Consider the following 115,343-nt stretch of genomic DNA (forward strand, 5'->3'; position numbering starts at 1 on the left):
GTTAAAAGGAAAAGTGGTTAATATGAGGGAACATATGTTATCGTTAATTTTAAGTATAGTTATTTTTATTTTGTTTTTGTTAATTTGGTTAATTGAGCCTTTTTTAACATATTTAGGGATTGCTTTTGTTATAGTTCCTTTTATTTTATTTAATAAATATAGAGTTAAGAAATCAGATTATGTAAATTTTTATTTCAATTATTTTTTTATATTATTTTGTCAAGGTACTGTTTTGTTTGTAGTTTATCAGAACATTAAATTTTTTGCTTCAAATTTAATGGGTTTTATTACTTTATGTTTAATGAGTGGATGTTTTGTTGGATTTATACTTTATTTCATTCAATTATATTGTCACGCGGACAAGTCACAGATAATCACATGGTAACTGAAAATGATGTTAGGAGTTTCAAACTAGTTGGAAAATAAATCTTAAAAAAGTGTTTATCTGTAGAACTCCCTAAATTTTAAACACTTAAATAATACATTTTTATCCAAAAAATAATCATATTTTTGTTTTGATGTATGCTCCTATCCATCCACAAACAGCTCCATTAATAGCTCCTAATATGGTTAATGGTATTAAATAGAGGAATGAACCTGTAAATAGACTTCCTAAAAAGTAAGAAATAGCACCAGTAACTACGGCATTTTTAGTTCCAATCAGTTGGTCGTTAAATAAGTAACCAACAGCTGCTAACAATAGAAAAATTAACAGAGTAAGGATACCTTGTGTAATGGTGAATATTACAGTAATTGCCATTGTTACAGGTATTACTAAAGGCCATCGGATGTTATTGAAATTAAGCTCATTTTTTATAGAATTTATAAGGCCTATGAGGCCTGTTTCTCTATTATAATGAGTGTTATAATTATTATTCCAATTTTGGGCGTTGTGGATTTTGTATCGGCGGTTATTCCAAAATTGAACTAAACGGGTTTTTAGATTCAAATTTCGGATAGAATGCAGGGATTGTATTTTGTTTCTTAGAATTTCTCTTTTTGTACTTTTTTTCGTGATTTGGGCTTGTTTCCAATTTGGATCAACAATGTCCAAATTTTCAACGTATCTTAATTTACCGCCACAATCGCAGTGATCAACAAAATCTTTTGCAGACTCCTCCGATTGCAATTTATAGTAATTCTTGCATTTACCACATATTAAATAACCCATTTAATCACCTGTTGTCTAATAAAAGATTATAAATTTAATTTAAGACTCATCATCTCTTAATTTTTTTTAAATTCATCAAACATTACAATGTTTTATGTATTCAAACTGTTGGGATTTAATTGTTTTTAATATCAATACATCTTCATAGTGTTTTGCCAAAACATTTCTGTGAGATAATCATAATATAACTGGAGAATTTCATTAGTTATGTTTCATCATTTTATCACTAAATAAAGGATTTAAGTGGGTGTTTCACGTTTTAAAAACAGTGAAAGAACGAAAACCAGCCCGAGCACTACTGCACCTATTAAGAATGCAAAGTCCACACCGGATACCAGTGCTGAGACCTGTTGTGTGGCAGTTGGATTGATGAGATTTTGGAGGTAGTTGTTCTGGCTGAATGTCATGAAACTGACAAATAATGATGAACCTATTGCACCTCCAATTTGCTGTAAAGATGTCATTATAGCTGAACCTGAAGCATAATACTTAGAATCCAAGTTTCCCAGGGCATTTGTCTGATTTGGTGACATTAAAAGGGCTGATCCTACATATAAACCACAATTCATAATTAACACGATCATAAGGGCAGTTGAAGCAGAAAGGTGCGATAAAAATATCATGGAAATGCACATAAGGGCAAGGCCTGAGCTAATGACAATTCTTGTTCCATGTTTGTCATATATATGGCCTGCGAGAAGTGGTAAGAAACAGTTAAAAATACTTCCTGGCAACATTACAAGACTAGCAATTAAAGATGTGGTTCCAATTGCAGTCTGTAGATATATTGGAAGTATAATTACTACTGCAAAAACAACCATAACATTAATTACATTAATTATTATTCCTATTGTGAAAAAAGGATACTTAAAAACATGAAGATCCAGTAAAGGATGTTCTAAAGTTAATTGGCGTATTGTAAATAGAATAAGGCTAACTAAGCCTATAAACAAGGGGATAATTACATTTAGACTTAATCCATACTCTCCTAGGCCACTAAAACCAGTTATAATTCCACTGAATCCCACAGCAGCTAAGATAACAGATAAAATATCAAGTTTAGGATGTGTAATTTCTGTGACGTTCCTTAAAGAAGATAGTCCTAAAATTATTGTAGCTACAAAAAAGACTAAAACCATTAAAAAGAACCAGTGCCAGTCCATAAATCCCATAAGGAAGCCCATAAGTACTGGTGCAAACATTGGTGCGGAGAGGACTACGAGAGTCACAAGTCCCATGACTAATCCTCTTTTTTCTTGTGGAATCAATATTAGCACAGTGTTAAATATTAAGGGCACAAGTATGCCTGTTCCAATTGCCTGTATTACACGTCCAATAAATAAAACTGGAAAATTTGTTGAAATTCCTGATATAGTGGTTCCTATAATTAAAAAGATCATTGAGGATATGAATAATTTTCTTGTTGAGAATCGCTGGATAAGAAAGGCACTGATAAGGAATACAATACCTGAAACAAGAACGTAGATTGTGGTTAACCACTGCACTGTTCCAGCTGAAATATTGTATTGTAACATTATATGGGGAAATGCAATGTTTAATGCAGTTTCATTTAGCATTGAGAGGAATCCGCCAATCAACAATATGGTTAAAATCCGATAAGTGGTGCTTTTATTGGGTTTACTTTTATTAATAGTGTAATTTTCATTTTGAGTTGATACCATTTTTAAATACTCCTCTATTAGACCAGTCTATATAATAACTCAGCGCATTTTTTGACTCATTTTAGAAACGGCATTATAATTAGACGGGTCTACATAATATTTAATTAAAAAAAATCATTAAAAAAAGCTTCAATGATCCTTAGTTCTTATTTTTTAGTCTTAATATGGATGGAATGGTTTCTGCAACCTCAAAAAAGGGTACATCACTTTTTTTGGTCAGTGACATGACTATGGCTCCTTCAATCATGGATTGAATTACCATACTTAATTTTTGGGCTTCTTGTCTTGTGAAACCTCCCTGGATCAGTTTTTCAGCATAAACATTCTGCCACGCATCAAAAGCAGATTCACAGGCTTTCCTTAAATTTTCATTGCTTGAAGATGTTTCAAGTGCAACTAGATTAACGGAAACCTTTTTAGTACTTTTAAAGGAGATTTTCTCGTTTTCTTCCATATCAATGAAATCTGCCATCTCTTGAATGGCATTTTTAATGGATTCAGCAGGATCCTCAATCATTGAAAGCCTTTTCCTTATGGTCTCTTCAACAAAGACCTTGGTTAACTCAATAGATTCTAGGGCCAATTCTTCCTTTCCATTTGGAAAATAATAGTACAAGGAACCTTTAGGTGCATTGCTTTCCCTCAGAATCTCATTCAATCCTGTGGCATGATACCCCTTCAACTGAAAAAGGCGTGTTGCAGCCCTAACTATCCTATCCCTTGTGTTAATCTCTTCATCCATATTACCAAAACCAAATTATAATGACTGGTCTATATAATCATATTAATGTAACTAAATCTTCCTATTTAAATATAACTGAAATAAATTTTTAAAGCAAATTGTTAACGTTAAAAGACGTATCATATTTAAAATTATTATTAGTACCTTCCAAGTTTCATTTATGTATCAAAGTTTCTTTTCATGGTTTCAAGCTGTTCTTTTTTATTTTTAAGTCCAATACACAAGATGACCATAAAAATAGCTACAAAAGCTATAAGAATATAAGCTGACTCATATCCTCCTATTTTACCTCCAAGAGACCCTATAACAGCCCCTATAAGGGCACCACCAATAAGCTGACCTGCGCTGCTGTTGACGTTTATAAGTGCCTGTCCTGCTGCTCTTTCCTTTGGAGGACTTTCCACCAGCATGATGTACCTTGGAGGCGAACCTATATCTGTACTCATACCGATACCCATGAGAATACCTGCAAATATAAATAGATAAAAGGAGTTTGCAAATAAACCAATTAAAAAAAGCCCAATAACCAGTATAAATGTTCCAACGAACATTATATTCCTTGAACCGAATTTATCAAGGAGTTTCCCGATAATGGGGGCACCTACAGCCATTGCCAAAACAAGGGGTAAAACCATCAAACTTGCCATGGGTGTGCTGAGAGACAGTGCAACAACAGCTAGAGCTGGTACAAATACTGTGGCTGCCTGACAGAGGCCGGTACCTACAGATATACTTGTTATAAGTTTTACTTCCCTACTTTTGAAGAGATCCACCTGAATCACGGGATCTGCAGCACTTTTTTCCACCTTCCATAAAACAGGAAGTAAAACCACAGCTGTCAATAAAAAGGGCAATACTGATATGGAGGTTAAACTGCCTATTACATTGGTGGTGTCTATCTGGTTGACACCGTAGGCCAATGCAGCTACAAGCACGCTTAAAACTGTTATACCGTACCAATCAAACTTAACATCCTCATTTCGCGCTGTTTTTGGAAGTATCTTGGAGCTTCCGATAATTACAGCAGCGGCTATTGGTAGATTTATAATAAAAAGCCATTGCCAACCGTAACTTAAGAGTAATCCGCCTAAAACGGGCCCTAAAACTCCTGATAAACCCCAAACTGAACTTAAAATACCAAGTGCACTGCCCCTGCTTTCTGGAGGAAATGTATCACCTATGAATGCATTTGCAACTGGGAATATTCCTCCAGCTCCAATACCCTGCACTGCGCGTCCGAGAAGCAGCATTTCAAATGAAAAGGATGTTACGGTTATAAGCGACCCAACAGCAAAGATAAACACGTCTAGAATGTATATGGATTTCCTGCCGTAAATATCTGATAATTTGGCCATTAATGGTGTTCCAATCATGAAAAATAGGATATATATAGTGAATATCCATGAAACTGCCCTCTCATTTACTCCAAAATAGACCTGAATCCCTGGAAGTGCTGGTCCAACAATCCCTATATCAAGGGACCCCATGAAAACTCCGATGAAAAGCAGGATTAACATCCTGTTCTTGCCCAATAAATCCATAAAATAAGTTTGTATTAATGCTTTAAAAGACTTTTTAAAATTTGGTACTCAAAAATGAGTTAAAATTCGGAATTTATTAAATTTACGTTAATTTATCAAATCTATATCTATTAAAATTTACAATATATCTAAAAACCAGGTTACAAATCAATATTCAAATAAATTCAAAATATTAAAAATATAACAAGTATAATTTGCAATTTCATTTCTAAATTTATCAAAACTATTTTATCCGTTTCAATTTTTTATTTACCAAGCTGTAACCCTAATAATTTTGTTAAAAGTTATAACTGTGGAAATTACCATAAATTACCGGTTACATGTATACTGTTGGCTTAATATATGACAGTTTTGAACTGTTTCAAAATAAGGAAGATTTAGAAAATGAAAATTAAGAATATATCACTTATTTAAGATATTTATGTTCACGATCTTATAGGATCCCTAGGACTATATTTAAGATCCTAAAGATCTTGATTATACCATGATCCCTAAATATGGGATGAAAAATTTGAAAAATTGAATTTAAATTTTACAAACTACCATCATTTATTTGTTTCGTTGGACAGAAACTTCCCAAACTTAAATACCTTTTCAGGACAGGAGAGTTGACATTTCAAACATCCCATACCATTACACAGGTCTGTTCTCACCGTGGCTTCTCCATTTTCCATTTTGAGGGCATTTTCAGGGCAATTTCTGGTGCAGGTCATGCAATTTGTGCATCCTTCAAAAGATGCCTTCAATGTGGAACTGATTTTAACTATTTTTAGGCCATCTTCACCCAGTTCTGGTATGTCCCTTTCGAAGATTCTGTGTATCTGAGGATTGGAAACCTTTGGGGGGATCTTCTGGAAACCGTACTTATTCAACCAGTCATTGTACATCCAGAATGGCATGCCCTGTTCGTAGAGAGATAGCTCAAGTGAGTATATTTTTTCAAATATATCCGATGTGGCAAGCATTATGTGCCTGCTACGCATACCTTTCGCTATTTCCTGGAGTTTTCCAAGGAGATCTGGATCCAAAACCAGGTCCCTTGCCATTGCCAGAGAAGTGTTTCCTAACTGGTAGATCTCCTGAGAAGATGGTGGTATCTGCCCAACATCCAGAGATTTGTGTGGGTCTACATAAAATCCTGAGGCCCCTGCCATATAGGTTGAATCTATATCAGTTAGAAGAATTCCTGCCTCTTCTGCCAGGGTTAAATAAGCAGCTCTAAAAGCTCCTAGAGCCTTGCCTATCATGACTATATCCTTTTCTGAAAGATAAATCCCATCTTGCAGATTGATCATGTGATCAGGACTTTTTATCTTGGGAAGAGATATTATACCAGTATCCAAACCCAAACTGAAAGCAGCAATAACCCCTGTTCCAGTTATACCCTTGGATTTCCCATCCATCTCACCTTTTAGAAGAACCTTCCCAGTTGCAGGATCAACTACATTTCCATCTTTGACCATGAGTTCATCGTCCAGCACATGACTTTTCCATCCAGAACCAACGAGTTCGAAATCGCAGATTGTTCCTGGAGAAGCCAACCTGCCTTTCTCTATCATTTGTCCTTCTATTGCAGGTCCTGCTGCAGCAGAACATGTATAAACTTCTCCATCTATGACCAGAGCTATTTCAGCATTGGTTCCAAAATCAGAAACCAGATAAATGCCCTTTTTTTCTAAAATACCTGATTTAAAAAGCATGGCAAGAGCATCTGCCCCAATTTCATGTTTTATGGCTGGAGGAATGTATATTTCAGCTTTTTGATTTACTTCAAGCCCTATCTCTTCGGGGGATACAACTGTAGCATCTCTTGATGGTGGAGTTACATTCAATCTTTTAAGGGCATTTTCTCCCCAGTAAGCTAAATCTCTGATTTCTATATTGTGAAATAATGAAAGCTGTATGGGGTTGCCGCAGACAGCCAATCTCTCAACATTTTCAAGGTCTATGCCCAGACTCTTTAGCACATTATTAATCGTGCCAATAAGGAGTTTGTGTGCTGTTTCTTCACCCACTTCTATGGCAAAATGGAGGTGATCCACCACATTAGCACCGGGTAATGGGTGTCTCAGAGTGATAGCAGTAGAAATTACCTTTGAGGTCTCAAGATCCAGGGCCTGTGCTCTGATACCACTGGTTCCTATATCTAACGCTATTGCGTATTTCTCTTTCATAGGTTGCCTCTTTTCATTTGAGTTTAAATTTCTATAAATTTAATTTTACTGAAATTATTTAGTTTCTAATCTGAAAAGCTATTTAAATCTATTTAAATTTCTAATCAAAAAAACCATAAATTTCCATGGGAAACTATTAAAAAAAATTTTAATTTAACTTCCACTGGGAAAACAAACTTGGATCCAGTTTTTATTGGAAGTTTTCTTAAGATTTTATCAAAAAAGAGGAAAAAATAAGGTGATGGAATATTAAACACACAATTAGGAGTACTCTGAAACAAATTCTCCTACTATATCTGCGTATTCTTTTCTAAGATCTTTCCATGTTTTTTTGTCTTTTAGTATGGCATCAGCGAGTTTAGGGGCGTGGTATGCCTCAACACCGTAAACACTCATTGGGAAAGATTCAATGAAATCCTTTCTCACAGCACCGCCACCGCATCCGATAGCTGGAACTTCAAGACCCTCTTTCTGCAATGCTTCAACAACTTTAGGGAAAACTGTCATGGTTGTTGTCATAAGAGCCGTTCCAGTCACGAATATTGGGTTGTACTCTTTCACAGCTTTCACAACGTCCACTGTAGGTACGTCTCTTCCCATATCTATTGCTTCGTATCCACTGGCCCTTAAGAACATGACAACAAGGTTTTTACCTATATCGTGTGGGTCTCCTTCAGCTACAAAAGAAACAACTGTACCTTTGGTTTCGCTTTTGTGCCCTAAAACTTTTTCACACTCTTTCACTCCTTCCATCATCCCGTCTCCTGCCAGCATAAGATCTGGTAGGAAATAAAATCCTTTTGTGTAGAGCAGGCTGACGGCGTCTATTCCCTTCATTAAACCCTTGTTGATTATATCAAGTGGAGATGTACCATCAGCTAATGCTTTTTTAACGTTGGTGAGTGATGCATCCCTGTCCTCGTAGAGCACTGCAAGTGCTATGGCTCTGTAAGGTTCTTCTGTTGGGATAATGTTTACTACATCGGGGTCTTCTTCGGGTTTTATTGCAGGTCCTTCTATTTCCACGTTGTATCGCACTGCTACAAAGGTTTGATCTATTTTATTTTCTAATTCTTCATAACTCATCTTAGCACCTCCTATAGTCCATAGCTTTTTGCGTCAAATTCAGCTATTTTCCTTGAGTACTTCCTCAGGCATTCGTCAATAAACTGATCAGATTCTGTAGGCAGTCCTTCAAATATTTTAAGAGCGCTGTCAAGTGAGTCTCTTTCGAATCGGGTGAGATACATTTTTTTATCCTCAACTGCTTCGTTTATTATTGCTCCAGCTTCAAGAGCTGCTGCCCTAGCTCTGAGGTATGGATCGTTACCGTACCTTACTATTGCTTCTCCTATCCTGTAAGCATTATCATAAGCTAATATTAATGCTTGAGGATCCCTGTATTTGTCTGTAAGGGTGTAAAGATCCCTTAAGACTTTTTCCTGTCCAGTTTGGAGGGCTGTGTTCATGAGTGCTGCTTCGTACCCTGTTGCCTGTAACCATACTTCAGGTGTGGTACCTCCCATTTCTTGCTGGTGGTAAACTGATTCGTTACTCCATACATCTGTAACAGCGGCGGTCAGGTTACCCATCAAATCAGAGTGAGCGCAGACTGCATTTTTACCTTCAGTGGCTATTGGAACTCCACTTATTGCTTTGATTATTGGGTTTTCATATCCACAGTCTTTTAGAGGTCCGATAGCACCACATTCTACTGCTACCAAGCTTCTTGCTGCCCCTATAGCTCTTGTAAGTGCTGCTATTGTGTGTGAGCAGTCCTTATCCATCAATCCTCCTGCAAGGAACATTGCGGTGTTGGCTTGAGAACAGTCGGTATCACCAGCGGGTCTGCAGTCGTATTTTTTACATATATTTACTATTCTTTTCCACATGTACTCCATATCTATGCTTCCAAGAACTCCTATACCAAAGAGTATGGCCTTTGGGTCACCTCTTGCTATACCATAGTCAGATACAGATTTTCCACCGGTGGTTTCTATAGCAACACATGATGCTCCATTGGCAGCACTGGCTTCTATGGATTCCATGACTTTGTTGTCGTAGTCTGATCCTCTCAGTCCGGGAGCCCTTTCCTCAACCCTTATATCTGCAGGGGTTGCCATGAGTGAAACTCTGATATCGTATTCATCATGGTATCTTTCCAGAGTTTCGGCCTGAATTTGTGTGCACTCTGCTGTCCAGTCAGGATTGTTGGTTTGCTGGAAAATATGTTCCTGTTCTAACATAAAGGCCGGTAAACCTACGGCTACTGCCCTTTCACATGCACTTTGAGCTATGTTTCTGCATTCCGATACCATTTTTTCTTTTGAATCTTCGGAGCCTTCTACAGGAGCTACTTTTATTTCTGGCACAACGTATCCAGCACCAAACTGTGTATTCCAACGTTGGCTAACTGGAAATTTAGCACGGCCAAAAACCATTTCATCTGGAGTTTTATATATCATTCTTGTAAATCTTTTCATATAGATCACCACTATAGATATATTAGATAAACTATGTAACCTAATTCATGTTTAAACCTTTCGGAATTAATTTTTATTCATAATTTATTTGAATAAATCAGTATGGCTTTGTTATGTGGAGATATGCAAAAAATGGTAGTTGAAAATGCAATAAAAATAATAAAAAGCTTGAAAGGAGTTGTAGATGTTCAAGAGCTTTCAGATGAGGATAGGAAAACTCTACTTAAAATTGAATCCAGTAGAAAAGATGATGTAGTACCCGTTGTCAATGAGGGATTGGATGAATGTCTGAAAAAGGAATTCTGTTTAGTCATGCTCAAAACTGAAGAATTTCGCAACCCCTCCAAACCCACGGTACTCCTTGTAACAGATAAAGGAAGGATATTGGGTCAGGAGTTAATTTCCCCTGAAGATAAGAAAAAATATGCTGATCGAAATGATGTTTATTTTTTGAGTAACAATTTCATTGTGTTCAAACCTGATACAATGACAAGGAGTGTGGGGGTTGAAAAAGAACTATTCCTTTTACCTTCCATACCATTTCCAGAGTTAAACGAGATCAAGGAGATATCAAACGTTGTATCAGGCAGTCCCTCAACAATGGGTGATGCTTACATCAAGAATAGATGTAATTATCCGGATGATCCACACCTTGCAACGATACTTGTGGCATTTTCAACGAAAAATGAAGAATAAGAAAAAAATGTGGGGCTAGGGAATAAATAAAAAATGGATAGAGTAAAAATTTTTTTTGCTTTTAATTTTTAATCTTTTTAGATCATGCCTTCTAAAGACTAGCTTGAATCATCTTTCGATCTTTATTCACAGATTAAACAAGTTTAAATACCGAAAAACTCATTTCTTGCTTCAACCATTGCTTTAATGTTTGTAATAGGAGATCTTGGGGCTAAACCACAGCTAGGGGCTAATATATCTATTCCATCTTCTAAAGCCTGTTTTACTTCTGCTTTAACCTCTTCTGGTGAACTTCTAAAGAGTGTCTGTGTTGTGGAGATGTTTCCCACTATTTTGGAAGAGGTTTCTCCTCCCATGTTCATGGTTTTTCCGCCAACCCTTATGACTTTCCCCCCTTTTCCCAGGTCCTGTTTTGCAGTTTTGATATCTACCTTTTCTTCTATGCTGATTCCATCGTAGCCTATACTGGCCATGTCCCTTATTATCGGCTGGGTGGATCCACATATATGAAGAACTTTTTTCGTTTTTATCACATTTGCAAGGTCTTCCAGTCTTGGTTTGACGATAGATTTGAATTGAAGTGGGTCAATGAGTTCTGGAGCAGCTGTTGGTTCAGCAACACAAATAATATCCGGGCCTACCTCAGAGATAGCTTCTGCATAGTCCATACATGCGTCAAGGGAGTTGTCTATGGCTGTTTCAATCTCGCTTGGCCTGATTTTCATGTATCTCACGAGGTTCTCCACACCAAGCAAATGTCCGGCTAAGGTAAAGGGACCTGTGATTCCAACAACAATGGGAAGGGTATCTCCGTATTTTTCCTTTAATATTTCCACAGCTTCCAAAACAACAGGGATACGTCCTCTGCTTAAGAAATCATCAGGCACTTCTATATCGCTAGCATTCCTAAAGGGTGTTTCGGCGATTTGAGGAGTTCTATCTTCGCCACCAAGATTTACTTTGCATCCCATTGCTTCTGCTTCTACTGTGAGACAGAATGGTATCCTTGCACTTTCCAACCCTGCCAGTTCGTAGAGTGAACTTCCGAGGGTTGCCATTTTTTCTGCGTTAGTATGTGCTTCAGGCCAGAATGCGTTAGTTTTTTCCATAGCTTCAACTACAGCTACTTGGGTAACACTGATCACTGGGGTGATATCGCTTTCCTCTCCTGAAAGCACTTTTAAAACGTTGTTTTTTACATTCATAGGATTCACTACACTCAATCACTGATTTTATATAACTTGCTTAGATTGTTAAATTTTTCGAAATTTCAATTTTTCGAAATTTCATTATACAAATGATTTAATTCTTTTTAAACGACAAATTATATATTAAATCACAAGTTCATTCTATTTATTGATATGGAAAGAAGTGATATGGAGAAATTTATCAACCAGTACCTTGAGGATAATGGAAGAAATCTTGATGAGAAACCTGCTTCATTTGATTATTGTTATAACTATTTTCATTCATTCTACAAAGCTAAAAGAATTGAAAAACTTGCAGATAAGGAAAATCTCCAGATTAGCTGTCTTCAAATTGGGTTTTACCTTGCAAGCTCGGGTATGATGCGCGGGTCTTCACCACTTCTTGGAAGAAGTGTGGGAAACTTCAAAAAATTAATAATGGCAATCTCAAGGATGGATCCCAAGCTCTGGGAAATTGATCTCGATAATTACAGTGAAGAAACAATAGAACTCATTTTAGAGTGTAAGAAGGGAATAACTGATTCATTGGGGAATGAGAATAAACCAACAGAGAATATGGTAACCAGGATAATGCTTGGGGTTTTTGGAAACATCCCCACTTTTGATCAGTACTTCAAAAACAGCTTTAAAATGAAGAAAGTTACTAAAAAATCCTTACTTAAACTTAATGAAATTTATGGGGAGAATAAATCCATTTTAAATTCATTTGAGGTTCATACACTTGATTTTGTAACTGGAAAAGAAACTGAAGTTGTTTACACAAGGGCAAAGCTTCTGGATATCTATGGATACATGGATGGTCAGCTTAAAAAGCCAGAGATTTGCATGGACTGCTGTATTGATATTTGATAAATCACATGGAAGATCTCAAGTTCAACGGATTTTATACTTGTTTTGGGATAAATTGTTCAAAAAATGGATAATATACTGATGTTCAAAAATATGGATAAATATCCTGATCTAAAAAAAATAAAGGGGCCTGTTTTTTAGTTAATCACTTTGAAGGTTTGAAAAACTCCATTATACCTGCAATTATCAACCATAGTCCAATAAGCAGTGCAAGGTAATAGGGATTCCATGCATACATACCTAAAATCATGTACAGAATACCCATAATTATTCCTAATCCACCAGCACCTCTGGATGCTGTGCTACTATCAGAGAACAGGGATAATATACCTGTTATTACAAGGAATAATCCACCTATGTAGATCCAAAGAGCTGCAAATATACTGAATGCAACTATTCTTCCAAATAAACCTATTCCAAGAATTATTGCAAGAATACCCAATATTAAATAGGCTATACTCATGGCTTTACTGGAGTCCCAGGTTTCAAAGCTCTGCACAAATAACCAAATACCCAAAATCATTAAGGTAAATCCTGCAAGCACGCTAACAGTAAAAACACTGATTAGCGGGAAAGCCATAATTATCAAACCAAGAAATATTGCAAAAATACCCAACAAAACATTCTTTCCTTCTGCCACTTCAATCAACCCCTATTTTCAGTTTAAACAAGCCCATAATACTACTATTATTATTAATTATTATATAAATAATTTTATTAAATGTTCTTAACACTAAATGTTCAATTTAACTTACTTGGGATGAGAACGTGAATTATCAATATTTAAAAAAAGTGTAATTAAAGTAGTAAATATTAAGCTTTTTGGAATTTGGGTTGTAGTTAATGAATAAAAAAGAGTTTTAAAAGTTAAAAGAAGCTAAAAACTAAATAATAAACCTAATATCCTTCAAAACTATCCATTGATTAATGATTAACACATTTAATCTTCCCAAAATAAGAAAATGTGGAATGCGGAACCACTAAACTAAAATAAAATAAATAATATATTAATAGTAAAAAATGTCACAATTGGAGGTTACGCATGCTGATTTTAACCACACCTACTATTGAAGGGAAAAAAATAATTGAATATTATGGTTTAGTTTCTGGAGACTCCCTCTTGGGAGCAAATCTTTATAAAGATATGTTCTCAGGAGTGAGAGATGTGGTTGGAGGAAGAACCTCTAAATATGAAGAGGAGCTTACAGCTGCCAGGGACTTAGCTCGAAAGAGTATGGAAGAAAAAGCAGAGGAAAAAGGTGCTAATGCTATCATAGGGACTCGTGTGGCATATCACAACTTGGGCGGTACCATGGGAAACACCATAATGGTCTCTATCTTTGGAACTGCAGTTTCATACCAAGAATAATTGACTAACAAAACAATTAAATAATAAAGCAATTAAATCTTGAAGGTGAAATATTTGCCTACTTCTATAAAAAAAGGTCTTAAAGAAAAACGCTGGGCAATTGTAGCCATAGTTCTGGGAATTTTAGTAGGATTTATTTCTGCTTTTCTCTGTGTTTTATATCATTTAGTTATTTTTGGATTCAATATCATGTATATAGTGTCTCCGTTAATGGCCGGATTTGTTGAAACAATCATAGCCCGTAAAAAGTACGGTGAAAGCATAGGTGCTATCAGCGCTCTTTTAACATTCATTTTGATCAATGTTTACGGCTGGTTTTACGTTGGTTGGGTTACTAACAATCCTGTTACATTTAATCTGATTACTTTGATTGCTATAATACTGACAATTCAAGCTGCATTCCCTATATTTATGAATTATGTTCTTTTTGTAGTTGGTGTTAGTATACTCAGAAAGATTATCGGAGCCTTGGTGTACCTTCCTTCTAAAATCTGGGAAAAACCTGCTGAAGTTGAGGAGGAAATAAGTGGACCATCAGCTGATGAAATCTTAGTTGATGAATTAAATATGCCATTAGTATCGGTTCCTCACGTAGTAAAAGGGAAAATAAAGAGGAATATAGGATTAGTTACTGGAGAAGCCATAGCTGAAGAAAAAGAATCTGAAGGGCTGTTTTTAAAGCTTTTAAGTATCATTCAACCAATAGAATTAGGCGACATAAATCTAGAAAAGGCCAGAAATGAGGCCTTATCCCGAATGCTTCAAAATGCTAAGTCAATTGGAGCAGATACTGTGATTGAAGTTTTAATTGACTATATCTCTGTGGGAGGATTACAAGGCAATGCCTTGATTGTAACTGCCACTGGAACCGCAGTCATATATGAATAACAGGTACTAAGAATCAATCGAACTGTTAACTATGAAGTATTCTGGAAATGATATATTTTTAAAGCCCCGAGAAAAAAAATATCATATAAAACTCAATAATTTCATTAATTAGGATACAAATAAGATCGCATTTCATTTTGAATATCTTAAAATGGACTAAATGATTGTTTAAATGTATGTATATTATTTATATTAATTTTACAATAGGCTTTAACTCAAAAAAAAATAATAAATTTTGGAGGGAAAAAAGGAAGTAAAAAGAAGTCAAATTTCATTTTAGTATGCAAATTTGGGTTTATTAATGAGTTAATGGCTTTTGTGGTTTTGAAAGTATTTCCTTTGGAACTATGCCGCTGATCTTTTTCATTTTAGTGACTATTCCTTCCTTGCCGTTTCCTATAAGTGCATGTTCTAGAACGTCACTTAAGGTTTCCACAGGAATTATTTTAATCTTGTTTTTGTACCTTTCTTCGATCATGACATCGTCCATGTTGGATTTGGGTATAAGAACCGTTTTGATACCTGAATCGGCTGCAGCTTCGATTTTTCCAGTAACACCACCAACAGGGAGAACATCTCCCCTAACACTGAGTGATCCAGTTAATGCCAGTGATTGATCTATGGGAACATTTTCTAGGGCAGATATAACTGCAGTTGCAATTGATACACTTGCACTGTCACCTTCAACACCTTCGTAGGATTGGAGGAACTGGATGTGTATATCATAGTTGGATATGTTGGTTCCTGTGTTCTTCTTAATAAGCGCACTGACGTTTTGAACAGCTTCCAGAGCTATTTCTCCAAGTTTACCTGTGGCAATAATCTTACCTTCTTCTTTACTTTGAGCAGGGGCAGCTTCGGCAGCTATTGGTAGAAGTATACCGCTTCTATCACCAATTATAGCTAGTCCATTCACCATTCCAACTTTGCTGCCATCCGATTTGGAGACACTGTATTCTTTTCTTTGAACTATGTAACGATCAGCTATCTGCTGTTCAAGGGTTCTAGCAAGTTTTTTGGCATTTATAACATGGGCAAGTGTAACACTGTCAACACCTTCACCATTAGCTATGTCACCTGCAGCCCTTACAAGACCACCAAGATCCCTCAATTTAAGAGTTAATGCGTTTTTTTTACCTGATCTTCTCTTTGCCTCTCTGATTATTTCAGCTATGGCTTCTCTGTTAAAATGAGGTATTCTGCCGTCTTTTTCAACTTCTTGAGCAACAAACTGAACCAGTTTATCCCTATTTTCTGGCGTGTCAGGCATTGAATCCTTCATGAAGACTTCGTAACCGTATCCACGTATCCTTGACCTGAGTGCTATGTGCATGCCCTTGAGAACCTGGAGGTTTCCAGATGCAACTAGTACAAAGTCACATGGTACTGCCTGTGAACGCACCATCGCACCGCTGCTTGTCTCGCTCTGTCCCGTTATGGAGTATTTTTTTTCCTGCATTGCAGTTAAAAGTTCTTGCTGAGTTTTCATTTGCATAGTTCCAATTTCGTCTATGTAAAGCACTCCTTTGTTTGCACGGTGTATCATTCCAGCTTCAACACGTTCATGAGCAGGTGTTCCTAGTCCTCCGGACTGATATGGGTCGTGCCTAACATCACCCAGTAACGCTCCAGCATGAGCTCCTGTAGCATCAACGAATGGGGCTGTTTTATTATTTTCATTGTTTACAAGAAGTTTTGGAACCATAAAAGTGTTTTTGGGTTTCATCTGCATTACTATAAGTAGAACTATTCCTGCAGCTATGATGGCTGCCAGGTACTGTTGTAATACAAATCCAACGACCAAAATCGCACCGATTATGATCATCATGGACATATTTTTCTTTTCTTCCTGTCCTTTGGCCTTTACTTTGTAGTTCATAACCACTTTTTTACCTTCACCAATAGGCATTGCACCTATAAGTGGGTTGTTGTTGTCTTCAATATTTGGATAAACGAGTATATCTTGAAGTTCTTCTGGCGGAAGTAACTCTGCCATTCCTTTAGCAAGCATGGATTTACCAATACCAGGCTCTCCAATTAAAAGGACATTTCTCCTTTGTTTAGCTGCTTTTATTACAGTTTCAACAGCCTCTTCTTGACCTATGATCTGGTCAATTATTCTCTCAGGAACTTCTATATCTTTGGAAGATTTATAACTCCTGAAATCAAGTTTTTCTTTAAATGAACTGTTTGAATTTGAATTTACCATTTATTTCAGCCTCCTGAAGTTGCATAATACAAAAATTAAAGTGTCTTTTTGTTATATGTTTATCTGTTATTTTATTGGAATAGGTGCTGTATTTGATGTTTTCATTGAATTTAATCGTTAATTTGAGCCACGATTTTTGAATAATTTAGATATGTTATTATTTAAAGATAGAAATGCATCCATTAAAGGCATGATTACAGCACCAGCTATTTTAACTTTATATTGGAATCCTTGACCTTCCATATCTTGGGAAACCTCTTTTAAAAGTATAGGGACGTCTAATTTTTGTGGACATGCCTTAGCACATTTCCCGCATTGATTGCAGAGTCCTGCATTGGCTTGTTTACCACTCATTACGCCACCTAAACCTGTTAAATACATAAAAGATGCATTATTACTTTTGAACATGTGTTTATGGTTGTATAAATTAAAAGATTGAGGGATATCAACTCCCTGGGGGCAGGGCATACAATAACCGCACCCAGTACAATCCACCTTCATTAGTTCCCGATAAACTTCTTTAACCTCATCGTAAAGCTTAATTTCCTCAGCGGGAATCGAATTTGGAAGAGTTTCATTTGAAACTTTAATATTTTCTTCAACTTGTTTTAGCTGTCCCATCCCTGAGATCACACAAGTAATTTCTGGATGGTTCAATACCCATCTTAAAGCCCATTCAGCAGGAGTTCTTTTTATATTAGATTTATTCCAGATGTTTAAAGCATTTTCTGGCACTTCTCCAGCAAGAATTCCGCCTTTTAATGGTTCCATTGCGATTACGCTTATTCCCTTAGAAGCCGCATACTTCAATCCTTCCGTTCCTGCTTGATTGGTTTCATCTAAGAAGTTATATTGGATTAAGCATATATCCCACCGGTAAGCATCGACAATTTTTTTAAAAGCTTCTTTATTATCGTGAAAAGAAAATCCTATGTGTTTTATTTTTCCCTTTTTTTTGGCGGACTCTAGAAATTCTATAATCCCTAATTCTTTAAGTCTGAAAAATCCTCCTTCAGTTAGATTATGAATTAAGTAGTAGTCAATATAATCTGTCTGAAGCTTTTCAAGTTGTGTTACAAGATATTTTTCCATATCTTCATGTTTTTTCACAGACCATGATGGTATTTTGGTGCAGAGTTTTACTTTTTTCCTGTATTCTCCTTGGAGTATTTCTCCTAGGAACAATTCACTGGATCCGCCGTGGTAGGGGAGTGCTGTGTCTATAAAGTTGACTCCATTGTCTATAGCATAATATATCTGTTTTTTAGCTTCTTCTTTATCTATCCTCCCGTTTTTAGTGGGGAGTCTCATGGCACCGAATCCCAGTGCGGAAATTTCATCATTATCATTAGTCTTTCTCATCTGCATAATCTCACCTATTAATTACGAAATTCATTGTTAGTTAAACAATCCTCTTTTTTAATCATTTTATTTTATTAATTTGATAACTTCGAATTGTGCTTGAAAAATAAGATTCACTTTAGCTTTAGAAGTTCATTCACTTCATTAACCATTTCTTCGTTAACTCTGGCCACTAAATATTTACCTTTTCTTTCAGTGAAGATTAATTCTGCATTGGCTAATTCTTTAAGGTGATGAGAAATGGTAGGTGCCCCAATATTCAATGATTTAGTAATATCACTTATTAAACAGTCACAGTTTGTTTTATAACTCGTTTCATGTTTTTTAACGATTTGTAAGTATAACTCTAACCTGTTAGGGTTTGAAAGGGCTTTAAATACCTTGGCCATTTTTTTTGTATCCATAATTACACCGTAATCAAATTTTACAATTCGATAAATATCGAAGTGATGATATACTATTATGAAACTTTATATAAAGGTTTTGTGTTTAAATCGACAGAGTATTTAATAATGTTAAATTTTACCCTGCATCTGGGACATGTTAATATATCTAATCTCATTTACCTATAGGGCAGATAATTGTAAAATATGGAGAAGAAAGCTTTTTTACTGTATTCTGCAAATGAATTACAGACACATGATGAAAATAGTGCATGAAACTTATCAAAACTCGTAAAGAGGAGCATTTATCTTATGTTGAAATTAAAAAACAAATGGAATTAATCTAAAATATTCCAACTTTTCTAACCTGAATGAGTAATTAACTCCTGAATGAGTAATTAACTCCTGAATGAGTAATTAACTCCTGAATGAGTAATTAACTCCTGAATGAGTAATTAACTCCTGAATGAGTAATTAACTAATTTTTAATATTTTCAGGATCAAAAGCATAACAACCAATAATTATCCTCAGATAGGGAGTAAAAAAAGGTTTAAGAGTTCATATTCAAGTTTAGATAACAAGATTATGAACTCAAGATGTTAATAATGCCTCCAATTATCAATACTAATAATGCGATCCAAAGTAGCCAAATTGCGAAAGCTGGGAATAATAGGAAAATAATTAAGAAAATAATAGCGATTCCCACCATCGATCCACCAGTCGCTTGTGTAGTTTCTACCATTTTTTTTCACTCCTTATTTTTAATCCTCTACAGCAATTTCATTTATCATACTAATTGATAATATATTATTTTTTATAGATATAGTTATGTTTTTTAAATTTTAAAGAGGATTGTCCCTATCTAAACAGTGTTTTATTGATAAACTAATTGGTAATTAAAGAAGAATAAGATTCATTTGGATTATTCAAGAAGAATTTTATCATTTGGGTTTTTAAAAGTTTACTAGTATGATATTAAACATAAATAGTATTGTAATTGTTAGGATTGGTTGAAATATAACGGGTGATACCATGAGGATAAAAGAAGAGATTATAGGAAAAGAAGTTGTGGACAGTTCGGGTATTGTAATTGGTAAAGTTAAGGATGTTGAAGTAGACTTTGAAACCCAAATAATGGAGTCGTTCATAGTGGAGAAAGTGGATTCTTTGCTAGTTTTGGAAGGTCTAGAGGTGAAACTGTAGTTCCTTATGGCATGGTTAAAATAATTGGGGATAAATTACTGCTTAAAAATGAAATTCACGAAAATGTAGTTGATTGAAATGAAAATCAAACTTGTAAAATAAAAAAAAACATTTCGACAAATATAGGAGTTAATGTAGTTTGGACGTAAAGCCAATTTTATATCTTAAATTGGCTACTATCTTCAATAAGCTCGCAGTCTGCCATGTGGACCCGGTTCGAACTTCAGTTTTTCCAAGACTGCGTGTGATTTATTTATAGAGTTGAAACACTCATTTTCCTGAAACCTACAATCTGTGGTTTATACTGGATTTTATGTATGGCTGCGCCTAATTATTCAACCAACTAAATAATCAAGGGTAAGAACAAATTAAGTATTTATAGCCTTAATGAATATAAAGCAGCAATGAATATGCTTAACATGAGAAGTTCAGGGGCATTTTTATAGCCTTTTTTCCAGTAGTATATTCCTCCAATTATACCTACTATGGGAAATAAGATCGTTATAATGAACCAGACAGAATTCATTTTTTTAATTGGTTCATTGGAATCTGTTGTTACTTTATTTCCACACTCAAAACAGTAGTTACTCTCTTCTGGATTTTCAAATCCACACTCTGGGCACTTAACCATAATTATCCTCCACATTTTTAATGTTAAGTAGTAGCTTCAAAGTATTGTGGACCGTGAGGAGCTCATCGAAACTGTTCATGAATAATTGATAAAATCCACGTTCCATGTGTTAAGCCATTAATAATATATAAGATTATTTAATCAAATGTGTCGAGAATCATATGTTAGCACTCTTTATTATTCTTTAACATTGCCAGGCAAACGTCGGAAGCTGCATTTGATTTTTTCAATCGGTGACAATTTCTCTATTTTATCTTCTAAAACAATCAAGATAGATCACGAGCTCCAAGCAATGAATCGATGAACTGCTGTGCTGTACGTCCTGACATTCCACCATGATACATTTCCCATTTACTTGCTGCCGATCTCAGTTCTTCATCTGTCAGTTTGATTTCAGGGTGTCGCCTTGCAAGAGTTGTGACGATGTTGAAATATTCTTTCCTCAAAGGATTGTAATAACCAATTGTCACACCGAACCGCGCCGACAGGGATAGTTTTTCATTCACAGTCTCCGAACGATGCAGTTCATCCTGCGAAATATCCGAACGATCACTCCATGTTTCCCGGATCAAGTGTCGCCTGTTCGATGTTGCATAGATCAGTACGTTTTCAGGTTTTGTTTCTAAACCACCCTCCATAACTACCTTCAAATATTTATACTCAATTTCGAACTCTTCAAAAGACAAATCGTCCATATAAATTATAAAACGATAGTTTCTGTTTTTTATCGCTGCAATGACCTTTGGCAGTTTCTTGAATTCATGTTTGTGGACCTCTATCATACGGAGACCGCGGCTATAATACTGATTTAGAACTGCCTTTATGCTTGCAGATTTGCCAGTGCCGGCATCACCATAGAGAAGAACATTGTTTGCTTTGCGCCCTTCAACGAAAGCTTCTGTATTCTGCACCAGTTCTTTCTTTTGGGATTCATAGCCAACCAAATCATCCAGCAGCATATCACTAGTTGTCGTGATCGGGCAAAGGATTCCAGACTTATCATCAGCTGAAATACGAAAAGCTTTATTTAGTCCAAATTCTCCAACACCATATGTTTTGTAGAAATCTGTAACGATTTTGTATAACTCCTCGTCATCTTTAGTCTGTTCAATAGCATAACTGAGTTTTTGAACTTTTTCACTTACGCTCTTGTTGAAAATCTGTTCACTTTTCACGACAGCATTATAATTTGTGATAATCGTAAAGCAGTCAATGTCCAGTTCCTTTTCTATTTTAGAAAAGTCATAGTCAAACAATTGCTTGAAGATGCCAAAATCGTTCCGGGCAAATTTGTTTACAGTACCTTCATTGGTTCCAACTTTTTCTGAAACAAGCGTAAAGGGGTTTTCAGTCATGGATAAAACAAAAGCCAGATAATTGTGCCACAGATTTTTGTCAAAGCCATAAATCGTTGAAATATCAAGCAGACGATTGATTTCGATATAAATATCTGAAATCAGATCTTCTTTCACATAGTCGTCTGCCTCAAGTTTTTTGCAGATATTAGATAATCTAAACAAGATGCTATCTTTGTTGATATTTTTGTAAATCACCAGTTTGGATGTCAAATGATACATTAATTGTCTCCTAATTTGTATAAACCTTTTAACAAACCTAATTTCCGGGGTGGTTTAATTTTTTATCAATGCCACCAGCATAACCTGAAACTGCCGTTTGCTCCTCAACACGATGACAAGGAATGATAATGGAAATTAGATTATGAACTACAGCTCCAGCAACTGCTTGACTGGACATACTTTTTTTGTTCATCTGACTTGTAATAGTTTGGCAATTTCACCGTAAGTAGCCAGTGAAGGTAAACTTAACAGACTAAACTAGTTTTTAATAATTTATAAAGCTTGTTTAACAAAATTTAAATATAGGGAATTAGATGTATGCAACTAGAGATTGAAAGTGTTATTTTGAGCAAATTAAAGATATTCCATGTACTAAATTTTTAAAAAGTTGAAAATTAATAGAATCATAACCAATAGTCATTTGTCAAATATTTTTTTATAAAGCAGGATCATCTAACACTTTTATTTTATAAGGAGTTAGATAACTCTATTAAATTGAAACAACTTTTATCAATCATATTTTAATTAAACCAACTCAAAAGAAGTCAACAACTTATTTATAATTTTTATATTTTTATATTATTTACTATAGGGTCGTTATATTAATTTAAAACCTTAAATTGGAAAGATTTTTGTAAATTTCAGGTCTTAAAAGTTTAATATAATTGGGATTTATGATTTGTATCATCGTATAATTTTCAAATATCTTGAAAATGGGCCAAAATGACGAGTTATATACATATCTAATGGTTGAAATACATGCCTTTTTCATTGTTTTTTTCAGAGGAATTTGAGATATTTTCTAACAAATTTACTTCGTTAAACTACACTATTACGAAGTAAATTAAAAACTTAAAAATATTCTACCCTAAAGTAGTAGATCTATGGATATAACAAAAGTTTTGAATTACATATTTTTTCAAAATAAGTTTTTTTTATAAATGTTTAAACTCTCAAACTTCCAAAAAAGAGTAATTTTTAAAATAAGTAGAAATCAACGCAAGTAAGCTGTTCCATATATATGTAACTACCTATTTTTAAGTATTGATTCAAGTTTAGAAATTATATAGTTGGTTTGGAGTTCATGTCCTGTACAATCCATATAGGCATATTCTTTTCTTGGTTTAAAATTCTCTAAATCTTAAAAAACACCATAATCATTGATAAAGTAAGGTTATTCCAATAAAATTGATATTTCAAAAGGTTTTAGATTGATGATATGTATGTTGATGATATGTATGAATGATTGTAAAGGAATGCTAATAAAATAATAATCCATAAAAAAAATTTTAATTTTAAAGTTTTTTAAAAAAAAAGAGGTTAAGGTGGGTTTAACTTTCAATTAATCCATCCTTAATCCGCATCACCCGTGTATCCTTAGTGGTTTCCACATCATGGGTAACCATGATTACAGTTGTTCCTTCATCATTAACTTGATGTAGGAGTTCGATTATGTTACCAGTGGCGTCGCTGTCCAAGTTTCCTGTTGGTTCATCTGCTAAAATGAATTTTGGATGGTTAACCAGAGAGCGAGCAATAGCCACCCGCTGCCTTTCTCCTCCAGAAAGTTTGGATGGAATGTAATTCATCCTGTGACCCAGGCCAACAATTTCAACGCATTCTTCAGCCCTTTTAATTCGGGATGATTTATCGAGTTTTTTATTGCCTGATAAGTTCCTCATTGGGAATTCAACATTATCACGGGCAGTTAGGGCAGGTAAGAGGTTGAAAGTTTGGAAGATGTATCCTATATTTTCTGCTCGCATTTTAGTAAGTTCTGAATCCTTCATTGAGGATACGTTCCTACCTCCTATGTAAAGATCTCCCCGGGTAGGAGTATCTAGACCTCCAATCAAATTTAGGAGGGTTGATTTTCCTGAGCCGGAAGGTCCCATTATAGATACAAATTCACTCTCATCAACGGTTATATCCAATCCTTTAAGGGCATGGACTTCGGTGCTGTCTAGATTATACGTTTTCCAAAGTTTTTCTCCCTTTACTAAACTTTTCATATTCAAACACACCTTCTTTTAATGTACTTTTATTCATATCTTAAAGCATCTATAGGACTGATACGGGTGGCAATATAAGCTGGTATGAGTCCACTGAATGTTCCAATAATAAAAACTATCACTAGTATCTGGGTAACTATTGCACTAGGTATATTGAAACTGAGGAAATTGACACTTTTCTCACCCATTAAGAGTCCTAAAAGGTTATAAGTAGGTGACATAAGTAAGATCCCAATAACACCACCGATCAAACTCAAAATGAGTGATTCATAAATTATCAGTGCCAAAATTTTAATTTTGCTTGTTCCAATAGCTCTCATAGTCCCTATTTCTTTTGTTCTTTCTTTAACTGACATCATCATAACGATCATGATGATAATCACTGAAACCACAAATATAAAGGCACTGATCATGTTCATGAATATCCTGATCTGGCTTAGATTATCATCTATTGTTTTTTGGGTGTCTTTCTGTGAGTAGATGGCGTAATTGGGATATGCATCCTGTAGACTGGTCTCTGTATTGTCAATTGATCCGATGGGTGAGATGATAACAGTGGATATGATACCAGACATTTCCATAACTGATTGTGCATGGGACAGGGACATGACCATGGAATTGTCAATGGTAAGGGGCCATCCAGTGCCTACCTTTTTCATAATACCAATGACTTTGTATTGGTTTCCCTGAACAGTTATTGTACTTCCCACTGTTGCATTGTAGTTTTTGGCAGCCTCTGATCCCAGGATAACCGCATTATCACTTTCACCCACCAGGGAACTTTTACCAGTCACTGTGGTATTTTCTATGAAAGCCTGCTCCTTGCCCGGTGTAATTCCTACAATCATAGTATATTGGGTGTTACTTCCCTGAATGGGTGTAAATAGAGCTTCCGTACTTTTATCATGATCAACTTCTCCACGTTTTAATACTTCATCTCCAATAGTCTGTGGGATTATGCTCCCAGAGGGTGGGAAGTTGGTCCCATTCTTTTCGAAGTATAATTTTCCGTGAACTGTTCCCAAGTCACCTTCGAGACCTGATTCCATTTCATATAAGACCAAATTAACAGTACCAATTAATAAAACACATACTACGACACCAATTATGCACATGGCTGCGCGGCCTTTTTTGGCCTTAAAATCTTTAAAAGCTATATCTAACATTTTTTTATTCACCTTTAATTTAGAAACACTTTGAATAGTGATAATTTTTATTTGATTTTCTTTTATACCTATTTATCAAGCTATTTCACGATAAAAACAGTGGTTAAATCTTCGAAACCATTTTTTCAGGAAATAAGTCAAGGATCATTGATTATTTTTCTTTTGGTTGGTTTAGAGTTTTTTCTGGTTTTTTTTGTTTTTCATGATATACACCGAATTTGAACTAACGTTCGTTCGCTTAATAAGTAAGGTTCAACTTCACACTATATAAAATTAACGTTCATTCCACCTCTATATACAGCAATTGGAGTAATATTATGATGGAATATGTAACATTTACTAAGTTTTAAAAGCATGAAGTGTAGATCTATAACAACGTTGTTTCAATGCTAAAATTATTAAATAGAAAATATTTCTTTTTTTTTTAAGTATAGTCATGCAAAAAAACTTTAAAACAAGAATCTGCAAGAACTGTGGACAAAAGTTTGAAACAACAAGCGGAGTGCAGATATATTGTTCATCATATTGTAGAAAAGAGTATCACATCAAAAAAAAGAAAAAAATAGATTTATTATCTCGCGGCATTTTATGATAATTTATTTCTATGAATCATTGCTCTAATTTTATAGAGATACATTCCCAAGGTTGAGCTTCAGTATCAATAGTGGCGAATAAATCTTTTTCTACATCCTGGAATAAATCCTCACAACTAAATTTTACACTTGCAGATTTTTTAACAGAATACATTTTGCCTCTTGCACTTTTAACAATTATATCACCCTCTCGAGTTATGCCCACTACTACTTGGTTTATTTCTTTTGCCATATTTTGCTCAACTCCCATAATTTAATTCTTTACTAATTCATTATTGCTAATATCTCTAAAACTAAAATATTTTCAATCTATATTTATATTATAATCATATTATACAATTTTTTATTTATTCTTATAATAGATTTATATATGAAATAATAACAAGTTATAATTAATCTAATGGTGGTTTCATGAGTTTACGCTTCTTTTGAAAGGATGTGGTGTTAGAAATGGGATTTTTTGATAAATTCAGAAATAATGTTAAAGCATGGAATAATAAGGGTATTAATTTGGGAAAATCAGGAAAGTATAAAGAAGCAATAGAATGTTTTGATAAAGTCCTAAAAATAGATCCAAAGAATGTTAGAGCTTTGGATAATAAAGGGGTTACCTATGGACTTCTTGGAAAAGCTCAGGAGGCACTTGATTATTTTGATAAAGTTCTGGAACTAGATCCAAAGAATGCTGAAGCATGGAATAACAAAGGACTTGCCTTTGAAGACATTGGTAAGTATCAGGAAGCAATAAAATCATATGATAAATCACTAGAATTAGATCCAAATAATAGTGAAACATGGTATAATAAAGGTATAAGCTTAAAAAAACTTGAAAAGTATCAAGAAGCATTGAAATCTTTTAATAAAGCTCTAAAATCGTATCCAAACTATGTTGATGCATGGAATAACAAAGGGCTTGCATTGGCACAACTTAAAAAGTATCAAGAAGCTTTAGAATGCTTTGATAAAGTTTTAAAATTAGATCCTAATTCTGAAACCGCCTTAAAAGCTAAAAAAATTATTTTAGAAGCTAGAAAAACAAGTTAGAAATTCACTTTTTTGTAAATCACGGATTATACTTTTCAGCATCTTATCCTTAGTTTCCATTTCTTCAGGGAACTAGTAATAGAGCAAAACAATCAAATACTATTTTTATAACCCTGTTAAATTTGTAGAAGTCCTCTATTTTATCTATTTGAATTAAAACTCCACTCCATTTTACATTTACCTTCCTTCAAGCAAGGGTGCGGGTTATATTTTAGTATATTAAAAGATGTATGAGTAATATGAGTAAGTACTTATGCCAAATAACACAAAATATACTAATAGTAATGTTTTAAAGTAGAAATAATAAGTATGGAGGTTTAATATGGCAGAATATGAATTAAAATATTTAAAAAGGGAAAAAATGGCTAAAATTAAACCTTTAGCGGGTGGAGAATTTCTATATTTTGTTGTAACACCTAAAATTGAGGATTTGAAACTTAAAGACCTTGAGGAACGTATCGAAACAGATATCTCAAACGAGTTCATAGGACAAAATAGACATGAACAAAGGTATAAAGTATCTTTCTCAGGATTTGAAAAAACCGATGACGGAACTAATCTTGTTTTAAAAATTGAGTTCATAACCAAGTTTACAATAAATGAATATGATAAAGACTCAATTATTGAAAAAACACGTGATGAATTCATTGAAAGGCTTAATAATCATCTTCTTCAATTTTGATTCTTTAAATGATGTTTACCTTATTTTTTAAGATAATTATATTAAACCTTTTAATTCTATTTATCTCATTAGAAATCGACAAACTCAGTACATGTTAACTGTCTATTTTGAGTATGTAATTCAAGGTTTAGAAAAATAAAAAGTTTAGAAGTTGTGGATTATACTTACAACTTCTTGATTTCAATACTAACATTTTTTCTAATTGATACCCAATTCTATTTATATTACTCAAAAAATTTAGTCTTTTAGCATAGCACTGACCATTTTAAGCAGTTCAATTTTCTGATCTATCATTGATGCTTTCATATCTAACTTTTCGGCCACGAGTTTTTTCTTCTCTCTCATTATTTCAGCTTTATGTTCTACCATATCTAATTTCATATCAATCATTTTGACTAAAATTTTCTTTTTATCTGCATCAGAAAGATGTTCCATTATTTTTTTAATGAACATTTTCTTCATTATCATTTTCTGCTTCATTTCATCGGACACATGTCCATATTTCATCTCACCATGCATTTTCTCAATCATTTCTTTTTTCATATGCTCTTCACCCATTATAACCACTCCTTGTTTCATTTTTTCAATTAATAGGTGGAAAACTGAGGAACTAATCCTAAATTATCTTTCCATAAATACTAAAAAAATTAAGGGGTTTATGTGGAAATCATAGGTTTATACCAATTCCTCAATTTTGATTGATAATTCCTACCAATGTTATTATATAATTTTCAATTAATTTAATGATTTCTACTACAAAAATATATTAATATTTTTAAATTATGCAATAATATATGATTTTTTATTATAAATTATACTATATTGTTCAATTTAATATACCTATCCTCTTCACATAATTTTAAATAAATATACCGAAATTGGGTTAATTAAAATAAAAATTTTAATAATTATTAATACAAAAATATAATTTATTAAGGAAAAAATAAATTTAAACGGTGATAATATGTTAGAACATATAGGTACAGAGAAAGAACCAAAAGGTAAAGAAAGGCCATTTTATACGGCTTTTTTGATGCATTTTATTGATAAAAAGTTAATAGATGAACCTAATTTAATAAACACATTAACAGATTATGAGAGAAATATGTGGGATATTGGTGATTACGGCTGGAAGTACAAGTTAAAGGACTCTGAAACTTTAATAGATATTAAAATACATTATTCTGACTTAAAATTAGAGGAAAAACAGATTAATATTGATGAAATCATTCAACGTTACGAGAAAGATTTCATAGACTACTACAATTCTCAACTTTAATTGAATTACATTTAAAACTAAATATTGATAGGACTTTCAGAAGGCCAACTTGCAAAAACTTCCTCTTCAGGGAGTACAATCACGGGTCAACCATGGGTCTTTGCACTGTCCTATTAAAAATCATCAATTAAATTTTATTTTTATTCTTCAATTTATTCAATATCGTTTGGAAATTCCTCATTTGCTGATAATTTTTCCTTTATTCTAATTTTTCTTTTAATAACTCCACTGTTTTCTCTAGGTCTTCAATTTTTTTATCTTTTTTCTTTGAATCTTCCATGATTATCTTAAATTCCTTAGTTTCAACATCCTTTACTTTAGCATTATCAAGTGATAAATAAGGGAGTGCTTTGAGATAATGTTTTTTTAGGTCTTCAGGGTTGGCTCTCCAGTATGTGCGGTCCTGATCACTTATTTTGTGTCCTGCCATGTAGTCAGCTATGGTTTTTTCACCAATTTTGTTGATAATAGTGTTTATGAAATATTTATGTAGGGAGTGGCTTCTCCAATATGCATAAGCTCCTTTTTCTTTTTGGAAACCTGCTTGTTTTCCGATATGTCGAAAGTTGGTGACTATACTGTCTCTGCTTAATCTTCCACCGTAATTATTGACGAAAATTGGTTCATTTTGATCTTTAATACGAATCTTTTCATTTCTGCCATAACATCGTTCTTTGAGGTAAGTTAATATTTCTCGGGATACCTCTGGAGGTATGAATGTGTGATGTTTGTAATTAACTTTTTTACGTCTTATTTCAAGGGTTAAAACTTCATTTAAGACTTCATTTTCATTTTGAAAAAGATCATCAACAGTTTTTAATTCTTTATTGATAGCAGCTGCTGCTGAACTTAAAAATTTTTTAATAGTTAGATCCCTTGCCTCTTGTTGTCCCATCCCTGACATGGCCATTAGATATATTAAAGCTTTTTCACGTGTTGATGCAACACTAACTAATTTAAGGATGTCCTCTCTGGTAAGTGACCTTCCAATATTCTTTTCAAGTCCTATATCCCCTTTATTTAGTTTTATTTCGGGTAATGTTATGTCAAAGGCTTTATAAAATGATTTAATAGCTGAAAAATATAAGTTGACTGTGGAAGGAGCTACTTTTTCCTCGAGTTGTTTTTTGTATCGAAGGAGATATATTGATACTCTACGTTTTCGTGGACGAATGCCTGCATCTTCTTCTGTTTCTGCTTCGTTGATAAGTTCAGATGGTGTCTTACCGATAAGTTCAGAAAAATATCGAATTGCTATTTGGTAACTTCTTTGAGTTCCTGTGCTTATATTCCTCTTCAAGAACCATGTTTCAATTAATTCTTCGTCTTCACCATTCATAATAATTCTATTTAGTTGCAAACTTTATAAATATAACGACATTACAGTTATCAATACTCCAATATTACGAAGTAAAAAAAATTAAATCATTTTCTTCTGGGTTCTAATGTAAAGGAGTAATTAAAAACTTAAAATATCTAGCATAAGCGACAGATATATGATATAACAAAGTGGGGATTACAACATTTTTTCAAGAGAATTTTTTTATAAGTTAAACTCTCAAACTTCCAAAAAAAGTAATCTAAGATAAGTAGAATCAACATAAGTAAGCAGTCCCATATAATGTAACTACCCATTTTTAAGTATCATTTCTATCCCTCTCAATAACACTTAACCTCATAAATATTATACCTCCTTTAAGTAGGATTATTTTGTTGTTATTTACATATTCAATTGACGAGAGAGCTTAGAGAACTAGTTTATGATAATAGAAAATAATGGTTTTATGTTAATATTTTTATATATCCAAGTAAGAATATTAAATATAAGATTAGGGGTTTTAATAAATGATAAGAGAATTGCCTGAGGATTATAAAAAAACAATTTTGATAGGTTATTTTTCAATAATCTTATTCGTAATAAGCCTGTCTATAGAATTAATCTTAAATGCAATGTATGGAAATATAAATGGACAGTGGGGAGGACATTTAACTCTCAGTATATTCTTACTTGCCTTTATATTATTTTTTTACTTTTTTATCAAAATTTCTAAGATAAAAGACATTTCTAAGATAAAAGACAAAACTGTTCAAACTAATTTTATAATAATAATTACAGCTGCTATTGCTGTTGTACTTCTTTGTAAGTGGCTTATCCTTTAAAACTGTATAATTTGTGCGATAACAATAAAATATGCAGGATATGGAAAAGAGAACAAAATAATGTTACAATTGAACATGTCTTATGAGACAGAGTATTTTTTAACTGAAAAAGGTGTTAGATTAAATAAAATAATATTTGAACTGTTTAATTTTGATTTAGATGAAGTTAATATAAAGAATGAACAGGGCCTTAAATTAGAAGAATCCAAAGAAATCTAAAGGTTTGTTTGGACATGAAACAAATCTTAAGCCCTTATTTTTTTCTTTTTTTGATAAGTCTTAACACTTGAATTGTATTTCAGTCTTTTTTAACTTTAGATGATTTAAAATGGTTATTAATGGTTTTATTGTCTTTTAATTGTACTATTTTAAGTATTGGTCAGGGTTAGAAATTATATGACTGTTATCTAAAAATAAAAAAAATATTTAAAAAGGGTTTAATAATTTTATTGGACGTTAATTTTTCACTCTTTTACAAAAAGCATCATTATTCCACTTATTAATAACCATAGTCCAATTAATATTCCCAAAATTACTGGATCGGCTATGAGATTACCAACAATTAAGTAGATTATACCTAATATTATTGCGACAACACCATTCCATCGATTTCCACCAACTTTAGATAAGACGCCAATGATACCGGCAACAACCAGGAATAGACCTACAATCCATACTAGGAAACCAGCTAACCAGCTGAATAGTCCGGGGTTCACGATGAATCCAATACCTAGAACCAGGGCAATTATTCCCAATATAATTTCCACTATTCCCATACCAATGCTTTCGCCTATTTCCATTATTCCGCCTATTAATAGACCGATACCCAAAATCAGAACTATAAATCCAGTTAGAACGCTAATTGGAATTAGTCCAAGCAAAGGGAATGCCATCACTATCAAACCCAAAACTATCAAAACCAATGCACTCGCCATTTTTTGCATATTCTTACCTCCATTTATATTATTTGACTTATACTACCTAAATCTTTCCATATTTTGTTAATATGGATTAAATATTCTTTGGACTGATTTAGTTGAATACATATCTTGGATACTGGCAGGGCAGTTATTCCATGGGCAACCGCATTGAAAATCACGGTTTAAAATTAATCATTGGATCTCGAGGATAACAAATTTTATATAATTTATATTACAAATAATATAATTGACCATTTTTGAACTTGTCAATTCAGGAGGAGGCTGATTTTGGGGAATTTCTGCCTCCCTATTCAAATCTTACAAAAATACAACTATTTTTTTTAGGTCTAACTAAAACATACATAACTTTTATATAACTTGTATTACAAATAATATGATTGAGCATTTCACTTCGCTTGTAAATCCTGTGCTGGAGGGGTCCTCCTCCCCTCCTCACCTAAACCAAGCCCAATACTCTTTTTCTATGGTTATAGTGTTACCAGTAACCAGTCTAATTATTACATTATGTGTACTTTAACCCTTTAAGCAGTAAAGCAGTCAATTCTGTGATAAAAAAATTAAGAGTTGATTTACAATGTTTTTGCTATTTCACTGAAAGGTTTTACTTCTCTGAGCTCCAATAATTCCATAGTTCCAAAGAATTTTATTATGGTTTCTTTGTCTGGTGATTCTATTATGAAATACCCTTTATGAATTGCGCCTTCATCATTAGGACAGCTCATATATGCTCCAACAAGTTCAATACCTGCACTTTTTATATGCTCATCTGAAAAAAACTCTTTTATCATATCTTCCCACCAGCCGTTAAAATAGGGCATTCTGAGGCAGGATGGGTGTGTTCTGCTACAAATAACATGATATCACCTCTGCTATTACTATGTTATTTTATGGTGATAAATTTTGGTTTGACTAATTTTTATTTTCAGCTTTTTTAGGATACAACCCAGTTAATGCCATACTATCGGTTTTACCGCCAGCTATCGTGGCTGCCATACCTAAAACAACTCTAAACACACTTACCGGGACCACATGGTTCCCATCAACCCTTGCAAACGCGTTTTTACCATCACTCAGAATATCATTTTATATCGGAGCAGTATTTTGTGCCGTATCCGCCATATTATCCGCACTTCGGGGAGAAAAATTTATACATGAACATGAAGCGCTTAAAACAAATTCAAAAGCCGATTTAAAACCTCGAGAATTGAAAACAGAAGAAAAATCTCGTTAAAAAGGGCATTGTAATTAAAAATTTAGTTTCAAATTAACTGGATTGAAAATAGGGTGAACGTTAATTTGGGGAGCAATATAGTCCAAGACGTATGTTTTTGGAGTGGATGAAATTGAATATGGTTTCAATGAGAGTATAATCTTAGAATCCTAATAAATCAAGTACATTCTTCTCAACATGTCTGTTTTGACCTTTAAATGGGAAATTGTGTGCATACAATACTGGATTGAAATTCAGTTCGATGATGCTATGATTTTTTTTATCTGGTTTTGCTTTTACATCCCGTATGATCATATCCGCCCCACAGATTTTTGCACCTACTGCCTTTGCGGAATTTACAGCAATGATTTTGTACTGCTTTGACATCTCATCTGTACAATCAATGCTGTCACCACCTGTACTGATATTGGAATTTTCCCTGAGATATACAATCTCACCATTTTGTGGAACATAAAATATGTCCTTTTTTTGAGAGGCAATATAATTCTTTTCAACAATGCCTATACTGATTTTTTCCAGTGGAGTCACATGCCCCTTACCTCTCAGTGGGCTCTTATTCTTTTTATCAACCAATTCTCTGATACTGTGCACCCCATCTCCCACAACATTTGCTGGAACTCGGTGCATTACTGCCACCACTTCATCACCGATTACTAAAAATCTGTACTCTTTGCCTTGTATGAACTCTTCAATCATAATGGAGCTATCATATTTTAATGCCTGTGTAACTGCACTCCTGTAGTCTTCCTGTGATTTTAACTCCTTCAGTATTAAAATGCCCTGTCCAAAATTAGTGGATTTAGGCTTTATCACAATATCCTTACCCACAAAGTCGGAATATTTTTTTACAGCTTCATTTACATCATTTACGGTTATACTCTTAGGTACATTAATGCCGTGCTCTTTAAGAACTATTTTTGTTACTTCTTTGTTTTCCATGATTAATGGGGCTACATATGTGTCGGCAGAAGTTTTTGAAGCCTGCTTTACATATTCAAATTTATTATCTTTTTTCAAACGGATGAAATTATCATCCCTGTCAAGTACATCAACCTCAATACCCCTGTTTAATGCTTCTTGGATAAGAATTTGAGTTGAAAGTTCAAGTCCTTCATAACTTTTTATTGACATAATCAAGTCTTCCTGATAATATTTTTCTGTGAATTATTTATCGCATATCTAGTTCCGAATTCTAGAAAGTTTTCATTGTTCTCTTCCATTTCCCTGTGTATCCTTTCAGACGGCAACAATGATATATCAAAAAGCTTTTTGTACTCCTCTTCAACGATCTTACAATATTTATCATCTCCGGTGCCTTTGTCCATCAACTCAGCTACGTTTTTGAGCCTTTCAAATATCTCCTTTCCCCATGATTTCAACCCAATTGTTCCTTTATTATATTTTTGGAGCATTAAATTCTCTTTTCTTCCATAGAGGGCCACTAAATGGTGATTTAAATTTATTCTCGCATGTTCATCCTCAGTGATGATGTCACTTTGTTCAAACAAACAGAAAAGCATGAAAACTTGAAGGAAATTCATCTCGTCAATGCTTAAACCCACCTTTTCAAAGGGGTTCAAATCCAAAATCCTTACCTCTATATATTTTACTCCTCGCTTTTCCAGTGCATCCAGTTGGGTTTCCCCTTCATTTGTATTCTGTTTCAGTCGAATTGAAGAGTAAAATTCGTTTTCTTTTTGCAAAATATTCCCATTCAGTTGTATTTGAGAACCGTTCTTGTATACGCCTAATTTGGAATATTCTGTATTTTTGGTTGCCATCAACTTACGGAGCTCTTCAGAATATTCCTCCAAACTATTGAAGTATATACTATGCTTGTTTTTAAGAGCATTTGAGTACCCAAATCTGCTTACTCGTAGGGATGTTGCGTATTTATTGAAATTTTCAATAACATCTACACAGCACTGGCAGCATTTTTGAATAATCTCAATTTCATTGTTTATAACTGAATAATAAGTATGATGGCTGTATGGTGATGCACCGAAAAGATAAATCAACATCCAACGATAGCGTAGAAAGTTTCTCGCAAGCGCAAAATGCATTTCATCAATAAATGAACGTTTATCATTTCCATTTCCAAATCGTTTATATAAGTAATCAACCATTCCTTCGCTAAAAGAAAAATTATAGTGGATTCCTGATATCATTTGCATTTTCTTGCCATAACGCAGTGCCAGCCCGTTTCTATATGTTTCCATATATTTTCCATCCTCAGAATCAGGAAACCTTGCAATTGGGATATTATCTTCATCTGGAAGCCTTGGAGGCATACTAAGCGGCCAAAGTAGCTCATCACCGATACCATTCTCAACCTCAATGTTTATTGTATCTAATTCTGCGTACACTTCTTCAATCGACTTAAAAGTTGGTGTTATCATCTCAATTTGACTTTCAGAAAAGTCAGTGGTAATGCGCGGATTTTTGATTTTATCCCCAAATACTGCAGGATGAAACGTCAACGCAAGATCACCGGAGGATGTAACCCTCTGAGACTCTTTTTCCATGCCAAAATTGCCCTCTACCAATAGCTTTCCTTTATCATCTTTTAAAAAAGACTTTGATATTTCTGAAAAATTCCAGTTCATAAAATCCTTCTTTTTCTTTTTATCAACAATTTATTTCTATTCATGGTCCCAAAAGTGTTCAACATTACCAACTACATTCTCACATCTTCCGTAAAGATTCATAAATTTTTATAATATACTTTCAAAATAGTATGATCATAAGAAATCTTGTTTTATGGCTGTGATGGTGCGGCTGGAAAAGTTTTACAGGCTGTTGCATAACTATAATTGTATTGGAAACCTCAATTTATTTTCTTAACTATCGGTTATCCAATATTTATATCTATCGGTTACCACTATATCTATTTCGTATATTCAGAAGGACATTTCATTCAAATTTGTCTATTTTTTCTTCGAGTTTATCTACTTTGAGTATGAGTTCATCCATTTTTTCTTCATAGCTTATTACCCTTTTTTCTACTCTGTCTGCTGCTTTTCGGCTTTCTTTTCTAAAGAGATCTACGAACGAATAGGCCAGTGTGGCAGTAACTAAACTTAAATATCCCATACCTGTTAAAATTAGAATTGTTCCTACTACTCTACCAATTCCTGTAACTGGAACAATATCTCCGTATCCTACGGTGGTCATTGAGACGATAGCGTACCACATTGCAGATTCATAGTTTGGAACTTCAGGATTAACACTTCTTTCAACAATAAAGAATAAAAATGAACCGATAACAAGAACTAATAACAATATGACCGTGGCATAATCTAATTTTGTTTTTGAAGGGTATTTACGTACTTCTCTTCCAGTTATTCGCAAAACTTTATAGAAGGCATAAAATCTTAAGAACACAATTAACCATATAACATCGATAAAACCAAATAATTGGAAAATGTTGAAACAAATAAAGGTTAAGGGAATTATAGAGAAAATATAAGCCCAATTCTCCCGAATAAATTGCCAATTTCCATTCAATTTATCCTTCCTAATTCTAAAAACTATGAAATCAATTAATATCAATATAACTACTACAACATCGTAATTGCTGATATTATAAACTGTACTGGGCATTATACCTACTGTAAATCCGGCAATCATCAAACCCATGAGTAATAGGTCAACTATTATCAAAACAGATAATAATGCTTCAAAAATCACTTGAAAGTGTCTTTTCATTGTTTCATACCCTTAATTATATCCTGGGGTTCTAATTTACGATATTTAAAATAACCATAGAACCATCTTATCGACCAGATAAAATGAAATCCAGCCCACCATAAAATTCCAACTAAAACATAAAAAACTGCACCTAAAAAGATGTTTAAAAATGCTACTAACAAAAATATAATTGGATTTCTAACTAAAAACGAGAATGTACCAATAAACTCCTGTATACCTGACGTAAATATTAGTGTTGGTGAAATACCTATAAAAATCCATAATAAAAAGGCTAAAAAGCCAGCAATAATCCTTATAACACCTCTACGAGGAGAGAATATTTTATTCATCTGTGAAGAAAGTTCTTTCTCACTCGGACCATGATCCTGCCTATTTCCATCACCATCTTTAGCATCCACATTTATCACTTCAATAACTTTCTTGTAACTAATATTACAATAAAAATATATTAAATTATGTAAAAATTAGAAGAAATTATTAGAAATTGAATAAATTTAGTTTTTATAATGTGAATGTTTCAGTTAAGCTTTCCCTAGATTATAAAAGAAAGATTGGCTCATTCTCATCCATCTAAATAACAGTTAGCTCATAAATATTTAGACTCTCATCCAAGAAGATTATTATGTTGTTATTTACATTTATATTAAAACTACGTGACATATTCATGGTAACACTATATGTTTTCACTAACTATAATTCCCTTGAAAAACAAATAATAGTATGGTGTTCAAATGTATGATGAGAAAACTAAAGAATTTATGGCTAAATGTGAGGAAATGAAGGATGATCCAGCTGTAATGAAGGAATGTAAAATTATGCTGGACACAATGGCTGAAAAAAAGTTTGAAATGGAAGATGAACCTGAAAAGGACTATACACACATGGCACAGAGCATTTCTAAAGAAGATGTTCCAAAGATTCTTGAAATGGCACTTAAAATAGCAAAAAGTGGGAAAATAAAAGACCCTGAAATAAAAATCGCTGCAGAACGACTTATCAGAACTTTAGAACCACTATAAAAAAATTAATTTTTTTTATTTTTAGTTCTATGAAAGTCTATCCTAAAAGTTCATGAAAATCAATTCTAAAAAATTCAATCCTAAAATAGTATCTTAAACAAACGGGCCGAGAGGGATTTGAACCCTCGATGACAGGATTAAGAGTCCTGCGCACTGCCAGACTGTGCTACCGGCCCATAATATTCTGTTTTAAATAATTTAATCATGCTTCAATCTTGTTTTACTAGAACGAACTTTAAACAATCCAAATTTCTATATTTGGCCTGTAAATTCTTGAACTTCCTCTTTTCATAGGGGGATGTTTGTCCAGATCTAGTCTTATACATTTTCATGAAGATCTACTTAAAATTAGTTAGGTCTTCTTGGTTTAAAAGCTTTTCATTTAAACATCGGATCATCAAAAAAGTTATCAACCTCTGCGTGTTTTGATGTTTACAGGTTTTATTTGGTTTTATAAAGAAACTAAAAAAGGAAAAATATGAATAATAAAAAAAGAATAAAAAAAAGGTATGAATAGAAAAAAATTAGGAATTATTATTATAGCCCTTATAGTGGTAATTTTAGGAATTGGGGCAATTAGTGGAGCATTTGGCTCAGGAAATCAAACAAAAACAACTTGGACATCTAATTTAACAACATCTACAGTAAATCCTGAAACATTTAATTATATTCCATTACCAAATGGAACTACGAGTGTTACTGTGGAATATAGTAATTTAACCAATACAACTAATTCTACTAGTTATTTCCAGTTCATAACATTGAACTTCATTCCAAAACAAGGTCAAAATATAACAAATTATGAAAATAACAATATTGACCTCAGAACAGTGTCAGTGAACTCAACTCATCCAACAGGAAATCTCACCTTACTATCAAATGGTGCAAAAAGCGTTGGAATATTAGATGTTTCAGCAAAAGGAACAATTAAAATAACAGCCTTCTCTTAAAAGTGCAATCAAATGTTTTAATAAAAACGATTCTATAAATAATTTGATTCAAAAAATCTAATTTTAAAAAAAGAAGATAATTAAAGGGTAAAATTCCCTTTATTTTCTTTTATTTCAGATCATCCTAATTTTTAAAACAACCCACTCTCCTCTAACTTTTCTTCCATCCACTGTGCACGTTTATCCATTTTTTCTTTGATCACAAAAGTTAAAACAAATGTCACGGCAGGGAATACAGTTAAAAGTTCCATATTGTACCAGAAATTGCTCCATAAAACTCCGGCAACTACCTCACGAAGCGCACCAACAGCATATGTCAATGGTAAATATGGATGTATGGCCTGGAAGAAAGATGGTAAAAGTTCTAATGGGAAAATTCCTGCTGTTCCTGTGATCTGTAATACCAGTACTATAATTGCAAGGGCTTTTCCAGCATTTCCAATTGCAGATGTCATGGAATATACGATCAACATAGAGCACATGCTGATATACACCGTGACTAATGCGAACAGCAGTGGAGAGGAGATCTGAACATGCAACCATAGTACTCCCACTATAATTACCAATGCCTGGAATATACTTATTATTAAAAATATTCCCATTCTTCCCAGATAAACACTTGCGCTATGATATTTTTTCCTTGATTTCACCCTCATGGTTAACATGGCAACTGATATAATACCCCCTATCCATAGGGATATGGCTATATAAAATGGAGCAAGAGCAGATCCATAAGTTTTTACTGGGTACATATGTTCCTTCTCCAGATCAAGAGGACTTTCAAAGTAATTATTTACTCCATTTTGATCCACATCAGAAAGTGAAATTAATTTATCCAGATCTCCTTCATTTACTGAGTTGAGTTTAGCTGCAGCTGTTTGAATTGCGTTTTTAAATGTTGGCCACTGTGAGTTAGCCAAATCCAATTTTGCCGATGCTGCATTAATTGCTTGGCTTATTTCTCCTTGATTGTTATATAAAGTATCAACAGCACTGTCCATTTGATCAATTGAAGTTTTTAATTCAGATAGTCTGCCTGTTGTATTGTTGTTTTTGATATCTGATTCTACCTCTTTTAAAACAGTAAGGGCAGTGTTTGCTTGGGTTATATCGCCTTCAACTTGAGTGATAATTGTTTTTAACTGTGGATCTCCCGTTACATTATATAAAGCTGTTAAAATTGCATCCATGTACTTTAATGATGTGATCAGGTTACTGACTTTCAATTCCATATCCTGAACTGTGGAAAGAGCCTTTGTTGGGTCATTTCCAATGTAACCATATAATGTATCATACTCTGATTTAGCATAATCCGCATTGCTCTTTATTTGCGGTAGATTTGCACTAACTTTTGACCATACATCATTTACTGTGGCCATATCAGAATTTGCCTGCGTTAACGATGAATCTATATCCCCTAAGTTTCCATTTAATTCATTTACAAGAGATTTTGTCTTAAGAAATTGTGCTTTATTTTCTTTAGCCAATTCTCCTGCATCACTGAGCTTACCAAATATGAGCCCATCAACAGTTTTAACTACCTCATCATTAACTTTTGATTGTATTGCATCTACCCCTGCATTGGTAATTCTTGGAGATACAGGATTTAATTTATCATTGACCACATATTGCATATGGGCCTGATGGGGATCCGATGTCTCAATAGACAATAAATCTGAACTAAAGTTATTGGGAATTATTATGGCTGCATAATATTTTCCATGTTGAAGCCCGTCTAAAGCTGTTTGTTTATCAACAAACTGCCAGTTAAAGTCTGTATTATTTTTCAATTCATCAGTAAACATATTTCCCATATTATAGTCGGTTCCATTAGAATTAGAACCTAAATCTTCATTAACTACGGCAATTTTAATACTTGAAGTTTGAGCATAGGGATCCCATGTTGCCTGAATATTAAGCAATGCATAAAGTGCAGGTATACATATAATCACTATTAAAACAAATAAAACTACAGGGCTACTTTTAATAGCTTTAATATCATTTTTAAAGATTTCTCTTGCGCCTTTTATCATTAATTCCATCCTCACAATTTAAATGGTTAATCTTTGTTATAGTAAACTTTTGTTATAATAAAATGAATCAAAGTTTCAATGTTGTTCGTCATCATATAAAAATATTCTCTTATCAGGAACTATAAACAATCAGTTGACCAGAATACTGAAAATATAGGTAGTAATATGACTTAAAAACTGTATAAAATAATTTCTTGAGTAATTATGCCTAAACTTGGAAGATTAATTAATATTTTAGCAAATATTGTTTCACTAAACCCTTCTCAAAATTTTAAATTGTAATAAACTCCTCATTTTATTGGTCAATAACTAAAAACAGATAAAAATGTATTTTATTGAGTATAATTCCTTAAATTTAAATTAATTTACATCTATAAACTTATTTTAAAATAATGTTAATTAATACTGATTTTAAAAAATTAATAGGTCGATCTTTATTTTATGTAATAGTTTGTTATGTTTAACTTTAGTTTGTAGTTCAAAAATGGAAATAACTCTTAATAATCAAGTTTAATTTCACAGATTTTTTCTATAAAATTAATATTCATTAATAATATAAAAATTATAAACATAAGTGTGTAAATGATTTAAAAATCCTTAATTTTTTACAGTTATTGAAGCAAATTGATGTTTTTTAGATTTTCATGTCAATACGTCTTTTCTATGTAAAACAAAAAAATGGTTAAGAAGGGGATAATGATGAATATTGCCCCCATAGAAACTGAAGAAGCCAAAAAAAATTCCATAAAAATCTTATTTGAAAAATTATCATCAAGTAAACAAGGATTAGCTTCATCAGATGCAAAAAAACGGCTTGAAACTTTTGGATTTAACGAGATCACCGAAAGAAAAGTTAGTTCTATTGTTAAATTTTTAAGCTATTTTTGGGGTCCAATTCCCGGGATGATAGAGGTAGCCATTATTATATCCTTAATAATTGGTCATTGGGCTGATTTAGAAATTATTACCCTGCTTCTTCTTTTAAACGCAGTTGTGGGCTTTTGGCAGGAATACAAAGCCGCTAATGCAGTTGAACTTTTGAAAGAGAAATTGGCTGTTAATGCACGTGTTTTGCGTGATAAAAAATGGGAAACTATATCAGCAAAGGAACTTGTGCCTGGAGATATTGTACATGCACGTTTAGGAGACATTGTACCTGCTGATCTAAAGCTAATAAAAGGTGAATATCTGTCAATAGATGAATCTGCTTTAACTGGAGAATCTTTACCCATAGAAAAGAAATCAGGAGATCTGGCTTATTCTGGTTCTGTTGTCAATCAGGGGGAAATGGATGCTCTTGTAGTCAGCACGGGTATGAACACATATTTCGGTAAAACAGCCAAATTGGTAGAGGAATCCAAAACAAAAAGTCATTTAAAGAAGGCAGTTATAAAAATTGGGGATTATTTGATTGTTATGTCTGCTATGCTGGTGGCAGTCATTTTTATTGTGGCTTTGTTCCGTCATGAGAGTTTTCTTTCCACTTTACAATTTGCTCTGGTTCTGGTGGTTGCTTCTATACCCGTAGCATTACCAGCTGTGCTTTCGGTAACCATGGCTGTAGGCGCTATAGCATTAGCTAAAAAAGATATCATAGTTAGTAAACTAGTTTCCATTGAAGAAATGGCCGGAGTAGATGTTCTTTGCTCTGATAAAACAGGTACAATAACAAAAAATGAATTAACAGTTGCTGGATTAAAATCATTTCCAGGATTTGATAATAGCAAGTTACTTTTATACACTAGTCTGGCTTCCCAGGAAGAAAGTAAAGACCCCATAGATGATGCTATAATATCCCGAACACAGAAAGAAATGGGAAAGTTAACAGATAAATTTAACATATCAAAATTTAAACCATTTGACCCGATTATAAAGCGTACTGAAGCTTCAGTTGAAGATAATGATGGTGGAAGATTCAAAGTAGCTAAAGGAGCACCTCAGGTTATACAGGCACTAACTGATGAAAGTGCTGAAAAAGTTGATAAAACAGTAAAAGAATTGGCTAAAAAGGGTTACAGATCACTTGGCGTTTCAAAAACCGATGCAAATGGTAAATGGCATTATGTAGGAGTTATAGCACTTTATGATCCTCCTAGAGAAGATTCTGCAGAAACAATCAGAACAGCTCAATCTCTGGGTGTAGATGTTAAAATGGTCACAGGTGATAAAATGGTCACAGGTGATCATATTGCTATTGCTAAAGAAATTTCACGAGAAGTTGATCTAGGCACTAACATCGCGTTACCTTCCGAATTCATTGATAAACCAGATAGAAATGCAAAACATATAATTGAAGATGCAGATGGTTTTGCCCAGGTTTTTCCAGAACATAAATATCATATTGTAGAATTGCTTCAAGAAAATGGACATATTGTGGGTATGACAGGCGATGGGGTTAACGATGCTCCTGCACTTAAAAAAGCAGATGTTGGAATCGCAGTTTCCGGATCCACTGATGCAGCTAAATCAGCAGCAACAATAGTTCTAACTAAACCTGGTCTTTTAGTAATAATTGATTCCATAAAACAGAGTCGTAAAATCTTCCAGCGAATGACCAATTATTCCATTTACAGAATAGCTGAGACTATTAGAGTTTTATTCTTCATAACCTTCTCTATTCTTATATTTAATTTTTATCCTGTAACTGCACTTATGATAGTTCTTTTAGCGCTTTTAAATGATGCGCCAATACTCACCATAGCCTACGACAATGTTGTATATTCAGATAAACCTGAAAAATGGAATTTAAGAATTATATTAAGTATAGCAACTTTTTTAGGATTTTTAGGAGTTATTGAATCTTTTTTTATATTTTATATTGGACTTGATGTACTACAATTAAGTCATGCTGTACTTCAATCTTTTATGTATCTAAAACTATCAGTATCGGGCCATCTTATGGTTTTTATGGCTCGTACCAGAGGCCATTTCTGGTCTATTAAACCAGCTTTGCCTTTATTTTTAGCCATAGTTGGAACCCAATTTATTGCCACTCTCATAACAGTTTATGGATTTCTCTTACCTGCAATGGGTTGGAATTTAGCCATTCTTATATGGGGATACACACTCGTGACCTTTATGATTATTGATTTTATAAAAGTCAAAGTATACAGCCTGCTAGAGCATGAGGGTATAAAATTCTAGGAATAAACATCATTTAAAATATTCTCTTGAATTTTCTGAGTTGATTAGATACTGAATTTGTATGACCTATCTAAAAAAATATGTGCCATAAAGATCATAGATACCTCCAGAATAAAAATAGGGGTTGTTAAACATGTCCAGAGTGATACATTTTGAAATACCTGCAGAAGAACCTGAAAGAGCTGCAAAATTTTATAAAGATGTCTTTGGGTGGAAAATTGAGAAATGGGAAGGTCCATTCGATTATTGGCTTATAACAACAGGAGAAGAAGATGAACCCGGGATAAATGGGGCTATAATGACAAAGGATATGGGGGATATTGTCAAAAACACAATAAATGTGGATTCATTTGAGGAATATGCCAAGAAAATTGAAATGGAAGGCGGGAAAATGTTAAGTCCCAAAATGACTGTTCCTGGTGTGGGTGACATGGCATCGTTCCAGGACACTGAAGGCAATATCTTCGCGATACTTGAACCACACATGGAAATGAAATAGAAATAGCTAAATCTTCTTTATTTTTAAAAATTTTATTTTATATTTTCCGTATGATGTTTACATCGGAGGAAAAATGGAACCAAACACAACTCTTGAGTTTGTTCAGGAAACTATGGTGGACTTTGCCCAGCTTACTGGACTGGAACCAGTTAGTGACCATCCAAAGCGTTACCTGTGGACAGATGCGTTTGCAGTCTGTAACTACCTCGAACTTTTCCGCCTCACCAATGATGATGTTTACCGTGACCTCGCTCTACGTCTTGTTGACCAGGTGCATCATACACTCGGCCGACATCGTGATGATGACACACGGAATGGTTGGATCAGTGGCCTAGACGATGAAAAAGGTGAGCGTCATCCAACAAAAGGTGGTCTGCGTATAGGGAAGAAATTAAACGAACGCAGACCCGATGAACCTCCCAGTGAGCGTTTGGAATGGGATCAGGACGGACAGTATTATCATTACCTAATAAAGTGGATGCATGCACTAAATCAGGTGAGCCGGGTCACAGGTGATCCGAATTATATAAAATGGGCCGTAGAACTTGCAAAAGCTGCTCATACCGGATTTACATACGTTCCCCCCTCAGGCGGCCGTAAACGAATGTACTGGAAGATGAGTATAGATCTTACCTATCCTTTAGTTCCTTCCATGGGTCAGCATGATCCTCTCGACGGTTTCATCACCTACAGCGAGCTACAGATGAGTACAAAAAATTCAGAACAATATTCACGCTCAGATCTCAGTGCTGAGATTGCAGATATGGCCAATATCTGCCAGGGAAAAAGCTGGGCAACTAATGATCCTCTTGGTATTGGAGGGCTCCTCTCGGATGCCTTAAGAATTGCACAGTTGATGAGGGATGGTTTCGCCTACGGAAATCTTCTGGAAGTCGTGATGGAATCCGCCATGATTGGTATGGGATCATTTGTGAGAGACAATACTTTGAGGTTACCTGCAGACTATCGTCTGGCCTTTCGTGAACTGGGGATTTCCATCGGGTTGAAGGGTGTTGAAAAGTTGAGGGAATGGATCGAAGAGAATCCTGATTTGTTCAAAAATCCTCTGCGACAACAGGTTGAAGCCATCAGGGAGTATGTGCCAATTGGAAAAACCATCGAAAGGTTCTGGATGGATAGTAAAAACAGAGAAACCTGCAACTGGACAGAACACAGGGAGATCAACATGGTAATGCTGGCCACCAGTCTAGTTCCCAATGGATTTTTGCTGATTTAAATCACAGAGCTTGGATAATAGAAGGATATGCAAATGAACAAAAAATGGGCGTAGGTACATAAAACTACAAGAATGGGGAGGATTTTATGAAACCACAAGTTGGGATGAATTTGTAAAGTACAAAATTAATGGGAGGAATTTTCATGGCTTATAAAATGTTAAAGCATGATGTGTATTCTGTTGGTGCTGTAGATTGGGATAGAAGGTTATTTGATGAACTCATTAAGATTCCGGATGGAACGAGTTACAACTCATTTTTAGTAAGGGGTGTTGATAAAACAGCACTCATAGATACAGTTGATCCCTCTAAAACTCATGAACTTACAGCTAATCTTCAAAAATTAGACGTTACCCTTGATTATGTGATTGTTAACCATGCAGAACAGGATCACTCTGGATCAATTCCCAAAATCCTTGAATCCTATCCTGATGCCCAGATTGTGACCAACTCAAAATGCAAAGAATTGCTGAAGGAATTTCTTTTAATTCCTGAAGAAAAGTTTTTAACTGTAAACGACAGGGAAACCTTATCTTTAGGGGATAAAACTCTTGAATTTATATACACCCCATGGGTTCACTGGCCTGAGACCATGGCAACCTATCTAAAGGAGGATAAAATACTATTTTCCTGCGATTTTTTCGGTTCTCACTTTGCAACAAGCGATATTTTTGTAACTGATGAAGCAGCGGTTTACACAGCAGCAAAAAAATATTATGCCGAGATAATGATGCCCTTTAGAATCAACATCCAGAAAAATCTGGAAAAATTGAAGGATATTCAAATTGAAATTATCGCCCCAAGCCACGGGCCACTTTATAACAACCCTGAATTTATTTTAGACGCTTACAAAGAGTGGATATCTGACGATACTAAAAATGAAGTGATAATACCCTACACATCAATGCATGGCAGTACCAAAAAAATGGTAGAGCACCTGGCAGATGCTCTGATCGATAAAGGAATATCAGTAAAACCATTAAATTTAGCCGTAACAGACATAGGTGACGTGGCCTTAGCACTTGTAGATGCACCTACAATGGTTATAGCTTCTCCCACGGTTCTAATTGGACCTCATCCAAATGTGGTTTATGCCACTTACCTTGCAAATGCCCTGAGACCTAAATTGAAGTTTATATCGGTAATAGGTTCCTATGGGTGGGGTGGAAGAATGCTGGATCAGATTACAGGGATGTTAACGAATTTAAAGGCGGAAATCCTTGAGCCTGTTATCATTAAGGGATTCCCAAAAGAGGAGGATTTTAAAAAAATAGATGTATTGGCAGATGAAATCGTTAAAAAACATACCATGTTAAAATAATTTCATGAAAGCTTTTTTTAATATTATTTAAGTAAATTAATAAATAAGTTTACAAAAAATGTAAAAAAATAGATGAGTAATGTTTAAAATATTAAAGAGATGAATAATTTCTCTTTTAGAAATTATTATCCATTAACTATTCGGTTACTGGTATTTTCCAGAGATAGCCCAATTTCTTTCCTTTTTCCTGTTTATTTTTACCTTTCTTTTCAGTTACATGAGCTTCGCTGCCTTCCCATGTCCCTACAGTTTCATCTAAATATTTGGCTATTTCTTCACTATAACTTTTCGTTCCAATTGTGTAAGTATCAGGTTCATTATGAATATAACTGATTCCTTCACCTTTTTCTTCTATTACCTTTGATATTTCCATTAATTTTTTATAAAAGTCTACAGACACCATTTTAACTTTTTCTCCTATTCATTCTATAATATTTTTTATGGATTATTTGAGTTAAATTTAAAGATAATTTAAAATTACTAGATAAATTGAGGATTAAAACAAACATAAGCCTGAAATGCAATACTTGTTAGTTCATGTCCAATATTCAATTATCTTCCTCATAGGGTGGTTGTTTGAGCAGGATCTAAGAAAATATCCATGATTCATGATACAATCTCAAATCGAGAGATACACAATATGTTTTATTAAAAATTGTTTTAAAATTGTTGCAAATAACATCACTCTAAACAATTAAAAACTGATATTGTATTACTAATTTACAAACATCCTTATATACTGTTTATATTTATTCAGTATAAAGTTAACTATGATTTAATAAGTTAGTGTTTTTAGGTTAATTCCATGTAAATAAAATTTGGGTAGTAAATGATTTGAATCAAGTAAACGAGAGTATTTAGATTAATTAGAGTGATTAATTTATGTATAAAATTTACAGTATATGGATTCTGTTAAAGAGCTTCATAATTGGAATATTAGCAAGAATGGGTTAAGACTAGCTGCGGAAGAGATAGACACCATATACTAATAATAAAACCACTACTATCCAGTATATATAGTATATAAAAGTCGGCAATGCCAGAATCAATATTGCAAGGACAATAGCCAATATTATCAATAACATGCCGTTAGTTTTTTCGTCCAATTTTTTCACCCCTTTTTTTTAATCCTAATAAATAATTATCTTTTATTAACTATATTTTTTTTGATTACAAAACTTATCCATGGAGTAAACGTTTCAAGCTAAAAAAAAGGCAATATTTAAAGGATTTAATTTCAAAAGAGTAAATTTACTGATTAAAAATTAGATAACTGAATTAATAATTTACTAATATCCATTTAAAACCGCATGTATTTCTGTTTTTAAATCGGAATTTATGTCTTTGAGTGAAGTTATTTCTGTTAAAAAGTCTTCTTTTGTTATGTTACCCGTTACAAACTGTGTTTTAATTTCTGCCAGTTTATCTAAAGTTCTTACGGTGACGTTATTGTTATTTTCAACTGCAATCAATTCTTTATTCATCTCTTTTTGGGATATGCTTCCCTGTTTATATCTATTTTCAATATCTGACCTTTGAGACTGATAAAGTGAATTAAAATAATCATTTAAAATAGTATCCTGTTTATCAACAGATTGAATAGAGTTTTGTTGGCCCTCAACGTGCTCAACAGGCAATATCAATGCTTCAGTATCATTAGGAGATATCCCATGTTTTAAATGAAAGAAAAATGGCACTGCAACTACTATCGCTATACAAACTACCAGAATCAAAATTTTCTTATTATTAAAATTCATAACTTCCATTTTGTCTACAATGTAGTTAAATATAATGGATAAATGGCACGGATATTTCTATAATTTGATGCGCCATCAACAAGTATGAGGAATCAGTAATTTTTTTTGTCCCCAGTTGATACCTTCACCCAGTTCTAAGATACCTTCAATTACAGTTAAATTTCATCATTCACTTACATCATACAATTTCAAAAATTTGTCAATTAGAAAAATTAGTTAGAATTAATCAATAAATTATTTATTTCTCTCATCTTTGTTTAGTTAAAAAGATAAAAATATAACAAATGTTCATATGTTATAAAATAAAATTTATGATACATATGATATGTGATTATTGAACAAATTTAAAGTATAATAGACCCATTGACGCATTACTTTCCAGATCATGATTAATATTATAAAAATCGGAAGGTAACAAATGGAATGATTCAGTTGGGGTAATGAAATGTTAAAATATTTAGGTACATTAAAAAATCCAAGCAGCAATGAAATACCATCTTCAACAATTTTTCACATAAAATTTGTTGATGACAATAAGTTAACAGAAATAAAAATTGGAGAATTAAAAGAATTTATGAGTGAATATCATAGTTCAGCATACCCTGAAATACCAATTACATGGAATTTAAAGTATAATCATGATTCAAGTGTAAAAATCCAATTAAAACTCCATTATCCAGATATTAAATGGGCAAATGATAAGCGTACACAGGAAAAAATTATGATGAGTTTGAGAGAAGAATTTGAAGAAGTTTATGAAAACGAATTTTGTTAGATTTTATATTATAATTTCCAAAAAATGTAAATATCGCTGAAAAGACGATCTTGAAAAATTTAAAGGAAAATTAATCATTCTTTAATGGAATTGGACATCGTAAGAGATACTATGCTGGCAAATGATTCAATTAAATGTTTTTTCTCGTTATCTATTGATTCATCTGTTGCAATTGCCAACACACCGAGTATTCCACTGGGAACTTTTAATGGAATGTGATACCATTTTGAAGATGATAAAGTTTCAGTAGTTCTTCCAGCAGATTTTTGATGTTCAAAAACCCAGTTAGAAACACCACACTCATTATCATCAAAACTTACATGATCCCCAAAACGAGACACAATATTCAAACGTTTTTGATCATCCTGCATCAAAATTATAACATCATAATTAAATAATTCAGATATATACTGCGTACTTCTCCCCAAAATGTCACGCAAACTTTGTGATATCAATAGGTCCTTACTGAAATCATATAAAGAAGCTATAAATTGTTCCCGCTGCCTTGTGTTCTCAACCTGTTTTTTGACTACATCTGCAAGGAAACTGGTAATTATTCCCACTATTAATAATACGAGAAATGTTGGGACAAAACGAACATCTGAAACACTGAACGAGTAATAGGGCTGTACAAATAAAAAGTCAAAAACTCCTACCGCAAGTACAGATGATAATATTCCTGCCTTCCTTCCAGATACCAAACCAGAAATCACAACAGGTATTATAAATATCATAGGTATATTTATTGCCTCGATATATGGCCTTATAACAAAACAAATTAAGGATGTAAGTCCTATGCTTAAAATACTCACTGTATATGGTTTTAATTCCTTTTTTAAACTAAAATATGGTTTTTTTACATTTTTAGTTTTTATAAACTCTTTATTTTCATTTTCCAGGATTAAAACTTGTGCTTGACTTTTTTGGATTACCTTATTGATTACAGAACCTTCAAAGATTTTCTGAAAGCGGGACCTCCTGGAATGTCCCATTATAATAAGGGTTATATTTTTGGATTTTGCAAATGAGACGATCTCATCGGATATTTTGTTACCTGCCAGACGAAAAAGATTAGCATCCAATTCTTCAGCAAGTTTAAGGTTTTTATCGAGTTGAATGACTTCTTCAGATTTCATATTAAATTTATAGGACGGATCAACATATACTGCAAAATATTCTACATTAAAAAGGTCTGAAAACCGATGTGCTACTCGTATAAGTTTTTCAGAGGATGAATTGGAACTGATACATACCATTATCCGGTTACTGGCATCCCACGGTCCAATGATTTTTTCCTGTTTTAAAAAATAATCCATATCATAGTCAATGTGTGTTGTAGTGTAACGCAGAGCAAGTTCACGTAACGCAACCAGATTTCTTTCTCTAAAGAATCTTTCCATTGCTTGTTTAGCTTTTTCAGGTATGTAAACTTTCCCTTCCTTTAATCTTTCAATTAATTCTCCTGTAGGTAGGTCCACAAGCTCTATTTTATCTGTCATTTGAATAATTCTATCAGGAACTGTTTCTTTAACCTGCACACCAGTTATTTGCTTAATTATGTCATTCACGCTTTCTATGTGCTGTATATTCAATGTTGTGTATACTGTTATACCCTGACTTAAAAGTTCTTCAACATCATTGTAACGTTTTAAATGGCGTGAACCTGGCACATTTGTGTGTGCCAGTTCATCGACCATAACATAATCTGGTTTTCTTTTTAAAACAGCGTCAATATCAAATTCTTCTAATAAAATTTCTTTATATTTGATTTTTCTTTGTGGTATCACCTCCAGACCTTTAAGGAGATCCTGAGTTTCCTTTCTACCGTGGGTTTCAGCTATTCCCACAACCACATCTTTTTTATTTTCATTCAGAACACGTGCCTCACTTAACATTCTGTAAGTTTTACCAACACCCGCCACGTATCCAAGGAAAATCTTCAGGTACCCCTTATTTTGATCCTGCTTACTTTCTTCTTCCTTTATCTGACTTAAAAGCTCGTCAGGATCCGGTCGTTTAATTTCTGTCATTTTGTTTTCCTTCTATTATCCCAATTCAAATTTCAATTCAGCATTTTCATTCAAATGATTTTCTTTAATTCCATTAAATTGAGATAAATACTACAATACCATTTTATATTTCATTTTTTAAGATTGTCGAGTGCAAGGTTGAGTTTTAACACATTTACTATACTAACATCTGAACCAAACATAGATGTTTGCTTGTATTGATCCACAAGTTTTACAACTTCTGCCTCGCTAATTCCCCTTGCTTTGGCAACCCTTGGAACCTGGATCAATGCAGAGTCCACAGAAATGTAGGGTTCAAGTCCACTGGCAGATGTCATGACAAGATCTGACGGAACTGATGCATTTGATGCTAATGAATTTTCCTGTCTTACCTGGTTTACTCTTTGTTGCACCTGATCTATAAGTTTCTGATTTGTAGGCCCTAAATTACTTCCACTGGAAGAGCTTGAGTTATAATCTATAGCTGATGGCCTTCCATGGAAATACTGGGGACTTGAAAAGTTTTGTCCTATAAGCTGTGAGCCTACAACTGTACCATTTTCAGTTATCAAACCACCATTTGCTTGATTTGGAAATGCAACCTGCGATACAGCTGTAACTGCCAGAGGATAAATAATTCCCAAAAGTACAGTTAGTACCACAAACATCATAACTGCATTTTTAATTGTTTTCATATTTTCAGCCTCCTAAACCAAGAAGGGTTATTAAAATGTCTATGAGTTTAATACCTATAAAGGGCAGTATAAGTCCACCAACTCCGTATATTAAAATATTCAATCCCAGTAACTCAGATACTGATGATGTTGAACGGAATTTAACTCCTCTTAAAGCTAAAGGAATTAGTAGAGGTATTATGATGGCGTTGAATATGACTGCGGATAAAACAGCACTGGTGGGCGTTGAAAGTCCCATAATATTCAGCACACCTAATTCAGGGTAAGTAACTGCAAATATGGCTGGAATAATGGCAAAATATTTGGCCACATCATTTGCTATGCTAAATGTTGTTAGTGCACCACGGGTTATGAGTATTTCTTTGCCTATCTCAACTATCTCCAGTAGTTTGGATGGTGATGAATCAAGGTCAATCATATTAGCAGCTTCTCTGGCTGCAGAAGTACCTGCACTCATTGCAACTGCAACATCTGCTTGTGCAAGTGCTGGGGCATCGTTTGTGCCGTCTCCAATCATTGCAACAAGATGCTGCTGTTCATCTGATTGATATTTACGTATCATCTCCAGTTTGGTTTCCGGCTTGGCATTGGCACTGAAATCATCTACCCCTGCTTCAGCTGCTATTGATGCAGCGGTTAAAGCATTGTCTCCAGTGATCATGATTGAAGTTATGCCCATTCTTCTTAGCTGTTGCAGTTTGTTTTTAATACCCTTTTTAACAATATCTTTAAGCCGTATAACTCCCATAACTCCTTTTTCATTTGCAACTACAAGGGGCGTGTCCCCCTTAACTGATATTCCCTCAACAACTTTTTTTATCTCATCTGAAACATTTTCATTGTGATTCTGGACAAATTCTTCTATGGCATCTGCAGATCCTTTTCTGATCATGCTAGAACCAGTATTTATTCCACTCATACGTGATTCTGGTGTGAAAGGAACAAATACAGATTCTGCAGATGGTTTTATATCACTACCTCTTATGTTCAACTCTTTTTTTGCTAATTTAACTATACTACGTCCTTCAGGAGTTTCATCGGCAAGGGAAGATATTAAAGACGCATTAACCATATCATTTGTTTTCACACCGTTTGCAGGGATAAATTCTGTGGCCATCCTGTTTCCAAGGGTTATTGTACCCGTCTTATCAAGTAAAACCACATCAACATCTCCAGCAGCTTCAACTGCCCTACCGCTCAGTGCAACAACATTGTGCTGTAAAAGCCTATCCATACCAGCAATACCAATGGCCGGTAAAAGTGCCCCTATTGTAGTTGGCATCAAACAGACCAGAAGAGCTATGAGAATAGGTGTGGTAATGGCAATTCCCATATAACCCGCAAATGTTGAAAGTGTAATTACAACTGTAATAAACAATGCTGTCAAACCTATAAGAAGGATCTCAAGAGCTTTTTCATTGGGTGTTTTTTCCCTTTTAGCACTCTCTACCATGTTTATCATGTTGTCCAGGAAACTCTTTCCGGATTCAACTGTTATTTTGACCTTAATGGTTCCTGAAAGTATTTTAGTACCTCCAGTTACACCACATTTATCCCCTCCAGACTCCCTTATAACAGGGGCAGATTCTCCAGTTATTGCAGATTCATCAACAAGTGATGTACCTTCAATTATGTCTCCATCACTTGGTATGAGTTCTCCTTCTTCAACCAGGACAACGTCATTTTTGACAAGTGTTGGTGCCGGTACTTCTTTTACCTCACTGTTTTTCATGATTTTTTTGGCAATCACTTCATTTCTGGTTTTTCTTAATGATTCTGCCCTTGCCTTTCCCTGACTTTCAGCTATTGCTTCTGCAAAGTTTGCAAAAAGAACTGTGAACCACAGCCAAATTGTGATCTGGAGGTTGAAATCGAAGCTTGCACCAGAAATTATGTTTAAAATGGTTAGTAATGTTGTAATTACAGCACCTACTTCCACTATAAGCATTACAGGATTTCTTATGAGTTTTAAAGGGTTAAGTCGAGTGAATGATCCTTTAAATGATTGTTTTAAAATTTCTCCTTGAAAAATACTTGATGTTTGTTTTGATGATGTTTCTTTCATTTTTCCACCTCCTATGCAAATATCTTACCTGCTTGCAAGAATAAATGTTCTAGACCGGGCCCTAGGGCAAATACGGGGAAGAAAGTTAGTGCTCCAATAATTATCACCACAGCCACAACCATAATAACAAAGAGAGGTCCTGTGGTTGGGAATGATGCAGAACTCATTGAAACTTTTCCTTTTTGGGCTAAAGCTCCGGCAATTGCTATAGCTGGAATTATTGTAGCAAATCTACCTATTAGCATTGCCAATCCTGTTGTCAGATTATAGAACACTGTGTTCACAGTTAATCCTCCAAATGCTGAACCGTTATTGGCTATTGTTGAGAAATATGCATACAATATTTCACTTAAACCATGAGCTGAAGGATTGCTAATTCCTGCCAATCCATCAGGTGTGGATAGGGCCAAAGCTGAAAGTATTAATACGCTGGCAGGTGCCCCTATTAATGGTATCAATGCCAACTTCATTTCATAGGGTCCTAATTTTTTACCCAGAAATTCTGGAGTTCTTCCTATCATCAGTCCTGCTATGAACATGGTTAATATGACATAGAATAATAGACCCGCCAGTCCAACACCTATTCCTCCGAATATAACTTCACCTGTGCCCATATTGAACATGTAAACCAGTCCTGTAAGTGGCATGGTACTGTCATGCATTGAGTTTACACCACCGTTTGAAACATCAGTTGTGAGAACACCCCACAAAACAGAGTTTGTGGTTCCAAGCCGGACCTCTTTACCTTCCATGTTTTGTCCAGTTACCCCCATTTTCTCTATCACTGGGTTTGGATGATCTTCAGACCATAAAGCAACACCAAGCCCCATTATCAGTAACACCATCATCACTGCAAAAAGAGCCAATCCTTGTTTTATGTTCCTAACTAAATATCCGAACATGAATACCAGGGACATTGGTATCAATATGATTGCCAGTGTTTCAAGGAGATTAGTGAAGCCGTTTGGATTTTCAAATGGATGTGCTGAATTCACATTGAAAAATCCCCCTCCATTGGATCCAAGCATTTTAATTGCTTCCTGTGAAGCTACAGGTCCAAGAGGTATAATCTGACTGGCACCTTCAATGGTCTGAGCAGTAGCATAAGAATCAAATGTCTGGACAACACCTTGAGATACCAATAAAATTGCCAAGATTATAGATAATGGCAATAGAATGTAAAGAACCATTCTGGTAATGTCAACCCAGAAGTTTCCGAGTTTATCTGTATTTTTGCGTATAAAACCCCTAATAAGTACAAGGGCCGCAGCCATACCCACTGCCGCTGAAAGGAAGTTTTGCACAGCGAGTCCTACCATCTGTGTCAGGTAGCTCATGGTTGTTTCACCAGCATAAGCCTGCCAGTTGGTGTTAGTTACAAATGATATTGCAGTGTTAAGGGCTGTGTCCCATCTGACACCAGAAAAGCCTTCCGGATTCAAAGGTAGTATTCCCTGTATTAATTGAATAATAAAAACAAATAATATTGCGAGAATATTAAATAGAATAAGTGCCTTGGCGTATCCCTTCCAAGTCATTTCTTCAGCCTCATCCACACCACAAATACGATATATGAACTTTTCCACAGGGCGAACTAAAGGAGTCATAAAATTCTTTTCGCCACTGAATACTTTTGACATGTACTTACCCAGAGGCCATGCAAGAAGTATCGCCACTACAAAGAATAAAATAATGTAAATCAAGCTGTTAACATCCATATACTTAACCTCCCATAGATTCTAGCATGTATAAATTATAATAAAATGTTAGATTGAATTTAATCAAGTTTGATGAATCTGTTTCAGATTCAAAGGATTTTGATCTTTGAAAACTAAATAAATCTTGAACTGTGGTTTTTAATTTTTTAAGATATGAGTTTCCTTTAAGATTTGATATTTGCATTCAAACACCACTTTAACTAAAGGTATCTAAATTAGATTTTTTTTGTTCTTAAATTCATTATTTTTGCAGGAGTTAAGCTGAAAAAGATTATCTGCTCTTCTTATTTTTTACAAACTTTTAGTTGGGGGTTCTTAATTTTTTTAACTAAACTCCAAGCCATCCTTTATTATTACTTTCACATATAAAGTTTTCGATTAAAAACGCCGTAAAACTCTTATTTTTTTAATAACTGTGTTATAATGTACAGCATAAATGAAGGTAGTAAATTATATACCCTAAATAAATATTGGAAGTCCGATAAATCATTAAAATGTATTTAAAGCTATTCTTTTAGATTCAAAATGTAACTAAAATATTTCCTATCTTTAATATTGAAATAAATCTTAATGAACCCTGATTCAAAGCTTAAATTACACATATTTTTTATTAGATACATTTTGAAAGTATTAAATTTAATTTAGGAATTTCTATTTTATATTACAGCTTTTGTTATGTATCTAAGATTTCTGTTGCATTACTTGGGATTTTTATTACATTATATGGTTCTATTATTAAATTAATTTTATGATCGTGTTTTTCTTTTGAACAGATTTGTAACGAATAATAAGATAATATTAATTTGTAAATAATATTAAAAACAAATAAATTAACATGGCAGCAGATGAAGACGAACTTAAAAAACTAAAAAAAAAGAGGGAAAGAGAGATAACAATCTTAATAATGGCTGCTGTGTTAATTCTTCTTCTAACCGTTATTATAATAGGCATTTTGATACATACAGGTCAGTACAGGATTTAAATACATTTTAAAACAGTTAAAATAGAATAGTTAAAATTAATTTTTAAGAGAAACCAGTGGGTTGAACTATTTCTTCAAATATTTTTTGTAAATATTTTATTATTTTCTATTCAATTATTTCTGTCATTTACTGGCTTAAAATAATTCTATACTCAATTCAAACTGTACATGTTATCATTATTAATACCCCTAAGATTCATAAAATAGGATGTGTGGGGAAATATTCTTGAATTACCAATTGCTCCATTGATATTTTTATTGAGAAACATCCCCACACGAAAAAAATTAATTAAACTGTCAATTTCACTTTAAGCATTTCAACATGTGTAGTACATAGATAGCAAGTTGAAAGGCCCTCAAATTCGTGAGCAATGTTAATAAATCGGTTTACCATTGAATACATAAGAGAATATTGGAAGGCTAAATGTACGGTTTGAGTGAGAAGATTTTAAATTTACTAGGAGAGATTTTTAAGATGAATATTAAAAATTATGGAAAATATTGGACAGCTGGACTTTTTATTGCAGGAATCACTGGAGCAGTATCCTTCTTTGTTAAAAGTGCTATATCATATTCACAGAAATTCGTTCCATTATGGTTTGGAAAGACATTAGAGTTGATAATTGGTTTATTTGTTTTATTTGTTGTTTTATGGGGTTATGGGAAGTTAATTAAAATAATTTACGAGAAATTTAATTTGAAAGATTATTAAATCTTGCAGAATATTATGAATCATGGATTAATTCTCGTAAAATGGATTAATTCTCGTAAAATGGATTAATTCTCATAAATAACAATAGCAAAATTTACAATAAAATGTTGACGGGAATTCCTTTATAAAATAACTCCAGAACTTTCAGCAGACATGATGGTGGATCGACATGAAACATCTTAATACTAAATTTAATTTAAATGGAAGTGTTATAAGTGTTGCATCACTCACTTTCATGTTTATTACCGTTAAACTCTATGATTTTGGAAGTTATGTATTGTGGATACCAAGTTTATTGACAGGCCTTTATATTGGATTGGAATTGAGAAATAAGCCTAATTTTTTACTTAATTTTATTGCTACATTTTTCATATCACTCCTGATAAGCATTATAGTGTTATTTCAATTATTCATTAGATTACGTTAAAATTGATATTGAGTCTTTTGAGCCTATTCCTTTTAAGTTTGCAAATCTAAAAGTGTTGCAACATTTCTGTACACTTAAAACCCCTCTTTCAGTGCTTTTTATTATGTAAATAAGATTATATTTATGTAAATAAAATTATATTGCTTCATTTTTCAAATTGGACTTTAAAAAATATAAAAAAAATAGGTAAAATTAGTATTCTCATTATGTATTAAAAGTCATTTAGTTAAAATGACTATTTCTTAACATATCTACATCTTTAAACTGATTCAACCGTTCAAACATGAGTTCTCCAGGACTTTTTTGTGCAATTTCTGCACTTTTTACATTAGTTACAACAACTGGCTTTGGGATCTCATATTCATGAAGATACAATTGGGATCCTCCTGCTTTACAGTGTCCATCAGCTGCACAATAATCAGCACCACAAACATCGCAGGTCCATTCACCTTCAGATGTTCCTTTTGGGTTCCACTCAAGACACTCATAATGATGACAGAAAGGACAATAGTTTTCAAAGATACCTATGTGATAGGTATATGAACATTCACCACAACTGCATAGTGCCGTGGCCTTTACGTATTCATCTTGAACAGTCACATTATAAGCATTAGATGCACTTGAAACTGGTAAAATTAGGAAGATTCCTACGAGTAAAAGTATTCCAAATAATTTAATCTTAATTTAATCGCCTCCTAAATGGTTTGTTCATCAGCCAAAATCCGCATTGCGTGAATTTGACCATGCCACATTTTTGCCACCGGAGTTTAACGTCTAAACTTTTAGACGATAAATGTCATAATATCACCCTCCTAGTTAATATTGGTTTAAATAGGTTATAAACCTAAAGCAAGATGTTTAGTAAAAAGGATATTTTTTTGAAAAATTCACCGCACGGGTAACTTTTCAACTCTCGTGTTAAAGTTGGGAACATGCTAACAGAAATAATTTTTCAAAAAAAGGAATTATTAATTGACTTTGAGATCGAAGCTCACTGAATTTTGGTATATACAGTATATACAAATATACGGTATATACGGCTTCCAGGATACCCTTGATTTTTTACTTATTTATTAATTAATTATTTATTAATTATTTAATTATAATATAATGGCTGGTGGTTCTACGAGGGGTATTGTTTGTTTTTTTGGCTTGAAATTGGATTTTGTGAAAGCGGGTTAAAAATTATTTATTTTTAAAGTATTCTTTTTGATTTAACTGTAAAATATTTACTAACTTTTTTATAAAATCCAAGTCGTTAGTCTGTTCACTAAAAAATTTATTTTCCATCTCTTCAACAATTTGAAGTGCTTTTTTTATCCTTTCACGCCCATCATCTGTTAGTGATATAGATTTTGCACGTGTATCAAATTTACATTCCTCTCTGGATATGAGATCCTTTTTTTCAAGTGTTTTCAAGACTTTTGATGTCATCATAATATTGGTTTTAGCATGATTAGCCAGCTTAACTTGAGTTATATCCTCGTCAAATCTTTCAAGCCACGCAATACCTGATAACAAAGCAAACTGTACATGAGTTAAATCAAGTTCCTTCAAATCTAAATTCATTTTACGTTGCCAAAGATGTGTTATTTGCCATAAAAGAAACCCAACGCTTTCTTCCGGTTTTTCACGCCAATATTTGACATATTCGTTATTGTCGATCATATATTTTATCCTAAAAAAAAGATTAAAGTTGATGAAATGTCAACATATATCCATCAATATCTTTTATTATAAACATTTTTCCAAACGGACCATCAATTGGAGCACTAATTATCTGTGCATCTGAATTTTTAACATTGAGGAACGTTTTTTCAATATCCTCAACACCAAACCATATGGAAACACCTAAACCTAGGGGCATGTTTTCTTTAATTTCGAACATTGGTTTACGGATAGCAAAAATAGCTCCACTATCATCTTTAAATACTACTGCATCTGGACGTTTATCTTCTGTTTTTTCAAATCCCAAAATCTCCGTATAGAACTTGGAAGAAGATTTCAAATCCTTAACTTGAACTGAAATAAAATCTAGATTTGTTTTCATATACTAATCCTCCATTATAATAACCTTGTATATTATAATCGTGATTATTATATTTATACTTTTATTGCCAAATTCAAAAAAAAATTATTGAAATCAATTTACTATCCAAATGAAAATAATCATTGATTTCCGTTCTTTATGCCCGTTTTTAACATATAAACTATATACATAAGTATGATTATAAAATAGAAAAAATTGAATCTAAACCATCTCAGATCTAAATTTTTCAAATTATTAATTGACTTCAGATCGAGGCTATTAAATTAGTTGTCTGAGGATGGTCTACTGGTAAATGTACCAGACCATTCTCATAATTCACAGCTCCAGCTGTAATTCTTGTGGTTTTATCTTTCACACTGATAATTTCTTTAACAGGTAATGCTGTGTCATTGAGTACTTGTTGTGCTAGTGCTACCTGGTAAGCGTTTGATTCTATTCCTATCTGTAAAGGTCTCCATTGTCGTCCTTTCCATATTGGTGTGATTGGTCCGTTGAATAGTTTTTTAACCGTTTTTACTTGTTCGGGAAATGAGAGTCTTTCACGATACCAGTCCAGGAAGTAAATTTTGAAAGGATCTTTCATGACACCTATTGTGGTGCATACAAAGAAGTCATTATTATCTTTTTTACCGATGGCTAAGTCGTTCCTTGATAGATCTCCATGGAATCCCATGAAGGGCATCCTGGAATTTATCTGTTTCATGTTCTGGTTTAATTGCATACCACTTCAGCCATGTTCTTTTAGGATCTTACCTTTCATTCCCGCTGCATCATTTTGATATTCACGGTTGAAAAGTACACGGCCCATGGCATTTAACTGTAAAAGGAGCTTTTTAATGCACCATTTACCAGGCCATAAGACTTTGTAACTGCCTTTGATATTTGTTACATCTACAGCCACACCAGTTTCAGGGTCATAAACATAATCCCAACTATCAGGCCATTGGAGTATGGCTTTCTCTTTAATAACATACCAGGCTGTGTTTTCTTCCATCTTGGTGTAAACATCATCATAATGTTTATGTGTACCAATACCAAGGATACGGCCTCCAGGTTCTAATAATGGTACAATTGTACCATTAACCCATTTCCAGACGTTCTCTCGACTATCAACTGTACGGCTGTTCACATCATCAATAATATCATCAAGAATAATATCTGTAAAATGTCCTCCTGTGATATCTCCAAGTAAACCTACAGCTTCTATTGTAGCGTCCCTTTTAACATCTTGCAGGGCTGAACTTTGATTATAGAATAATTGGTTATCAACCTTATTCAGGTCCAATAATTCCTTTGCAAAATCTGCTTGAATGTATGGATTTTTCTTTAAATCTGTATTAGTAAGTTTTAAAGTTTTATTGGCCTGTTTATAAGTTTTAGATAAAAGTAAAACATTACGGTTCTGATTAAAAAGAGTTATATGTTCAGGATATGCACGTGGTACAATTGTTGTTTTACCATGGTCACGTGGGGATTCAAGTAATGTAAATCTGTGTTTATTTAACTTTTTTGACCATTCAAACTGATGATCTGGAACCTGTAATTTTAGGTAATGTTTGGCGTAGTAAGGTAATGATTCTCTTGCATATTCTTTAGCGTTCAGGTTCAGGCTCTTCAGAATTTTCTCCTTGTCGTGCGAAATAGTCTGCAACTGCTTTAGCAAGTTTTCGCTCATCATCATCTAATTCCCCTGCTTTAACTTCCACAACAACAGGAGGCTCATCTTTAGTAATGTCATGTTTGACTTTGGCAGCCTGGACCCCAAGTTTATTAATATCTAATGATGTAATCCCCTGTTCCTCATCAACACATAATTCTGTACCTGCAGCGGTTTCGATAAGTCCATCTAAAAAATTCAGGTCAGAAACAATTTTATTTTTAGCTTTGTTGAATCGTTTTTTACTTTCCTGTTTTTGGTATTCTTTTACAGCTTCGGCCTTGAAATTAAAATCTTTTTTCCTGTACTTGTTGATAGTTGGTCGTGATATTGGAGCTCCATTTTCTTTAAGCCATTCTACTATATATGTATCTGGCTTACCTTCCGTTATCATCTCCTCAATTTCTTTTTTGTAAGGAGATTTTTTAACTGCACTTGGTCTTCCAGCCATAAAAATCACTGTAAAAGAATGTAAAGAAATTGTAAAACAATGTAAAACAATAGAAGTGTAAAAGAATAAGATAAGATTTTAATGAAATCTGATTAATGCCAACATTGCAATAATTACTGAGACTGCAAAGCCTAGAATAGATATTAGTAATCCCCACATTTTAGATTCAATTGATGTTAATCTTTTTTCAAGTTTTTTATCTTCAAGGGTGAGATTACCGTTTGTGGTTCTTTTCTCTGCCATGAAATCTATGACTTTTTCCTTCCAGGTAAAAAAAGAATCCCATCGCTTTTCGTATTTGCATTCGTGACATATCTCTACTATTTCATTTCCACCCATTTTTGATCAACTCGAAAAAAGGTGGTTTATTCTTTTTTAGAGGATTTTAGTTTTGAAGTCATGTTCTGAATTGCAGGAGCTACATAACCTGGCACAAGGAATGTTAGAAGGCCGCCTGCAACTAAAAATTCTATATCCTGTTGATGTAAGAGCATGCCTCCTATACCCATTACACCTAAAATTCCTATTACTCCAATTTTTTCATATTCTTGGTCTACCATGATTTATTCCTCCAATTTTTTTTAAATGAATTTCTAAGTTTTCTTCAGGTTCGTTACCATCATTAGAAGTCTATTATACTCATAAAACGTGATTTTTATACTATTCTCAGGTTTCATAATTTAATTAAATCTAATTATTATCCACAAATTGTCATTAAATAGGAGATGATAATCTTAAAAGTTTTAGTTAATCATTTAAACCAGGATTAAGCCCTTAATATTTTAGATTATAGAAAATAGTGATCTCTAAACTCTTTATTAAGCCATTAAACCATGATTAAGCCATTAATAGTTCGGCTTATAAGGAATGATGATCTTAAAAGCTTTAGTTAATCATTTAAACCAGAATTAAGCCCTTAATATTTTAGATTATAGAAAATAGTGATCTCTAAACTCTTTATTAAGCCATTAAACCATGATTAAGCCCATAATATTTTGGCTTATGTAAAATAGAGATCTTTATAAGCGTTAAAAAATAAAAATAATTATTATTTTTGTGGAGACTTAGTGATAAGATGTTAAAATACTTGGGCTTATTAAAAGAACCAAACGGTAAGAAAACATCAACAACCACAACTTTTGAAGTGACATTTGTTGAAAATAAGGTGATAGCTGAAACAGAATTTGCAGAGTTAACAAAATTTATGGGTGAATATTATGGGATTCCCCGTCCTCAAACATCCATTACATGGAGATTAACTTATAATTCTGATTCAACAGTATTAATTCGATTAAAATTCGAATATTTGGATATTGGATGGCCAAATGAGAATATCAGACAAGACAGGTATAATGAAATTTTGGTATCTGAATTTGAAATAGTTTATAAAAAATTTTTGGAACCTAAATTGTTTAAACCAGTCCCCAAGTTTTCGGGCCTGGAAAAATAAGAGATTTTTATTAAAACTTGACTTTCATCCCTGGAAAAAAATAGTTGCTCTCATTTTCCCAGGGAGTTGTCAAGGAGGTAAAAAAATAAATTTTAAGGTAGGAATGGAGGGAATTGCACCCTCCCTATGGTTGTGTCTGCATGTAAAAGATCTAAAGTTTTGAGACAACCCTTAATGTTGCCTACTATAATAGAGCGTCTTATAAATTTTCACTTTCTCATTAATCTGTTGAGATTTTGTTTCATAACCCTATAATTACTCATGTTTAATCCAACGGAGATAAATGGGTCACGGTTAAATCTTAATTCTCGTCCTCGTCCATCTTGTTCAAGGACATATCTACATACTCCTGCAATCACTGTTTTTGCTTTAACACGACTATGAATTTCTTTTAGAGTGTGGTTTTTTAGTATATACTTAACCCTGTCTTTTTGGAACATGTTCATCTGTAATTGGGATCCGAAAATATCTACTGTGATCAAGTAATGTGATTTACGATATTCTGTTTTTTTTACTCCTTTTGGAGGTCTGAGAAAGTTTTCTTCAGTTTCAAGTTTTAAATGTCTTTTTGATTTGAGTTTACATAGAACAGCCCATTCTTCATCTGTTATTCCTGTATCTCGTGGTAATGATTCGAATGTTTTACCAATATAATCTCTATTTCCTTTTGGTTTTCCTTTAGAAAGGGCTCCACATCGTTGACATACAGTTTCACCCCTCCATTGATCTGATGCTTTGATTTCATGTCCACATTCCGAACATTTGCCATATTCAACTCTTTCAACTTTCTTCTTTCTACCATTGCTACTGACCGTACCAACAATTATTGAATCCTTTCGATAACGGTCATGCTTTGCATGGGTTATTTTAGATATTTTTAATGCTTGATCATATTTTGTGGTGTTTTCAGGTTCAATAGACAATTCAAGATTCCCCCGATGCTCATATTAATAATATATCAGAACTAACAGGGGTATAAACTAAAGCGAGATATTTCAGGTAAAAAAATAGGGATAGTAATTTTGAAAAAAGCTTTTCCTTTTTTTATATTGTTTGATAATCTGTGATATATTTCACAAAAAATTTATAAAAAAAATAAATAGATGTGACATTAGAAAAGCACTATCCCTTAATAAAAAGTTATTTGGACTTATTTATAAATCACCTTTAAATAAAAAATCGGATAATGAATTTAAGTTTTAAAATAGCTGTTATATTGTCTAAAAACTTATCTATGTTTTAAAATATTTTTTTAATAAATTTTGCTGCCATAGTTAAGGTATCAAATAAAAATAGAGAGTTACTTAGATGCAAAAAAAAGATATTAAACGTTGTCAAAGTGCTGATAAAGCTACCAAAATATGGGAAGATTATAACAAAGCTGTTTTTGAGAATATTGGAATTGCAATAGTTATAATAAAAAAAGATGGTACTATCTTCCATGTAAATAATGAATTTGAGAATCTTTGTGGATACTCAAAGGAAGAGATAGAAGGTAAAAAAAGTTTTGAAAAGTTTTTGTTAAAAGAAAAGGTAGAAAAAGTAAGGATTTACGACATTTTAAGATATTATAATTCATGTATACCTCCCAAAACTTATAAAACTTGCTTGGTACATAAAAAAGGCAATATTTTAGATGTTTATTTAACTCTAAATTTACTTTCTTACACCGACAAATTGGTAGTGACCATACAGGATATTACAAAACTTAAAAAAACAGAAGCGGATTTGAAGATATGTATTAAAGAAAAAGAAGTTCTTTTGAGAGAATTAAATCATAGAGTCAGAAATAACCTGCAGATGATTTATAGTTTACTTAATCTTGAGAAAAGTTATCTAAAAGAAGAGGAAGCTATTAAACTGTTACAATCAACACAAAATCGACTTAAAGCAATGATTTATGTTTATAATATGGTTCATGAAGTAAATAATTTATCTGTTATAGACTTTTCAGTTTACATCCAAAAATTGGTGCTTGACCTGTTTCATGTCTATGATGCAAAAAATAATATTAAACCAATGTTTAATATTGACCAAATTTTCTTCAATATTGAAACTGTAATTCCCTGTGGATTTATAGTAAGTGAAATAGTTTACAATATCATTAAATACGCATTTCCAAATAATGAAACCGGTAAAATAACATTAGATTTCCATTCATACAGTGATGAAGAATTTAAACTCATAATCAGCAGCAATGGTAAAAGCATTGATTTTAATAATAAAAACTCTTTTGGATTGGCTCTAATAAAAATGCTTGTAAAACAATTAGATAGTTCATTAGAAATAGATAACAATCCTGGAACAACATTTAAAATAAAATTTAAAGAATTAAATTATGCGGAGCGAAGATAATGTCTGATGAAAATATTTTGATAGTTGAAGATGAGATGATCTTAGCAATGAGTATGAAACAGGAACTGATGAATCTAGATTATAACATTGTAGATGTAGTTGATACTGGTGAAAAAGCAATTAAGTCCGCTAATGAACTGAAACCGGATCTAATCATGATGGACATAACATTAAAAGGAAAAATGGACGGTATAGAATCTGCAAAACAAATAAATGAAAATTTAGATATTCCAATCATTTATATGACAGCATATTCAAACGACGACGTGTTAAATCGTATTATAAAAACTAAAACCTATGGTTATTTATGTAAACCTTTCGAAAAAGAAGAAATGAATACTGCTATCAAAACAATTATTTCCAAACATAAATCAAGGATTGAAATTATCAATTAAATTATTTTTACTAACTCATTTATTCTCAACCATGTTTATGGCTTCCATTAATTCTTTTTGTTCCAATTCTATGTTTTCCTTATTTTCTTCAGGCAACATCTCAATTAGGTCATCATAGATGTTTACAGCATCTTTTGCAAAGTTTATTATAATTTTTTCAGCCGTTTGTTTATCCATTTTAATTACCTTTCCCTTTTTGTTGTATTCCTAATAAACTACCTGATTACTTATTGAAAAAACTTTAGTTAAACTATTTCCATCTTTTTGAAGTTTATATCCCTATAGAACACAGATCTATATTTTTCTTATATTCATTGGTTAGACATGAAAATAGAAGGGTCACTGTCTTTAGTTAGATATTCCTCAAATACTTTTTTAGTATTTTCACGATCAATAATCGCTGCTCTTGTTAATGTTTCTAAGTCTTCTCGTGTTAATTTTTTGAGTTCTTGATCTAATTTTTCATATTTATCTTCCCAATTTGTTTCAATGATCTGTAAAATTTTATTCATGTTCATATATTCCCACCCAGTTCCACCTTTGTTTATCATAATATTATGATCAAATTTTCTTAAAAGGTTATTCCTAAAACTTTAAATAGTACTTAGATTTTAGTGTTTATAGTGTTTTCAGGTTTCGTTATACAATTAAGAATTTACCTTTACTTCGTTATAGATATATGTCTAGATACAGGGACATAAGACTAAAACACGAACAATTAGAAAATTTTAAATAATAAAAAAAATAAATTAAACTAAACGTGAGTTAATTAACTCATAACTTGGATATTGAGAATACTTTGGATAGATATGCAAGATAGGTAAAAAAGGGGGAGGTAGACACCCTAACCCCTTTTTTACCATTAAACTTCTCTATTTTCTTATTATTTTAAAAAATAGTTATATGCATCCTCCAAATTTAACACCATACTCACAGTACTGGGAGCATATACTATTCTTTTTACAACATTTGCTTGAATTGCCCGCCTCAAAATATTACGGATTTGAGGTTCTTCATCCCTTTTGAAGGAGATAACAATAGAATTTGTTTCAAAATGGAGTTCACAGTCAAAAAGATGGTGGAACATACGGCTTAAGTCCGCTTCATTTTCCCTCATGGAATCAATTGATTTTGAAAAGTTTTTATCAGTCATTTAATCATTCCATTCCTCCCACCTTAGAATTAAATTTATTCATATCTTTTTGATAAACTTTATTCCTAAAAATTTTTATAATATGATGTTCTTAGTAATAGATGTGAATAAACCTTCATCAACCCATGGTGTTAGTTTATAACAATTTTTTTTAAGTGCTTGCACATACTAAAAAAGGAAGACACAGCCCACTATTCTGCTCAAAATATTTCTACACACAAGCTGTGTCTTCCGTGCCTCCTATTTCTAAAGTATTTCCCTTTTTTAGTGTCAAAACCGTACAAATCATAACCAGTTCCAAAAGATTAATGATTATAATATTTGATCAGAGTTTAATCCTTGGGACCAGATCAATCGACTCTTCAGGGCAAAACCTCCTGCAAACACCACAACCGTGACAATTAGGATTTATCTCTGCTTTTCCGTTATTAATTGAAATTCCAGCAAATTGACAGACATCTCTGCATTTTCCACATCCAGTACATGCATCGTGATTCACCTTTGCTACCTCATGCCCCTTGAATATTATCTTAGAAGATTTATATTGATTTTTAAGGTGAAATAACAAACAACCTTGATTATCACAGTTGCATATAGCTCCAATGTAAGGGGTTAGGAATGTCCATACTGTATGTATAGCACCATTCGATTCGACTGATTCTAATAATTCTGTAACATTTTCACATCCCATATCAGACAGTCCTGAGAATTCAGGGATATTTTCCACGATGTCAGCTGTTGTTCCAAAGAGTATACATTTTTTCTCTCCTTTACCGAATAAGTATTTCTGGCATGGGCAGTCTATAACACTGACTCTTCCAGGGATGCTGCAGATGGCAGTGGCATCTTCCAGTGAAATCACCTGCCCTGCATGTTTTTGAGAAAAATAATTATTAAGTTTCACCTTTGCATACCCTTGGATGAAGGGTATTTTTCCAGCGATATCCATTTCTCTGGTTTTTCTTCTGTAGTTCTTTTCATAGTTTCTAAAAAAATCCTCGATGAATTCATCTCTTCCACCGGAAGACGCCAGTTTTTCGGCATAATTCTTGCTCTCTAAAAACCATTTTTTGCCAGCACCATGTTGAATACAAAATTCACACATCAAATCACCTGATTCATCATTAGATAATAAATAGGATAAAAACTATTACTTTATAACTCAAAAATTTAAAAAAGTTTACTTTAAAAAAAGCACAAATAGCAGGTTAATGAACATACAAAATATTCATAAAGTTTTTATTTCTTTTTAGAATAAATCAAATTCAAATTTTAAAAAAATAGTTTTAAAATATTATTCTAGTAGATCCTGGCGAAAAAGTTGGACGTTACCACATTTATTACAAACTAAAACCATCCAATTATTTGTTGCTATTGTGCGTAAACCTAATTTTCGTACCTTTTCACATATTCCAGGGTCAGTACCGGGCTTGGCATATACTTCATAGACTCCTTCTTCACAAAATAAATTAAATCGTATTTATGAGAATTTGGTATGAATTTGGTAGGGATTTTGGTGTAAATGTGAAATACTTACTTAACGTAATTATATGATAAAATGTATTTATGTCATTTTTATCGCTGGTGGTGAAAAATCCATTCAGAAACAAAACAAGGACTTCCCTTGCAATCGTTGGGATTGCAATAGGAATAACTATCATAGTGGCAATGGGTATGATTACAAGTGGTCTTCAATCTAGTACCCAAAGCACACTGAAGGCGGGTGCAGCCGAAATTACGGTGACAAACGCGAGTTCAAACTCATTTGGTTCAAGTGGAGGTACACTAGCCCAAAGCTGGGTAACCAAGGTGGAAAATATAAGCGGAGTTAAAACTGCTGCAGGATTTTTAAGTGTAAGTAACTCTAGTTCCAGCAATACATCTGGAAGTTCTACAAGTTCCTCCAGTGGATCAAGCCCAGGTGGATCAAGTATGGGTGGTTTGACCATAATTGGTATTGACAGCACCCAGTTAAGTCTTGCAGGAGTTAGTAGTACTGATGTTAACGGAAGTTTGTTCAGCAACGGAAGTACAAGTGAAGTTATAATTGGTAAAAATTCAGCTCAATCTCTTAACAAAACTATTGGAGATACAATAAATCTCTACGGTAAAGATTTCACGATCACAGGAATTTATCAAACTGGAAACATTATGCAAGATCAAAACGTATACATGTCACTTAACACCCTCCAGAACATCACAAACAACACAGGCAAAATCAGCAGCATATATGTTAAGGATGCTGACAATACAAACGATACACAGGTGAGTAACGCAATTAAAGCTGCATATCCAAATGATTTGTCCACAACAACAGCGGAAGATCAGGCCAACAAAATGAACAGTATCATGGGAACAATAGACTCAGCTTCATGGGCAATTTCACTCCTGGCAATATTCATTGGAGGAATTGGAGTTATAAACACCATGATAATGTCCGTGTTTGAGAGAACAAGAGAAATAGGAGTTCTTAAAGCTGTCGGATGGAAAAACAGAAGAATTTTAGGAATGATAATCGGTGAATCCATCGTACTCACATTCTTAGCTGCAGTTGTAGGTACAATTGTAGGTGTGGTGGGAGTTGAAGCTCTACTGTACTTCTCAGGCACTTCAATGACAGCGACGTTTACATTGGCTATATTATTAAGAGCTTTCGGAGTGGCTTTATTGGTAGGAGTAATTGGTGGGCTTTACCCTGCTTACAGGGCTACAAAACTAGCACCAACGGAGGCACTGAGATATGAATAACCACAATATTTCCAAAAAAAATGAAAATATAATTGAAATTAAAAACCTTAAAAAAAGTTACGACAAAGGAAAGATAAAAGCCTTAAACGGTATTAACCTTGAAGTAAAAGATGGAGAGTTTATATCCATAATGGGACGTTCTGGCTCTGGAAAATCAACCCTCCTTAACATGCTCGGAGCACTGGATACTGCAGATGAAGGTTCAATTGAGGTGGCAGGCATAGATCTTATGAAGACAAAAAAACTCGATGAATTCCGATCAAAGAAGATCGGATTCATCTTCCAATTCCACAATCTGATCCCCAACCTGACTGTAGTTGAAAATGTGGAAATTCCTTTGTATGAAACTAAAACATCAAATAAGGATATGAGAGCAAGGGCACTTGAGCTTCTAGACGATGTTAACCTGAGTCACAGGGTAGACCAAAGACCTAACACACTTTCTGGTGGAGAAAGGCAAAGAGTAGCCATAGCAAGGGCTTTGGTTAATCATCCATCCATTATTTTAGCTGATGAACCTACAGGATCTCTGGATTCCAAGACAGGTGATGTGATACTGAACCTCTTGAATGATATCCAAAAAAAGGAAAACGTAACTTTAATAATGGTAACACACGAACCAGAGGTGGCAAAAAGAGCTGAAAGAATTGTAACCGTACTCGATGGAAAATTATCCGAAAATTGCTGAGCTAAAAAAACTTATGAAACTTTTTTTTACATTTTTTTATTTTAACGGATAAAGTTAATTACAACGCATTTTCCTGATTCCCTCCCTTATTTTAATACACACTATCTCCATATTAATAATTGAACAGTCTATAAGATTATATTTTGTGTTATAACCGTGGTAAATCAAGTTTCAGGAAAAAAATAATAAAATAATCATCAAAATTAATTGTTTTAATTTAACCTAACCATAAAATTTACTATTAATATTTGAATAGGAACTTTTATTATTAATACTCCAAAACTTATCAATCACTGAAATAAAATGTTAAAACATTTTAGAAAAGGAGGAGAGGAAAATGAAATGGGCAGATTACGGTATTTCTGCAGTTAAATACAACAGTACAGATACCCATATTGAAAAAGTTAGAGTCCATCTAGACAATGGAGATACCCTGGAACCTGCAAGTGAATGGTTAAGAACGGATGTAATTTCCGCATTAGAAAAAGGTAAAACATTCGTTACAATCATAGAAGATGCAGGCAAATGGGCAAAAGGCCAAAAGGTTCATATAATCCCTGTGGACAACGCAGAATACATCCGCACAGATACAAATAACACAGCATCAAATAATCTAGATAAATTACCTAAATTTTAACTAAAATTTCTTATTATTTTTTGGAGTATTAAAAAAATCATATCCGTAATATTTTTGATATTAATATATCATTAATTTTAATCCTGTTTCATGTTTTATATATTTGAATTTTGGAGTTTTCTTGGAATCTGTATTTAATTTTTTTAGTATGTCTAGTTGATTTTCATCAAGTTTTTTGAGGATAGGTATTTCATAAGTATAATCTAATTCATCCTTTTCATCTTCAATACAACTAGTATTAATTGACCTAGAATCATCAAATAAGCCCCACTTACTCAATGTTATTGTTACGTTTTGTACTAATTCACTCCAATTATTATCTGATGGTATCATTAAAATCCTCCTTAAACATAGTTTATACTCCTATAACCTGTTTAAAAAGTCTATTCATTTAATTTACATGTCCCATCTATTTGTTTGATTATCTTATCATATTACTTTATTAATAAGGTTTGTTTCTGATGTACCTTCATTTTCCCTTCAACTTTCATGAACCTACTAAACGTAATCTTACCCTTTTTAACTAATTTAACAGAGTTTTGATTTCTTGAGTAAGATTCTTTTGAAATTAAATTTGAAAAATAGAATTAAATCTAAATATTAAAGTATTATGTCACGTTTATCTGTCCAAAATTGAAGTAATGTAGATAGCTTTGCCATTTTCACTTCAACAGACATGTCTTTATCAGACATAATATTTTTAAAATTCTGATATACTTCATACTCCATAAGTCCTAGTTTTGAATGTTTATCATGTAATTTTCCATATTTTTTAGCTAAAGTTACCCTGTCCATTAATGCTACTTCATGCCAAAATAACGCAGCTATTTCCATTTTTGAATCTTTTTTATCCATGAATTCACCCATATTTTTTATTTAATTAACTAATTTAGATCCACATAGAGATTAAACCAGTTTATCCATAATTAACCATCCTCTTATTTGTTATCAAATAATTCTATGTATCCAAACTGAGTAAAATTAATCATTTCTTTAATCTATCCATAAAATTTACTATTAACGTCCAAATAGGAACTTTTATTGTTAATACTCCAAAATTCCTATATCAAGGGAAATGAAAATACAAAGTTGTTTCAATAGAAAAAGGAGGAGATAGGAGTGAGTAAATGGGCTGATTATTGTATTTCTGCAGTTAGATATAACAATACAGGAAATCACATTGAAAAAGTTCAGGTCTGTGAAGACTATGGTAAAACATTAGGAAATTTTGAAGAATGGCTACGAAGTAATGTTATTTCATCATTAGACAATAATAAAACATTTGTAACAATCTTAATGAATGAAGGGGGGTCTTGTAGTAGAGGTGTAGATGTTCATGGAGTCAACGTAAATGGGAAGAAGTATATTAGAACTGATGAAGACCAGACAACTCAAGATAATTTAGGAGATCTTCCTAGGTTTTAATTATTAACATACAAAATTTCTTATAAAACCTAAGAAAATATAATCATCCATTTTTTTGGCTAATTTGGCTACCGTTAGATTTCATATTCTGAGCCCGGCTAAGTAGATTCCTATAGGGCCCAAATGTAGCCTTTTTGGATAAGTCTTAATGAAAAGTTAAATAAAACAATAAGCACATAGAACGCTTAATTTGGTTACCTCATAAAAAAATTACAAAATCGCCGAAAAAAAGAAACTTAAGAAAACTCTCAAACAAAACTAAAATGTTTCAATTGAAGTAAAATTAATCCTTACCTTTTTTCATTAAATACATTAATACTTGTGATTCAGTTTCTTCAAATCGTATCTCCTTTATTTTATAATAACCTGAAACATCTTTCCCTCTATGATCATGCCCAACTATTTTAACATCTTCCAAATTGTTAAAGTCATTGTTAACTATTTCTGCGTTAGAACCATGAATTAATAATTGTAAAAATTGATTACCTATAAAATAGTTCCTTGTAAACTCTTCATACTCTATACATCTCTGTTTACCATTCTCTTTTGTTATACAAAAACCCATATTCTCACCCCTCCTTTCATATATTGTTGATGTTTTACTATCTCTTTAGCAATGTATAACTAAATATGTAAACCATTAATTAACCAATTCTTCTCTTTTTTTTCAGGGTAATTCATCCCCTTCTTCTTTCTCTAACCTTTTCACTTCATTGCTATCTAAACTTATAACATTGTTGTTAATAAGATCGTGCATTAAATTTTAGGATCTGAAAAAAATGAGAGAAAAAATCAATGTATAACTGGGAAGCGTTCAAAAACACTACTCTTTCCACTTTAGGGTCGTTGAAAAGCTCCCCAAAAAGTTTAAAAAATACTATGAACTGGACTTTGAAGAATTCCTAAAATAGGTTAAAAAGAAAAAAGGTTAATATTAAACCTAAGAAAACACAAGAACGGTTAAAATAATGAATTTAATAGAAGTTTTGCAATCATTAATCCTCTTCTCCAACAGATAAAGGGAAACCGACAGGGAGATCGATGAAATGGTCTATGATCTGTACGGTTTGACATCTAAAAAGGGAGATTGTTGAAGAGAGTTTAAACAACTAAAAAATGATCATAAATTACTTAGCGCTAAGTCTAAGACATTCCCTTGCTTATTTAAAGTCTTTATTTCATAAGAGCCTGAACAATCTATTCCCTTAGTATCATACACATTTTTTACTTTAAGATTTTTGCCTTTTACAGATTCTAAAAATCTGTTTATTTTATCTAAATCCCAACCTCGAATTTTAATGTTCAAAGTACCATCCGTACCACGATCAACCAAACGAAGGTCTGTATTTTCAATATTTATGCTATATTCATGTTTTGTACCTATTCTCATATTACCACAGTCTTAATATTTAAATAAACTCTTATATTAAACTTTATCTTCCGAAAAACTCACTTTATTATTTAACAAACCTGTTTTAATTTTTGATTCCTTGGAAATATAGATTTAAACTCTTAGTTTTACTTTTATTTTGGAGTTTAAGGCATTTATAGATGTTTTTACTCCATAATGCTCTAACTTTACGAACAGGACATATTACATTTGTTCATAGATATGATAACATGAAACCATGTCCTACTTGATTACTGTTAATATATTCCATGTACTATTTTTTTCCAGTTTCTGTGAAACTTCCAACTTTGATATTTATGAGCTTTAAAAACAGTTTTTATCTTCTCTAAAGTTTCTTCCAGGATTTTATACTGCTTTTAGTGAACCTTTAAAGGTTTATTTAATCAAACTCCAAAACTTCTTTACTTATAAGTTCACCCACATTTGTTTCAAATATTAATTTTATTTCAACATTGTAAGCTGTCATTTGTTGACGTCGCATCCGTAATTGTTCTCGAATTTCATGTTCAACCGTTTTGAAGTCATCTTTATTTTTTAAAACAACTGTGATTTGTGCCATCTTATTTCTTTCATCCCTAAAACCATAAGCTTCGCCTGGAACTTTTTTTGCTTCCAGATATTTCTTTATGGTCTTCACAGCTCGGTCAAAATCTGCAAATATGCCTTTAACTTTACGTGCATCAAAGTCCACGTTTGCATCATTAGTTCCGGTTGCATTCATGGTTCCATCCTGTGGTTTATCTGTTTCCATGTTTTAATCCTCCTTTTTTTTAAGTTTTAACGGATTCATGAAGAGTCTGCCCATGATTTCCTCAACTTTTGAATGTTCATATTTTGCATTAATTTTTATTTCTGCGACATCCTCGTACTCAATTACTTTGCCTGTGTTAAAGATCAGTTTAACTTTCACTTAATCGCCTTTCATTTCATAAATCATAAACTTAATAAAATCTCTTCGTTCAGCCCTTGGAACATATATCCGCTGCCCTAAGATTATTTTTATTAATTCCTCATCAGAAAATCATCCAAATTAATCACCTTCCTTAAATAAACATCCACCTCCACAAAGATAAAATATATTCTTTTATCCATGAAATCATCTTTTTTTATTATTTCAATACATTGCTGTTGAGGTATAGTAAACTCCTTCATTTTTAGAGCCGTACCTCTCTTTAAATTCTATTTCAGTCCTGCATTCTTTACAAATTACCATCATTTTGATCTCCATTCATAGCCAAAGATGCTTGGAGGGTCGGCATGATGTTTCACAAACTTACAATTCAATTCTTTAGGTATGGCCTTTTTAAGCTTTGCAAGACTAAACTTATACAAATCTGCAAATATCCTCCAATGGTCCAGGCCAATACAATCAAGATTGTTAATGATCGCAACCACCAGATCTGCTATTTCTTCAACTGATTTTTCCCCTCTGGTTTGATTTCTGCCTGTAATTCCATCTCCAGATCATTTTTTTGTTTAAGTTCCAGGTGCAAATTTTTTGTTCAATTCCTATTCCTTGAATTCCTATCCATTAACTGAAATTTTATTTCTTTTTCTATGCAAGTTTAATATGTATAATACTAAGAATGTTACCATGCATATTGAAGAAATGCTGAAAGTCTTTGCTAATCCAATGTAACCTGAGATTGTACCAAATATTAAAGAACCAAGGGCAATTCCAACATCCAGTGATGCTAGATATGTTCCGTTTGCAGCACCAACACGCTCTTCTGGTGAAGCATTCACTGCCCATGTTTGCAAAATCGGACCAATAACTCCATAACCAAAACCATAAAACAATGAAGCAATTATTAAGGGTATAAGTCCGTTTGCAAGGGACATTATAATTAATGCCATGATGACACAAAGGGGGCTTATGATTAAAACTGATTTATCTCCATATTTGTTGTTAAGTTTATTTACAATAGGATTACTCAACAAAATCATTAAAGTCAGTCCAACGAAGAATAAGCTACCATTTACCCCAATTTGTTGTCCATACACAACTACAAATGCCATGACAAAACCTAACGTCATCATCAGTAAGGTAGCTAATAATGATGGAAATAAAGCATTTTTTTCAAACATATCTTTTAAGTTAAATTTTTTTTCGATTACTGCTTGAGGTTTTTCAAATTTAGGATATTTTATTAATTTTGCCATTACAATACAAATTACCATTAAAAATGTAACTAATAGGGCTGTTGGAGTAAAACCAAACTTTAACATGACAAAAGACCCTATGATAGGACCCGCTGCCATTGTCATGCTTTGGGCAAAAACAAAGTATCTCCAACCATACACTAACAATTCTTTAGGAACTACATCAACTGTTAATGCAGAGTTTGCAGTTGAAGTGATACCCCAAACGAAACCATGACCAAAACGAACAACCAATAATAGAATAATAGCCAAAGGTAAACAGAAGAATGCTGTAACAATGGTTATTGAAATCAGACCTAATATATAAACTCGTTCTCTTCCATAGTTATCAAGTAAATGACCAGCTACAGGTCTTGATATTAAAGCGGCTACAGCAAACAAACTAACTATCAGCCCCATTTCAGTCGAATTTCCCCCAATATTTTTTACATAAAGCGGTAGCGTGACCACAAGGACACTATACCCAATATACATAAAAAAAGTTAATAATAATATGAAAAGAAAATTTCTTGACCACAATTTATTTTCCACTTAGGTCTCCTCTCTGATTATTTCTTCAATATTATCGAGAAACTTTTTAAACATGTTGTTAAGATGTATGATCTCATCTTCTGAGATTCCATTCCTTATCCTAGTTCGAATTTCCTCTTCTACGGGAAGAATTTGCTGGACAATTGTTTTACCTTTATTAGTCTCAACTAAAACTATTGAACGCCTGTCTTCATCATTTACATGTCTTTCTATCAAGTTTTTTTGTTCTAATTGATCTAAAATCCTTGTTAAAGTTGATTTACCTTTGTTGGTTAGGTCTGCAATTACTTTTTGAGTTGAAAAATCAGTATTTGTGATAGTTCTTAAAACAAACCACTGTTCATGAGTTATATCAAATTTTTTAAGTTTTAAAGACATAATTAAAGCATTTTTTCTTCTTATCTCCGTAGTTAACGAAAATAAATCTGCTAAGCTCGTTTGATCCATACTCTTTTCCTTCTTTTAGTTGTCATGCGAACAATACGTATAGCAACAAATATAATTTCATACTATTTAAAGTTTTTACGATTTCAAAAGGAGAAATGAAATAATAAAAAACACGAAAACCAAAAAAAAGTGGATAGAATAAAATACCTTAAAAAGGTGCTAAATTGATAAAAAATCTTTACATTGTTTGATAGAGTTTTTGAGATGATGTGTTAAATCGTATGATAAAGACTAGAACCTATGGTTACATATGCAACCTTTCGAAAAAGAAGAAATGAATACTGTATCAAAACAGTTATTTCCAAACATAAATCAAGGATTAAATTGAAAAATAGTATATTAAAGTATAGTGTCACGTTTATCTTCCTAACATTGGAGTAATGCAGATATTTTTGTCATTTTCACATCTACAGACATATCTACATCTGACATAATGTTTTTAAAATCCCGATATACTCTATACTCCATATGTACTAGTTTTGAATGTTTATCATGTAATTTACCATAGTTTTAGTTAAAGTATACCCTAGTCTATATTTATTTGACATATTTTATCCTTGTTTAAAGGGTAAAATTTTGCTTTAAACTATTAACCAGATTATTCTTACTAACTCATTTATTCTCAACCATGTTTATGGCTTCCATTAACTCTTTTTGTTCCAATTCTATGTTTTCCTTATTTTCTTCAGGCAACATCTCAATTAGGTCATCATAGATGTTTACAGCATCTTTTGCAAAGTTTATTATAATTTTTTCAGCCGTTTGTTTATCCATTTTAATTACCTTTCCATTTTTTTTGTATTCCTAATAAACTACCTGATTACCTATTGAAAAAAACTTCAGTTAAACTATTTCCATCTTTTTGAAGTTTATATCCACATAAAACACAGATCAAATTTACCCCTTATTTAAGTTTTTCATAAGGTTCAAATGTTTTTGGGTTATTTAACCCATCTTTACTGGATTCTATGATATTGATTGAGGATTCTAATTCTTCATTTCGCATTTGTTGATCAATTTTTAAACGATGAAATATGAATCCTATAACAGATACTATCGCTAGAAAAATCAGTAGATAAAAGGTTGAAATTAATATGTACTGTTCAAATGTCATAGTTTCCAGTGTGAGAAAAGATAATAATAGGGATGCTATAAATGCGAAAGAGAAAAAAGTGGAAATAAACAGTAATAATCTTTTGTCTTTGTCTTTTTCCATAAATGCAGAATATGCTGTTATGGATAAAGCAGATCCTGTTACACTAACAACCATTAAAGTAGGTATTAAAGCATTGACATCCATCTTTTTTAGACACCTCTTTAATTTTTCAGTTTATATAACATTGCTGGTTCAATGTGCTTTTTTTAGAAGTAGGTTCAGCATATTGTAACAGTTTTAGAAATGCTTGTTCATAAAATTGTATTAATTCAAGCTGAGCATTTTTAATTCCAGTTGCGCCACGTTTTTCATTGTGTCTGTGGATCTTTTCAATGAATAAATGCTTTTTATTGAAAATCATGTAGTGTTTTGTAGGTCTTACTGGGAGAATTAAATATTTTAGGAACTTGTGACTGGTAAGAATTGTGTGGATTTCATTTTTATCTTCACAAAATATTTTAGGACCACTTATAATTGTTATTGATTCAAAATTGTGATTAATTGCGTGTTTAATGATCTCTTGTGCACCTTCATCAAATTCTCCTACAACAGCTTTGAGTTCTAATTTTTCAGTGATTTTTCCTCTGTCCTTCAGGTTTTTAAGATCCTCGATTACGCTATATCTCCATGTTTTTCTTTTATATCTGTCTTTACTGTGAAAAAGAACAATTTCATCCCCATAATTCCTACTAGAATGAGGATTATACTTATACAAATGTTTTATCAGACAAATAGCTATGACTGTCGCGAATATGCTGAGTAGTGTTAAAATTTCAAGATTAAATTGAATTTAAGCTACCTCCTCAAAATTATGGTAAATACTCTACTTAAAGTTGATTTTATGAATTTTAAGGGAAATAATCAAAAATTGTCAATTAAAAAAACCAACATATGCAATATGATCAATAAACTATTTACTTATTTCTTTTTTGTTTAATAAAAAAGAAAAATATAACAAAAATGTTCATATATTTGGTGATTTTAATATACAAAAATTAAAAATAAAAATTTGAAGAATTTTAGAATTTAGGGATTCATTAAAAATGATGTTCAGTAAAAAAAGGATAATACTCTTTGAAAAAATGATTTAAAAAAAGCTTTTCCTTTTTTATATTGTTTGATAGTCATGTGATATGTTTCACAAAAAATTTATAAAAAAATAAATAGATGTGACAGTAGAAAAGCACTATTCTTTAAATAAAAGGTTATTTGAACTTATTTATAAATTCTCCTTGAATAAAAAATCGGATAATGAATTTAAGTTTTAAAATAGCTTTTATATTGTCTAAAAACTTATTTATGTTTTAAAATATTGGTGTAATGATGCTTGTGTTTTCTCCATAAGTTGAGGCATTAAAGAATTAAATTATAAGGGGTGAATTTAACTGTCTGGTGAAAATATTTTGATAGTTGAAGATGAGATGATCTCAGCAATGAGTACTAAACAGGGTTTGATAAATCTGGATTATAACGTTATAGGTATAGCAAATACTGGTAAAAAAGCAATTAAGTCCGCTAATGAACTGAAACCTGATCTAATCATGATGGACATAACCCTAAAAGGAGAAATGGACGGTATAGAAACTGCAAAACAAATAAATAAAAATTTAGATATTCCAATCATTTATATGACAGGATATTCAGGCGATGATGGTTAAATCATATGATAAAGACTAAAACCTATGGTCACATATGCAAACCTTTCGAAAAAGAAGAAATAGATACAGCTATCAAAACAGTTATTTTCAAACAAATCAAAGATTGAAACTATTTAATTTATACCAGATCCTGGCGAAAGAACTGGATGTTACCAAATTAATTCAACGTAGATTTTCAGTCATTTTGAACCCTTTCATTGGGCTGTTTATAGATCAAATATGCTGCACCATAACGTCCATTAGAAATTTTTTCATGATGTAAAATAACTTCTCCTCTTCCATTTTTAGAAAAATCAAGTTGGATTTTAGTCAACGTTTCAAGATCTGCAATTATTTCATATTTGTTTACCCCTAAATGCTTAAACCGATGAATATTGGGGTAATTCACTTTTAATTCTTCATATATTTCATATAACCCCATAACATGATTACACATTACACTTATTATTTCACCTTTTTTAATATTTCTCTGAGCTACCAGTTTGCCATTCTCATCTTTAATTGTATTATACTCCATTTTACCACCTATAATCTTATTTATCTTTCCTCATCTAAAAAACCTACTGTTCCATCCTTATAAAAAAATATGAGGCTTGTAAATATATTGTAGTGGTGTTCTCTCAAGCTATATGCTACTACTTAAAATATCAACCTTCATCACTGATCTCAGATAAGTTAAAGGTTTAGAAGCGTTAATATCCCTTTAATTTATATTTTATTTTAGCATATTCCTTTATTCTTTTTATTAAATAAATATAAAAATTTTTAATAGTAAATATCAGCATAAATACAAGATTTTAATAGTAACTACCAACATATAGTGTTATAGGTGAAATGGACTTCAATTATAAAATTGAATTGGATATAATTTGTTGGGGAGTGGAAAAGATGAAAATATCAGATGAATTGATTGGTAAAGATGTTATAGACAAATCTGGAGACCAAGTGGGGTTAGTGAAAGATGTAGAATGGGATTTTGAAGCCAATGCAGTAAAATCTATTATTTTAAAAGAAGCGGGGATATCAGCAAAAATTGGTTTGGGCAATAAAAAAATAGTGCCTTATGAAATGATTGATGTTATTGGTGATAAAGTTCTAATTAAAGGCTGATTTTTTAAGATTAAATGAACATTTGCTGAAAATTTAATTTATTATACTTTTTATCAAAAATAAAAGAATTTGGAGATGGTAGAATGATAGATAAAAAAGAAATGAAACAGAAAATGGATGATGTAAAATCAAGTGCTTCTGAAAAAAAAGAGGATGTTAATGATAGAATAAACGAAATAAAAGAAGATACCAATGATAAAACGGATGATATCCAAGAAGAAGTTGGAAAAAGGAGAGCACATGCAGAAAAATTGGTGAATGATATAAAGAACACTATTAAAGTCAAGCAAGTAGAAGTTGGAAAAACTCTATCCGATTACACAACATCCCCCCAAAAACCACCAGCAGACATTATTGAAACCAATGATAACATAATAATAAAAATAAACCTTCCAGGTGTGGCAAAAGAAGACATTGACATTGGAATTACAGATGAAAGTATAGATATTCTAGCAAAGTTTGAAGATGAAATTGAAGGTGAAGACATTAATTACATCCAAAAAGAGAGGAGTTATGGTGAAACAAAGAGAACACTAAAACTTTCTTCAGAAATAAAAGTTAAAGAAGCATCAGCTAAATTCAAAAACTCTGTTTTAACCATTAAACTACCTAGAATAAAAAAAGAAATACATAAACTTGATATTAATTAAACCAATTTTTTTTAAATGGAGATGATTTTTACGGAAAATATTGGAACTGTTTTATTTTTTAGTTTTATTTTTTAAATACCTAAATTAACTGAAGTAAATTTTCTTTTTAGCTAATTGAAATCTTTAAAAATTATTTATTCTACCAGATCCTGGCGAAAAAGCTGGACGTTACCACATTTATTACAAATTAGAACCATCCAATTATTTGTTGTTATTGTGCGTAAACCTAATTTTCGTACTTTTTCACACATTCCAGGGTCAGTACCAGGCTTGGCATATAATTCATAGACTCCTTCTTAACAAAATAAACATCTCTTTTCCACATTTAACACTTCCAACTTATTAAAACATGAATATGTCTTAATAATGCATGAATAGTTAGGTTTATTTAAAGGTGTTGATTATATGTTATTTTAAATTTTAGAAAGTTTTGCTTTCTGATTTGGTGGTATTCTCAGACTTGGTATTTAAATAGGTCCCAGTTAACTCCATAATTATATCAAACTAACAGGGGTATAAACTAAAGCAAGATATTTCAGGTAAAAAAATAGGGATAGTATTCTTTTGAAAAAGTTGATTTAAAAAAAGTATAAAAAAATAAGTTCTAAACTATAATTCGTTTTTAAAAATCTCAGGTAAATTCTAATTTGGAGTTTTGGTTATCTATGTTGTTTTGCAAGTTCTGCAAGAATAATTTCTTTATTTTCTTTTGCTTCAGGATAATCAGGTTTTATCTCTAAAACTTTATCATAGCATTCAATAGCTTCTTGACTTTTTTCAAGTTTTTCCAGATTTAAACCTTTAATATACCATACTAATGGAAATTCTGGATTAGTTTCTAAGATTTTATCACAACATTTAATTGATTCTTGATTTTCTCCAAGTTTCTCTAGAATTAAACTTTTATAACCCATTAAAATTGAATTGTTTGGGTCTTTTTTTAGGGATTTATCGCAATATTTCAATGCATCTTGATAACATTCCTTTGCTTCCTGATGTTTTCCAAGTTTTTCTAGACTAGAACCTTTAATAGTTAATAGTTCTGTATTTCTTGGATTTAATTCCAAAGCTTTATCAAAGCATTCAATTGCTTCTTGATATTCCCCCGCTTTACACATAATTGAACCTATACCAATTAACATCTTGACTTTTTTTGGGTTTAATTTCAAGATTTTATCACAATATTGGATTGCTTCATCATATCTTTTAAGCTCGGTAAGTTCTACACTTTTACCATACAACGCTCTAACAAATTTGGGGTCTGCTCTTAATGCTTTATCATGACATTTTAATGCCTCTTGATTTTGCCCAAGATTTCCGAAGGCCATTCCCTTATTGTACCAAATCATCATATCGTACCCTGCATCACTGTAATGTTTTGCTTCTAAAGCTTTATCATAAGCTTCTATTGCTTCCAGATATTTTCCTTGTTTTAACAGTTTATCTTCTTTATAACAATTCTTTACTCTACCAAAAAATCCCATCGTTTTAACCCCATTGATAGTTAAATATTTATTAACTCAATATATTATCTTCATATTACAAATATATGTTAATATAGTATTGTAATGTTAGATAAACTAAACAAAAATATTTAGAATTTCAACATGTTAAAAAAATCAATGTAGCCAATACTGGTAAAAAAGCAGTTAAATTTGCTAATGAACTGAAACCTGATCTAATCATGATGGACATAACCCTAAAAAAGGAGAAATGGACGGTATAGAAACTGCAAAACAAATAAATAAAAATTTAGATATTCCAATCATTTATATGACAGGATATTCCAGCGATGATGTGTTAAATCATATGACAAAGACTAAAACCTATGGTCACTTACTCAAACCTTTCGAAAAAGAAGAATTGAATACTGCTATCAAAACAGCTATTTCCAAACATAAAACTGTCAATTAAATTGAAAAATAGAATATTAAAGTATGGTATCACGTTTATTTTCCCAATATTGGAGTAATGCAGATATTTTTGTCATTTTCACATCAACAGACATATCTATATCCGACATAATATTTTTAAGATCCTGATATACTTTATACTCCATATGTACTAATTTTGAATGTTTATCCTTTAAGTTACCATAATTTTTAGTTAAAGTTACCCTGTCCATTAATGCTACCTCATGCCAAAATAATGCAGCCATTTCCATCTTTGCAGATTCTTTTTTATCCATTTCAATCCCACTCCACAACTTCTTCACTTATAAGTTCATCTACATTTGTTTCAAATATTAAGTCTACCTCAACATTGTACGCTGTCATTTGTTGACGTCGCATCCGTAATTGTTCTCGAATTTCATGTTCAACTGTTTTGAAGTCATCTTTATTTTTTAAAACAACTGTGATTTGTGCCATCTTATTTCTTTCATCCCTAAAACCATAAGCTTCGCCTTTAACTTTTTTTGATTCCATATATTTCTTTATAGTCTTTACAGCTCGGTCAAAATCTGCAAAGATATTTCCAACTTTTCGTGCATCGAATTCTAACTCTGTATTCGTCGTACCTGCACCATTTAATGTACCATCTTGAATTTTATTTTTATCTTTTACCAAATTATCACCATTTCCATTATTATAGAATTCAAATGTAAGTTATTTATTTACATTATTTTTAAATTCTACCATTTTTTAGGTCAAACTAAAACAAAAAAAGATTTAGGAAATCTTAAATAACAAAAAAAATAAAATAAATGTGAGTTATTAACTCATACTTGGATATTGTGAATTCTTTGGCAGATATGCAAGCTAGGTAAAAAGGGGGAGGTAGACACCCTAACCCCTTTTTCCTATTCAAACTTTTAAATAAATTATTTATTCTTTTTAAGGATATAAATATCAAATTTTCAGCATTTTGTAAAAAATTAAATTGAAAAGGAGAATTAAAGAATCTTACAAGCAAATAATCGTTTTATTATTTTATTTTGATTTATTAATTGATTATTTGAACTTTATTTTTGTTAATCTCAAAGAAAACTTTATATATTATCTGTTATGATCTTTATTAGTTCTTAAAATAAAATTTGAAATAATATAACACAGTTATGTTGATTTGAATTGTTTCAAATGTATTCTAATTCAATATAAAGATATAATGAGGTGTTTAAAGTGTATGTTATTATCATGGGAGGAGGAAGAGTAGGTTTAAAACTCGCTTCATTATTATCTCAAGAAGGACACGATATTACCTTAATAGAAAAGGACCAAAAAATATGCGAAAAAGCTTCTTCCGACCTTGATGCCATGGTCATTTGCGGTAACGGCACAGATAGTAAGATCCTTGAAGAAGCCAACATAAACAATGCAGATGTATTTGTTGCTGCAACAGGGAACAATGAAGCTAACCTTATGGCATGCATATTGGTCAAGGAATACCAACCTAGTAAATTAATTGCCAGGATCAGCGACCCCCTACTTGAGAACATCTTCAAGAAGATAGGAGTTGATTTTGTTGTAAGTCCAGAGCTTACAGCTGCAAGCTACCTTGAAAAACTGATCTTAAGACCAAAGGTTGCGGATCTAATCATGCTAGGAACGGGAAATGCAGAACTACTTAATATACCAATTAAAAATTCTAAAGTTATAGGTAAAACTGTTGGTGAGCTAAGCCCTAATGATAATTATATTATATCCGCTATTTACAAGAACGAAAATAGTGATATAATCATTCCTCAGTCAGATATGGTTTTAGAAGAAGGTTTTAAGATTTTAATTTTGATAAAAAAAGAAGCTGTTAAAAAAGTTGTTAAGATTTTTTTATAGTATTGAATGAGGAAAGGGGGCTTTTAATTTGTATTCTATAAATAAATTAAAAAAGGATGAAGCATATTCTATACTTCATTACACAGGTTACACATGCATATTACTCGGGCTTTCAATGTTAATCCCTATTTTAGTGGCTTTAATATATCACGAATATCAATACATCATGCCTTTCATTTATTCTATAATTATAAGTGTTGTTTTTGGGTTTTTACTTTACCATTCTTTCAGGAATACTAATGAACTTTCACTTAAAAGTGCAATGATATTTGCAACTGTTATATGGCTTATAGGTAGTGCCCTTGCAGCATTACCATTCTACTTTTCAAGAGATTTATCTTATCTCAACAGTTACTTTGAGGCAATGTCTGGTCTTACAACAACAGGTTTCACCATGTACACCAACCTGGATATTGTTACACATACAATGAATTTCTGGCGTGGATTCATGCAATGGTTTGGTGGAATTGGAATAATTGTCATGGGATTAGCCATACTAACATCCCCTTCAATCAACATAATGAGAATGTACAGTGCAGAAGGTAGAGAAGAACGCTTAGCACCCAGTATAAAACATACCACTCGAATCATACTTTACATCTATTTAATCTTTACAGTAATCTCAATAATCCTCTTCATACTGGCCGGAATGCCTCTTTTCGATTCAATTTTCTATGCCTTCACAGCCCTTTCAACTGGAGGTTTTGCAATGCAAAATGCAAGCCTGGCATACTACAACAGCATCTGGATAGAAATAGCAGCCATAATCATAATGCTAATTGGTGCAACCAACTTCGCACTTCACTACACAGTTTTAAAGGGAAACTGGAGAGAGTACTTCAAGGATATAGAAACCAAAGTTGCATACCCACTACTGATAATTGGAACCCTTTTAGTAGCAGTATTCCTCTACAATGGCCCTTACTACGGTCATGATTTCCTATTATCCATTAGATATTCAGTTTTCCAGGTTGTTTCTGCCTTAACAACCACAGGCCTTCAAACAGCTTCCGGAACCCAAATAACCAACCAGTGGGAGGGAATGGGAATATTTGTGCTCACAATACTCATGATGGTGGGTGCTGGAGCTTGCTCAACCGGTGGAGGTATGAAATGGTTAAGGATAGGAATACTTGTTAAAGGAATGTGGTGGCAGGTTAAATCATTACTACTACCAAAAAACGCAGTTGTACCTCACAGAATTCATCATGTGAAAGAGATAACATTAGATAATAAAATTCTGAAAGTAACTGGTTTATTTGTGTTCAGTTACCTCATGATATACCTTGTGAGTGTTATAATAATCCTATTCTATTACCAGAATGTTTCACAGGTAATGTTTGAAGTTGCATCCGCTCTAAGTAACGTTGGACTTGGTTCAGGACTCATGTCTGCAAGCGCCCCTGCAGTAACAAAGATAGTCTTCATAATAGATTTCTGGATAGGAAGACTAGAAATATGGCCAATTCTACTTGTACTCGTAATTCTAGCCCAAAATACTATTCGCAAATAATACGGGATTTCTCTTCAATATATATTTGAGGAGTTGAAATCCCCGTATAACTTTTTTTTCAAGTTTAGAATAAAAATAATTTAAGTTATAATAAGAATTGAACTGGAAAAGAAGGATTTAATATTTCAACTGGTCTAATTGTCAAAAAAATAGTTTTAAATTATTATTCTATCAGATCCTGGCGAAAAAGCTGGACGTTACCACATTTATTACAAATTAGAACCATCCAATTATTTGTTGTTATTGTGCGTAAACCTAATTTTCGTACCTTTTCACACATTCCAGGGTCAGTACCAGGCTTGGCATATACTCTCCTTCTTCACAAAATAAACATCTCTTCTCCAATTTTAACACATCCACTCGTTGAAACATAAAATATTACCTCTTAATAATGCATGAATATATAGATTATTTAAAGGTGTTGATTGTACGTTGTTTTAAATTTTAGAATGGTTTGCTCTTCTGATTTGGTATTCAAAATAGGCCCCATTAGGTCTATGTATAATATATATCCAAGGTTAAAGGGTATAAACTAAAGCGAGATATTTAGTAAAAATAGGAATAGTATTCTTTTGAAAAATTAAGATTCTTCTGTTTTGATTTTTATTTTTATTTCTTCTCATTATTTTTATCGTAAGAATTCATCAATTTTTCCAATATAGAATCATAAGTATCTCCTGAAGTACCTAACCTTTTTAAACGTTTTTTATTTGATAATTTAATCTTGATTGGGCTTGTTGGTTCTACTTTGTAAGTTTTAACAACACGTTCAACCAGTTTGATAATGTTTGAGATTTCATGAGCTTCATCAACATCATTTGTTTTTTCAATGAGATCATTGAGTAAACTGATATCATATTCTAATTGTGAAATGTTTTTCTTAGACGGTTTTTCCTTCTTTAATAATTCTTCCAGGACACTGTTAAGATCATCTTGAACTGCAGATAATATTGTGTTAGACATTTTTTTAGTTCTCCAAAAACTTTATTCAACTTCTCCAAGTTCATCTTTTTTTACTTGAATTTCTTCTTCAACTTCCTGCAACTGTTTAAGAAGGTGATAAGCTTTAGTTTGGTCATTTTCCTTTTCAAACCAACCATCAGTATCTAATATACCCATTTCACTTAATTTTGCACCAATTCTTGCTTTTCTATCTTCCAATATACTTATATCCCTTCTTAAAACCTGTTTGTACTCATTTTCCATTTTTTTACTTCCTTAAAATTATAGTTGTACTCTCCTATTTAGTAGTAAGTTACTACTACCAAATATAGTTTTGAAAAAGTTAACTTCAACACTTGACAAGACGCAATAAACGCAAGTTACATACCATGCAAAGTTTGTAATCCTTAAAAAGAGTTTTATTTCTCTTTTTTAGAGTTAATATTCGATTTAAAGTTTAAAAAATGTAAAAAAACATAATTTTTTCATGAGAGAACTGATGATAAAACGTAGCAATGGCTTAAAAGAGGAAATGTGCATTAAGTTTAAGTAGGGTATTACTATAATCAACATTACATAAAAAAAATGGAATAAGGAGGATAGAATGGTTACAACTAGAATAAGGAAACCAAGAACTGAAAGGGAATATGAAGAAATCATTGATGAGCTAATAACTCAAGGCTACAAAATAGAAAGTAGAGGAGATAGAACAACACAACTTATGCACGCCAAATATGGTGGTATCGTTTCCCATATATTAATATTCATTTTATTTGGATGGTGGACATTTTTCATTGCTAATATCATATGGTTAGCATATAATTATTATTCTCATTCTGATAAAGTTCTTGTTAAATTAATCACCAAAGAAAGCACATGCCCCAAATGCCAAGCCAAAAATACACCAGAAGCTAAATACTGCGAAGAATGCGGAACATTATTAAAATAATTTATTCATTTTTTTTTAAAGGATTAATTTTAAGTTGGCATCAGGGTTTTTTACCTCTTTATTCCAGGTTACCCCCCACTTTTGTTTGATAATACTGTTTGAACCATCACATGATTCTTACTACCAGATCAACAATCAGAGATTTTTAAGAAAATAAATATTAAAATGTTCAAATAAAGTATAATGCATGGATCAGAAGATTAAAGTCGAAGAGGCCGTAAATATAAAAACTTCTGAGCTACTGGAAACGTTGTCATCTGATTTAAAGGGTCTTTCATCGGAGGAAGCCCGTAAAAGGCTCCAAAAATATGGTTACAATGAAATTTCTGAAGAAAAGATAAGTCCAATAAAAAAACTTTTGAAATTTTTTTGGGGCCCAATACCGTGGATGATCGAAACTGCACTTATTTTATCCATTTTAATCCAGCATTGGGCAGATTTCACCGTCATACTAATTTTACTACTTATTAATGGATTGGTAGGTTTCTGGCAGGAATATAAAGCAGATAATGCCATTGATTTATTAAAAGAAAAATTGGCGTATCGTGCAAGAGTTTTAAGAGATGGAAAATGGGATGTGATTCCATCCAGACTACTTGTACCTGGAGATATAGTTAAAATACGTCTGGGTGATATTGTTCCAGCTGATCTCAAACTCACCGAAGGTGATTACGTTAACGTTGATGAATCATCAATAACAGGGGAATCTTTACCTGTAGATAAAACAGTTGAAAGTATCTGTTATTCTGGTTCCGTTATCCAGGGGGGTGAGATGAAAGGGCTGGTTCTGGAGACTGGAATGGATACTTTTTTTGGAAGAGCTGCAGGACTTGTAACCAAATCTAAAACCAAAAGCCATCTGGAAGAAGCTGTTATCAAAATAGGAGATTACTTGATAATTTTAGATGCAATACTCGTATCCTTTATTTTTATTGCGGGATTGTTCCGTAATCAAAGCTTTTTTGAAATTTTAGGTTTTTCACTGGTACTGACCATTGCATCAATACCTGTGGCACAGCCTGCGGTGCTTTCAGTTACCATGACTGTTGGTGCTATGGCCCTTGCAAAGAAGAAAGCCATAGTGAGCAAATTATCAGCCATAGAGGAAATGGCAGGTATGGATGTGTTATGTTCAGATAAAACAGGGACTTTAACCAAAAACAAAGTTAAAATTGCAGAGATTGCACCCTTTGGCAAATTTACAATGGATGATGTGTTATTTTTTGCGGCTCTGGCCTCATCAAAGGAGGCAAGCGATGCCATTGATGAGGCAGTATACGCTGAGATCAAAGGTTCTAAAATCCTTATAAATAGGTTGTGGGAGCATAAATTAATTAAATTCAACCCATTTGATCCAATAAAGAAAAGTGTAGAGACTGAAATACAATACAAAGATGAATACGCATTTAAAGTTTCAAAAGGGGCTCCACAAGTTATTTTATCCCTCTTATCAAGAAGCAGTAGTTCTAAAGAAAATGGGGTAGATCTCAAAGATCTTGAAAAAAAGGTAAATGGAAAGGTTGATGTTTTCGCTTCAAGGGGTTACAGAGCATTAGGTGTGGCAAAAACTGACGTTGAGGGTAATTGGAGTTTTGTGGGTCTGATTTCACTATACGATCCCCCAAGAAAAGATTCTAAAGAAACAATTGCAGCAGCCAGATCCATGGGAATAGATGTTAAAATGGTAACAGGCGATCACATTGCCATTGCCAAAGAAATCGCCAAGGAACTGAATTTAGATACAAATATAATGTTACCATCATCATTTTTAAATAAACCAGATAGACAGGCAGAAGAGATAGTGGAAGATGCCAGTGGCTTTGCAGAAGTATTCCCAGAGCACAAGTACCAGATAGTTGAGATCCTGCAGAGAAACGACAAAATTGTGGGAATGACTGGAGATGGAGTTAATGATGCTCCAGCACTTAAAAAAGCAGATGCGGGAATTGCTGTGTTTGGAGCTACAGATGCAGCTAAATCTGCAGCAGATATCGTATTTACAAAACCAGGACTTTCTGTTATAATCAATGCCATCACAGAAAGCTTCAAAATATTTCACAGGATGAGAAGTTACTCAATTTACAGGGTGGCAGAAACAATACGCATTTTAATTTTCAGTGCCATTATCATACTTGCTTTTAATTTTTACCCAGTTACTGCATTAATGCTGGTTTTAATAGCTCTTTTGGATGATATTCCTGTGATGACCATTGCTTACGACAGAACAGAAGAATTGAACCGTCCCCAGAAGTGGGATATGTACCAAGTATTGGGAATGTCAACCTTTCTGGGACTTCTGGGCGTTTTATCATCTTTAATCTTATTTTACATAGGAATAAAGGTTTTAAATTTAAACGCAGGTATCCTACAATCCATCATATTTCTCAAACTGGTGGTTGCAGGACACCTTACCATGTTTGTAACCAGAAATACCGGGCACTTCTGGTCTGTAATGCCCAGTGGAATCTTCTTCTGGTCAGTTATTTTAACTGACATATTTGCGACTTTACTGGTGGTATTTGGCTGGTATTTGACACCCATTGGATGGGAACTTGCCTTACTGGTATGGCTGTACTCTTTAACTGCCTTTTTAATAGAGGACCAGCTCAAAATCTATTTCTACAAAGTACTGGATTCTCATGATTTAAAATATTTCAAAAGTTAGGTTAAATCCATTTAAGTTATTAAAGTCTTTAAATCAGGATTAACTTAAATCAAAAAATAATCGGAAGTAGTTTTCAAAATGAGTTATCAGAAATAAGCTAAAAAGAAGTAATGAGAAAAATTAAGTTAAATTGGAAAGTAAAAGAGTATCTGATCAAAGTAAATTCAAAAAAATAGGACTAAATTTAGAAAGTTAGGTAAAGTTTAGAAAATCACCTAATAATAATTAAGATGTTTAAATAATTTTAATCATCTTAAAATCTATTTTTTAACCTTATTTGTTGATTAAATCCCATTTATCATCTTGAAACACTTAAAAACGGAAAATTTATATATTATCTAAAACGATCATTATAAGGTTTAAAATTTTTAGGGCATTGATCCTTAAATATCCTATAGATAATATTTAAAAAGTCTAAATATCCTTTGAATATTCAGAATGTTTAAATATATTAGATTCAAGTTAAATGGATAGGTTAGGTGTCTTAAATGCATGTAATAATCATGGGTGGTGGGAGAGTAGGTTTGCATCTTGCTTCATCTTTAGTTTCTGCCAAACAGGATGTTACATTAATTGAGAAAAATGAGGATATATGTAATACTGTGGCGGCTGAATTTGATGCCCTTGTTATATGTGGTAATGGTACAGATGTAAAAACTCTTGAACATGCCAATATTGATAATGCAGATGTCTTTGTTGCAGCTACAGGACATGATGAATCAAACCTCCTTGCATGTATTTTAGTCCACGAGTATCATCTAAAAAAGATTATTGCACGTGTCAGCGACCCTGCTCATGAAGAGGTTTTTAGAAAAGTAGGTGTTGATGCTGTTGTTAGCCCTGAGCTTACCGCTGCAAGCTACCTTGAAAAAATAATAATCAGACCTAAAGTTGCAGAATTGATTGTTCTGGGTAAGGGCAATGCGGAATTAATAGACATTCCTGTTGAAAATAAGAGAGTTATAGGTAAAAAAATTGGTGACATAAGTCCTACAGAGGATTACATTATATGTGCAATTTATAAAAACGAAGAGATCATCATTCCTCAACCAGATATGGTTTTAGAAGAAGGTTATAGAATTTCAGTTCTTACAAAAACCAGATCTGTAAAAGAAGTTGTGGGAATGTTTATAAAATCAGGTTAGTATTAATGTTTATATAGTATAATGTATAATGGTTATTTTCAATGGTTTAATTCCATAATGTTCATTTAAAAGGGGCTTGATCTTGTATTCTATTAATAAACTAACTAAAAAAGAAGTTTATTCTATATTTCATTATACAGGTTATATAAGCCTACTTTTAGGGTTTTTAATGTTAATTCCTGTTTTAGTAGCTTTAATTTACGGTGAAACTCATTATATAATGCCTTTTATTTATTCTGCTGTTTTAAGTATAGCTTTTGGTTTTGTATTTTACAGAGTATTCAAATCTAAAGGGGAAATGTCACTCAAAAGTGTGATGATATTTGCAACAGGTATCTGGCTTATTGGCAGTGCACTGGCTGCTTTGCCTTTCTACTTTTCTGGTGATCTATCTTATCTTGACGGATATTTTGAAGCTATGTCCGGTTTTACAACCACTGGATTTACTATGTACACCAATTTAGATGCAGTAACCCATACCATGGACTTCTGGCGTGGATTTATGCAGTGGCTCGGTGGAATTGGAATCATTGTCATGGCTTTAACCATACTATCATCACCTTCTGTAAATATAATGAGGATGTACTCTGCAGAAGGCAGGGAAGAAAGATTGGTTCCCAGTATTAAACACACAACAAGGATCATACTTTATATTTACATAGGATACACAATCATATCCATTGCACTGTTTAAACTAGCTGGTATGCCTGTTTTTGACTCGATATTTTATGCATTCAGCGCATTATCAACAGGTGGATTTGGGATGCAGAATGCAAGCCTTGGCTTTTATAACAGCATCTGGATAGAGATAGCCGCCATTATAGTGATGATAATCGGTGCAACCAACTTCGCACTACATTACACAATTATTAAAGGAAACTGGAAGGAATATTTCAAAGACATAGAAACCAAGGTCGCATGGTTCCTTTTAATAGTTGGAATTTTCTTAGTGACAGTATTTCTATACAACACATCCTACTATGGACACAATTTCCTTTTATCTCTCCGTTACTCCATTTTCCAGGTAGTTTCAGCTTTAACCACCACAGGTCTTCAAACAGTTCCCCCTAACGAAATAACGGTACAGTGGGAAGGAATGGGCATATTTGTACTCACAATCCTCATGATCATAGGTGCAGGTGCCTGCTCAACTGGTGGAGGTATAAAATGGCTGAGAATTGGTATACTGGTTAAAGGAATGTGGTGGCAGGTAAAATCACTTTTACTCCCAAAAGGTGCCATAATACCTCAAAAAATCCATCATGTAAATGATGTTAAAATAAGTGAAAAACTCTTGAAATTAACAGGATTATTCGTCTTCAGTTACTTTGCCATATACCTTATAAGCGTCATAATCGTATTATTTTACTATCAAAATGTTCCTCAGGTCATGTTTGAAGTGGCATCTGCTCTAAGCAACGTGGGACTTGGCTCAGGACTCATGACTGCAACTTCTCCTGTTGTGACAAAAATAGTATTCATAGCTGACTTTTGGATAGGCAGACTCGAAATATGGCCTATACTGCTTTTCATTGCTATTATAATCCAAAACACCATAAGGAAATGATTATGATAATGAATGATGAAATATGCAATAATCAACATTAAACAGAAAAATTAGTAAAAAGTTTATTTTTTTTATTTATTCTTCAAGTTCTATTTTTACTTTTTCAATTTCTTATTTTATTCACTTAACTTCTTGATTTTTAATTTTATTGCTTTTTGCAGCTTCTATTCTTGTAGATTCCCTAACTCTGATTATGTTTTTAACTATTTCCTCGGCTGATCTGCCGCCGAAATAAAATCCTATAACCACTACGAGTACCCACCAGAGGTTAGTAGAAACTACTTTAAATAAATTCGAATCAGGCAAAGCCCCTTCAAAACTCATTAAACCAAAAAATACTGATATAAATGAAATTGTTATTGCTCTTCTAACTTCTCCTGTGTCTATTGCTGTTGTGTTTGATAAAATACCAGATCCAATTAAGACTGTTAATAAAATGCCCATGCCCATAAGGCCTAGTCCAGTAATGGAATGATACTTCCAGAAGGCTATGTAAACACTGGCAGCAAAACCAAGGATTATTATAAAACTTCCAGCAAAAAAGCGTTTAGAACTCCATTTATTGTCTCTATCTTTTTGAGCATTTACATCTTCTTGATCTTTTTGAGCATCTGTAGGTTGCGGATTATTTTGTTGATTATTCTGTTGATTATTCTGTTGATTATTCTGTTGATTGTTCCTTTTTTTGCCCATTTTACCTCTCCTTGGATACTTATATTTGAACATTGATTAATATTTTACTACTATCTTTGAAGAATTTATTATAAAATGATCTATAGCTTGTATAATACATACATTTTAAAAGATTTATTTAAGGATTAAATGAAAATGAAAACAGAATTTAATGCTAAATTGTTCAAAAATTTTAATCTAATATTGAATTGTAATAAAAACAAAAATTGATAAATTAAAGGAAAAGAAAAGATAAAAATTGGTCAATAATTAATAAAATTAATATTTAAATTAAAGAAAAATAGAAACTAAAATCTATGGAGGTAAAATATGCCAGTAATCACAATAGATGCTCCTAAACTCACAAAGGAACAGAAATCAGAGCTTGTTAAATCATTTGCAGAAAAAGCAAGCGAAGTTATGGGTCTGCCAGTTGAGGCCATGGTAATCCTCATAAGGGAAGTTGACGCAGAAAACGTTGGCGTTGGAAATATACTCCTCTGCGACAGGCAATGAATATAATTCATGTCTTATCTTTTTTTTAAAAACAATACCTATTTAATAAGTATATACTCCGTCTATGAGTAAGGAACTCTTTCATATACCTTGTCCCTGCTTTGGATTCATCTTTTGTTGTCCCTGCTTTGGATTCATCCTTTCATCAATTTAGCAACAAAACCTCCAATACACATCATAAAACCTGGGATAATTAAATAACTAATTAAATCCACGGAAGATAGAGGAACTGTTTTATTATTGAGAACAGAATAAATGATTAACACTATTGAAACCCCTAAACCTGAAATTAGTCCGACTCGAGCTTTCCCGCTTTTAGATGTGAAAGTTGCTATAAATCCACCGAAAAGCAAAATTAAAACAAATGAATTTGTAATAGCAGACGGACTATACCAAAAAATTGAATTCACAATAGAAAAAAGTCCTATTACGATTACCATACCCAATAAAATACCATACCGATTTTTCATTTATTCACTATCCAGTCCCTTAAGATTTATTTTAGATTAGTTGATTCATTGTTCTGATTCATGTTCTGATTCATGTTCTGATTCATGTTCTGATTCATGTTCTGATTCATGTTCTGATTCATGTTCTGATTCATGTTCTGATTCATGTTCTGATTCATGTTCTGATTCATGTTCTGATTCATTTTGTTAAGGATTTATTGAAGCTTTTCCTCTGTGCTTGTATATTAAGTATCCTATAAATCCTATAACTCCCATTATGACGATTATGTCTAGTATGTGGAAGTATTTGCTTATTATATCCCATCTTGGCCCTAGTTGGACTCCTATGTAGCCTAGTACGAAGCACCATGGTAGTGATCCCAGGAAGGTGTAGATTGTGAATTTTTTCAGGTTCATGTGTGTGATTCCGGCCGGTAAGGATATGAAGGTCCGTATCCCCGGTAGGACTCTGCTTATTAACACTGCTTCGTAACCGTACTTATCAAACCATTTATCCGCAGTTTCCAGATTTTTATGGGTAATGAGTATGTACTTACCATACTTTTCAAGTAACGGTCTTCCACCTTTCAATCCCACAAAATAAGCTATGAGTGATCCGAGGAGGTTGCCCAGTGCTCCGACGAGGGTTATTCCCCAGAGCGTCATGTTGGTGTTACCCTGCCACACAACAAAACCACTGAAAGTCATTATTATCTCACTTGGAAGAGGTATGCAGGCACTTTCAAGGGTCATTCCAATAAAAACACCCCAATAACCCAGACTACTTATAATATTAATCACAAAAAGACTCAAAAATTCAACTATGCTTACCATGTAAAACACCTTTAAAAATTATGTATCTTCTCTTTATTTTCTCTTTATTCTCCTGTTAGTTTTCCTGTTATCTTTGAGTAAGTCCATTTAACAGCATTGTTAATAGGGGTTAACCTGTCCCTAAACTGGAATATGAGCATTGTACTTATTACTGCAACAATAAATGAGCCGAAAATATCCATTGGGAAGTGAACTCCACAAAATACCCTTGCAAAGCCTCCTATGAATCCTAATATCATAAGTATTATTCCTGCAATCCTTGTTTCCTTGAAGTAAACCATCATTAATGCAAGTGAAAGCATTAGTGTTGTGTGATCAGATGGAAAAGACGATTCTGCAGGGTACTGGAATAATAGGGTTCCTGTTGGAATCATAAAGGGTCGGGGGTGGAAATAAAACAAACTTATAATGAAGTTCATAATAAGTCCGAGAACCGCTGCATAACCTCCGTACAGCACTATGTCACGAATTTTATCTCCTTTCCTGATCCAAATGTAAATCATGCCTAAAATTATTACTACAGGCATGTACTTTGCTGCCAATATGGCCAGAGTGTCTATAAATGGATTTAAACCAGCGTACTGGTTAATAAGATGGAATACTGCCATGTTTAATTGTTCAATCATAAAATATCAACTTCTAATTTCTTGTAAATTATAGAGCCCTGTTAACTGTTTTAAGCCATATACTTGTGGTTTGGCATTTACAAGAGCCACATTTAACGTATTTTTTTAGAAATAATCCCACATACTATCTTAGCTCTATTTTGTGGATTATATTTAAGTATTTATTCCCCAGTTATGCCCCAATCTTAACCCAATCTTTTCATTAAAATGATGAAAACAACTATTTTATGCTTATATGTTGCGGGTTAGATAAAATTTGATAGATAACTACTAAAAGGAGACTTAGAACCTAAAAAACATGTAGATAACTAATGAAATGAGATCTAAACCTTGGCAGGTTAATGATGAAATATGAGAATTTGATTGAAAAGTTTTCCAAAAAAATGAATAAAAAAAAAGTTTAACTATTAAAATTAATCAATTTTTTTAAATTCTGATTTTGGTGCTCCACAAATTGGACACAGTTCCGGAGCTTCTTTTTCTACGGTATTCCCACAGAAATTGCAAACGTAATAACTAACTTCTACATTTTCTCCCAGGTTTTCCAGGGCTTTTTGATAGAGTCCTGCGTGAATTTCTTCCACCTGGTTGGCCACATCAAAGGTCCAGAGTGCTTGTTTATTTTTTTCTTCTTCTGCAACTTTTATAAACGAAGGATACATCTCTTTAAATTCTTCCACTTCTCCATCTATTGCTTCTTTTAGATTTTCTTCGGTACTTTTGATTCCTTCCAAAACAGTAAGGTGATTATGTGCATGGACTGTTTCTGCTTCAGCTGCTGCCCTAAACAACCTTGCAACCTGAAAAAACCCATCTTCATCCGCTTTCCTTGCAAAAGCCAAATATTTTCGGTTTGCCTGTGATTCACCTGCAAAAGCTTCCTTCAAATTATCAATACTACTCATTTATAATCCCCCCATGTTGATCTTTCATAATTGGATTTTCACCCATTCTTAAACGATGCTATTATCTGAACTTTCAATAATTTAATTTTTCCATAATTTGGAAAAAATATCAAAGATCAGGGGGATTAAGGTGTTAACCTCAACCTAATTTATAATACTTGGATAAAACTGTGAGTCAAAATTCTCAGCCATTAAAAAGATGAATATTCATTTACCATGTTATTTTAAACAGGATGCTTAATGCTACAAGCTGAAATAAGTTTATTGCGGAAAGTTCTAATAAATGTTCTATACCTTCAGGATTATGGGTCCCTGCACCTGAAAGCAAAAGCAGGACCAGGATTACTGTTGCAAGGATGTTTTGGGCTAAAAGGACAAGTGTGAAGTATAAAAGTCCTATTGTGAATTCAGATTTCAGTTTATGGTAACTATTCCAGTAAATATAAAGCAATCCCAATAGTAGGGAAATATTTATAATTCCCACTCCAATAGCCACGTATTGGATCACGTTTAACAATCCTGGTTGAATTAGTATCATCTTTTCACCACTTCAAATTATTTCTTTTTCAAATTTACTCCCTTTTTAATAAAATTGATTTATTTTACAATTTTTTCCCAAATTTTTTCGAAGATATCATAGTTCTTTTCCATTTCTGCAGAAAGGAAATATAACTTACCATACGTATCTCCACTTGGTTTAATCACATTATTCTTCTCTAAAATTTTAATATGATGCCTTACAGTTTTATAATCTAAATTAAGCTCCTCTGAAAGCTGATGCATATTATAGGGCCTGTCAGCTAGCGCCTTAATTATCCTGGCCCGATTTATACCCCCTCTTTTACCAGCTATTAACCACCAGAGCAACTTCTTCATAAATATCACACATTAATAAAATCCAATTTATACAAAATTAGGAAATTTCCTCTTTAAATATTTTAGATTAAGATTTATATCAACCTATTCTTCTTGATATTTTATTGTACCTTAAACCACTTAAAATTGTATGAGATACGAAAGTTTAACCCTTGAAAGAATTCATGGGAGCAAATTCAATAAGTATCTTGAAATATTTTTTTAATAATAAATGAGAATTGAAAGCGTTATCATGGTTGCAACTATATATGAAATTCCAAGTATGAAATGAGCTTGAAATTCTCCTTTTTATTTGGTTAGTTTCTAGATCAATTAAGGAGATATTGATGAATATTTCCCCTAACTCTTTTTTATGCCTTTTTAGTTATTTATACGCCTTTAATTTCTAAATATACGTGTTGAACATAAAATCAATTAAAAATTTAGCGATAATTATCAAAGAGATTTATTGACAGTATATTTAATTTAATATTTTATTATTCAATAAAACTGTAAAATCATCATTTTTCATTTTAAAGTTCTTACAATAATTTTAAGTTCTTTGAGGATCAGAAACTAATAATAAAAACTAAAAATTGTAATTCTTGAATTTTAATGTGTTAAATGGGAGGATTATTAATGGTTAGTTCACAGGAAAATGATCCCAAAAAAGGTTACAACCACCTTAAAAATGAAAAAAGCCCCTATTTAATCCAGCATGCTGATAACCCTGTTGACTGGTATCCATGGGGTGATGAAGCATTCAAAAAGGCTGAAAAAGAAGATAAACCTATTTTTTTATCTATAGGCTATTCAACATGCCACTGGTGCCATGTGATGGCCCATGAATCATTTGAAGACCCGGAGGTTGCAGAACTTATCAATGAAGTTTTCGTGCCTGTGAAAGTGGACCGTGAAGAAAGGCCCGATGTTGACAGAATTTATATGGACGTCTGCCAGATAATGACAGGCACAGGGGGCTGGCCCCTGACCATAATAATGACCCCCGATAAAAAGCCGTTTTTTGCAGGTACATATTTTCCAAAAGAAAGCAGGTATGGCAGTACCGGTTTGAAAGACCTTATTTTAAACGTTGAGGAAATATGGAAAGAGAACAGGAAAGACGTTCTCAACTCGGGCGAACAAGTATTCAGGGTACTTAAGGATGTATCTTCAACACCGAGGGGAGGGGAAATTGAGGCAAAAATACTTGAAAAAACATATGATACACTTTCAAAGACCTTTGATTATGAATACGGGGGCTTTGGAGACTTCCAAAAATTTCCAACACCTCACAACCTCATGTTCCTTTTAAGATACTGGAAAAGAACAGGAAACAAAAATGCAGTCCATATGGTTGAAAAAACCCTTGATTCCATGTATATGGGCGGTATATATGACCATCTGGGCTTTGGATTCCACCGCTACTCCGTAGATCCAGGTTGGGTCGTCCCGCACTTTGAGAAGATGCTCTACGATCAGGCACTAATTTCAATGGTTTACATAGAGGCATTTCAGGCAACAGGAAATGAAGAGTACAAAAGGATTGCAGAACAAATTTTTAAATACGTTTTTAGAAATATGAAATCCCCTGAAGGCGGTTTTTACTCTGCAGAAGACGCTGACACCGAAGGAGTTGAAGGAAAATTTTATCTATGGACAAAAAAAGAAATTTTTGATGCTTTAGACCCTGATGAAGCCGAATTGATATGTAAAATCTTCAATGTAAAAGAAGCAGGTAACTTTGAGGATGAAACAATTGGAGAAGAAACAGGAGCAAATATACTTTATTTAAAGAGTTCTATTGGAGAATTAGCAGAAGGTTTAGGGATCTCAAGAAGGGAACTTGAAGATAAATTAGAAACATCCAGAATGAAACTCTTCCAAAACCGTGAAACTCGTGTACACCCTCAAAAGGATGATAAAATACTTGCAGATTGGAATGGACTTATGATAACTGCTCTTGCAAAGGCTGCACAGGCATTTGACGATCCAAAATATTCAAAGGCCGCCGAAGATGCTGCAAATTTCATTTTAGATAAAATGTGTAAGGAAGGCCGTTTATTCCACAGGTACAGAGATAATGAAGCAGCAATTCCAGGTAACCTTGATGACCACACTTTCATGATCTGGGGGCTTCTGGAACTATACGAAGCTGTTTTTAATGTAAAATATCTTAAAAAAGCTTTAAAACTCAATAAAATCCTTATAGAACATTTTTGGGATGAAAAAGATGGTGGTTTTTATTTCACAGCCAATGACTCCGAACATGTGCTTTTGTGGGAGAAACAAACCTATGACGGTGCATTACCATCAGGAAACTCTGTTGGAATATTTAACCTAATTAAACTTGCCAGAATAACCGAGGACCCTGAACTTGAGAGAAGATCCATTGATTTGGAACGTGCCTTTTCAACGCAGATAAGGAGAGCTCCAATTGTCCACACCCACTTCTTGGAAGCCATTGATTTTAAGGTAGGACCCTCCTACGAAGTGGTTATAGTTGGAGATCCCGAAGCCGACGACACGAAAAAAATGATTCAATCTATTAGAAGCCATTTCATTCCTAACAAAGTTTTCCTATTAAAAGATGAAAACGTCCCAGACATATCAGAAATTGCAGAATCTCTGAAGTACAAGGAACCTATCAAAGGAAATGCCACAGCTTATATATGCACTGAGGGAAGTTGTAAGAGTCCATCAACAGATGTAAGAAAAGTTTTGAATCTTCTGGATTATTGATATGATTCTGGATTATTGATATGAATATTACTAAACATTTTCAGTGATCGTGTTTGAAACCTCAGAAATGATTAAAAGTTAGAATAGAAGGAACTGATAAACATGGACATAATAAATACGTTGGTTAGTCTGTTTACTGCATTACTTAATGCAGTAGGTATCGTAATATTTGCAATTATTTTAGGGTTTATTATTGCAGGTGTAATTGGGATAATTACTCTTGGGGTTATTAAAGTCAAAAATCGCTTGCAAAAGAAATGAATTTATTTCTAATAGCTTCAAAAATCAATTCTAAGAAAAATAAAGGTAGTTGAAAAATTTGGCTCAAATCAGTTGATTTGGATAGCTTTAGAATGTTGAATAGCATTTACAATCATTTGCAAAAAAAAATTATCTTAATACTATTTTTTTATTTTCAAGGGTCAAATTAAAAATTTCTACGATGATCTAAACAATTAAACAACTATCAACTTTACATAATCCATTTTACGGCATGTTTGAAACATGTTTGAAAGATGGTTCATTCTCTGGGCATCTCCATCTAACATGAAGACTTCAAGGCATTTATTCTCCCGCAGGTGACTGTGTATCTGGGTGCTGATTATATCTTCAAAGTCGTGCTTTATCTCAGTCACCTTATCCTCATCCTTTTGATTATGAATTAAGATCAATATAGAATTTATTTCACCCTTTAAACCCTTTTTTTCCCTGTTATCTGCGATAATCATCCTCGCACTGGCCCTTATTACCTCAGATCTTCCAGAAAATCCCATTTCATCCTTGAGATTGTCTATTTCATCAAGGAGTTTATCGCTCAGGGATACGCTAACTATTGCCATAGTTATTAATTATTAATAAGTTCTTATAAATATTATGGTAACTTTTATTAAGAAAATCTTTAAATATTAATAAAATCTAATTTTAAATGGTAGATAAATTGAAAAAAACTAGATTAATCATTGTTATACTGGTATTAATTTTTATAGTCTCAATTCTGACTTACTTTGCCAATCAGCAATCAAATACAACGAATAATAGTGGAAAAATAGGTGTTGCAGTAAGTGTAGGTCCTGAAGTAGAGTTTGTAAATGCAGTTGGTGGTGACAAGGTAAATGTAACTCTTATGGTGCCTTCCGGGGCAGATCCACACACTTACGAACCCCTACCCAACCAGCTTAGAGAACTATCCAATGACAAGATGTACGTTGAAGTGGGAACACCTCTGGAATTCGAGACGAACTATATGGAAAGGTTGGAAAGTATCAACCCAAACATGTTAATTGTGAACGCTTCTGAGGGAATAGATTTAATACCTAACACTGCCGAAAACGAGTCAGGCAGTGACCCTCATGTATGGGTATCCCCAAAAAATGCCAAAATAATGGTTGAAAACATATATCAAGGCCTTGTTCAAATAGATCCTGCAAACAAGGAGTATTATACAAAAAACCGTGACCAGTACCTTCAGCAGCTGGACGAACTGGACGAAAATATAACAGAATCGCTTAAAGGGAAAGAGAACAGTACCATAATAGTGTATCATCCAGCATGGGGTTATTTCTGCAGGGATTACAATCTAAAGGAGATAGCTATAGAAGCTGGGGGAAAGGAGCCAACTTCTCAGGGGATTGCAAACCTGATAGATGTGGCGAAGAATGGTAATATAAAAGTGATCTTTGTAGAGCCCCAATATGACCCAAAAAGTGCAGATGTTGTAGCTTCAGAGATAGGTGGACAGGTTTTACCTGTAGATGATCTTGCAGAGAATTATGTTGAGAACATGAAAAAGGTTGCAGAAACATTTTCCAAGGTTTAAAATTCTACAAGGTCAACCCTAAACTGATTGAAATGTTCTAAAGTTAGGGTGGTTAATTAGATCAGTAGATTAAAAACATTAAAATTAAGATGATGTTGACAAATTCCGTTATAAAAATGATGTTGACTAAATTACGATTTATTTAAAAAGTTAAAAGGTTTTATCATGACAAAAGCTATTGAATTGAAAAATGTTTCCATAAAATTTAATGAATTATCAATTCTTCATGAGATTAACCTTTCTGTGGATGAAAAGGATTTTATGGCCATACTGGGGCCGAATGGTGGTGGAAAAAGCACCCTTCTCAAGACTATCCTCGGACTGCTGACCCCTGAAACCGGTGAAGTTTGGGTATTTGGAAAAAAACCCAAAAATGCAAGGCATTTAATAGGTTACCTTCCACAACGTGTGTTATTTGACCATGATTTTCCAATAACTGTCTTTGACGCTGTGCTATCTGGATTGTACAGGGGATTATTCAAGGGCCACACAGAAGATGATAGGAAGGCTGTGGTCAAAGCTTTAAAAGCTGTAGAGATATTTGATCTTAAAGACAGACAGATAAGCAAACTTTCTGGAGGGCAGATGCAGAGGGTTTTCATTGCCAGGGCCATTGTAAGGGAGCCTAAACTTCTCCTTATGGACGAGCCCATGGCTAGCATAGACCCTGAGATGCAGAAATCATTTTACGAGTTATTAGCACGGCTAAAAGATAAAATGGCAATAGTTCTTGTAAGTCACGATGTAGGGGCAGTTTCAACCCATGTGGATAAGATCGCCTGCCTCAACAGAAAACTGTACTATCACGGACCTGTAGAAGGTTCTGCAGAGGGCCTTGAAGCGATTTACAAGTGTCCTATAGATCTGATAAGCCATGGGATTCCCCACAGGGTTCTCAGAGAGCATTGAAATTCATATTCAATGACAATATCCATGTTAAATATCCAAATAATAATGATATCATTAATAAACGATTGGTGTGCCAATGATTGAAATTTTCCAGTACGAATTTATGCAAAGAGCATTTATAGCAGCACTGCTTGTTAGTGTTGCCTGCGGAATAGTAGGAACTTATGTCGTAATAAAAAGGATAGTTTCATTAAGCGGGGCAATTTCTCATGCCGCTTTTGGAGGTATAGGTTTAGGATACTTTTTAGGCGTTAACCCTGTCCTGGCGGCCATCCCATTTACCATCCTCTCTGCAATAGGGGTTGGAAGCATTCATGAAAGGGTGAAGGTGAGTGAAGACACTGCAATAGGAATACTCTGGAGTGTGGGAATGGCTATTGGAATAATATTCATCGATTTAACCCCGGGATATGCTCCAGACCTTTTCAGTTATCTTTTCGGTAGCATACTCACTGTTTCAAGTTCGGATATTCTCATTATGCTAGTTCTTGATCTTGTGATCATAGCAACGGTTTTCCTATTCCATAGAGAATTTTTAGCAATATCATTTGATGAAGAGTTCTCAAAGGTCATTGGAATGCCGACAGAACTAATTTATATGCTTCTGCTCAGTTTGGTGGCTTTGAGTGTTGTTGTTCTCATAAAAGTGGTTGGTGTGATCCTGGTAATCGCACTTCTGGCCATACCTGCTGCCATAACCAAACAGTTTACCAACGACCTGAAAAGATTGATGATTCTCTCAATTGGGGCAGGGATGCTGTTCACTTCAGTGGGATTATATCTATCTTACGTGTTTAATCTGGCTTCAGGTGCTACCATTGTGATGGTTCTTGCACTTGCCTTTGCAATAACGTACTATCTGAAGGAGTAAATGATACGTTAATACTTCCTAGTTTTTGGTAAATAATTTAATAATCAAATTAAAATGAATCCATCATTACTTTTTTTTAAATTTCCAATTGCTTAATCACCCATTTTTTAAATCTCCAATTCTATAATCCACCACTTTTTAGTTTAATGAGTTTTAATTTTCTCATGTTCACCATCCTGAAAAACTGTATCAGTCCGTTTTAAATAGTTTATATAAAATAATAGCCAAACCAGAAATAGCTAAAGATATTACAATGAGAATTCAAGTGGAAAGGTGATATCCATGTTAAAATATTTGGGTATAATAAAAGAACCAAACGGTAGGGAAACTCTAGCAGACACAACCTTTGAACTGAAATTTGTTGAAGATAATAAATTAGCAGAAATAAAATTTCAAGAATTAACAAGATTTATGAACGGATATTACAGTTCATTACGCCCTCAAACATCATTTACATGGAAGTTAACTTATAACTTTGATTCAAGTATAACAATCCGATTAAAGTTCAACTATCCAGATATGGGATGGTTGAATGATAGGATTAAACAGGAAAGATTTAATGCAGCTTTGATACATGAATTTGAAGACGCTTATAAAAAATTTTTCAAATATTAAATATTTTTAAACCATCCAAGTTCTATGAAATGAAATTGGAATTGATTATATCTCTAAAGAATCAATGTTGAATTATATCTCTAAAATATAATTATTGAATAACTTTTTAAGACCGTTTTTATTCAACAACAGCATATGCAAAGGATAAAAGGTCACTGACTATTCTAATTTCATTTTTACCATTGAAATATGTTTTTTGTAGTCTCCACTTGTCATATTTTTTATCTTGCAAAATCCCCTTTCACCAAGGAATGTTTCAACAGGTTCTTCCATACGAAACTTCAGTAGTTCTCCTTGTTTTTTAGTGTAGTTCCATATATTCTTTCCAGAATCAGATTTAGGTTTATCTACAGTTTTTTTGGAAGTGCCGTAATCAAAAACAACTCCGTTTCCCCTGCCAGAACCAGCAATGAAAGACATGATCTTATCAACAATGGCCGGTGAGAGGTACATAATCAATCCTTCCATTAAAAAGAGAGTTTTTCTGGATTTTTCATAGCCATTTTCAACGAGAAGTTCTTTGAGGTTGTCTTTCTCAAGGTCAACTGGAACGTACCCAACGTTGTGGGGTATTGAACCAAAAATTTTCTTTATCTTTTCCAATTTCAGGCTTTGGGTGTTAGGATGGTCCACCTCAAACACATTAATATTTTTCAGCCCTCTAATATAATATGCCCTTGCATCATATCCTGCCCCAATGATAACCAGCTGCTCAATCCCCTCTTTTAAAGACGCTTTTACAATATCATCAAAGTACCGGGACCTTGCAACTACAGAATTCGCCAGCCCTGGTTCTGATTTTGCATTATATCTGGCAGGGTTACAAATGGCAAACTCAAGTATCTCTTGGTTTGTGAAGTGTACAGCATACGGATCGTAGCATATACGTTCTTCATCAGGTTTTCTTGATTCAATGGCCCTGATGAGAGCAGTTCTCTCAGCCGTAGAACTGGGTCTTTTTACATCCATATCCTTTCCTCCATCTTTATAGTTTACTAAAACTTATATTAAAAGACATAAGGATAAATTGATATCAATTAACAGACAAATACATGAATTAGTCTTAAAATAATATATAGGAGTGATAGCATGGATTTTGAAGATTGTATAAAATTTGCAAATGAAACACCTGTTTGCTATTTAGCAACTGCAGATGGGGATCAGCCCAGAGTAAGGGCACTTGGATTTTGGTTTGCCGATGAAACTGGATTTTACTTCCAGATAGGGGCCATGAAGGAGATGTACGGACAGCTTCAGGCAAATCCTAAAGTCGAAGCATGTTTCTGGCAGCCAGACGAACAGACCGGAACCATGATGAGGGTTGCAGGTGAAATAGAATTTGTAGATGATCCCGAACTTAAAAAGAAGGTTTTAGAAGACAGACCTTTCCTTAAAGAGTTTGGAATGACATTCGACCACCCCGGACTCATAATTTTCAAAATTGCAAAAGGTGAAGCATACTTCTGGACCATGCAGACCAACTTCGAACCTAAAAAAATGATTAAATTTGGGGATTGATCTTAATTCCATGAGATCCTTTAGGTAATTAAGTTTCCAAAAAAGATTTAATTAATCATCAATTTTAAAACTTCTTTAAACTCTTTTTTTGTTATATACTAACAGATTCATCGAAGTATTCTTCATCATCACATGCATCTATGGTAAAAACTGCCAATTCATATAAACTATGTCATGGAAAACAATCTATAAACGTATTTTTTTTTAAAAAATAAAATTAACTACAAGGAAATATTAAAACTATGACTTCTCAATATTAAATTAGATAATATGCAACTGTTAAAAAAATTTTCAATTAATCCCATTAATAATCATCTTTATGAGCTGGCTTTTCTTCACGAGTCTTATTCCAATGAACATGGCCTCAGTGAATGTTATGAAAGATTAGAATTTTTAGGTGATACAGTCCTGGATCTGGTAGTATCTGAATTTTTATACAATATGGATTCCAATTTAAATGAAGGCCAATTAACCCGTATGCGTTCTAATTATGTATGTAAAAAAGCACTTTATGCCTATTCTAAAGAATTAGGATTAGATCAATATATAAAATTAGGAGCTGGTCCAGAATTAACAAGACGAGAAATTGATTCTGTTATTAGTGATGTATTTGAATCTTTTATTGGGGCTTTATATCTCGATCAGGGCCTTGATATTGTCAAAGAATTTCTCTCTAAAACAGTCATACCCCATATAAATAATCGGGACATCTTTTTTTACGATTATAAATCTGAATTAAAACAATTATGTGATCATGACTGTCTTGATATAGCTTACGAGTTAATCAAAGAAGAAGGAGAACCGCATAATAAAAAATTCACCATGGCTGCCATAATTAATGGTAAAAATTATGGAACAGGTTGTGGTGGAAGTAAAAAAGAAGCAGAACAAAATGCTGCTAAAATTGCATTGGGTAGGGTTTAATCCTATTTTCAAAGCCCCTCAACAAACCCAACAATATAACTGACAGTTTTATCCTGCTGTTCCTTCCTAGTTATTGTGCTGCTGTTGTCTCCAGCCTGCACACCATAATCACCGAAATTGTAATGGTTGCCTCCAGCTATGGTTACGAAGGTGGTGTTTGCAGGGAACTTGCCCAGGTTTTCAGAGATAGATTTATCTGTTGTCAGTCCGTCAAGAGACCCTCTGATGGACAGTGCTTTGAAAGTGGCATTTGATGCATTTGTTGACGGATATGCACCTAGATATATGACTCCACTGATTTTATCCTCATGTTTCAGGGCATATTCAGATGCAAAAACACCGCCAAGTGAATGGCCTGCAATCACCCATTTATCAATTTCTCCGTGTTTTGCTATGACACCGTCAGCTTTATCAACACCAAGAAATGCCAGATTAAAGGGCATTTTCACAATCACAGTGGTGTAACCCTTTTGAGCAAGCTTGGAAGCAATTACTGAGTAAGCCTCAGCTTGAATCTTGGCCCCTGGATAAATTATAATTCCCGTCGTGCTCCCGTTTGAGCTGGGAGTAAATGTAATGTAATCTGGAGTATCTGATACATTATACGATTCTGTTGATTTAAGTACAGCTAAAGCCCGGTTGTCAGCGTGGTAGTAATCAGAAACGTAATAAATGAATGCAACAGTCATTACAAAAATTACTGCCAAAATTGTGACTAAAATTAGCTTCTTTTTGGATCTTACAGATTTCATAATGAAGTCTCCCATTAGAAGGTACCACAGTTATACCAAACTGTTATTTTAATAAAATGTATACCAATAAACATTTTACAGTTTCAAGATATCTAAAAGGAAATGTGCTTCAAAATCCTGTTTTAATTATGGATTTCAGCAATGTATTTCTCATTTTTCTCAAGCATTCATAGCTCCGCAGTTGGAGTTGAAGAACTTTTGTACTATGATATTCTGTACTATTATATTTAATTTTAGATTCCAAACCTAAAAAAACATCGGATTGATAGGTTTGAATCTTTGGTTAATTGGATTGGATTTGTAATAGGAAAAGAGCATCATCAATAAAACAACAAGCTTAACTGATGTTAAAAATTATTTAATTTTAAAGAATTGATTTATACAAATTATTTTAATGTACTGGTATTTCTAAAATTCCTTCCTCGTATTTTTCATGTATTTGATTTTTATGAACTATAAAACCGCATTTACTGCATTTAATTGATTTTTTAGTTTTTGTGGGTACCATAACACCCCTATCTTTTTTGTGGATTAACTCACTCATAATTATCACCTTTTCAGTTTTCAATACCTTTCAGTTTTTAATAATTCTAGATTTATAATAATAGATTCTATTTACCCTTCAAAATAGAGTAAATAACCCATTATGGGGCAGATAATTAAACAATAACCCCCAAAATTTAGGTTCTTTTTTGCAACTTTAGACAGTAAAACAGATATGAACTCAAAGAATGTTTGAGGAAAATTTTAAGAAAAATTTCCAGATTAACTGGATTTGCTTGAACTGGTAGAATTAACCTGTGTTTAACAGGAAAAAATACATTAAATTTTTGTAATCAGAAATATCCAACTTATTATGTTTTTAATAAGGTTTAAAGGTTCAGTTTTAAAAAATAATGTTTATCCTAAAGATAACTTTTTTTTAAATTCCTTTAGAATGAAACTAGTATCCTATAAATATCATATAAACCAATACCGATGATAATAGTTGCTCCAAAGCTCCGGCTACTTTAGTTATACATGTATTTAAAAAATAAAACTAAATACACTAAAACAATTGCAATATTGACGATTAGACGTTGCCAGAATAAATGCCTAAAGAATAGGTAATCTATTGCTAAATATGATAATAAATAAAACCACTATAGAAAGAATCTTAATTCTGGTTCAACCATTTTAATCATCCCTCACTGTAAGTATCCATATTTATTATTCACTATATCTATTTTTTCATTTTTAAAATAAGAAAAGGAATTAGATAAATTTTCATTTGCAAAAAATAAATCTTTTTAGTAACTATTTAATTTGGAACTATTGGGTTAACATTTATTAAAGGTTATAACAAAGATAAAGCAGTGAATATGATTATTCAAGCTATTTTTGCACTTGAAACAAAATTAGTATATTCTGATATCTTGTAAGAAGTGCAATACCTCTTATGAGAAATACTGTTTAATCCAGATTATTGATAAAACATGAAGGTAGAAAAAGATGATAAATTATGTATTCGGATTTTCCCTAATGGGTCTTATATTATACGCATTGCAACTATTTCCCAATATTATATGGATGCTCGCACCGCCAGTTAACAACGTGCTTACGAAAAACAGTTCTGCCTATCCAATATTGAATATTATAGAGCGGGTTTTTGGAATTATGACGGTTGCTCTATTGATTTTGTTGATAAACAAGGGCGGTGGGATAAACAGTAGCATCTATATTGGATTAGCAATTTTGTTTTTGGTAGGATATTATATCGCATGGATTTTCTACTATAAAGGAGTGGTGTCTCCGTGGCTACTCATCATAGGACTTGCTGCCATGCCTCCTTTGTATTTCTTATTTGTCGGGCTTTGGATGGAAAACTATGTCGTCCTCATTCCATGTGTTATTTTTGGAATTACCCATATTAAGATCACATGCTCTAATTATTTGAAGTTGTAAAGTGCTTTCCTGAACTTAGCTTTATTAACACAATCAGTATCCAATGGGTATCCAAGCCCCCTAAAAATCCAATAATATCAAGTAATTTATGTGACAAGCCTTATTAAAAAAAACTACGTGTAAAAATTTCTATTAATTTGTTTCTGTTAATTTGTTTTTAGAAAAGTTTATGGTATAAACGTAAATAAGTGTAAATCAAAAAAAATAGGAGGTGTTCTAAATGAATTTGATAAAATTACTTATAACCACTCTTTTTTTCACAATGATTGTAATTCTGTTAATAGGAAATGCCCTTAATATTATGTTCATTTTAGGGGCACTAGTTTTAGCAGGATTAATATGGGCTTGCCCACATAAACTAGACGTTTACACTGGGTTAAAAGAAGGTTTCTTTTTAGGTACCCTTATAGCTCTAATTTATATGGTCATATTAATTCTTAGGTCAAATTGGTTTGAAGTTAGTACGTTAATCATGTTAGTCGAATTAATCCTCCTGTTTGGAATCTCCGCATCAGTCGGAGGCGGCCTCGGTGGTCTTATAAATAAACGAAATACGGATTAATTTTCTTTATTTTCATTTTATTCTTGTTTTTATTCTTAGCCGTGCTCATAAAGGGCTCAACTCAACAGGAGATCGTCAAAGCATGCATGCCACTACATGTTTTTTGTAGTAGCATTCATCCATAAGAATAGAGTTTAAATGTAATTCTAATAACATTATAATGTTTATAATGAATAAAACTAAAAAATCTGTAGAATATATGATATTAATAACTAAATTCTGGAGGTATTCATTGGCAGAATATTACTAAAAAATTTATTTCATAGAATTCTAAAAAATTTAAAAAAAGAATGGAATTATCCCAATACTCAGAAAAATATTTCTTCTTTAGGGAAACGATTTTTTGGCATTTGCTCATCTGCTGGATATCCCATAGGTACAATTATTGTTGGTATAAGGTTCGATGGAAGTTCCAGGATTTCCATGTAAGCTTTCGGATCAAATCCCTGCATTGGACAAGAATCTACCCCAACTGACTTTGCAGCATAAAGTACAGTAGTAGCTGCTATGAAAACATTATTTTGAGCCTCACAAAGCTCATTTGAAGCAAATATATTGATGAAATTGTCCAATACTCTCTGGTACTGTTCAACATTTTCTTGCGGAATTCCAGCTGCATTCAAACCATTGACAAGCTTTTTTGCATTTCCTTTTAAGTCAGTATTTGCACAAAACACCAGTAAATGGGAGCATGTTTTTATCTGTGCCTGATCCATTGAAGCAGGAGACAATTTTGCCTTTAAATCATTATCTGCTATAACTTTAATCTTCCATGGCTGTATATTCAATGCAGATGGGGAAAATCTTACCATCTCCAATATTTGATCCAATGTTTCATCATCAATCTTACGACCATCAAATTTCTTAGTAGCATATCTTCCCATTATCAGTTCTTTAAAATCCATTTTCTACCAACTCCCAATCCACATTTATCTTCTTTAATTACATAATGTTTTTCATTAGCCATATAATTATGCTTAAACCGTATCAATCCTTTTTACTTTTATTTACATCAGCAAGTAGTAAAATAAGTTTTAAAAATGGCTCATATTCCCAATGAAGGATTTTATTTGTTTTATATTAATTGTTTAAACAGTTGCATCAAAAGGAAATATTCTTGAATTCCCATAACAATTTATTGGTTCATTTAAAGATATAAAAACAAGTTTGTAAAACTCTAAAAATTTAATGAAAAAAATGGTATTCTATTGGGAGGAATAATATGACAGAACATAAACAGGTCGAAGTTGAGGTAGATGAGGATTTTCACATCTTCGTGGATGAGGGACTGGAGGATATCATTAAGGACTTCTTTCACTGGGAGATCGAAACCTGCAACTCCTGTATAGATTATAAAAGTTCAGTATGGATAGAATTTTGTGACTTTCATGATTGGGAGCAGTTTTTAGAATTAGCATTAAGAAATAACATTGCAGTAAACGGGATAGGTCACAAACGCGAAACTCTCTGGAATTTTCTCCAGGAAAAATCCAAAGCAAAGGTGGTTTTCGATGAAGAAGTCATAGACAATCCAAACGATGATGAAACGTTTGTAGGAACAGGGGTTCTTGTGGTATGTGTTGGTCTGAACTTTCCCAAGGAACTGCTGAATGAATTTAAAGAGCTGTTATTTGAAGTCCTACCTCCGCAATGATCATTTAAATAACTTCTTTTAATTTTTTTTCTAAAATAGTAACTATAATACTGAACTGACTGCATTAATAAAAAATGTATTTTATACAAACACATTGCAACGTTTTTCCATTTCATCATAGAAATCAGGCAAATTCCATGTACGGGAAAACAATCAAATTTTCATGCTCTGCAAATACTCCTAAATTATAGAAAATACTTTCATCTTTATCCATATCAATAACACTCAACCTTATTTTACATCAACCTTCCATCAAGGAGATAATATGATTCTGAATGATATTTCAATTGAGAAAGAGCGTCTGAGGACTAATTAAATAACAACATTATAAAAAATATTAATAATAACGCATGAAACTTATCATACCTTAAGCTGTACCTAAATTAGATTTTATGAACAAAAAAATAATGTTAAATACCTCTAAAAGTGGTAAGCACCATAAATAAAATGTAAATAAGTTTAATCAACCCACTAAAAAAAAATCTAATTTTGTAAATTTTCAGTAAAATGTCTAATATTCAGTAAAATGTCTAAAATAAAAAAAAATTCGAGAAAATCTATAAAAATTAATTTAATCAATTTTCAAGAAGCTCAATTAAATAATTCAAAATTTAGATTATTCTACTACTTCAGCGAAAGCAAAGTTTCTTCTAGTAGAGTTGATTCTAATTTTAACTTCATCGCCAACTTTAGCGCCTGAAACAAAAACCACAAAACCTTCTACACGGGCAATTCCGTCTCCGTCTCTGCCTGTGTCCTCAATTTTAACATCGTATTCTTCTCCTTCATTTACAGGATTAGAATTTCCTCTATCATTACCGTAACTATTTCCAAACAAAATTATCACTTCCATTTTTTAGCCTATGAAGGCTAGATAACTGTTGATTTTGAAAGCATATAAAGTAGTAGGGAAAAAATGATTTTTTAATTTTTTTTAACCCCATTTTTGTAAATTTTTTACCTTCAAACTTCGGTATACAACTAAATTCAACCTTTATCTCTTAATGAATTGAAAAATTATCAACAATACCAGTGAAAAACTGCAAATATAAATTAATTAAATTTAAAAATTTTAAAATATATAGGTAGTACCTACAGTATTGAGAACTACCTTTTCAGGCATTTCCTCTTTGAATTTGCTAATAGAATTCCATCCTGTGC

At 32.9% G+C, this 115,343-nt stretch carries 128 protein-coding genes and 1 tRNA gene (1 of these 129 cut by a window edge); 49 read left to right on the forward strand and 80 right to left on the reverse strand.

Features of this window, described 5'->3' with window-relative positions; translation table 11 throughout:
• Window positions 1–502 precede the first annotated feature (502 nt).
• From MSWAN_RS05380 to mtaB, 7 genes are all read right to left on the reverse strand, one after another.
• Window positions 503–1,171, reverse strand: coding sequence for a hypothetical protein (locus MSWAN_RS05380; RefSeq protein ID WP_013825599.1), 669 nt, complete (start codon window positions 1,169–1,171; stop codon window positions 503–505).
• A gap of 239 nt (window positions 1,172–1,410) precedes the next feature.
• The gene (locus tag MSWAN_RS05385; RefSeq protein WP_013825600.1) at window positions 1,411–2,853 is read right to left on the reverse strand and encodes a DHA2 family efflux MFS transporter permease subunit; all 1,443 of its coding nucleotides are present in this window, start codon (window positions 2,851–2,853) and stop codon (window positions 1,411–1,413) included.
• A 139-nt stretch (window positions 2,854–2,992) separates the two neighbouring features.
• A complete protein-coding gene (locus MSWAN_RS05390) occupies window positions 2,993–3,595 on the reverse strand; it encodes a TetR/AcrR family transcriptional regulator (RefSeq protein ID WP_013825601.1) in 603 nt (200 codons plus the stop codon).
• 158 nt (window positions 3,596–3,753) lie between these two features.
• Window positions 3,754–5,136 carry an MFS transporter gene (locus MSWAN_RS05395; protein ID WP_013825602.1) on the reverse strand — a complete coding sequence of 461 codons (1,383 nt, stop codon included), beginning with the start codon at window positions 5,134–5,136 and terminating at the stop codon, window positions 3,754–3,756.
• Between the two features lie 545 nt (window positions 5,137–5,681).
• Window positions 5,682–7,310 (reverse strand): methylamine methyltransferase corrinoid protein reductive activase, encoded by a 1,629-nt coding sequence (locus tag MSWAN_RS05400; RefSeq protein ID WP_013825603.1) that lies wholly within the window; start codon window positions 7,308–7,310, stop codon window positions 5,682–5,684.
• 261 nt (window positions 7,311–7,571) lie between these two features.
• Window positions 7,572–8,396, reverse strand: coding sequence for a methanol--corrinoid protein MtaC (gene mtaC / locus MSWAN_RS05405; protein ID WP_013825604.1), 825 nt, complete (start codon window positions 8,394–8,396; stop codon window positions 7,572–7,574).
• Between the two features lie 11 nt (window positions 8,397–8,407).
• Window positions 8,408–9,793: a methanol--corrinoid protein co-methyltransferase MtaB gene (mtaB, locus tag MSWAN_RS05410; RefSeq protein WP_013825605.1), complete on the reverse strand. Its 1,386-nt coding sequence runs from the start codon at window positions 9,791–9,793 to the stop codon at window positions 8,408–8,410.
• A gap of 123 nt (window positions 9,794–9,916) precedes the next feature.
• Between mtaB and MSWAN_RS05415 the strand changes: the two genes are divergently transcribed.
• A complete protein-coding gene (locus MSWAN_RS05415) occupies window positions 9,917–10,489 on the forward strand; it encodes a hypothetical protein (protein ID WP_227716999.1) in 573 nt (190 codons plus the stop codon).
• Between the two features lie 143 nt (window positions 10,490–10,632).
• On the opposite strand, the gene mtaA is transcribed toward MSWAN_RS05415, so the two are convergent.
• Entirely contained in the window at window positions 10,633–11,694 is a 1,062-nt protein-coding gene (gene mtaA / locus MSWAN_RS05420; protein ID WP_013825607.1) for a methylcobamide:CoM methyltransferase MtaA, read from the reverse strand.
• 171 nt (window positions 11,695–11,865) lie between these two features.
• On the opposite strand from mtaA, the gene MSWAN_RS05425 reads away from it, so the two are divergent.
• A complete protein-coding gene (locus tag MSWAN_RS05425; protein WP_013825608.1) occupies window positions 11,866–12,546 on the forward strand; it encodes a hypothetical protein in 681 nt (226 codons plus the stop codon).
• A 145-nt stretch (window positions 12,547–12,691) separates the two neighbouring features.
• Here MSWAN_RS05425 and MSWAN_RS05430 read toward each other — a convergent pair whose 3' ends face one another.
• Entirely contained in the window at window positions 12,692–13,186 is a 495-nt protein-coding gene (locus MSWAN_RS05430; protein ID WP_013825609.1) for a DUF308 domain-containing protein, read from the reverse strand.
• 402 nt (window positions 13,187–13,588) lie between these two features.
• Here MSWAN_RS05430 and MSWAN_RS05435 point away from each other — a divergent pair, with 402 nt between their 5' ends.
• Window positions 13,589–13,915 carry a heavy metal-binding domain-containing protein gene (locus MSWAN_RS05435; protein WP_013825610.1) on the forward strand — a complete coding sequence of 109 codons (327 nt, stop codon included), beginning with the start codon at window positions 13,589–13,591 and terminating at the stop codon, window positions 13,913–13,915.
• A gap of 45 nt (window positions 13,916–13,960) precedes the next feature.
• Window positions 13,961–14,803 carry a YbjQ family protein gene (locus MSWAN_RS05440; protein ID WP_227717000.1) on the forward strand — a complete coding sequence of 281 codons (843 nt, stop codon included), beginning with the start codon at window positions 13,961–13,963 and terminating at the stop codon, window positions 14,801–14,803.
• 298 nt (window positions 14,804–15,101) lie between these two features.
• Here the strand turns inward: MSWAN_RS05440 and lonB are convergent, their stop codons facing one another.
• The 3 genes from lonB to MSWAN_RS05455 all read right to left on the reverse strand — a co-directional run bounded on the left by lonB (window position 15,102) and on the right by MSWAN_RS05455 (window position 18,778).
• Window positions 15,102–17,012: an ATP-dependent protease LonB gene (gene lonB / locus MSWAN_RS05445; protein ID WP_013825612.1), complete on the reverse strand. Its 1,911-nt coding sequence runs from the start codon at window positions 17,010–17,012 to the stop codon at window positions 15,102–15,104.
• A gap of 117 nt (window positions 17,013–17,129) precedes the next feature.
• Window positions 17,130–18,380, reverse strand: coding sequence for an aldo/keto reductase (locus MSWAN_RS05450; protein ID WP_048187940.1), 1,251 nt, complete (start codon window positions 18,378–18,380; stop codon window positions 17,130–17,132).
• 107 nt (window positions 18,381–18,487) lie between these two features.
• Window positions 18,488–18,778 carry an ArsR/SmtB family transcription factor gene (locus MSWAN_RS05455; RefSeq protein ID WP_048187942.1) on the reverse strand — a complete coding sequence of 97 codons (291 nt, stop codon included), beginning with the start codon at window positions 18,776–18,778 and terminating at the stop codon, window positions 18,488–18,490.
• 1,012 nt (window positions 18,779–19,790) lie between these two features.
• Here MSWAN_RS05455 and MSWAN_RS05460 point away from each other — a divergent pair.
• The gene (locus MSWAN_RS05460; protein ID WP_013825616.1) at window positions 19,791–19,961 is read left to right on the forward strand and encodes a PRC-barrel domain-containing protein; all 171 of its coding nucleotides are present in this window, start codon (window positions 19,791–19,793) and stop codon (window positions 19,959–19,961) included.
• A gap of 376 nt (window positions 19,962–20,337) precedes the next feature.
• Here the strand turns inward: MSWAN_RS05460 and MSWAN_RS05465 are convergent, their stop codons facing one another.
• Together MSWAN_RS05465 and MSWAN_RS05470 are read right to left on the reverse strand one after the other, a co-directional pair.
• On the reverse strand, window positions 20,338–20,592 hold the full coding sequence (locus tag MSWAN_RS05465; protein WP_013825617.1) for a zinc-ribbon domain-containing protein: 255 nt from the start codon (window positions 20,590–20,592) through the stop codon (window positions 20,338–20,340).
• A gap of 266 nt (window positions 20,593–20,858) precedes the next feature.
• Window positions 20,859–21,767 (reverse strand): ATP-binding protein, encoded by a 909-nt coding sequence (locus MSWAN_RS05470; protein WP_227717011.1) that lies wholly within the window; start codon window positions 21,765–21,767, stop codon window positions 20,859–20,861.
• Here MSWAN_RS05470 and MSWAN_RS13205 point away from each other — a divergent pair.
• Window positions 21,720–21,920: a hypothetical protein gene (locus MSWAN_RS13205; protein ID WP_227717025.1), complete on the forward strand. Its 201-nt coding sequence runs from the start codon at window positions 21,720–21,722 to the stop codon at window positions 21,918–21,920. The genes MSWAN_RS05470 and MSWAN_RS13205 overlap by 48 nt on opposite strands.
• Before the next feature lie 286 nt (window positions 21,921–22,206).
• On the opposite strand, the gene MSWAN_RS12445 is transcribed toward MSWAN_RS13205, so the two are convergent.
• From MSWAN_RS12445 to MSWAN_RS05490, 4 genes are all read right to left on the reverse strand, one after another.
• A complete protein-coding gene (locus MSWAN_RS12445; RefSeq protein ID WP_083809372.1) occupies window positions 22,207–22,362 on the reverse strand; it encodes an MGMT family protein in 156 nt (51 codons plus the stop codon).
• A gap of 1,138 nt (window positions 22,363–23,500) precedes the next feature.
• Window positions 23,501–24,181, reverse strand: a complete 681-nt coding sequence (locus MSWAN_RS05480) for an ABC transporter ATP-binding protein (RefSeq protein WP_013825619.1) — start codon at window positions 24,179–24,181, stop codon at window positions 23,501–23,503.
• Window positions 24,182–24,210: 29 nt separating this feature from the next.
• Window positions 24,211–25,347, reverse strand: coding sequence for an ABC transporter permease (locus tag MSWAN_RS05485; RefSeq protein ID WP_013825620.1), 1,137 nt, complete (start codon window positions 25,345–25,347; stop codon window positions 24,211–24,213).
• Between the two features lie 609 nt (window positions 25,348–25,956).
• Window positions 25,957–26,172 (reverse strand): hypothetical protein, encoded by a 216-nt coding sequence (locus MSWAN_RS05490; protein ID WP_013825621.1) that lies wholly within the window; start codon window positions 26,170–26,172, stop codon window positions 25,957–25,959.
• A gap of 218 nt (window positions 26,173–26,390) precedes the next feature.
• Between MSWAN_RS05490 and MSWAN_RS05495 the strand changes: the two genes are divergently transcribed.
• Entirely contained in the window at window positions 26,391–26,984 is a 594-nt protein-coding gene (locus MSWAN_RS05495; RefSeq protein ID WP_013825622.1) for a tetratricopeptide repeat protein, read from the forward strand.
• 322 nt (window positions 26,985–27,306) lie between these two features.
• Window positions 27,307–27,666: a hypothetical protein gene (locus MSWAN_RS05500; protein WP_013825623.1), complete on the forward strand. Its 360-nt coding sequence runs from the start codon at window positions 27,307–27,309 to the stop codon at window positions 27,664–27,666.
• A 237-nt stretch (window positions 27,667–27,903) separates the two neighbouring features.
• Here MSWAN_RS05500 and MSWAN_RS05505 read toward each other — a convergent pair whose 3' ends face one another.
• Window positions 27,904–28,209 (reverse strand): hypothetical protein, encoded by a 306-nt coding sequence (locus MSWAN_RS05505; RefSeq protein WP_227717001.1) that lies wholly within the window; start codon window positions 28,207–28,209, stop codon window positions 27,904–27,906.
• Window positions 28,210–28,630: 421 nt separating this feature from the next.
• Here MSWAN_RS05505 and MSWAN_RS05510 point away from each other — a divergent pair, with 421 nt between their 5' ends.
• Complete coding sequence (locus tag MSWAN_RS05510; protein ID WP_013825625.1) at window positions 28,631–28,945, forward strand: hypothetical protein; 315 nt, start codon at window positions 28,631–28,633, stop codon at window positions 28,943–28,945.
• 199 nt (window positions 28,946–29,144) lie between these two features.
• Here MSWAN_RS05510 and MSWAN_RS05515 read toward each other — a convergent pair whose 3' ends face one another.
• Window positions 29,145–30,284 carry a tyrosine-type recombinase/integrase gene (locus MSWAN_RS05515; protein ID WP_013825626.1) on the reverse strand — a complete coding sequence of 380 codons (1,140 nt, stop codon included), beginning with the start codon at window positions 30,282–30,284 and terminating at the stop codon, window positions 29,145–29,147.
• A gap of 506 nt (window positions 30,285–30,790) precedes the next feature.
• On the opposite strand from MSWAN_RS05515, the gene MSWAN_RS05520 reads away from it, so the two are divergent.
• Together MSWAN_RS05520 and MSWAN_RS12745 are read left to right on the forward strand one after the other, a co-directional pair.
• On the forward strand, window positions 30,791–31,105 hold the full coding sequence (locus tag MSWAN_RS05520) for a hypothetical protein (RefSeq protein WP_013825627.1): 315 nt from the start codon (window positions 30,791–30,793) through the stop codon (window positions 31,103–31,105).
• A gap of 60 nt (window positions 31,106–31,165) precedes the next feature.
• The gene (locus MSWAN_RS12745; protein ID WP_013825628.1) at window positions 31,166–31,324 is read left to right on the forward strand and encodes a hypothetical protein; all 159 of its coding nucleotides are present in this window, start codon (window positions 31,166–31,168) and stop codon (window positions 31,322–31,324) included.
• 245 nt (window positions 31,325–31,569) lie between these two features.
• On the opposite strand, the gene MSWAN_RS05530 is transcribed toward MSWAN_RS12745, so the two are convergent.
• Both MSWAN_RS05530 and MSWAN_RS05535 read right to left on the reverse strand, forming a co-directional pair.
• Window positions 31,570–32,049, reverse strand: coding sequence for a DUF308 domain-containing protein (locus tag MSWAN_RS05530; RefSeq protein WP_013825629.1), 480 nt, complete (start codon window positions 32,047–32,049; stop codon window positions 31,570–31,572).
• Between the two features lie 566 nt (window positions 32,050–32,615).
• Window positions 32,616–32,834 carry a hypothetical protein gene (locus MSWAN_RS05535; RefSeq protein ID WP_013825630.1) on the reverse strand — a complete coding sequence of 73 codons (219 nt, stop codon included), beginning with the start codon at window positions 32,832–32,834 and terminating at the stop codon, window positions 32,616–32,618.
• Between the two features lie 194 nt (window positions 32,835–33,028).
• Between MSWAN_RS05535 and MSWAN_RS12450 the strand changes: the two genes are divergently transcribed.
• Window positions 33,029–33,277: a hypothetical protein gene (locus MSWAN_RS12450; RefSeq protein WP_193770647.1), complete on the forward strand. Its 249-nt coding sequence runs from the start codon at window positions 33,029–33,031 to the stop codon at window positions 33,275–33,277.
• A 141-nt stretch (window positions 33,278–33,418) separates the two neighbouring features.
• Here MSWAN_RS12450 and gshAB read toward each other — a convergent pair whose 3' ends face one another.
• The 4 genes from gshAB to MSWAN_RS05555 form a co-directional block, all read right to left on the reverse strand.
• Window positions 33,419–34,408 carry a bifunctional glutamate--cysteine ligase GshA/glutathione synthetase GshB gene (gene gshAB, locus MSWAN_RS05540; protein ID WP_013825631.1) on the reverse strand — a complete coding sequence of 330 codons (990 nt, stop codon included), beginning with the start codon at window positions 34,406–34,408 and terminating at the stop codon, window positions 33,419–33,421.
• 2 nt (window positions 34,409–34,410) lie between these two features.
• On the reverse strand, window positions 34,411–35,883 hold the full coding sequence (gene gshA, locus MSWAN_RS05545; protein ID WP_013825632.1) for a glutamate--cysteine ligase: 1,473 nt from the start codon (window positions 35,881–35,883) through the stop codon (window positions 34,411–34,413).
• 307 nt (window positions 35,884–36,190) lie between these two features.
• Window positions 36,191–36,985: a potassium channel family protein gene (locus tag MSWAN_RS05550; RefSeq protein WP_013825633.1), complete on the reverse strand. Its 795-nt coding sequence runs from the start codon at window positions 36,983–36,985 to the stop codon at window positions 36,191–36,193.
• Window positions 36,982–37,386 carry a hypothetical protein gene (locus MSWAN_RS05555; RefSeq protein ID WP_052296846.1) on the reverse strand — a complete coding sequence of 135 codons (405 nt, stop codon included), beginning with the start codon at window positions 37,384–37,386 and terminating at the stop codon, window positions 36,982–36,984. Before MSWAN_RS05555 ends, MSWAN_RS05550 begins: the two co-directional genes overlap by 4 nt.
• A 333-nt stretch (window positions 37,387–37,719) precedes the next feature.
• Between MSWAN_RS05555 and MSWAN_RS05560 the strand changes: the two genes are divergently transcribed.
• Window positions 37,720–38,007, forward strand: coding sequence for a hypothetical protein (locus tag MSWAN_RS05560; protein ID WP_013825635.1), 288 nt, complete (start codon window positions 37,720–37,722; stop codon window positions 38,005–38,007).
• A gap of 102 nt (window positions 38,008–38,109) precedes the next feature.
• Here the strand turns inward: MSWAN_RS05560 and MSWAN_RS05565 are convergent.
• Window positions 38,110–38,183: transfer RNA gene (locus MSWAN_RS05565), tRNA-Lys, on the reverse strand.
• Between the two features lie 333 nt (window positions 38,184–38,516).
• Between MSWAN_RS05565 and MSWAN_RS05570 the strand changes: the two genes are divergently transcribed.
• Window positions 38,517–38,957: a hypothetical protein gene (locus tag MSWAN_RS05570; protein ID WP_013825636.1), complete on the forward strand. Its 441-nt coding sequence runs from the start codon at window positions 38,517–38,519 to the stop codon at window positions 38,955–38,957.
• Between the two features lie 131 nt (window positions 38,958–39,088).
• On the opposite strand, the gene MSWAN_RS05575 is transcribed toward MSWAN_RS05570, so the two are convergent.
• A complete protein-coding gene (locus MSWAN_RS05575) occupies window positions 39,089–40,999 on the reverse strand; it encodes a YhgE/Pip domain-containing protein (RefSeq protein ID WP_320406971.1) in 1,911 nt (636 codons plus the stop codon).
• Window positions 41,000–41,689: 690 nt separating this feature from the next.
• On the opposite strand from MSWAN_RS05575, the gene MSWAN_RS05580 reads away from it, so the two are divergent.
• The 4 genes from MSWAN_RS05580 (at window position 41,690) to MSWAN_RS05595 (ending at window position 47,189) form a co-directional block, all read left to right on the forward strand.
• Entirely contained in the window at window positions 41,690–44,134 is a 2,445-nt protein-coding gene (locus MSWAN_RS05580) for a plasma-membrane proton-efflux P-type ATPase (protein WP_048187944.1), read from the forward strand.
• Between the two features lie 133 nt (window positions 44,135–44,267).
• A complete protein-coding gene (locus MSWAN_RS05585) occupies window positions 44,268–44,633 on the forward strand; it encodes a VOC family protein (protein ID WP_013825639.1) in 366 nt (121 codons plus the stop codon).
• Between the two features lie 478 nt (window positions 44,634–45,111).
• Window positions 45,112–45,870 carry a hypothetical protein gene (locus tag MSWAN_RS05590; RefSeq protein ID WP_227717002.1) on the forward strand — a complete coding sequence of 253 codons (759 nt, stop codon included), beginning with the start codon at window positions 45,112–45,114 and terminating at the stop codon, window positions 45,868–45,870.
• 143 nt (window positions 45,871–46,013) lie between these two features.
• Complete coding sequence (locus MSWAN_RS05595; protein ID WP_013825641.1) at window positions 46,014–47,189, forward strand: FprA family A-type flavoprotein; 1,176 nt, start codon at window positions 46,014–46,016, stop codon at window positions 47,187–47,189.
• A 136-nt stretch (window positions 47,190–47,325) separates the two neighbouring features.
• Here MSWAN_RS05595 and MSWAN_RS05600 read toward each other — a convergent pair whose 3' ends face one another.
• A complete protein-coding gene (locus MSWAN_RS05600) occupies window positions 47,326–47,592 on the reverse strand; it encodes a hypothetical protein (protein ID WP_013825642.1) in 267 nt (88 codons plus the stop codon).
• An 886-nt stretch (window positions 47,593–48,478) separates the two neighbouring features.
• Window positions 48,479–48,955 carry a hypothetical protein gene (locus MSWAN_RS05605; RefSeq protein ID WP_013825643.1) on the reverse strand — a complete coding sequence of 159 codons (477 nt, stop codon included), beginning with the start codon at window positions 48,953–48,955 and terminating at the stop codon, window positions 48,479–48,481.
• A 436-nt stretch (window positions 48,956–49,391) separates the two neighbouring features.
• Here MSWAN_RS05605 and MSWAN_RS05610 point away from each other — a divergent pair, with 436 nt between their 5' ends.
• On the forward strand, window positions 49,392–49,721 hold the full coding sequence (locus MSWAN_RS05610) for a hypothetical protein (protein WP_013825644.1): 330 nt from the start codon (window positions 49,392–49,394) through the stop codon (window positions 49,719–49,721).
• Window positions 49,722–49,795: 74 nt separating this feature from the next.
• Here the strand turns inward: MSWAN_RS05610 and MSWAN_RS05615 are convergent, their stop codons facing one another.
• From MSWAN_RS05615 to kdpA, 4 genes are all read right to left on the reverse strand, one after another.
• A complete protein-coding gene (locus MSWAN_RS05615) occupies window positions 49,796–51,751 on the reverse strand; it encodes a DUF4118 domain-containing protein (RefSeq protein WP_013825645.1) in 1,956 nt (651 codons plus the stop codon).
• Window positions 51,752–51,861: 110 nt separating this feature from the next.
• Window positions 51,862–52,425, reverse strand: a complete 564-nt coding sequence (gene kdpC, locus MSWAN_RS05620) for a potassium-transporting ATPase subunit KdpC (protein ID WP_013825646.1) — start codon at window positions 52,423–52,425, stop codon at window positions 51,862–51,864.
• Between the two features lie 4 nt (window positions 52,426–52,429).
• Window positions 52,430–54,490 carry a potassium-transporting ATPase subunit KdpB gene (gene kdpB, locus MSWAN_RS05625; protein WP_013825647.1) on the reverse strand — a complete coding sequence of 687 codons (2,061 nt, stop codon included), beginning with the start codon at window positions 54,488–54,490 and terminating at the stop codon, window positions 52,430–52,432.
• 11 nt (window positions 54,491–54,501) lie between these two features.
• Entirely contained in the window at window positions 54,502–56,208 is a 1,707-nt protein-coding gene (gene kdpA, locus MSWAN_RS05630; RefSeq protein WP_013825648.1) for a potassium-transporting ATPase subunit KdpA, read from the reverse strand.
• An 835-nt stretch (window positions 56,209–57,043) separates the two neighbouring features.
• On the opposite strand from kdpA, the gene MSWAN_RS12750 reads away from it, so the two are divergent.
• Together MSWAN_RS12750 and MSWAN_RS05640 are read left to right on the forward strand one after the other, a co-directional pair.
• Window positions 57,044–57,190: a hypothetical protein gene (locus tag MSWAN_RS12750; RefSeq protein ID WP_013825649.1), complete on the forward strand. Its 147-nt coding sequence runs from the start codon at window positions 57,044–57,046 to the stop codon at window positions 57,188–57,190.
• Between the two features lie 424 nt (window positions 57,191–57,614).
• Entirely contained in the window at window positions 57,615–57,902 is a 288-nt protein-coding gene (locus MSWAN_RS05640; protein WP_013825650.1) for a hypothetical protein, read from the forward strand.
• 649 nt (window positions 57,903–58,551) lie between these two features.
• On the opposite strand, the gene MSWAN_RS12455 is transcribed toward MSWAN_RS05640, so the two are convergent.
• From MSWAN_RS12455 to MSWAN_RS05680, 8 genes are all read right to left on the reverse strand, one after another.
• The gene (locus tag MSWAN_RS12455) at window positions 58,552–58,929 is read right to left on the reverse strand and encodes a hypothetical protein (protein ID WP_013825652.1); all 378 of its coding nucleotides are present in this window, start codon (window positions 58,927–58,929) and stop codon (window positions 58,552–58,554) included.
• 585 nt (window positions 58,930–59,514) lie between these two features.
• Entirely contained in the window at window positions 59,515–59,997 is a 483-nt protein-coding gene (locus tag MSWAN_RS05650; protein ID WP_013825653.1) for a MarR family winged helix-turn-helix transcriptional regulator, read from the reverse strand.
• A gap of 22 nt (window positions 59,998–60,019) precedes the next feature.
• Complete coding sequence (locus tag MSWAN_RS05655; RefSeq protein ID WP_013825654.1) at window positions 60,020–60,379, reverse strand: VOC family protein; 360 nt, start codon at window positions 60,377–60,379, stop codon at window positions 60,020–60,022.
• Between the two features lie 244 nt (window positions 60,380–60,623).
• A complete protein-coding gene (locus MSWAN_RS05660) occupies window positions 60,624–61,100 on the reverse strand; it encodes a hypothetical protein (protein WP_048187946.1) in 477 nt (158 codons plus the stop codon).
• A 6-nt stretch (window positions 61,101–61,106) separates the two neighbouring features.
• Window positions 61,107–62,060, reverse strand: a complete 954-nt coding sequence (locus MSWAN_RS05665) for a hypothetical protein (RefSeq protein ID WP_144011553.1) — start codon at window positions 62,058–62,060, stop codon at window positions 61,107–61,109.
• Entirely contained in the window at window positions 61,972–62,487 is a 516-nt protein-coding gene (locus MSWAN_RS05670; RefSeq protein WP_013825655.1) for a hypothetical protein, read from the reverse strand. The genes MSWAN_RS05665 and MSWAN_RS05670 overlap by 89 nt, the downstream gene beginning before the upstream one ends.
• 78 nt (window positions 62,488–62,565) lie before the next feature.
• Window positions 62,566–62,826 carry a hypothetical protein gene (locus tag MSWAN_RS05675; RefSeq protein ID WP_013825656.1) on the reverse strand — a complete coding sequence of 87 codons (261 nt, stop codon included), beginning with the start codon at window positions 62,824–62,826 and terminating at the stop codon, window positions 62,566–62,568.
• 26 nt (window positions 62,827–62,852) lie between these two features.
• Complete coding sequence (locus tag MSWAN_RS05680) at window positions 62,853–63,047, reverse strand: hypothetical protein (protein WP_013825657.1); 195 nt, start codon at window positions 63,045–63,047, stop codon at window positions 62,853–62,855.
• A 515-nt stretch (window positions 63,048–63,562) separates the two neighbouring features.
• On the opposite strand from MSWAN_RS05680, the gene MSWAN_RS05685 reads away from it, so the two are divergent.
• Window positions 63,563–63,937 (forward strand): hypothetical protein, encoded by a 375-nt coding sequence (locus MSWAN_RS05685; RefSeq protein ID WP_013825658.1) that lies wholly within the window; start codon window positions 63,563–63,565, stop codon window positions 63,935–63,937.
• Window positions 63,938–64,146: 209 nt separating this feature from the next.
• Here the strand turns inward: MSWAN_RS05685 and MSWAN_RS05690 are convergent, their stop codons facing one another.
• A complete protein-coding gene (locus MSWAN_RS05690) occupies window positions 64,147–64,860 on the reverse strand; it encodes a hypothetical protein (protein WP_013825659.1) in 714 nt (237 codons plus the stop codon).
• Window positions 64,861–65,245: 385 nt separating this feature from the next.
• Here MSWAN_RS05690 and MSWAN_RS05695 point away from each other — a divergent pair, with 385 nt between their 5' ends.
• Together MSWAN_RS05695 and MSWAN_RS05700 are read left to right on the forward strand one after the other, a co-directional pair.
• Window positions 65,246–66,292 carry a histidine kinase dimerization/phosphoacceptor domain -containing protein gene (locus tag MSWAN_RS05695; protein WP_013825660.1) on the forward strand — a complete coding sequence of 349 codons (1,047 nt, stop codon included), beginning with the start codon at window positions 65,246–65,248 and terminating at the stop codon, window positions 66,290–66,292.
• Window positions 66,292–66,687, forward strand: coding sequence for a response regulator (locus MSWAN_RS05700; protein WP_013825661.1), 396 nt, complete (start codon window positions 66,292–66,294; stop codon window positions 66,685–66,687). The genes MSWAN_RS05695 and MSWAN_RS05700 overlap by 1 nt, the downstream gene beginning before the upstream one ends.
• Before the next feature lie 15 nt (window positions 66,688–66,702).
• Here MSWAN_RS05700 and MSWAN_RS12755 read toward each other — a convergent pair whose 3' ends face one another.
• The 4 genes from MSWAN_RS12755 to MSWAN_RS05715 form a co-directional block, all read right to left on the reverse strand.
• Window positions 66,703–66,864, reverse strand: coding sequence for a hypothetical protein (locus tag MSWAN_RS12755; RefSeq protein WP_013825662.1), 162 nt, complete (start codon window positions 66,862–66,864; stop codon window positions 66,703–66,705).
• A 134-nt stretch (window positions 66,865–66,998) separates the two neighbouring features.
• Complete coding sequence (locus MSWAN_RS05705; RefSeq protein WP_013825663.1) at window positions 66,999–67,205, reverse strand: hypothetical protein; 207 nt, start codon at window positions 67,203–67,205, stop codon at window positions 66,999–67,001.
• Between the two features lie 365 nt (window positions 67,206–67,570).
• Window positions 67,571–67,840, reverse strand: a complete 270-nt coding sequence (locus MSWAN_RS05710) for a hypothetical protein (protein ID WP_013825664.1) — start codon at window positions 67,838–67,840, stop codon at window positions 67,571–67,573.
• 325 nt (window positions 67,841–68,165) lie between these two features.
• Window positions 68,166–68,945 carry an ATP-binding protein gene (locus MSWAN_RS05715; protein WP_013825665.1) on the reverse strand — a complete coding sequence of 260 codons (780 nt, stop codon included), beginning with the start codon at window positions 68,943–68,945 and terminating at the stop codon, window positions 68,166–68,168.
• A 461-nt stretch (window positions 68,946–69,406) separates the two neighbouring features.
• Between MSWAN_RS05715 and MSWAN_RS05720 the strand changes: the two genes are divergently transcribed.
• The 3 genes from MSWAN_RS05720 to MSWAN_RS05730 all read left to right on the forward strand — a co-directional run bounded on the left by MSWAN_RS05720 (window position 69,407) and on the right by MSWAN_RS05730 (window position 71,913).
• Window positions 69,407–70,588 carry an ABC transporter permease gene (locus MSWAN_RS05720; protein WP_013825666.1) on the forward strand — a complete coding sequence of 394 codons (1,182 nt, stop codon included), beginning with the start codon at window positions 69,407–69,409 and terminating at the stop codon, window positions 70,586–70,588.
• On the forward strand, window positions 70,581–71,276 hold the full coding sequence (locus MSWAN_RS05725; RefSeq protein ID WP_013825667.1) for an ABC transporter ATP-binding protein: 696 nt from the start codon (window positions 70,581–70,583) through the stop codon (window positions 71,274–71,276). The genes MSWAN_RS05720 and MSWAN_RS05725 overlap by 8 nt, the downstream gene beginning before the upstream one ends.
• Window positions 71,277–71,613: 337 nt before the next feature.
• The gene (locus MSWAN_RS05730) at window positions 71,614–71,913 is read left to right on the forward strand and encodes a DUF3892 domain-containing protein (RefSeq protein WP_013825668.1); all 300 of its coding nucleotides are present in this window, start codon (window positions 71,614–71,616) and stop codon (window positions 71,911–71,913) included.
• Between the two features lie 60 nt (window positions 71,914–71,973).
• Here MSWAN_RS05730 and MSWAN_RS05735 read toward each other — a convergent pair whose 3' ends face one another.
• Both MSWAN_RS05735 and MSWAN_RS05740 read right to left on the reverse strand, forming a co-directional pair.
• The gene (locus MSWAN_RS05735) at window positions 71,974–72,246 is read right to left on the reverse strand and encodes a hypothetical protein (RefSeq protein WP_013825669.1); all 273 of its coding nucleotides are present in this window, start codon (window positions 72,244–72,246) and stop codon (window positions 71,974–71,976) included.
• Window positions 72,247–72,513: 267 nt separating this feature from the next.
• Window positions 72,514–72,768: a hypothetical protein gene (locus MSWAN_RS05740; RefSeq protein WP_048187949.1), complete on the reverse strand. Its 255-nt coding sequence runs from the start codon at window positions 72,766–72,768 to the stop codon at window positions 72,514–72,516.
• A gap of 264 nt (window positions 72,769–73,032) precedes the next feature.
• Between MSWAN_RS05740 and MSWAN_RS05745 the strand changes: the two genes are divergently transcribed.
• Entirely contained in the window at window positions 73,033–73,338 is a 306-nt protein-coding gene (locus MSWAN_RS05745; protein WP_013825671.1) for a DUF3892 domain-containing protein, read from the forward strand.
• A 283-nt stretch (window positions 73,339–73,621) separates the two neighbouring features.
• On the opposite strand, the gene MSWAN_RS05750 is transcribed toward MSWAN_RS05745, so the two are convergent.
• The 10 genes from MSWAN_RS05750 to MSWAN_RS05785 form a co-directional block, all read right to left on the reverse strand.
• The gene (locus MSWAN_RS05750; protein ID WP_013825672.1) at window positions 73,622–73,903 is read right to left on the reverse strand and encodes a hypothetical protein; all 282 of its coding nucleotides are present in this window, start codon (window positions 73,901–73,903) and stop codon (window positions 73,622–73,624) included.
• Window positions 73,904–74,458: 555 nt separating this feature from the next.
• A complete protein-coding gene (locus MSWAN_RS05755) occupies window positions 74,459–74,728 on the reverse strand; it encodes a hypothetical protein (protein WP_013825673.1) in 270 nt (89 codons plus the stop codon).
• A 400-nt stretch (window positions 74,729–75,128) separates the two neighbouring features.
• Window positions 75,129–75,500 carry a hypothetical protein gene (locus tag MSWAN_RS05760; protein WP_013825674.1) on the reverse strand — a complete coding sequence of 124 codons (372 nt, stop codon included), beginning with the start codon at window positions 75,498–75,500 and terminating at the stop codon, window positions 75,129–75,131.
• 3 nt (window positions 75,501–75,503) lie between these two features.
• Window positions 75,504–75,659, reverse strand: a complete 156-nt coding sequence (locus tag MSWAN_RS12760; RefSeq protein ID WP_013825675.1) for a hypothetical protein — start codon at window positions 75,657–75,659, stop codon at window positions 75,504–75,506.
• Between the two features lie 302 nt (window positions 75,660–75,961).
• Complete coding sequence (locus tag MSWAN_RS05765; RefSeq protein WP_048187951.1) at window positions 75,962–76,144, reverse strand: hypothetical protein; 183 nt, start codon at window positions 76,142–76,144, stop codon at window positions 75,962–75,964.
• A 129-nt stretch (window positions 76,145–76,273) separates the two neighbouring features.
• A complete protein-coding gene (locus MSWAN_RS05770; RefSeq protein ID WP_013825676.1) occupies window positions 76,274–77,443 on the reverse strand; it encodes an MFS transporter in 1,170 nt (389 codons plus the stop codon).
• Window positions 77,444–77,890, reverse strand: coding sequence for a MarR family winged helix-turn-helix transcriptional regulator (locus MSWAN_RS05775; RefSeq protein WP_013825677.1), 447 nt, complete (start codon window positions 77,888–77,890; stop codon window positions 77,444–77,446). It abuts the gene before it with no gap.
• Between the two features lie 612 nt (window positions 77,891–78,502).
• Window positions 78,503–78,664 (reverse strand): hypothetical protein, encoded by a 162-nt coding sequence (locus MSWAN_RS12765; RefSeq protein WP_013825662.1) that lies wholly within the window; start codon window positions 78,662–78,664, stop codon window positions 78,503–78,505.
• Window positions 78,665–78,794: 130 nt separating this feature from the next.
• The gene (locus tag MSWAN_RS05780) at window positions 78,795–79,190 is read right to left on the reverse strand and encodes a hypothetical protein (RefSeq protein ID WP_013825678.1); all 396 of its coding nucleotides are present in this window, start codon (window positions 79,188–79,190) and stop codon (window positions 78,795–78,797) included.
• Between the two features lie 25 nt (window positions 79,191–79,215).
• Window positions 79,216–79,761 (reverse strand): hypothetical protein, encoded by a 546-nt coding sequence (locus tag MSWAN_RS05785; protein WP_013825679.1) that lies wholly within the window; start codon window positions 79,759–79,761, stop codon window positions 79,216–79,218.
• Between the two features lie 688 nt (window positions 79,762–80,449).
• On the opposite strand from MSWAN_RS05785, the gene MSWAN_RS05790 reads away from it, so the two are divergent.
• Window positions 80,450–80,704 carry a response regulator gene (locus MSWAN_RS05790; RefSeq protein ID WP_013825680.1) on the forward strand — a complete coding sequence of 85 codons (255 nt, stop codon included), beginning with the start codon at window positions 80,450–80,452 and terminating at the stop codon, window positions 80,702–80,704.
• Between the two features lie 175 nt (window positions 80,705–80,879).
• Here MSWAN_RS05790 and MSWAN_RS05795 read toward each other — a convergent pair whose 3' ends face one another.
• Window positions 80,880–81,221 carry a hypothetical protein gene (locus MSWAN_RS05795; RefSeq protein ID WP_013825681.1) on the reverse strand — a complete coding sequence of 114 codons (342 nt, stop codon included), beginning with the start codon at window positions 81,219–81,221 and terminating at the stop codon, window positions 80,880–80,882.
• A 371-nt stretch (window positions 81,222–81,592) separates the two neighbouring features.
• Here MSWAN_RS05795 and MSWAN_RS05800 point away from each other — a divergent pair, with 371 nt between their 5' ends.
• Together MSWAN_RS05800 and MSWAN_RS05805 are read left to right on the forward strand one after the other, a co-directional pair.
• Complete coding sequence (locus MSWAN_RS05800; RefSeq protein ID WP_013825682.1) at window positions 81,593–81,814, forward strand: PRC-barrel domain-containing protein; 222 nt, start codon at window positions 81,593–81,595, stop codon at window positions 81,812–81,814.
• A gap of 83 nt (window positions 81,815–81,897) precedes the next feature.
• Window positions 81,898–82,464 (forward strand): Hsp20/alpha crystallin family protein, encoded by a 567-nt coding sequence (locus tag MSWAN_RS05805; protein ID WP_013825683.1) that lies wholly within the window; start codon window positions 81,898–81,900, stop codon window positions 82,462–82,464.
• Window positions 82,465–83,123: 659 nt separating this feature from the next.
• On the opposite strand, the gene MSWAN_RS05810 is transcribed toward MSWAN_RS05805, so the two are convergent.
• Window positions 83,124–83,948: a tetratricopeptide repeat protein gene (locus tag MSWAN_RS05810; protein ID WP_013825684.1), complete on the reverse strand. Its 825-nt coding sequence runs from the start codon at window positions 83,946–83,948 to the stop codon at window positions 83,124–83,126.
• Between the two features lie 229 nt (window positions 83,949–84,177).
• Here MSWAN_RS05810 and MSWAN_RS05815 point away from each other — a divergent pair, with 229 nt between their 5' ends.
• Window positions 84,178–84,378 (forward strand): response regulator, encoded by a 201-nt coding sequence (locus MSWAN_RS05815; RefSeq protein ID WP_052296847.1) that lies wholly within the window; start codon window positions 84,178–84,180, stop codon window positions 84,376–84,378.
• A 16-nt stretch (window positions 84,379–84,394) separates the two neighbouring features.
• On the opposite strand, the gene MSWAN_RS05820 is transcribed toward MSWAN_RS05815, so the two are convergent.
• Window positions 84,395–84,652: a hypothetical protein gene (locus MSWAN_RS05820; RefSeq protein WP_013825685.1), complete on the reverse strand. Its 258-nt coding sequence runs from the start codon at window positions 84,650–84,652 to the stop codon at window positions 84,395–84,397.
• A gap of 1 nt (window position 84,653) precedes the next feature.
• Window positions 84,654–85,031: a hypothetical protein gene (locus tag MSWAN_RS05825; RefSeq protein ID WP_013825686.1), complete on the reverse strand. Its 378-nt coding sequence runs from the start codon at window positions 85,029–85,031 to the stop codon at window positions 84,654–84,656.
• A 552-nt stretch (window positions 85,032–85,583) separates the two neighbouring features.
• Here MSWAN_RS05825 and MSWAN_RS05830 point away from each other — a divergent pair.
• Window positions 85,584–86,237: a potassium channel family protein gene (locus MSWAN_RS05830; protein WP_013825687.1), complete on the forward strand. Its 654-nt coding sequence runs from the start codon at window positions 85,584–85,586 to the stop codon at window positions 86,235–86,237.
• A 28-nt stretch (window positions 86,238–86,265) separates the two neighbouring features.
• Window positions 86,266–87,750: a TrkH family potassium uptake protein gene (locus MSWAN_RS05835; protein WP_013825688.1), complete on the forward strand. Its 1,485-nt coding sequence runs from the start codon at window positions 86,266–86,268 to the stop codon at window positions 87,748–87,750.
• A 609-nt stretch (window positions 87,751–88,359) separates the two neighbouring features.
• On the opposite strand, the gene MSWAN_RS05840 is transcribed toward MSWAN_RS05835, so the two are convergent.
• Together MSWAN_RS05840 and MSWAN_RS05845 are read right to left on the reverse strand one after the other, a co-directional pair.
• On the reverse strand, window positions 88,360–88,713 hold the full coding sequence (locus tag MSWAN_RS05840) for a hypothetical protein (protein WP_013825690.1): 354 nt from the start codon (window positions 88,711–88,713) through the stop codon (window positions 88,360–88,362).
• A gap of 21 nt (window positions 88,714–88,734) precedes the next feature.
• Entirely contained in the window at window positions 88,735–88,956 is a 222-nt protein-coding gene (locus MSWAN_RS05845; protein ID WP_013825691.1) for a hypothetical protein, read from the reverse strand.
• Window positions 88,957–89,296: 340 nt separating this feature from the next.
• Between MSWAN_RS05845 and MSWAN_RS05850 the strand changes: the two genes are divergently transcribed.
• The 4 genes from MSWAN_RS05850 (at window position 89,297) to MSWAN_RS05865 (ending at window position 95,018) form a co-directional block, all read left to right on the forward strand.
• Window positions 89,297–89,641, forward strand: coding sequence for a zinc ribbon domain-containing protein (locus tag MSWAN_RS05850; RefSeq protein ID WP_013825692.1), 345 nt, complete (start codon window positions 89,297–89,299; stop codon window positions 89,639–89,641).
• A 187-nt stretch (window positions 89,642–89,828) separates the two neighbouring features.
• On the forward strand, window positions 89,829–92,306 hold the full coding sequence (locus MSWAN_RS05855) for a plasma-membrane proton-efflux P-type ATPase (protein ID WP_013825693.1): 2,478 nt from the start codon (window positions 89,829–89,831) through the stop codon (window positions 92,304–92,306).
• A gap of 488 nt (window positions 92,307–92,794) precedes the next feature.
• Entirely contained in the window at window positions 92,795–93,451 is a 657-nt protein-coding gene (locus MSWAN_RS05860; RefSeq protein ID WP_013825694.1) for a potassium channel family protein, read from the forward strand.
• Between the two features lie 169 nt (window positions 93,452–93,620).
• Window positions 93,621–95,018 (forward strand): TrkH family potassium uptake protein, encoded by a 1,398-nt coding sequence (locus MSWAN_RS05865; RefSeq protein WP_083809373.1) that lies wholly within the window; start codon window positions 93,621–93,623, stop codon window positions 95,016–95,018.
• A 120-nt stretch (window positions 95,019–95,138) separates the two neighbouring features.
• On the opposite strand, the gene MSWAN_RS12255 is transcribed toward MSWAN_RS05865, so the two are convergent.
• Entirely contained in the window at window positions 95,139–95,711 is a 573-nt protein-coding gene (locus tag MSWAN_RS12255) for a hypothetical protein (protein ID WP_013825696.1), read from the reverse strand.
• 309 nt (window positions 95,712–96,020) lie between these two features.
• On the opposite strand from MSWAN_RS12255, the gene dmpI reads away from it, so the two are divergent.
• Window positions 96,021–96,206: a 4-oxalocrotonate tautomerase DmpI gene (gene dmpI / locus MSWAN_RS05875; RefSeq protein ID WP_013825697.1), complete on the forward strand. Its 186-nt coding sequence runs from the start codon at window positions 96,021–96,023 to the stop codon at window positions 96,204–96,206.
• Between the two features lie 134 nt (window positions 96,207–96,340).
• Here dmpI and MSWAN_RS05880 read toward each other — a convergent pair whose 3' ends face one another.
• The 7 genes from MSWAN_RS05880 to MSWAN_RS05910 all read right to left on the reverse strand — a co-directional run bounded on the left by MSWAN_RS05880 (window position 96,341) and on the right by MSWAN_RS05910 (window position 99,896).
• The gene (locus MSWAN_RS05880; protein ID WP_013825698.1) at window positions 96,341–96,676 is read right to left on the reverse strand and encodes a hypothetical protein; all 336 of its coding nucleotides are present in this window, start codon (window positions 96,674–96,676) and stop codon (window positions 96,341–96,343) included.
• 26 nt (window positions 96,677–96,702) lie between these two features.
• Window positions 96,703–96,846 (reverse strand): hypothetical protein, encoded by a 144-nt coding sequence (locus MSWAN_RS12770; RefSeq protein WP_154645730.1) that lies wholly within the window; start codon window positions 96,844–96,846, stop codon window positions 96,703–96,705.
• 16 nt (window positions 96,847–96,862) lie between these two features.
• Window positions 96,863–97,489, reverse strand: coding sequence for a DedA family protein (locus MSWAN_RS05890; protein ID WP_013825699.1), 627 nt, complete (start codon window positions 97,487–97,489; stop codon window positions 96,863–96,865).
• Between the two features lie 44 nt (window positions 97,490–97,533).
• Complete coding sequence (locus tag MSWAN_RS05895; RefSeq protein ID WP_013825700.1) at window positions 97,534–98,115, reverse strand: undecaprenyl-diphosphatase; 582 nt, start codon at window positions 98,113–98,115, stop codon at window positions 97,534–97,536.
• Between the two features lie 413 nt (window positions 98,116–98,528).
• Window positions 98,529–99,020 carry a rubrerythrin family protein gene (locus MSWAN_RS05900; protein ID WP_013825701.1) on the reverse strand — a complete coding sequence of 164 codons (492 nt, stop codon included), beginning with the start codon at window positions 99,018–99,020 and terminating at the stop codon, window positions 98,529–98,531.
• A 211-nt stretch (window positions 99,021–99,231) separates the two neighbouring features.
• Window positions 99,232–99,558 carry a hypothetical protein gene (locus tag MSWAN_RS05905; protein ID WP_013825702.1) on the reverse strand — a complete coding sequence of 109 codons (327 nt, stop codon included), beginning with the start codon at window positions 99,556–99,558 and terminating at the stop codon, window positions 99,232–99,234.
• A gap of 59 nt (window positions 99,559–99,617) precedes the next feature.
• Window positions 99,618–99,896, reverse strand: coding sequence for an ArsR/SmtB family transcription factor (locus MSWAN_RS05910; protein WP_013825703.1), 279 nt, complete (start codon window positions 99,894–99,896; stop codon window positions 99,618–99,620).
• Between the two features lie 618 nt (window positions 99,897–100,514).
• Here MSWAN_RS05910 and MSWAN_RS05915 point away from each other — a divergent pair.
• Window positions 100,515–102,617, forward strand: coding sequence for a thioredoxin domain-containing protein (locus MSWAN_RS05915; RefSeq protein WP_013825704.1), 2,103 nt, complete (start codon window positions 100,515–100,517; stop codon window positions 102,615–102,617).
• A gap of 455 nt (window positions 102,618–103,072) precedes the next feature.
• On the opposite strand, the gene MSWAN_RS05920 is transcribed toward MSWAN_RS05915, so the two are convergent.
• On the reverse strand, window positions 103,073–103,456 hold the full coding sequence (locus MSWAN_RS05920) for a CopG family ribbon-helix-helix protein (RefSeq protein ID WP_013825706.1): 384 nt from the start codon (window positions 103,454–103,456) through the stop codon (window positions 103,073–103,075).
• A gap of 98 nt (window positions 103,457–103,554) precedes the next feature.
• Here MSWAN_RS05920 and MSWAN_RS05925 point away from each other — a divergent pair, with 98 nt between their 5' ends.
• The 4 genes from MSWAN_RS05925 (at window position 103,555) to MSWAN_RS05940 (ending at window position 106,828) form a co-directional block, all read left to right on the forward strand.
• Window positions 103,555–104,433 carry a metal ABC transporter solute-binding protein, Zn/Mn family gene (locus tag MSWAN_RS05925; RefSeq protein WP_227717003.1) on the forward strand — a complete coding sequence of 293 codons (879 nt, stop codon included), beginning with the start codon at window positions 103,555–103,557 and terminating at the stop codon, window positions 104,431–104,433.
• A gap of 165 nt (window positions 104,434–104,598) precedes the next feature.
• The gene (locus MSWAN_RS05930) at window positions 104,599–105,342 is read left to right on the forward strand and encodes a metal ABC transporter ATP-binding protein (protein WP_013825708.1); all 744 of its coding nucleotides are present in this window, start codon (window positions 104,599–104,601) and stop codon (window positions 105,340–105,342) included.
• 76 nt (window positions 105,343–105,418) lie between these two features.
• The gene (locus tag MSWAN_RS05935; protein WP_013825709.1) at window positions 105,419–106,213 is read left to right on the forward strand and encodes a metal ABC transporter permease; all 795 of its coding nucleotides are present in this window, start codon (window positions 105,419–105,421) and stop codon (window positions 106,211–106,213) included.
• 282 nt (window positions 106,214–106,495) lie between these two features.
• Window positions 106,496–106,828 carry a hypothetical protein gene (locus tag MSWAN_RS05940; protein WP_013825710.1) on the forward strand — a complete coding sequence of 111 codons (333 nt, stop codon included), beginning with the start codon at window positions 106,496–106,498 and terminating at the stop codon, window positions 106,826–106,828.
• A 159-nt stretch (window positions 106,829–106,987) separates the two neighbouring features.
• Here the strand turns inward: MSWAN_RS05940 and MSWAN_RS05945 are convergent, their stop codons facing one another.
• Complete coding sequence (locus tag MSWAN_RS05945; RefSeq protein WP_013825711.1) at window positions 106,988–107,797, reverse strand: SAM-dependent methyltransferase; 810 nt, start codon at window positions 107,795–107,797, stop codon at window positions 106,988–106,990.
• A gap of 120 nt (window positions 107,798–107,917) precedes the next feature.
• On the opposite strand from MSWAN_RS05945, the gene MSWAN_RS05950 reads away from it, so the two are divergent.
• Window positions 107,918–108,346, forward strand: a complete 429-nt coding sequence (locus tag MSWAN_RS05950; RefSeq protein WP_013825712.1) for a pyridoxamine 5'-phosphate oxidase family protein — start codon at window positions 107,918–107,920, stop codon at window positions 108,344–108,346.
• 270 nt (window positions 108,347–108,616) lie between these two features.
• Entirely contained in the window at window positions 108,617–109,270 is a 654-nt protein-coding gene (gene rnc / locus MSWAN_RS05955) for a ribonuclease III (protein WP_013825713.1), read from the forward strand.
• Window positions 109,271–109,278: 8 nt separating this feature from the next.
• Here rnc and MSWAN_RS05960 read toward each other — a convergent pair whose 3' ends face one another.
• On the reverse strand, window positions 109,279–110,022 hold the full coding sequence (locus MSWAN_RS05960) for an alpha/beta fold hydrolase (RefSeq protein WP_013825714.1): 744 nt from the start codon (window positions 110,020–110,022) through the stop codon (window positions 109,279–109,281).
• Between the two features lie 391 nt (window positions 110,023–110,413).
• Window positions 110,414–110,566, reverse strand: coding sequence for a hypothetical protein (locus MSWAN_RS12945; protein ID WP_013825715.1), 153 nt, complete (start codon window positions 110,564–110,566; stop codon window positions 110,414–110,416).
• 947 nt (window positions 110,567–111,513) lie between these two features.
• Between MSWAN_RS12945 and MSWAN_RS05965 the strand changes: the two genes are divergently transcribed.
• Window positions 111,514–111,966 (forward strand): hypothetical protein, encoded by a 453-nt coding sequence (locus MSWAN_RS05965; protein ID WP_013825716.1) that lies wholly within the window; start codon window positions 111,514–111,516, stop codon window positions 111,964–111,966.
• A gap of 220 nt (window positions 111,967–112,186) precedes the next feature.
• Complete coding sequence (locus MSWAN_RS05970) at window positions 112,187–112,528, forward strand: hypothetical protein (RefSeq protein WP_013825717.1); 342 nt, start codon at window positions 112,187–112,189, stop codon at window positions 112,526–112,528.
• A gap of 308 nt (window positions 112,529–112,836) precedes the next feature.
• Here the strand turns inward: MSWAN_RS05970 and MSWAN_RS05975 are convergent, their stop codons facing one another.
• Window positions 112,837–113,433, reverse strand: coding sequence for a nitroreductase family protein (locus MSWAN_RS05975; protein WP_013825718.1), 597 nt, complete (start codon window positions 113,431–113,433; stop codon window positions 112,837–112,839).
• 317 nt (window positions 113,434–113,750) lie between these two features.
• On the opposite strand from MSWAN_RS05975, the gene MSWAN_RS05980 reads away from it, so the two are divergent.
• Entirely contained in the window at window positions 113,751–114,182 is a 432-nt protein-coding gene (locus tag MSWAN_RS05980) for a hypothetical protein (RefSeq protein ID WP_013825719.1), read from the forward strand.
• Between the two features lie 616 nt (window positions 114,183–114,798).
• On the opposite strand, the gene MSWAN_RS05985 is transcribed toward MSWAN_RS05980, so the two are convergent.
• Window positions 114,799–115,020, reverse strand: coding sequence for a TRAM domain-containing protein (locus MSWAN_RS05985; RefSeq protein WP_048187958.1), 222 nt, complete (start codon window positions 115,018–115,020; stop codon window positions 114,799–114,801).
• A 234-nt stretch (window positions 115,021–115,254) separates the two neighbouring features.
• A protein-coding gene (locus MSWAN_RS05990; protein ID WP_013825721.1) for an MBL fold metallo-hydrolase crosses the window boundary here: on the reverse strand, window positions 115,255–115,343 show its end. The gene runs 847 nt beyond the window's last position; only the last 89 of its 936 coding nucleotides appear in the window; its start codon lies off the right edge, out of view; its stop codon occupies window positions 115,255–115,257.

The organism is Methanobacterium paludis (genome assembly GCF_000214725.1).
GTDB lineage: Archaea > Methanobacteriota > Methanobacteria > Methanobacteriales > Methanobacteriaceae > Methanobacterium_C > Methanobacterium_C paludis.

Bases quoted from the DNA above. Each gene is read 5' to 3' on its own strand.
- gshA (WP_013825632.1), bottom strand. From the start codon at position 35,883: ATGAACTGGAATTTTTCAGAAATATCAAAGTCTTTTTTAAAAGATGAT.
- MSWAN_RS05730 (WP_013825668.1), top strand. From the start codon at position 71,614: ATGAAATGGGCAGATTACGGTATTTCTGCAGTTAAATACAACAGTACA.
- mtaA (WP_013825607.1), bottom strand. From the start codon at position 11,694: ATGAATGTAAAAAACAACGTTTTAAAAGTGCTTTCAGGAGAGGAAAGC.
- MSWAN_RS05980 (WP_013825719.1), top strand. From the start codon at position 113,751: ATGACAGAACATAAACAGGTCGAAGTTGAGGTAGATGAGGATTTTCAC.
- MSWAN_RS05720 (WP_013825666.1), top strand. From the start codon at position 69,407: ATGTCATTTTTATCGCTGGTGGTGAAAAATCCATTCAGAAACAAAACA.
- kdpB (WP_013825647.1), bottom strand. From the start codon at position 54,490: ATGAAAGAAACATCATCAAAACAAACATCAAGTATTTTTCAAGGAGAA.
- MSWAN_RS05940 (WP_013825710.1), top strand. From the start codon at position 106,496: ATGTTAAAATATTTGGGTATAATAAAAGAACCAAACGGTAGGGAAACT.
- MSWAN_RS05655 (WP_013825654.1), bottom strand. From the start codon at position 60,379: ATGAAAACAAATCTAGATTTTATTTCAGTTCAAGTTAAGGATTTGAAA.
- MSWAN_RS05590 (WP_227717002.1), top strand. From the start codon at position 45,112: ATGCATGCACTAAATCAGGTGAGCCGGGTCACAGGTGATCCGAATTAT.
- MSWAN_RS05425 (WP_013825608.1), top strand. From the start codon at position 11,866: ATGGAGAAATTTATCAACCAGTACCTTGAGGATAATGGAAGAAATCTT.
- MSWAN_RS05935 (WP_013825709.1), top strand. From the start codon at position 105,419: ATGATTGAAATTTTCCAGTACGAATTTATGCAAAGAGCATTTATAGCA.
- MSWAN_RS05585 (WP_013825639.1), top strand. From the start codon at position 44,268: ATGTCCAGAGTGATACATTTTGAAATACCTGCAGAAGAACCTGAAAGA.
- MSWAN_RS05795 (WP_013825681.1), bottom strand. From the start codon at position 81,221: ATGGAGTATAATACAATTAAAGATGAGAATGGCAAACTGGTAGCTCAG.
- MSWAN_RS05740 (WP_048187949.1), bottom strand. From the start codon at position 72,768: ATGGATAAAAAAGATTCAAAAATGGAAATAGCTGCGTTATTTTGGCAT.
- MSWAN_RS05820 (WP_013825685.1), bottom strand. From the start codon at position 84,652: ATGGATAAAAAAGAATCTGCAAAGATGGAAATGGCTGCATTATTTTGG.
- MSWAN_RS05950 (WP_013825712.1), top strand. From the start codon at position 107,918: ATGGATTTTGAAGATTGTATAAAATTTGCAAATGAAACACCTGTTTGC.
- MSWAN_RS05975 (WP_013825718.1), bottom strand. From the start codon at position 113,433: ATGGATTTTAAAGAACTGATAATGGGAAGATATGCTACTAAGAAATTT.
- MSWAN_RS12745 (WP_013825628.1), top strand. From the start codon at position 31,166: ATGTTACAATTGAACATGTCTTATGAGACAGAGTATTTTTTAACTGAA.
- MSWAN_RS05400 (WP_013825603.1), bottom strand. From the start codon at position 7,310: ATGAAAGAGAAATACGCAATAGCGTTAGATATAGGAACCAGTGGTATC.
- MSWAN_RS12750 (WP_013825649.1), top strand. From the start codon at position 57,044: ATGGCAGCAGATGAAGACGAACTTAAAAAACTAAAAAAAAAGAGGGAA.
- MSWAN_RS05520 (WP_013825627.1), top strand. From the start codon at position 30,791: ATGATAAGAGAATTGCCTGAGGATTATAAAAAAACAATTTTGATAGGT.
- MSWAN_RS05575 (WP_320406971.1), bottom strand. From the start codon at position 40,999: ATGGAATTAATGATAAAAGGCGCAAGAGAAATCTTTAAAAATGATATT.
- MSWAN_RS12755 (WP_013825662.1), bottom strand. From the start codon at position 66,864: ATGGATAAACAAACGGCTGAAAAAATTATAATAAACTTTGCAAAAGAT.
- MSWAN_RS05495 (WP_013825622.1), top strand. From the start codon at position 26,391: ATGGGATTTTTTGATAAATTCAGAAATAATGTTAAAGCATGGAATAAT.
- MSWAN_RS05750 (WP_013825672.1), bottom strand. From the start codon at position 73,903: ATGGGTTTTTGTATAACAAAAGAGAATGGTAAACAGAGATGTATAGAG.
- MSWAN_RS05685 (WP_013825658.1), top strand. From the start codon at position 63,563: ATGTTAAAATACTTGGGCTTATTAAAAGAACCAAACGGTAAGAAAACA.
- MSWAN_RS05640 (WP_013825650.1), top strand. From the start codon at position 57,615: ATGTACGGTTTGAGTGAGAAGATTTTAAATTTACTAGGAGAGATTTTT.
- MSWAN_RS05970 (WP_013825717.1), top strand. From the start codon at position 112,187: ATGAATTTGATAAAATTACTTATAACCACTCTTTTTTTCACAATGATT.
- MSWAN_RS05570 (WP_013825636.1), top strand. From the start codon at position 38,517: ATGAATAGAAAAAAATTAGGAATTATTATTATAGCCCTTATAGTGGTA.
- MSWAN_RS05675 (WP_013825656.1), bottom strand. From the start codon at position 62,826: ATGGGTGGAAATGAAATAGTAGAGATATGTCACGAATGCAAATACGAA.
- MSWAN_RS05735 (WP_013825669.1), bottom strand. From the start codon at position 72,246: ATGATACCATCAGATAATAATTGGAGTGAATTAGTACAAAACGTAACA.
- MSWAN_RS12255 (WP_013825696.1), bottom strand. From the start codon at position 95,711: ATGGGCAAAAAAAGGAACAATCAACAGAATAATCAACAGAATAATCAA.
- MSWAN_RS05965 (WP_013825716.1), top strand. From the start codon at position 111,514: ATGATAAATTATGTATTCGGATTTTCCCTAATGGGTCTTATATTATAC.
- MSWAN_RS05930 (WP_013825708.1), top strand. From the start codon at position 104,599: ATGACAAAAGCTATTGAATTGAAAAATGTTTCCATAAAATTTAATGAA.
- MSWAN_RS05860 (WP_013825694.1), top strand. From the start codon at position 92,795: ATGCATGTAATAATCATGGGTGGTGGGAGAGTAGGTTTGCATCTTGCT.
- MSWAN_RS05505 (WP_227717001.1), bottom strand. From the start codon at position 28,209: ATGAAAAAAGAAATGATTGAGAAAATGCATGGTGAGATGAAATATGGA.
- MSWAN_RS05845 (WP_013825691.1), bottom strand. From the start codon at position 88,956: ATGGAAAATGAGTACAAACAGGTTTTAAGAAGGGATATAAGTATATTG.
- MSWAN_RS05535 (WP_013825630.1), bottom strand. From the start codon at position 32,834: ATGATAAAAGAGTTTTTTTCAGATGAGCATATAAAAAGTGCAGGTATT.
- mtaC (WP_013825604.1), bottom strand. From the start codon at position 8,396: ATGAGTTATGAAGAATTAGAAAATAAAATAGATCAAACCTTTGTAGCA.
- MSWAN_RS05805 (WP_013825683.1), top strand. From the start codon at position 81,898: ATGATAGATAAAAAAGAAATGAAACAGAAAATGGATGATGTAAAATCA.
- MSWAN_RS05920 (WP_013825706.1), bottom strand. From the start codon at position 103,456: ATGGCAATAGTTAGCGTATCCCTGAGCGATAAACTCCTTGATGAAATA.
- MSWAN_RS05395 (WP_013825602.1), bottom strand. From the start codon at position 5,136: ATGGATTTATTGGGCAAGAACAGGATGTTAATCCTGCTTTTCATCGGA.
- MSWAN_RS12770 (WP_154645730.1), bottom strand. From the start codon at position 96,846: ATGAATCAGAACATGAATCAGAACATGAATCAGAACATGAATCAGAAC.
- MSWAN_RS05460 (WP_013825616.1), top strand. From the start codon at position 19,791: ATGAGGATAAAAGAAGAGATTATAGGAAAAGAAGTTGTGGACAGTTCG.
- dmpI (WP_013825697.1), top strand. From the start codon at position 96,021: ATGCCAGTAATCACAATAGATGCTCCTAAACTCACAAAGGAACAGAAA.
- MSWAN_RS05480 (WP_013825619.1), bottom strand. From the start codon at position 24,181: ATGAAAAGTTTAGTAAAGGGAGAAAAACTTTGGAAAACGTATAATCTA.
- MSWAN_RS05660 (WP_048187946.1), bottom strand. From the start codon at position 61,100: ATGCAATTAAACCAGAACATGAAACAGATAAATTCCAGGATGCCCTTC.
- mtaB (WP_013825605.1), bottom strand. From the start codon at position 9,793: ATGAAAAGATTTACAAGAATGATATATAAAACTCCAGATGAAATGGTT.
- gshAB (WP_013825631.1), bottom strand. From the start codon at position 34,408: ATGTCAATAAAAAGTTATGAAGGACTTGAACTTTCAACTCAAATTCTT.
- MSWAN_RS05705 (WP_013825663.1), bottom strand. From the start codon at position 67,205: ATGAACATGAATAAAATTTTACAGATCATTGAAACAAATTGGGAAGAT.
- MSWAN_RS05760 (WP_013825674.1), bottom strand. From the start codon at position 75,500: ATGGAAACAGATAAACCACAGGATGGAACCATGAATGCAACCGGAACT.
- MSWAN_RS05615 (WP_013825645.1), bottom strand. From the start codon at position 51,751: ATGACAGAAATTAAACGACCGGATCCTGACGAGCTTTTAAGTCAGATA.
- MSWAN_RS05510 (WP_013825625.1), top strand. From the start codon at position 28,631: ATGTTAGAACATATAGGTACAGAGAAAGAACCAAAAGGTAAAGAAAGG.
- MSWAN_RS05710 (WP_013825664.1), bottom strand. From the start codon at position 67,840: ATGACTGATAAAAACTTTTCAAAATCAATTGATTCCATGAGGGAAAAT.
- MSWAN_RS05915 (WP_013825704.1), top strand. From the start codon at position 100,515: ATGGTTAGTTCACAGGAAAATGATCCCAAAAAAGGTTACAACCACCTT.
- MSWAN_RS05755 (WP_013825673.1), bottom strand. From the start codon at position 74,728: ATGAGAATAGGTACAAAACATGAATATAGCATAAATATTGAAAATACA.
- MSWAN_RS12445 (WP_083809372.1), bottom strand. From the start codon at position 22,362: ATGAACAAAAAAAGTATGTCCAGTCAAGCAGTTGCTGGAGCTGTAGTT.
- MSWAN_RS05385 (WP_013825600.1), bottom strand. From the start codon at position 2,853: ATGGTATCAACTCAAAATGAAAATTACACTATTAATAAAAGTAAACCC.
- MSWAN_RS05895 (WP_013825700.1), bottom strand. From the start codon at position 98,115: ATGATTGAACAATTAAACATGGCAGTATTCCATCTTATTAACCAGTAC.
- MSWAN_RS05810 (WP_013825684.1), bottom strand. From the start codon at position 83,948: ATGGGATTTTTTGGTAGAGTAAAGAATTGTTATAAAGAAGATAAACTG.
- MSWAN_RS05800 (WP_013825682.1), top strand. From the start codon at position 81,593: ATGAAAATATCAGATGAATTGATTGGTAAAGATGTTATAGACAAATCT.
- MSWAN_RS05695 (WP_013825660.1), top strand. From the start codon at position 65,246: ATGCAAAAAAAAGATATTAAACGTTGTCAAAGTGCTGATAAAGCTACC.
- MSWAN_RS05725 (WP_013825667.1), top strand. From the start codon at position 70,581: ATGAATAACCACAATATTTCCAAAAAAAATGAAAATATAATTGAAATT.
- MSWAN_RS05780 (WP_013825678.1), bottom strand. From the start codon at position 79,190: ATGGATGTCAATGCTTTAATACCTACTTTAATGGTTGTTAGTGTAACA.
- MSWAN_RS05560 (WP_013825635.1), top strand. From the start codon at position 37,720: ATGTATGATGAGAAAACTAAAGAATTTATGGCTAAATGTGAGGAAATG.
- MSWAN_RS05530 (WP_013825629.1), bottom strand. From the start codon at position 32,049: ATGCAAAAAATGGCGAGTGCATTGGTTTTGATAGTTTTGGGTTTGATA.
- MSWAN_RS05490 (WP_013825621.1), bottom strand. From the start codon at position 26,172: ATGGCAAAAGAAATAAACCAAGTAGTAGTGGGCATAACTCGAGAGGGT.
- MSWAN_RS05900 (WP_013825701.1), bottom strand. From the start codon at position 99,020: ATGAGTAGTATTGATAATTTGAAGGAAGCTTTTGCAGGTGAATCACAG.
- MSWAN_RS05865 (WP_083809373.1), top strand. From the start codon at position 93,621: ATGTTAATTCCTGTTTTAGTAGCTTTAATTTACGGTGAAACTCATTAT.
- MSWAN_RS05580 (WP_048187944.1), top strand. From the start codon at position 41,690: ATGAATATTGCCCCCATAGAAACTGAAGAAGCCAAAAAAAATTCCATA.
- MSWAN_RS12765 (WP_013825662.1), bottom strand. From the start codon at position 78,664: ATGGATAAACAAACGGCTGAAAAAATTATAATAAACTTTGCAAAAGAT.
- MSWAN_RS05435 (WP_013825610.1), top strand. From the start codon at position 13,589: ATGCTGATTTTAACCACACCTACTATTGAAGGGAAAAAAATAATTGAA.
- MSWAN_RS05775 (WP_013825677.1), bottom strand. From the start codon at position 77,890: ATGGATCAAACGAGCTTAGCAGATTTATTTTCGTTAACTACGGAGATA.
- MSWAN_RS05595 (WP_013825641.1), top strand. From the start codon at position 46,014: ATGGCTTATAAAATGTTAAAGCATGATGTGTATTCTGTTGGTGCTGTA.
- MSWAN_RS05855 (WP_013825693.1), top strand. From the start codon at position 89,829: ATGGATCAGAAGATTAAAGTCGAAGAGGCCGTAAATATAAAAACTTCT.
- rnc (WP_013825713.1), top strand. From the start codon at position 108,617: ATGCAACTGTTAAAAAAATTTTCAATTAATCCCATTAATAATCATCTT.
- MSWAN_RS05670 (WP_013825655.1), bottom strand. From the start codon at position 62,487: ATGGCTGGAAGACCAAGTGCAGTTAAAAAATCTCCTTACAAAAAAGAA.
- kdpC (WP_013825646.1), bottom strand. From the start codon at position 52,425: ATGAAAACAATTAAAAATGCAGTTATGATGTTTGTGGTACTAACTGTA.
- kdpA (WP_013825648.1), bottom strand. From the start codon at position 56,208: ATGGATGTTAACAGCTTGATTTACATTATTTTATTCTTTGTAGTGGCG.
- MSWAN_RS05880 (WP_013825698.1), bottom strand. From the start codon at position 96,676: ATGAAAAATCGGTATGGTATTTTATTGGGTATGGTAATCGTAATAGGA.
- MSWAN_RS05515 (WP_013825626.1), bottom strand. From the start codon at position 30,284: ATGAATGGTGAAGACGAAGAATTAATTGAAACATGGTTCTTGAAGAGG.
- MSWAN_RS05450 (WP_048187940.1), bottom strand. From the start codon at position 18,380: ATGCAGATGAGAAAGACTAATGATAATGATGAAATTTCCGCACTGGGA.
- MSWAN_RS05715 (WP_013825665.1), bottom strand. From the start codon at position 68,945: ATGTGTGAATTTTGTATTCAACATGGTGCTGGCAAAAAATGGTTTTTA.
- MSWAN_RS05650 (WP_013825653.1), bottom strand. From the start codon at position 59,997: ATGATCGACAATAACGAATATGTCAAATATTGGCGTGAAAAACCGGAA.
- MSWAN_RS05840 (WP_013825690.1), bottom strand. From the start codon at position 88,713: ATGTCTAACACAATATTATCTGCAGTTCAAGATGATCTTAACAGTGTC.
- MSWAN_RS05380 (WP_013825599.1), bottom strand. From the start codon at position 1,171: ATGGGTTATTTAATATGTGGTAAATGCAAGAATTACTATAAATTGCAA.
- MSWAN_RS05465 (WP_013825617.1), bottom strand. From the start codon at position 20,592: ATGGTTAAGTGCCCAGAGTGTGGATTTGAAAATCCAGAAGAGAGTAAC.
- MSWAN_RS05390 (WP_013825601.1), bottom strand. From the start codon at position 3,595: ATGGATGAAGAGATTAACACAAGGGATAGGATAGTTAGGGCTGCAACA.
- MSWAN_RS05665 (WP_144011553.1), bottom strand. From the start codon at position 62,060: ATGATGATGAGCGAAAACTTGCTAAAGCAGTTGCAGACTATTTCGCAC.
- MSWAN_RS05605 (WP_013825643.1), bottom strand. From the start codon at position 48,955: ATGGAAGTTATGAATTTTAATAATAAGAAAATTTTGATTCTGGTAGTT.
- MSWAN_RS05455 (WP_048187942.1), bottom strand. From the start codon at position 18,778: ATGGATACAAAAAAAATGGCCAAGGTATTTAAAGCCCTTTCAAACCCT.
- MSWAN_RS05500 (WP_013825623.1), top strand. From the start codon at position 27,307: ATGGCAGAATATGAATTAAAATATTTAAAAAGGGAAAAAATGGCTAAA.
- MSWAN_RS05610 (WP_013825644.1), top strand. From the start codon at position 49,392: ATGTTAAAATATTTAGGTACATTAAAAAATCCAAGCAGCAATGAAATA.
- MSWAN_RS05815 (WP_052296847.1), top strand. From the start codon at position 84,178: ATGGACGGTATAGAAACTGCAAAACAAATAAATAAAAATTTAGATATT.
- MSWAN_RS05890 (WP_013825699.1), bottom strand. From the start codon at position 97,489: ATGGTAAGCATAGTTGAATTTTTGAGTCTTTTTGTGATTAATATTATA.
- MSWAN_RS05700 (WP_013825661.1), top strand. From the start codon at position 66,292: ATGTCTGATGAAAATATTTTGATAGTTGAAGATGAGATGATCTTAGCA.
- MSWAN_RS05905 (WP_013825702.1), bottom strand. From the start codon at position 99,558: ATGATACTAATTCAACCAGGATTGTTAAACGTGATCCAATACGTGGCT.
- MSWAN_RS12945 (WP_013825715.1), bottom strand. From the start codon at position 110,566: ATGAGTGAGTTAATCCACAAAAAAGATAGGGGTGTTATGGTACCCACA.
- MSWAN_RS05485 (WP_013825620.1), bottom strand. From the start codon at position 25,347: ATGTTAGATATAGCTTTTAAAGATTTTAAGGCCAAAAAAGGCCGCGCA.
- MSWAN_RS05850 (WP_013825692.1), top strand. From the start codon at position 89,297: ATGGTTACAACTAGAATAAGGAAACCAAGAACTGAAAGGGAATATGAA.
- MSWAN_RS05960 (WP_013825714.1), bottom strand. From the start codon at position 110,022: ATGAAATCTGTAAGATCCAAAAAGAAGCTAATTTTAGTCACAATTTTG.
- lonB (WP_013825612.1), bottom strand. From the start codon at position 17,012: ATGGTAAATTCAAATTCAAACAGTTCATTTAAAGAAAAACTTGATTTC.
- MSWAN_RS05600 (WP_013825642.1), bottom strand. From the start codon at position 47,592: ATGGTGTCTGTAGACTTTTATAAAAAATTAATGGAAATATCAAAGGTA.
- MSWAN_RS05680 (WP_013825657.1), bottom strand. From the start codon at position 63,047: ATGGTAGACCAAGAATATGAAAAAATTGGAGTAATAGGAATTTTAGGT.
- MSWAN_RS05910 (WP_013825703.1), bottom strand. From the start codon at position 99,896: ATGAAGAAGTTGCTCTGGTGGTTAATAGCTGGTAAAAGAGGGGGTATA.
- MSWAN_RS05945 (WP_013825711.1), bottom strand. From the start codon at position 107,797: ATGGATGTAAAAAGACCCAGTTCTACGGCTGAGAGAACTGCTCTCATC.
- MSWAN_RS05415 (WP_227716999.1), top strand. From the start codon at position 9,917: ATGCAAAAAATGGTAGTTGAAAATGCAATAAAAATAATAAAAAGCTTG.
- MSWAN_RS05550 (WP_013825633.1), bottom strand. From the start codon at position 36,985: ATGAAAAGACACTTTCAAGTGATTTTTGAAGCATTATTATCTGTTTTG.